The organism is Geobacillus sp. 47C-IIb (genome assembly GCF_014679705.1).
Classification (GTDB): domain Bacteria; phylum Bacillota; class Bacilli; order Bacillales; family Anoxybacillaceae; genus Geobacillus; species Geobacillus thermodenitrificans.
Window position 1 is genome coordinate 2,080,299 of record NZ_CP061473.1, and the last position, 115,343, is coordinate 2,195,641.

Below are 115,343 nucleotides of genomic sequence, written 5' to 3' on the forward strand. Positions count from 1 at the left end.
AAAATATGTCGTATTACGAAAGCCGGAAAACAGGTGAACGGGAATACGTGTTTGGCAAAGGTGGCGGAGCGAAGCTGGCAAAAGAGCTACAAACAGAACTGTTAGGGCAGTTGCCGCTTCAGCAACCAGATTGGAATGACGACGATTTTGCTCCGTCCGTTTATGCGGAAGATCATCCGATTGGGAAAATTTATATGGATATCGCCCGAAAAATTGCCGCGAAGTATTGAACAGCTTAAACATAAAGCGTCCGATGCCTTGAGTCGCTCGCGCTCGTTCCTTTGAGCGTTGGCGAATTTTGGCACACGGACGCTTTTTATTCGATTAACCGCCTTCCCCTTGTTGGCTGCCGCCTCCACCTTCTTCGCCTTCTCCTCCTTCCGCATCTTCCTCTCCTTGTTTTCCGCCGCTTTGTTGGAGTGTTTCTGCTGCTTTTGTTAGCATATCTTGAATTTTGGCTTGATATATCGGACTATTTAACGTTTCCATAATCACTGTTTGCAAATGTTGGCGGAATTCTTTACTTTTTAATACATCGATCATCGCCTTTTCCATTTCAGGATTTTTTAGGATGTCGATCATCATTGCTTGATATTCAGGATCTTTCATGAGCGCCTTCATCATTTTTTCGTGTTCTTTTTGCAATCCTTTAGCAAAGCTTTCCGCGAACTTTGTGTCTTTTAGTGCATTTTCCCAAAATTTCTTTCCTTGATCAGACGTTAACACTTGCTGCAGTATCTCTTTTACAGCCGTTTGATCCATGACGAGCTGTTGCTTCATTTGGTCTTCTGACATAATATCTTGAATCGCCTTTTTCCCCTCGTCCGTTTTTAAAATGTCAACAACCATTCGTTTCGTCTGCTCATAATCCGGGGGAGCAGGGCTGGTTTCTTGAGGAGCACAAGAGCTAAGAACGAGAAAACTGAGCAAGAGGAGCGGTATGCACTTGTTCATAAAAATGAGCTCCTTTCTGCAAAAATCCCTCACCCTTAATATGAATGTTGACGAAAAAAATATGCATTTGGACAAATGGAAGCTGGCTTTTTTAGAAGGGCACTGGTAAAATGTTAAGCGGATTATGCTGAAATGATGGAGGATGAAGCAAACTGTGAACAGCCGTAAATGGGTGCGCTTATTTTTTACTACGCTGCTTGTCGGAGGAATTACTACAGCAGCTGTCGGTATGGTTTTAAACTGGAAAGAGTTTGGGCAGCTTCTTCTGAGTGTGGAGATTGTTGAGTTTATGGCTGTGTTATTATGGCATATTGGCGTTGGTTTTATTTTTAGCGTCATTAGCCAAGCAGGTTTTTTTGCGTATTTGACCGTTCACCGCTTCGGGCTTGGTATGTTCCGCTCGCTATGGAATGCGGTGCAACTTGTCTTGATCATGTTTGTGCTGTTCGATTTAGTGTACTTTCGTTACACGGCGTTTGCAGCAAACGGAGAATCGATAATTCCGTATATACTGATCGCTTTGTTCGTTTTGGTGGTCGGACTGGCTGTTGCCTATGCCAAAAGTGCACAAACGAATAAAGGAGCTTTCGTCCCGGCTTTATTCTTTATGGTCGTTGTGACAATTGTTGAATGGTTCCCGGTTTTGCGTATTAATGATCAAGATTGGCTATATTTGATGTTGATTCCGCTATTAGTATGCAATGCATATCAGCTTCTTATACTGCATAAGTTAACAGGCGGCGCGAAACAATAAAAAGTAACATGCCGCCTGTTTTTTATGATCCCGAACCGAGAAAATCTTCACTTCTCCGTGGGAGCATAGGTGGGGGAGCGTTTGGGAAGTTTCCATTCCAAGTTGAGTAAGAAGCAGGGAGAAGATCCAACGTAGAGAAACATTATCGTGCGGTCCCTGGCAGTGTAGGACCGCACGATAGCCAAGAAGCGGACTTTTTGATACGACACACCCCCGCTGTCTTGACGTTAATCAATTCCCTTGCTTTCAGCTTTACCGTTCGCCAATAGTTCAGAGAGACTAGCGTTTTTATAACCGTTTTCTTTCATCACTTCAATAATTTTTGGCAACGCTTTTGCCGTTTGTTTTGCGGAATCGGAGGCATGAAGGAGCACAATATCCCCCGGATCTAAATCGTTCGTGACGTTTGCTACAATTTGCTCTGTCCCGGGATTCAGCCAGTCTTTCGAGTTGATGCTCCAATGCACAACAGTATAGCCAAGAGACTGCGCAATTTTTAGTACGTTTTTGTTAAAGTTCCCCCCTGGAGGGCGCAACAGTTCAACATTTTTAACCCCCAACGTGTCAAAAACTTTTTTCGCCATCATTAAATCCTGACGGATTTTCGCATTCTCAAGTTCTGTGTAGTTGACAAAATTATACCCCATGCTGCCGATTTCATGTCCTTCTTCTTTGATCCGTTTCACAACAGTCGGATGGCGCTCGGCCCAAGAAGCTGATAAAAAAAAGGTAGCGTTTTTAATCCCTTGCTGTTTCAAAACATCTAAAATTTTGTCTGCATTCTCGTCCCCCCAGCTAATGTTAAACGTCAATGCCACCTCATCGCGGTTATTGTCCACTTTGTATACCGCTTTTGGCCCGGAAGGAAGTGAAAAAACCGGACGGTTCATTTCATAAGCGTACAAAATGACAGCGGTAAAAAAGGCGGAACAAATAACAATAAGTGCCTTTTTCAGCGTCCGCCCATTCAGCGCATAAAACATGGCGTCGATCCCCCTTTAAACAGTTGTCCTATGTACATCTTATGCAGACAGCCATTATCGTTATGAAACATATTTGCCGTGCCCATTGCAGCGGTGGAAACAACGAAGAAGGCGGAGGATGGAAATGGAATATGGCCCTATAATTTATTTGTAATTCCAAGTGAAAAATGTATTGCATTTTTTGTTGTTTGGTGTTATATTAATAAACGTCGCTAATCGAACGGGTTGTTCGAAAGCGATAACCAGTCAAAAGATGTTTAAATAAAAAACAGTTGACAAAGGAAATGCTTTGTGTTAGTATAAAGAAGCTGCTTGCAGGAAGTGAGTTCGCTGAACTGGTTCTTGCAAGAGGAAGTAACTTGCGTGTGAGTGATTGGATAAAATGAAATTCCTCAACGCAAGATGATGTTGATTAATCTCGTTCCTTGAAAACTGAACGAAACGAAGCGCAAGCCAATCAACTTTCTTTTGGAGAGTTTGATCCTGGCTCAGGACGAACGCTGGCGGCGTGCCTAATACATGCAAGTCGAGCGGACCGAACGAGAGCTTGCTCTTGTTCGGTCAGCGGCGGACGGGTGAGTAACACGTGGGCAACCTGCCCGCAAGACCGGGATAACTCCGGGAAACCGGAGCTAATACCGGATAACACCAAAGACCGCATGGTCTTTGGTTGAAAGGCGGCTTCGGCTGTCACTTGCGGATGGGCCCGCGGCGCATTAGCTAGTTGGTGAGGTAACGGCTCACCAAGGCGACGATGCGTAGCCGGCCTGAGAGGGTGACCGGCCACACTGGGACTGAGACACGGCCCAGACTCCTACGGGAGGCAGCAGTAGGGAATCTTCCGCAATGGACGAAAGTCTGACGGAGCGACGCCGCGTGAGCGAAGAAGGCCTTCGGGTCGTAAAGCTCTGTTGTGAGGGACGAAGGAGCGCCGTTTGAATAAGGCGGCGCGGTGACGGTACCTCACGAGAAAGCCCCGGCTAACTACGTGCCAGCAGCCGCGGTAATACGTAGGGGGCGAGCGTTGTCCGGAATTATTGGGCGTAAAGCGCGCGCAGGCGGTCCTTTAAGTCTGATGTGAAAGCCCACGGCTCAACCGTGGAGGGTCATTGGAAACTGGGGGACTTGAGTGCAGGAGAGGAGAGCGGAATTCCACGTGTAGCGGTGAAATGCGTAGAGATGTGGAGGAACACCAGTGGCGAAGGCGGCTCTCTGGCCTGTAACTGACGCTGAGGCGCGAAAGCGTGGGGAGCAAACAGGATTAGATACCCTGGTAGTCCACGCCGTAAACGATGAGTGCTAAGTGTTAGAGGGGTCACACCCTTTAGTGCTGCAGCTAACGCGATAAGCACTCCGCCTGGGGAGTACGGCCGCAAGGCTGAAACTCAAAGGAATTGACGGGGGCCCGCACAAGCGGTGGAGCATGTGGTTTAATTCGAAGCAACGCGAAGAACCTTACCAGGTCTTGACATCCCCTGACAACCCAAGAGATTGGGCGTTTTCCCCTTCGGGGGGACAGGGTGACAGGTGGTGCATGGTTGTCGTCAGCTCGTGTCGTGAGATGTTGGGTTAAGTCCCGCAACGAGCGCAACCCTTGCCTCTAGTTGCCAGCATTCAGTTGGGCACTCTAGAGGGACTGCCGGCTAAAAGTCGGAGGAAGGTGGGGATGACGTCAAATCATCATGCCCCTTATGACCTGGGCTACACACGTGCTACAATGGGCGGTACAAAGGGCTGCGAACCCGCGAGGGGGAGCGAATCCCAAAAAGCCGCTCTCAGTTCGGATTGCAGGCTGCAACTCGCCTGCATGAAGCCGGAATCGCTAGTAATCGCGGATCAGCATGCCGCGGTGAATACGTTCCCGGGCCTTGTACACACCGCCCGTCACACCACGAGAGCTTGCAACACCCGAAGTCGGTGAGGTAACCCTTACGGGAGCCAGCCGCCGAAGGTGGGGCAAGTGATTGGGGTGAAGTCGTAACAAGGTAGCCGTACCGGAAGGTGCGGCTGGATCACCTCCTTTCTAAGGACGAAAAGCGGAAGCGCCGCGGTCGGCTCTCGAAGCCAAATGTTCTTCACCCGTAGGGGTGCTTGCACCCCGAGGGGGAAGGTTATTTGGCAGAAGAGAGCCAGGCGCTGGAGCTAGACATCATGAAAAGCGGAGGCCGTTAACGGCCAACCATTAACAAATCGCGCTTTCGTTTCGTTCAGTTTTGAAGGAATGAGAATTCCTTCAAATCGTTCCTTGAAAACTAGATAACCGGAAAAGCTGAGGTGCCGCGGTCAGTTCTCGAAGCCAAATGTTCTTCACCCGCAGGGGTGCTTGCACCCCAAGGGGGAAGGTTATTTGGCGGAAGAGAGCTAGGCGCCGAAGCTAGACAATAAGGAAGAAGCCGAAACGCGCTGTAGGTTAAGCTAGAAAGGGCGCACGGTGGATGCCTTGGCACTAGGAGCCGATGAAGGACGGGGCAAACGCCGAAACGCTTCGGGGAGCTGTAAGCAAGCGTTGATCCGGAGATGTCCGAGTGGGGAAACCCCCTGCCCGTAATGGGGCAGGATCCATGCCTGAATCCATAGGGCATGGAGGGCACACCCGGGGAACTGAAACATCTTAGTACCCGGAGGAGAAGAAAGCAAATGCGATTCCCTGAGTAGCGGCGAGCGAAACGGGAACAGCCCAAACCAAGAGGCGTGCCTCTTGGGGTTGTAGGACCGCTCAGATGGGAGTGAGAAAGGAACGGGGTAGACGAACCGGTCTGGAACGGCCGGCCAGAGAAGGTGACAGCCCTGTAGTCGAAACTTCGTTCCCTCCCGAGCGGCTCCTGAGTACGGCGGGACACGGGAAATCCCGTCGGAAGCAGGGAGGACCATCTCCCAAGGCTAAATACTCCCTAGTGACCGATAGTGAACCAGTACCGTGAGGGAAAGGTGAAAAGCACCCCGGAAGGGGAGTGAAAGAGAACCTGAAACCGTGTGCCTACAAGTAGTCAGAGCCCGTTCATGGGTGATGGCGTGCCTTTTGTAGAATGAACCGGCGAGTGACGATGGCGTGCGAGGTTAAGCCGAAGAGGCGGAGCCGCAGCGAAAGCGAGTCTGAATAGGGCGTTTGAGTACGTCGTCGTCGACCCGAAACCAGGTGATCTACCCATGTCCAGGGTGAAGGCCGGGTAACACCGGCTGGAGGCCCGAACCCACGTACGTTGAAAAGTGCGGGGATGAGGTGTGGGTAGGGGTGAAATGCCAATCGAACTTGGAGATAGCTGGTTCTCCCCGAAATAGCTTTAGGGCTAGCCTCAAGGTGAGAGTCTTGGAGGTAGAGCACTGATTGGGCTAGGGGCCCTCATCGGGTTACCGAACCCAGTCAAACTCCGAATGCCAATGACTTATCCTTGGGAGTCAGACTACGAGTGATAAGATCCGTGGTCAAGAGGGAAACAGCCCAGATCGCCAGCTAAGGCCCCCAAGTGCACGTTCAGTGGAAAAGGATGTGGAGTTGCGAAGACAACCAGGATGTTGGCTTAGAAGCAGCCACCATTTAAAGAGTGCGTAATAGCTCACTGGTCGAGTGACTCTGCGCCGAAAATGTACCGGGGCTAAACGTGCCGCCGAAGCTGCGGGATGACCGTTGGTCATCGGTAGGGGAGCGTTCTAAGGGCATCGAAGCCAGACCGGAAGGACTGGTGGAGCGCTTAGAAGTGAGAATGCCGGTATGAGTAGCGAAAACAGAGGTGAGAATCCTCTGCGCCGAAAGCCTAAGGGTTCCTGAGGAAGGTTCGTCCGCTCAGGGTTAGTCGGGACCTAAGCCGAGGCCGAAAGGCGTAGGTGATGGACAACAGGTTGAGATTCCTGTACCACCTCCTTCCCGTTTGAGCGATGGGGGGACGCAGGAGGATAGGGTGAGCAGGCGGCTGGAAGAGCCTGTCCAAGCAGTAAGGCTGGCCAGTAGGCAAATCCGCTGGCCGTAAAGGCTGAGCTGTGATGGCGACGGATTTGATCCGGAAGTCCCTGATTCCACACTGCCAAGAAAAGCCTCTAGCGAGGGAAGAGGTGCCCGTACCGCAAACCGACACAGGTAGGCGAGGAGAGAATCCTAAGGCGCGCGGGAGAACTCTCGTTAAGGAACTCGGCAAAATGACCCCGTAACTTCGGGAGAAGGGGTGCTCTTTGGGGTGATGAGCCCCGAAGAGCCGCAGTGAAAAGGCCCAAGCGACTGTTTATCAAAAACACAGGTCTCTGCGAAGCCGAAAGGCGAAGTATAGGGGCTGACACCTGCCCGGTGCTGGAAGGTTAAGGGGAGCGCTTAGCGCAAGCGAAGGTGCGAACCGAAGCCCCAGTAAACGGCGGCCGTAACTATAACGGTCCTAAGGTAGCGAAATTCCTTGTCGGGTAAGTTCCGACCCGCACGAAAGGTGTAACGACTTGGGCACTGTCTCAACGAGAGACCCGGTGAAATTATACTACCTGTGAAGATGCAGGTTACCCGCGACAGGACGGAAAGACCCCGTGGAGCTTTACTGCAGCCTGATATGGAATTTTGGTATCGCTTGTACAGGATAGGTGGGAGCCAGGGAAGCCGGAGCGCCAGCTTCGGTGGAGGCGTCGGTGGGATACCACCCTGGCGGTATTGAAATTCTAACCCGCACCCCTTATCGGGGTGGGAGACAGTGTCAGGTGGGCAGTTTGACTGGGGCGGTCGCCTCCCAAAAGGTAACGGAGGCGCCCAAAGGTTCCCTCAGAATGGTTGGAAATCATTCGGAGAGTGCAAAGGCACAAGGGAGCTTGACTGCGAGACGGACAGGTCGAGCAGGGACGAAAGTCGGGCTTAGTGATCCGGTGGTTCCGCATGGAAGGGCCATCGCTCAACGGATAAAAGCTACCCCGGGGATAACAGGCTGATCTCCCCCAAGAGTCCACATCGACGGGGAGGTTTGGCACCTCGATGTCGGCTCATCGCATCCTGGGGCTGTAGTCGGTCCCAAGGGTTGGGCTGTTCGCCCATTAAAGCGGTACGCGAGCTGGGTTCAGAACGTCGTGAGACAGTTCGGTCCCTATCCGTCGTGGGCGTAGGAAATTTGAGAGGAGCTGTCCTTAGTACGAGAGGACCGGGATGGACGCACCGCTGGTGTACCAGTTGTCCCGCCAGGGGCACCGCTGGGTAGCTATGTGCGGAAGGGATAAGCGCTGAAAGCATCTAAGCGTGAAGCCCCCCTCAAGATGAGATTTCCCATCGCGTTAGGCGAGTAAGATCCCTCGAAGATGACGAGGTCGATAGGTCCGAGGTGGAAGCGTGGCGACACGTGGAGCTGACGGATACTAATCGATCGAGGGCTTAACCTAGAAAAGTGGCGGCCGGAGCTAGACAGTACGAAAAGCGGAGGCTTCTTCCCACCAAACGGTTATCTAGTTTTGAAGGAATGAATTTCCTGTTGACAAAACCAATGACATGAATATAATAATTAGTGTCTAAGTAAATAAATCATTGCCTAGTGATGATAGCGGAGAGGAAACACCCGTTCCCATCCCGAACACGGAAGTTAAGCTCTCCAGCGCCGATGGTAGTTGGGGCCAGCGCCCCTGCAAGAGTAGGTCGTCGCTAGGCAATGTTGTATCGTTCCGCAATAGCTCAGCGGTAGAGCAACCGGCTGTTAACCGGTAGGTCGTAGGTTCGAATCCTACTTGCGGAGCCATTTTTACGCTTCCATAGCTCAGTAGGTAGAGCACTTCCATGGTAAGGAAGAGGTCACCGGTTCGAGCCCGGTTGGAAGCTCCATCGTTTTTTTGGCCCGTTGGTCAAGTGGTTAAGACACCGCCCTTTCACGGCGGTAACACGGGTTCGAATCCCGTACGGGTCACTCTTTGAAATCAACCGTCCTTTTAAGGACGGTTGATTTAAAAACGTATAATTGCTCTCAAAATTGGCATACTGATTATCGAATACAATATCCCTTATGACGTTGGGCTATAGCCAAGCGGTAAGGCAACGGACTTTGACTCCGTGATGCGCTGGTTCGAATCCAGCTAGCCCAGCCATTATTTTTTTGTGCATAAAATGGTACAAGACGTAGATCAGCATTGTCCCGACGCATCTAACATCCTTGAATTAGCTAGTAGAGGAAGGGGCGGGTAGAGCTAATCGGTACTTTAGAGTGTTATCTTAACCGTGAGCCATTAGCTCAGTAGGTAGAGCATCTGACTTTTAATCAGAGGGTCGGAGGTTCGAGTCCTCCATGGCTCATCATGATGCGGAAGTAGTTCAGTGGTAGAACACCACCTTGCCAAGGTGGGGGTCGCGGGTTCGAGTCCCGTCTTCCGCTTTGAACGGGGCCTTAGCTCAGCTGGGAGAGCGCCTGCTTTGCACGCAGGAGGTCATCGGTTCGATCCCGATAGGCTCCATCAAGAGCAGTCTACTTCGCATTCCGAAGTAGACTGCTCTTTTTTTTTGCCTCTAGTCTCAGCTAAATGAAAGTAGACTAGGAAGTCCCAAAGGTATAAATATTCGAAAAAGTGTCGAGTTGAGTCATCGCCCCCGTTTCCCCTACAATAAGGGCATAAGGGGAAACGGGAAAGGAGAGAAGACAACATGAAACCAATCTCTATTATCGGTGTACCAATGGATTTAGGACAAACGCGACGCGGCGTCGATATGGGGCCGAGCGCAATCCGCTATGCAGGGGTGATTGAACGGCTGGAACGTCTGCATTACGATATTGAAGATTTGGGCGATATTCCGATTGGAAAGGTGGAGCGATTGCACGAACAGGGTGCTTCACAATTGCGTAATTTGAAAGCGGTTGCGGAAGCGAATGAAAAGCTGGCGACGGCTGTTGATGAAGTGGTCAAACGAGGTCGCTTTCCGCTGGTGTTAGGTGGTGACCATAGCATTGCGATCGGCACGCTCGCTGGAGTGGCTAAACACTATGAACGGTTGGGCGTCATTTGGTATGATGCGCACGGCGATGTTAATACTGAGGAGACTTCGCCATCTGGAAACATTCATGGTATGCCGCTGGCGGCAAGCCTTGGATTCGGTCATCCAGCGCTGACGGGGATCGGCGGATACAGTCCGAAAGTTAAGCCGGAACATGTCGTATTGATCGGGGTTCGGTCACTTGATGACGGGGAGAAGAAATTTATCCGGGAAAAAGGGATCAAAATTTATACGATGCATGAGGTTGACCGGCTTGGGATGACGAAGGTGATGGAAGAAACAATTGCCTATTTAAAAGAGCGGACGGATGGTGTCCACTTGTCGCTTGATTTGGATGGGCTTGACCCGAGCGATGCGCCAGGAGTTGGTACGCCGGTTATTGGCGGGTTGACGTATCGGGAGAGCCACTTGGCCATGGAGATGCTGGCTGAAGCGCAAATCATCACCTCCGCTGAATTTGTTGAGGTGAACCCGATTTTAGATGAACGCAATAAAACTGCCTCTGTCGCCGTAGCATTGATGGGATCACTATTTGGAGAGAAACTCGTTTGACGGGCTGCTCGGAGAGCAATGTAAAATCGCTTTTTCCTCGCTGTGATCGAGGGGAGGTCATTCTTTTGACCTCCCCTCTTTTTTCAGTTCTATGATACAATAAACATGTTGCATGAAACTTTTCTTCATCAAGCGCCGTAATATAAGATGAGCCGTAAGGGCGGGGGTATTGTATTTTATGGATCTATTTATTAAAAAAAGAATTAGGGCGATCCGAAAAGGCGACCAAAACGCATATGCCGATCTTGTCGATTTGTATAAAGATAAGATTTACCGCCTTTGTTACCGAATGCTCGGAAATCGCCATGAGGCGGAAGATGCGGCACAGGAAGCGTTCATCCGTGCTTACGTCCATATTGACACATACAATCCAAATATGAAGTTTTCGACGTGGCTATACCGCATTGCCACGAACTTAACGATCGATAAGTTGAGAAAACGAAAACCAGATGTGTATTTGGATGAGGAATTAAACGGCACGGATGGATTGACGATGCAGGCTCAGCTTCCTTCTCGCGAGGCGTCGCCTGAAGAGGCAGTGGAAAGCTTGGAACTACAGGAGACAGTCCAGCGTGCAATTGAGCAGCTGCCGGAGAAATACCGAAGCGTGATCGTACTAAAATACATCGAAGATTTGTCATTGCAGGAGATTAGTGAGATTTTAGGCTTGCCGGTTGGTACAGTGAAAACGAGGCTGCATCGCGGCCGTGAAGCGTTGCGCAGGCAACTGGGCCATTTATAAAAGGGTGGGAGACTATGGAATGTCCGAAAGAAATAGTATCACTTATGCACAGCTATCTTGACGGCGATCTTCAGCCGGATGAGGAGCTACGGCTAAAAGAGCATTTACGTTCGTGCGCCGCTTGTGCTGCCCATTTTCATGAATTAAAAAAGACGGTCGCCTTTCTACAATATGCCTCCCACGTGACCGCACCGTCATCATTTACAGCAACGGTGATGGGGGCCATGCCGAAAGAGAGAAAGACAGTGCGGCTGCGTCGTTGGTTGCACGGGCATCCACTGTTGACTGCCGCTTCTCTGTTTCTTCTTCTCACTGTAGGAAGCGTTGCTTCCTCATGGGGGGGAAAAGGCTCATTTTCCGTTTCGGCTGATGAACCTGTCATCATCCGTGACCATACGGTCATCGTGCCAAAAGGTGAAACTGTCAAAGGGGATATTGTCGTTCGCAATGGATCGATCCGGATTGAAGGAACGGTGGATGGGAATGTGACGGTGATCCGTGGGGAGAAATATATGGCATCGGCCGGGCAGGTGACAGGCGAAGTAGAGGAAATTAATCAAGTGTTTGAATGGATTTGGTATAATATTAAAGAGAAGGCCAGCCGTGCGCTCCAATCACTTGAATGATGGCAGCCATCGTCCGATGGCTTTTTCCATGACCATCAGAAGGTTGGAATTAGAGATAAAGGAAGTGTGAAGATGTCCTTCGAAGAGCTCCCCATCGTGTCGTATTTATTGAAAGTCGTCGACATCCTTGTTGTTTGGTATGTCATTTATAAATTGATTATGATGATTCGCGGGACGAAGGCCATTCAGCTATTGAAAGGTATTTTTTTAATTATTTTAGTTCGTTTTGTGAGTAATTATCTCGGACTTACTACGCTGCAATGGCTGATGGATCAGGCGATCATTTGGGGGTTTCTCGCGATCATTATCATTTTTCAACCGGAACTGCGCCGTGCCCTCGAGCAGCTTGGCCGTGGGCGACTGTTTACCCGCAGTACCGTCAATGAAGATGAAGAGAGGCTGCGGATGGTCGATGCAATTGTGAAAGCGACCGAGTATATGGCAAAACGGCGCATCGGGGCGCTCATTTCCATCGAGCGGGAGACCGGGATGGGCGATTATGTTGAAACCGGAATTATGCTAAATGCACACGTATCGTCCGAGCTGCTTATTAATATTTTCATTCCGAACACACCGCTTCATGACGGGGCGGTGATCATTCAAAAGAATCAAATCGCTGCCGCCGCTTGTTATTTGCCGTTGTCGGAGAGTCCGTTCATTTCAAAGGAGCTCGGGACGCGCCATCGCGCGGCTCTTGGTATTAGCGAAGTGACCGACAGCGTCACCGTCATTGTGTCCGAGGAGACGGGGGCGGTGTCAGTGGCGAAAAACGGCGAGCTGTACCGCGATTTAACGATCGATGAATTCCGGGAACTGTTAACAGGCGAGCTGGCTCCAGCTGCGAAGACCGCCACTTCTTCCCGTTGGCAATGGAGGGGGAAGAAACATGGATAAATTAATGGACCACCCTTGGTTTATTCGCGTTGTTTCTTTATTATTGGCCATCATGCTGTATATGTCGGCCAATGTCGGGGCGAAAACCGGGGAGCAGACGCGCAATACATTTGGCCAGGAAGATACGGAAACATTGATCGATGTCCCGGTTGTTGCTTATTATGATGAGGAGAACTTGATCGTATCTGGCGTGCCGCAATATGTAAATGTCACGCTTCAAGGTCCGGCAAGCATTGTCAAACCAACGGCGCTGCAACGGAATTTCGAAGTGTACGTCGATTTAACGGATTTGCCGTTAGGTACGTATACGGTACCGATCAAATACAAGGACGTTTCCGAGAAATTGAAAGTGAACATTCAGCCCGCTTCGGTGAAAGTGACGATCCGCGAAAAAGTATCGAAACGCTTCCCTGTCAGCGTCGAGTTTTTTAACCGAAACAAAATGCCTGATGGCTATTCTGTCGGCGAACCGACCGTTGAGCCGGGCACTGTGACGATTACTGGATCGAAAGAGCTGATCGATGATATTTCGTTTGTAAAAGCGATCGTCGACCTGGAAGGGGCGACGGAAACGTTGGCGAAAAAAGTGCGAGTTCGGGTATACGATCGCCAAGGCAATGAAATCGATGTTGAGCCGCAGCCATCAGTTGTAGAAGTGACTGTGCCGGTCAAAAGTGCTAGCAAGACTGTGCCACTTCAAGTACAAACAACTGGGGAGCTGCCGGATGGGGTGCGTCTTGTTAGCATCCATCCAGAACCGGAGCAGGTGACGATTTACGGATCAAAAGGCGCATTGGACCGGATTAAACAACTCGATGGGCTGACGGTTGACTTAGATAATGTGAAGGATGATACGACAGTAGAGCTTGATGTTCCACTTCCTGACGGGGTGAAAAGAATTGACCCGTCCAAAATCAAGGTCCACATCGATGTTGAAAAGGTGGAGAAGGCTGAGAACGAAGAGAATAAGGTTGAGAAAGATGAGGTACGAACATGGGAAAACATTCCAATTAATGTTGTCGGCCTATCGGATTCGTACCAGGCCGACTTTTTGGAGCCTGTAGGCGGAAAGATTAACGTCCGTCTCATCGGCCCGCCTGATATCGTCCGTGGTCTGACGAAAGACGACGTTCGTCTCTATGTCGATGTCAGCGGGCTTGATGCGGGTGAGCACCGAGTCACCATTCGATGGGACAAACCGGAACAAGTCCGATGGGAGCCATCGGCAGAAACAGCGATGGTCAATATTAGTGAAAAAGCAGCTGCACAATAAATTGTACAGTAAGGAGAGATTGACCGAATGGGTAAATATTTTGGCACTGACGGTGTACGTGGAGTAGCGAATCGTGAGCTGACGCCGGAATTGGCGTTTAAAATCGGCCGCTGCGGCGGATACGTGCTGACGAAAAGTGCTGAACGTCCGAAAGTGTTGATCGGACGCGATACGCGCATTTCCGGCCATATGTTGGAAGGTGCTCTTGTTGCCGGACTGCTCTCGATCGGAGCGGAAGTGATGCGTCTTGGCGTCATCTCCACGCCAGGCGTTGCCTATTTGACGAAAGCGCTCGGGGCACAGGCTGGTATTATGATTTCTGCCTCCCACAATCCTGTGCAAGATAATGGCATTAAATTTTTCGGTCCGGACGGGTTTAAACTGTCAGATGAGCAGGAGCAAGAAATTGAAACGCTGATCGACAGCCCGGAAGATATGTTGCCGCGGCCGATTGGCTCATCGCTTGGTCAAGTCAACGATTACTTTGAAGGTGGACAAAAGTACTTGCAATATTTAAAACAGACGATTGATGAGGATTTTTCTGGAATGAAAATTGCCCTCGATTGCGCGCACGGGGCGACCTCATCGCTTGCCACCTATTTGTTTGCTGATTTGGAAGCTGATGTCATCACAATGGGCGCTTCACCAAACGGCCTCAACATCAACGAAGGAGTTGGCTCGACCCATCCAGAGGCGCTGGCGGCGTTTGTCAAAGAAAAAGGAGCCGATGTGGGGCTTGCGTTTGACGGAGATGGCGACCGTCTGATTGCCGTCGACGAGCGTGGCAACATCGTGGACGGTGACCAAATTATGTACATTTGCGCTAAATATTTAAAAGAAACAGGCCGCCTCAAGCAACAAACTGTCGTCTCGACCGTCATGAGCAATCTTGGTTTTTACAAGGCGCTTGAGGCGCAAGGAATCAGCAGTGTGCAAACGGCAGTCGGTGACCGATACGTCGTCGAGGAAATGAAGAAGAACGGCTATAATCTCGGCGGTGAGCAGTCTGGACACATTATTTTCCTTGACTATAATACGACAGGGGACGGGATGCTGACGGCGCTCCAACTCGTGAATATTATGAAAATCAAAGGCAAACCGCTCTCCGAGCTGGCAGGGGAAATGAAAAAATATCCGCAGCTGCTTGTGAACGTTCGGGTGACGGATAAAGAAAAAGCGATGGAACATGAACAAGTCAAAAAGGTCATCGCAGAAGTGGAAGCGGAAATGAACGGCAACGGACGCGTCCTTGTCCGTCCATCAGGAACTGAGCCGCTTGTGCGCGTTATGGCCGAGGCCCCGACCGAGGAAGCTTGCCGTACCTACGTCGAGCGGATTGCTGATGTTATTCGTCGCGAGATGGGTGTGGAATAACCGCATGTACTGATGATTAGCCTATGCATAACCGGAACATTATGTTCTGTTTATGCATAGGTTGTTTTATATAAAAAGAAAATGAGAGTTGACGACGATGGGAATGTGCTGTAACATTAACGTTGTTGCCTTTTACTTGAAAGGAGGCGATGGCGGGGCGAAGAGCGGAAATGGATGAACAAATGGCGTGCCGCAACCGTTGGCATGCTCGACAAAGTGGAATGGTTGCACTGGTTTTGACGACAAAAAAGCGCCTGGACTAAGCGCGGGAACGGACGCGCGCTTAGTTGACGAGGAGGAGGTTTATCGAGGTTTTCGGCGGATGCCTCCCGGCTGGAGCGATGACAGCCGCAAGTCCTCTCTTAAAACAAAGGGGTGACCCTTTGGACAAAGGGGAGGATGTCATCGCACAAAACGAAAGGGGAGTCTGCCGCATTGACGGCGAGGCCCCGTTGTTCTTTGACAACTGAACATGGAAGGATCTCGTTAGCGGCAGCCTCCGACGTTAAAGGAGGAAATATTACCATGTGCGGTATTGTTGGTTATATCGGTTACCAAGATGTGAAAGAGATTTTGTTGCGCGGATTGGAAAAACTCGAGTACCGCGGCTACGATTCGGCGGGGATTGCCGTATTAAATGAGAACGGCGTTCATGTGTTTAAAGAAAAAGGACGGATTGCCGATTTGCGCCGCATCGTCGACTCGGACGTCAAAGCGACGATCGGTATCGGTCATACACGCTGGGCGACGCACGGGGCCCCAAGCCGGGTGAATGCCCACCCGCACCAAAGCGCCTCCGGCCGCTTTACGCTCGTGCATAACGGTGTCATCGAAAACTACGAAATGCTGAAACGCGACTACTTGGCTGGTGTCACGTTCCAGAGCGATACGGATACGGAAGTGATCGTCCAGCTCATCGAAAAGTTTGTGCAAGAAGGGCTGACGACGGAGGAAGCGTTCCGCAAAGCGCTCTCGCTGTTAAAAGGCTCGTATGCGATCGCGATGATTGATGCAGAAAACGAGGAAACGTTGTATGCGGCGAAAAACAAAAGCCCGCTCCTCGCCGGTCTCGGTGATGGGTTCAACGTCGTGGCCAGCGATGCGATGGCGATGCTTCAAGTGACGAACCAGTTTGTCGAACTCATGGACGGCGAAATGTTGATCGTCACAAGCGAGAACGTATCAATTCAAACGTTAAATGGTGAGAAAGTCGAACGGAAGCCATATACGGCAGAGCTCGATGCCAGCGACATTGAAAAAGGGACGTACCCGCATTACATGTTGAAAGAAATTGACGAGCAGCCGTTTGTCATCCGCCGCATCATTCAAAAATACCAAGATGACAACGAAGAATTGGCCATTGATCAAGCAATCGTCAATGAGGTGTTGAATGCGGACCGCTTATACATTGTCGCGTGTGGAACGAGCTATCATGCAGGCCTTGTCGGCAAACAATTGATTGAATCGTGGGCGAAAATTCCAGTCGAAGTGCACATTGCCAGCGAATTTTCGTACAATATGCCGCTCCTGTCGGAAAAGCCGCTCTTCATCTTTATTTCGCAAAGCGGTGAAACGGCCGACAGCCGTGCTGTGCTTGTGCAAACGAGAAAACTCGGCCATAAAGCCATTACGATTACCAACGTCCCAGGCTCGACGCTGTCGCGTGAAGCGGACTATACGCTGTTGTTGCACGCTGGTCCAGAAATCGCCGTTGCCTCGACAAAAGCATACACGGCACAAATCGCAGTATTGGCGATTTTAGCGGCGAGTGCAGCGAAAGCGAAAGGTCTCGAATTGGACTTTAACTTGATGAAAGAGCTCGCTATCGTCGCCAATGTGATGGAAATGTTGTGCGATGCGAAAGAGGAAATGGAGAAAATCGCGAGCGACTACTTAACGCTGACGCGCAACTGCTTCTTTATTGGCCGTGCGGTTGACTACTATGTCTGCTTAGAAGGCGCGCTCAAGCTGAAAGAAATCTCCTATATCCAAGCGGAAGGGTTTGCTGGTGGTGAGTTGAAACACGGTACGATCGCCCTCATCGAAGATGGCACGCCGGTCATCGCTCTCGCTACCCAAGAGCACGTCAACTTAAGCATTCGCGGCAATGTAAAAGAAGTCGTTGCCCGTGGCGCGAATCCATGCGTTATCTCGATGCGCGGCTTAGAAGGAGAAGGAGATCGCTTCATCATCCCAGCCGTCCATCCGGCTCTCACGTCGCTTGTTTCCGTCGTACCGCTGCAGCTGATCGCGTACTATGCCGCCCTGCATCGCGGCTGCGACGTCGACAAACCACGCAACTTGGCGAAAAGCGTGACGGTAGAGTGAGCGGTTCGTTGGTCGGAAAAGCTGTTGTTGAATGACAAAAAAGTCGGGTACTTGACAAAAAAGTCGGGAACCGGACAAAAAAGTTAGGTACCGAACAAAAAAGTCGGGAACTGAAAGCCTGTTGGTGAATCCAGCAGGCTTTTGTTTTTTCTATTATCTGCGGAAGATAAAGTCGCATACTGAAAAATAAAGTTATATATTCAATAAAAGTGTTGGCGAATTTTTATGCCAACAATTTTTTCTTTATTTCCGATCAAACAAATATTTGAATAATAAAAGGCATTTTGAAAGTGTTTGTAATATTGTGGTAAATTGATTAAAATCGGTCTTATTTGATTTCTATGGAAGAATAAAATTTCTTTCATCATCTGTGATGCCGCGAAGCGATGCATGGGCATCTAACGGGCAGTATAATTAAAGAAGGAATCAAATGCTAAATATCTAATATATAAAATCAATATGGATTTATATTCTAAAAATATATTTTAGGGGAGTTGTTATTCAATGTGTGGGATTTGTAACTAGACACAAAGAAAGAGATTTAGAAATTCCAAAGCATCGTCAAGATTTAATGACTGCAATTGAAAAAGATTTATTTAATGACGATGATGTATTAGCGGTTTTTTATGGTGGTTCAATCGGGAGTGAAAACATGGATTTATATTCCGACATTGACCTCCGCATCGTTGTATTACCTGAAAAATTCCAAGCATTTATCTCGAACAAAAAAAATCGCCCTAAAAAGTGGGGAAATGTTCTTTATTTTGAGGATTTAGGTCCGTTTGTAACTTATTCAATCGCTCACTATGATTGTTTCGTTAAAGTGGATACATTTTATTATAAACCTGAAGATATTCAGCCTTCCGTATGGTTGAAAAATATAAAAATTGTAAAAGATACAAACGGAATGTTGGCAGATATTTTAGATCAATCAATGGCTTTATCCTATGAACCAACAATTGAAGAATTGGAACTTTGGCGAACAAAGTTTTTTGCGTATTTTCATGAAGCTTATCGCAGAGTAATGAGAAAAGAGTATTATTATGCTTTGAAATGTATTGACAACTTACGTTTATCAATGGCAACAGCTTGGTATATGGAAGTAGGAATCCAACCAAATACGTTTGGTGATTGGGCAAAATACGAAGGGGGAAAGAAGCAAGCTAGAAGCTTGGCAACTTTCCCTCCTTGAAAGTTGGGAATGTGGTAGAAATCCCCTTGAAATTATGAATGTGATGAAAAGTATAGTTCCAGAATTTAAAAGAGTTCATAAAAATCTTTGTAATAAGCTCGGAATCGAAGAAAATTCTGAATGGATTAATGGAATTATTGATATGGTTATTTAGCAGAAACACCCGCACATTTTGCGGGTGTTTTGCTTACTGTAACTGCTAAACTAAAATGGACAGAATCCGACAAATAAAATTGAACACTCATTTACCAATTTTACTCCGAACAGCTATGATAGATGTTGAATGCTATCTAGCTGTTGGAGGGATGGAAAGGTGGATAAGTGGGAAGTGTACATGGAAATTTATCAGCTCTTAAAGCAAGGATTTAGTAAAGCCACTATCGCTAAAAAATTAAACATATCCAGAACGACATTATATAACTATTTAAAACGTTCACCAGAGGAAATGACGATATGGCTGGCTTCTACGAAGCAGCGAAGAAAAAAGTTAGACCCTTACCGAGAGATTATTTTACATTGGATTCAGAAGCATCCAGATCTATCAGCGTCTCAAGTACAAGATTGGCTGGAGGAACAATATCCCGATCTCCGTGTGGGAGAAAGTACGGTCCGCAGCTATGTGAGGAATTTACGAGAGGAGTGGAACATCCCAAAAGAAACTTCTGTCCGCCAATATCAAGCAGTGCCAGATCCACCAATGGGTCACCAAGCGCAAGTCGATTTTGGAAAAGTCAAAGTAAAAAATCAACAAGGAAAGGATATCGTGTTATATTTTATCGCCTTTGTTCTTTCGCACTCCCGTTATAAATACATGGAGTGGCTGAATCGTCCTTTTACGACGAGAGATGTCATCCAAGCGCACGAGAATGCGTTCCAATGGTTTGGGGGAATCCCAAACGAACTGGTTTACGATCAGGACAACCTGATTGTGGTCAGCGAAAATGCCGGGGATCTCATTCTCACGGCCGAATTTGAAGCCTATCGGAGACAACGAAACTTGACTCTTCATGTATGTCGAAAGGCAGATCCGGAAAGTAAGGGGAAAATCGAAAACGTCGTAGGATTTATCAAACATAACTTTGCCAAACATCGGATCTTTACTACTATCGATGCATGGAATGAACAAGGATGGAATTGGCTGCGCCGAACAGGAAACGGCAGAGTTCATAATACGACAAAAAAGAGACCGGCCGATGTGTTCGAACTCGAAAAAGCACACTTACGACCGATCTCTCCATCATTGGACGTGACTGGTGTCCCCAAAACAAACCTTACCAACAGTATAACAAGGACGGTGAGAAAGGACAATACCATTCTGTACAAATCCAATCGATACACGGTTCCGTGCGGAACCTATACATCGTTTGGGAAAACGGTGCAAATCGTCATTCAAGAGGCAGAACAAGAACTCCTGATCTATGATTTGGAAACCGGGGAATACTTAGGGAAACACCCGATCACTCACGGCAAAGGGAAACTCATTCAAAACCGGAATCATCTGCGTGATCGAGCGAAAGGGATCGATGTGTATCTCGAGAGGATTGCCCATGAATTTGAAAATCCGGATGCGGCCAAGGAGTATCTCGAACGTATACGAAAAAACTATCCACGATATATACGGGATCAATTACAGCTCATTCAAAAGCAGCTGGCTCAATCTCCACTCTCTCTGTGCAGCCAAGCGCTGCAAAAATGTATGGAATTACAGTTGTATAGCGCCTCTGCATTTACAGATATGGTCGGTTACTTACAACGACAACATAGATGGAACACTTCCGACAAAGTCGTTTCAGTGAACCGAATTCAACCATTACGTGAGGGGAACCTTTCGGTTTTGGAAGCTCAACCAGCTGTCAGAAGCATCGAAGAATATATTGAGATTTTGGAGGGAAGAACGAAATGAGCCAGCTGGCGAAAGTACAAGAGTTATTGCGAACGTTGCGTTTGACAGAAACGGCTTTTCACCTGCCTGTACTAGTGAAACAAGCAGAAACAAACGAGATGACCTATCTTCGTTTTTTTGTCCATAGTATTACAGTATGAACAAGATTGTCGGGAGAAAAAAGCACGGGAAAGGCGTCTAAAATGGGCAGCTTTCCCGTATTACAAGACATTGGACGAGTTTCAGCTGGATGAACAGCCATCACTGACAAAACGGCAATTTCATCAATTGCGGGAACTCGCATGGTTAGACCAACTTTTTAACTTAATTTTATTAGGACCGCCAGGTGTAGGGAAAACCCATTTAGCGATTGGACTTGGGATGGAGGCGATTGATCAAGGGTATAAAGTGACGTTTATTACCATGGGAGAGTTGATTCAAGCGTTAAAAACAGAAGAAATCACTCGCAAATCTCGAATTCGTCTTCAGCGTCTAAGAGAATCCAACCTCGTGATTATCGATGATCTCATGTTTATGGCGATGGATCAACGAGAAGCCAATTTGTTTTTCCATTTGATCAATGACTTGTACAATCAATCATCCATTATTTTAACGTCCAACAAGGGACCAAGTGAATGGGGAGAACTACTGGGGGATCCAGCGATCACTACAGCCGTATTAGATAGAATTATTCATCGGGCAGAGGTGATTCATTTAAACGGAGACAGCTATCGCATGAAGCATAGAATTTCCATTTTCAGCGATGAAACTGTTCAAAATTAATGAGCAAAAAGTGTTCAATTTTACTTGACGGTTACACTTACACCCATTTCTTTTTTAACTATCCCGAAAATTAGTATTTTCATCATTTGCTAGTGCCGTAAGCACGACATGGAGGTCTATCCTGAAAATGAATATTTTCATTATTCTGATGATGCCGCATAGATGCGGCATGGTTGTCTCCCAGGGAAGAACGAATGAACTTCCATCATCTGTGGTGAAGTTCGTTTCATGGTTGGCTAACGAAGCAGTTAGTCATAATAAACCGTTAATAAATTGATGAAGAAAAAGGTGTATCACTATTCGATACACCTTATTAAATCACTTAAAACATCCTTAATCCAATTGCCTTTCTAACTTCACTGATAACTTTTTGTGATGACTCTTTAGCTTTCATTCGTCCGTGTGCTAAAACATCATATACATAACTGTCTGACAATTTTTCTCTTCTTTCCCTAAACGGTTCAACGATTGAATTGATTGAATCGGATAGAATGGATTTACATTGTACACACCCTATAGTCGCATTACTGCATTGGAGCTGAATCTTTTCTAACATTTCCTTTTCAGTAAAATAAGTGTGTAAATGATAAACGTTGCACCCCTCTTTTGAAGGGTTACCTGCTTGATGTTTATAGATACGAGTGGGATCAGAATATGCCTTCTTTACTTTTCGTTGAATGGTTTCATTGTCATCTTTCATACTAATATAACTGTCGGCGTTATCTGATTTACTCATTTTCCCTTTCCCTGAAAGAGAAGGAATACGAACAGCATTTTCCATAATAGGTCTTGGTTCAGGAAAAATATCTCCATAGAGTTGGTTAAATCTACGTACAATTGTCCTTGCTATTTCCAAATGAACAAGTTGATCTTCGCCGACGGGCACAAATTTTCCTTTGTGTATAAGAATGTCTGCTGCCATCAAAACCGGATAACCTACTAATCCATAATTAACATTATCAGGGTGTTTTTTTGCTTTTTCTTTAAATGTTGGGCAACGTAATAAATCCCCTAATGGCATTACCATGCTTAAATAAGTATGCAATTCACATATTTCCTCTGCAATCGAGGATTGGACATAAAATGTAGATTTATTTGGATCGAGCCCTGCTGCCAAATAATCTTTAGCAATTTCCAAAACATTTCTCGTTAAATCATCTGGTTTAGGGTGAGTAGTTAGTGAATGAATATCACTGATAAAAAAGTATGAATTGTACTTTTCCTGTAATTCAAGGATATTCTTCATTGCACCATAGTAGTTACCCAAATGTAATTCTCCTGTAGGTCTTATTCCTGATATTAATATTTCCCTATTCATCAAAATCCCTCCATTTTGTTGTAGTTTTAATGTTTTGAATTGAAAAAGACGTCCACCAGCCGTCTTCCATGACTAATCACTCCTTTTAGACAACTAAATAAAAAGGCTTTCCATCCACTTGCCAAAGGACGGAAAGCCGCGGTGCCACCTTTGTTCGTTTGTAAAACAACAAACGCACTTTTAGGGTACGGAAACGTAAATTACGTTTCGATACCTTGTCTCTTTTAACGGTGAGACTCTCCGCCAAAACCTACTCTAAATTTCGGTCTGGTTGCTCCGAAGCCCATTCAACATGGTTTCCACACTGATTTGCACCAACCATCAGCTCTCTGAAGTGTCCGCCATGCCTACTATTCTTCATCATCACAAAGATATATGGAATTTTTTTATTTATTATAATCACACGGTAGAATGATTGCAATGTTTTTTTACTAAATTATACAAAAAATCAGTATTTTCATCATTGCTGGTGCCACATAGATGCGGCATGGTTGACTCCCATGGAAGAAAGAATTAACTTCCATCATCTGTGATGAAGCTCGCTTCATGGTTGGCTAACGGGTGCTTTGTTGAATAACCTACATTAAATATAAAAGAGATTGGAACGTTTTCTTGTAACGTTTTTCAAGCTCTTTTATTGATTTGAATTATACTGTGAATTCATTGTGAAAATTGTGCGATTTTACCTGTGACTCAACCTGCGTTTTACTGTTTTGCACCTGACAAGTGAGGTCAAGTCCAAATTATTGTGTAAATTCCCCTTTGATAGACAACATGGACCTGATGACTTGACGTATGGTAGGTAAGACCGGAAAGTCTCCCTGCCGGTCGCCTTCCCGGACAAATGATCATGTTGTCAAGGAACAGGCGTGTCAAGGAGCTTTCGCGGCATATCCTCGCTTCGCTCCGGTATTCCACGTTCTCCTTGACACGGCGTAGAGGTTATCCCACTCTCTTGATCGCCGGAGCCTCCTGATTCACCGATCGGACTCCTTGCTCTTTCGTTTTCCGCCACTGCCAATATTCAGCCATATCCAAGTATTTGCGCCCTGACATCCATTTTTCATCGATTTCGATCAACACGGCACCAACGAGGCGATACACCGATTCCCGGTTCGGAAAGATGCGGATGACCCGTTCTCTGCGGCGAATTTCTTCGTTCAGCCGTTCCACTCCGTTGGTCGTGCGCAGGCGCCGCCGGTAACGGTCCGGATAGTCCAATACGGCGGTGGCGTCTTCGAATCCCTCTTCGAGGATTTGCATGGCTTTTGGGGCTTTTTCTTCCCATTTGGCCAGCACTTGTTCCAATAACAGCCGGGCCGTTTGCTTATTTGGAGCATGAAGAATCCCACGAATCTCCTCGAGCAAGGCATCCTGCATATACTTTGGTGCGGCATCGAGGATATTGCGAATAAAATGTGTCTGGCATCGTTGCCATGTAGCGCCTTGGAAATGCTTTTCAATGGCTTGCACCAGCCCACCGTGCTGATCCGAGATGATCAAGTCCACTCCCCGGAGTCCCCGGTCTTTCAGCCATCCGAAGAACTCGCTCCAGCTGGACTCCGATTCACTGTTTCCGATTTGCAGGCCAAGAATTTCTCGATATCCTTCCTCATTCACTCCTGTAGCGATCAACACGGCTCTGGAGCGTACTCGTCCATCCTCCTGGACTTTCGTATAAATAGCATCTACTAGCACAAACGGATACACGTGTTCATGAAGGGAACGATAATTCCAGTCTTGGATAATCGGATCCAGTCCCTTGCACAGTGAGGAGACCGTGGACTTGGAAAACGAAGTGCCGCATAATTCCTCCGTGATTTGAGTGATTTTTCGGGTAGACACCCCGTTTACCACCATTTCCATTAGTGCCAGTACCAGTGCTTGTTCGCTCCGTTGATACCGTTGGAACAGTTCCGTAGAGAACTCCCCATCTCTTGTCCGTGGAACGCGCAAGGTCAACCGTCCCACCCGGGTCGTCAGCTGGCGTGGATACGAACCGTTTCGATAGCCTTTTCGTTCTTCCGTTCGTTCATAACGGCGAGCTCCCAGCTGTTCTTCTACTTGTGCCTCGAGGATTTGATTGAGGACTTGTTCCAATAGCTTAGCTAATCCCTCATCTCTGGTGAATAACCCGTGCAAAAGTTCATCATTTAGGGTAATATGATATTGAGCCATGGTTGCATTCCTCCTTATGTTTGGTGTTTTTGGTCCACTGTTTATTCTACCAAAGGGGAAGCAACATGGCTCTTTTTCTATTTCCCTTTTTACACAATTATATGGACTTAACTATTATCAGCAGAACGGAAAAGTCGAGAAGAAAACAGTAGGTGGGGGACGTCCAACACCCGGCTACTCTCTAACGGCAACTGGCGAAAAAGTGTCAGACGAACAAATCCAAGAATGGCTCTCTGAGCTTGTGATGGGAGAAGGATTTGCCTACGGATATCGCAAGCTGACCATTCAGTTAAGAAGAGACCATCAGCTTGTGATCAGTAAGAAAAAAGTATATCGATTGTGTAAAGCGATGGACTTACTACGTCCGCAGCGAGAGAAACGGATTCCATATCCGAAGAAACTCGCTCGAAATCGCATTATTACAGGCTCGAATCAGTTATGGGAAATGGACGTGAAATACGGATATATCGAAGGAGAAGAACGCTTTTTCTTTGTTTTGTCGCTCATCGATGTGTATGACCGTTCGGTAATTGATTACCATATTGGGTTGAGTTGTTCAGGAAGCGATGCCGTAAAGACGCTTCAAAGAGCGTTATTCAAGCGTCAGCAATTTGAACAGGCAAATAAACCTGTGATTCGGACAGACAACGGCCCGCAATTTATTTCTCATGCCTTTGAAGCTGCCTGTGAGCGATTTGGAATCGAACATGAACGGATTCCACCACGGACGCCGAATATGAATGCACATATTGAAGCGTTTCATCGTTTACTGGAGGAGGAATGTCTAGGAAGAATGGCGTTTGACAGCTATGAAGAAGCTTATCAAGCCGTGATGGAGTACATGAAATTTTATAACGAGCGAAGGATTCATTCGAGTATTCTCGATCTTCCACCGCGTGAATTTTACAAAAAAGCGCAAACGGAATCGTTAATCATCAAAGAAGTTCGCGTATAAGGCAAGAGGATTTTGTCTTCTTGCCAAGAAAAAACGAGAAATTTTGAGAATAACCTAAAATTAAGATAGGATGTGTCCAAATTTAGGGGGTCAATCCGGTTAAGTGACAAAAAAGTTGTATACTGGACTCTTTAAAATGAGGGTGTCCCATTTTCTACTTTTGGGACACCCACTTTTTTTAAGGGGGATTCTTCCATCCACTTTTCCAATAAAGGATTATGCCATCTTTCGTTTTCTTGAAAACTTGTGTTCGTCCGCTGTATTGTAAGTTGTGAAATCTCCCTATGTTTCTTAAAAATGAAAAGCTAGACAGATATAATTAGCTTGGATAAAATGGAAAATAAGAACATCTACACAACTGAAAAACACGATTTTTATGGAAGGAGGAGTTCCATACATGGATGCCAAGGCGAAAAAAACGGCTTTACGTGGAATTACATACGGTTTATACATTGTCGGCACAAAAGATGAAAACGGTACTGCCAATGCTTTTGCGGGAAACTGGCTGACACAAACGTCTTTTAATCCTCCATTGGTAGCGGTTGCAGTGAAAGTAGGCACCCGTTCCCAAGAGCAAATTGCCAAAAGTGGCGTATTTAGCGTCAATATTTTGGAAACAGGCCAGAAGGATATGGTCACCGCTTTCTTTAAATCTTTAGAACCGGAAGGAAATAAGCTGGCAGGGTACGAATTCTATACCGAAGAAACAGGATGTCCGATTTTTAAAGATGCGCTCAGCTTCTTTGAGTGCAAAGTTGTCGAAAAAGTAGAAAAAGGCGATCACTATATTTATGTAGGCGAAGTCATTAATGCCGGTGTGCATCGGGAAGGAGATCCGCTGACACTGAAGGAAACCGGATTTTATTACGGAGGGTGATTGGGGTACTCCTAACGTACAAGACTGTTATAAGCGGTTGCGAAAGGAACGGATATAGAAACCACTGTATGGATGAGATGAAGCAGGCGGAAAAAGCCTGCTTCATCTTTAGCAATCGAACTAACGTTTAAAATTATGTTAATAAACAACGATAAAAGGAATAATGATCAGCTTGTTTTAGAAAACATCAATGAATCAATAATATATATCAAAGTTGCATACCTCTTTCATACATCTAAAGTTCATAGTACACCTTATTTATATGTGATAAATCAGTCAGAAGAAATCGAGATTAGTACAGGGATGAAAAATCCTAAAGAACTAAGTCTTATGTTAATTGATGGAAGATTTCAGAGCAACCACCTAAAAATACACGAAGGTAACCAATTAGTGATGCAGATCCCCCATTGTCTCCAAGAGTGAATGGAAAAATTAGTTTTTCAACAACAATCCTTTGACATCATACTTCTAAAAGAGAGGCCATTTCGCCAGACACTGTACATTTCATCACAAAACCGAGAATCATAATGATTTACCATTGTTAGAAATATACCAAAGCTGGTCATATCATGGTTGAACTTAAGAAACAACAAAAAAGCAATAGTGATGGTTGGGCGTAAATATTAAAGAATTTTCCGAATCATTTTTGGAAGCCTTGTTTATCGTCGGATAAAGATTATCAGATTCATTTGAACGAAATGGTTAACCTAATATTTCACATCGTATACTATTTTTCTTTTTAAAAGATGCTTATACATACATATAAGGAGCATTCCTGTTAGAAGTTTTTTCGGGGACTTGAATAAAAAAAGCCCTCTTGGTATGATTCGGGGGTGTCAATCGCACGAATTGACCCCTAATTTGGATACCAAGGAGGACTATACATGAATTCTATCTCAAACAAGAAGATTAATCAAGTCACCGATCAAACGCTGGTTGTTGGGATGGATATCGCAAAGAAAAAACATTATGCCTGCTTTGTGGATGAGCGAGGGAGGGTGTTAAAAAAGCCGTTTCCCGTTCTGCAATCGAGAGAAGGATTGGAATGGTTGTACCAGTGTATCGTAGAAGCCATGAAGGAATTTGGAAAAACCGAGGTGATCGTTGGCATCGAGCCAACGGGACATTATTGGCTGAATCTCGCCTATTTTCTTGATGAGAAAGGCATCCCTCTCGTCATGACAAACCCGATGCACGTGAAGCGATCGAAAGAGCTGGACGATAACCTTCCAACCAAGCATGATGCGAAAGATGCGCTCGTCATTGCCCGGTTAGTGAAAGACGGCCGATTCAGCTATCCGCGTATTCTGAAAGGGATGGAGGCGGAGCTGCGCGTTGGAGCGACATTTCGCTCCAAATTGGTGGAAGAACAGGGAGCAGTTCGAAATCAAATGATTCGCTGGCTTGATCGATATTTTCCGGAGTTTTCCCAAGTCTTCCCGTCATTTGGGAAAATGGCGCTCGCGGTGCTGGAATATACGCCATTTCCGAGTGATCTGGCAGGAAAAGAACTGGAAGAGGTGCTGGCCCTTTACCGGCAAAGTGAGGGATTACAATCGCCACAAAAACCGAAAGCGAAGAAGTTGATGGAATTGGCCCAACACTCCATTGGCGTAACGGAAGGACAACAGATGGCCCGTATCGAAATTGCCACGCTTGTCCGCCGGTACCGCCAACTGGAAGAAGAAATCGAGGCACTGACAGAGCAGCTGATCGAACTCGTACAGACATCGGTCGAGTACGAATGGTTGAAGACCGTTCCGGGCTTAGGCGATGCGACCATCGTAGAATTGTTATCAGAGATCGGGAGTTTCTCCCATTATCAGGATCCGCGGCAGCTTATCAAATTAGCGGGCCTGACGCTGCGGGAACATTCCTCCGGCCAACACAAAGGGCAAAAACGGATCTCGAAGCGTGGAAGAAGGCGGTTGCGCGCCCTCCTCTTCCGCGTGATGATGCCGATGATCCGCCACAACGAAGCGTTTCGGCAGCTGCACGACTATTACACGACACGTCCTGATAATCCGTTGCGGAAGAAGCAATCGATTGTGGTGTTATGCGGAAAATTATTGAAGGTATTGCACGCTGTATGTACGAAGCACCAAGCGTTCGATGCGAAGCGAATGATGCAGGACATCTTTGGCCTCGAAACGGCTGCTTGATGCCTATAGTCTCGATTCTCTAGACAACAAGGATGACACGGAGAAGCTGGCGCGATATCATCCATTCGACCTTGAGTCCCTAAAGGAGCTTAGCCGGCCTCTGCCTGATGACTAGACCGAACGAAGGAATGTAGGCACAAGGATGCCAAGAGACATGGGAGGGTTCGTCATCATCAGCGATGCAGAGATCCACGGTGCATCCCATACGCTTCCTCCACTACAACCAAATTTAACCAGTAGTGGCCGCGAAGCGTACCCAGTCAATGTAAGATATACACATATTTAAGAAATAATGTTAGAATCTTTGTCGAAAAATATTTTTTTGACACCCCTGAGACGGCTACAACCGTTGATATATCAACATTTATAGAGGGAGGGTTTTTATGAAGGATATCCGAATGACGGTGGTCCTTACGTTGTTGTTGCTATTGGTGCTAGTTGGCTGTGCCAAACCGAAAGTGGAGCAAACGGTAAAATTAGGTGGTGCGGTCAAAACAATCGGTGACCTAGTGGTGCTAAGCGGAAACAGCAATCTGCCAAAAGGCGCCGTCGTGCAAATTGTGATGAAAGAAATCGAGGGGGGCAAACAGGTACTCGAGGAAAAAGTAAACGTTGGGGAAGACGGAAGTTATTCATGGAGCGCGAAAAGACCGGAGCGAGCTAAGGAATATGAGCTGGATGTGATGTTTTTGCCAGAACTGCAGCCGAAGCACGTAAAAGAGAAGTATGGTGAAAAGGGAGAGCTTATCAAAAAAGACTCGTCGGGCAGAGTAGAATATCAAACAGACGGACAAACCTATGTAGGAATTAAAATGTATGACCGCATCTTGAAAATAGGCGATGGAATGGGAGGACAGCAATCCATGTTAGCAGAAACATTGCCTCCCCCGGCACCATCTTATTAAAATGCAAGCACTGGCAGCTTACAGCCGAAAGGAACATCAAGCAATCGGTTGCCCATGCTCCGAAGGAGGGGGATCAGCCTTATGAAGAAATGGAAACTCGCCTTGACGGTGCTGGCGGATTTGTTGCTTACCATTTTCACGATTATGGCGATTATCGCGTTTGCGCAAAGCTATTCCTTGTTTCCGAGCCCGCAAATGGTCACGGTATTTTGGCAGCAATTTCAGCAGCTGTTTTGGAGCTTTTTTTCTATTCGTGATATAACGGTTTCGCTCTCGCAATGGCACAATGCTCCCCTGCTCTCAACGATGATGGAGCCGTATGCCTATTCCCTTATTATTTTATGGGGGGCGCTGGCTGTTTCCTTCCTTATAGCCGTTACGGGAGCCTACATCTGCTTTTTGCTTCCGCGTCCGCTGCAAAAAATGGTGAAAGGAATCGCGTTTTTTCTTGAGTCGATCCCCGATGTTATTTTTATTTTTTCTACGCAACTGTTTGTCATCTGGGTGTTTAAAAAGACAGATTTGCTTATTGTCAATCCTGTTGCCGGTTTTGACAATGTATACGTGCTGCCGATTGTCATGATTTCCATTTTGCCTTCCATTCTGCTGTTCCAAATGACATTTCTTGCGTTTACGGAGGAAAAAGACAAGCCATACGTCGAATATGCGCTAGCGAAAGGATTGTCAAAAACGGCAGTGCTATGGCGCCATATGTTCCGCAACGCGCTGATCACCGTGTTTTCTAACGTCCAATATTTGTTTTGGTTTATGCTGTCGAACTTGTTAGTGGCGGAATATTTGTTTAATATGCATGGATTTTTCCGGTTTTTGTATGAGCAGCGCCATACGCCGGAAGTAGTGGCTATCGGTCTTGCCATGCTGTTTTTGCCGTTTTACATCATTGATGTGGCCGGGAAACGAGTGATTGCTTATTTGACGGGAATCGAGAGGGGGGTAGCGTGATGCGCGCATTCCGCAACGTTTATTTTACGACAGGGTTTATCATCGCGGCCGGTCTATTGCTGGCCAGTTTTTTATATTCTTATTGGCTGAAAGACATCATTCCACAGCCGCCGGAGCGGATCTACAATGAGGCTGGGCGGCTCGTTGACGTTCCTCCGTACCCGCCGAGCTGGGTCCATCCATTTGGCGTCGATCGCCAAGGCGAAGATGTGTTTTGGAAGGTCATCGATGGGGCGAAATATACGATTTTCACCGCATTGGCGGTCAGTTTGCTGCGGCTGGCGTTCGGGACGGTCGGCGGAATCATGTATGCTTTTTATTTACAGAAATTTCGTTTTATTGCCGAGTCCATCGTCCGCGCCTTTCGGTTTGTGCCGGCGATATTTTTAACGATGCTCTTTTTTGCTTTCATTCCATTGGAGGAGCAAGGAGCTGGAATGGGAGTGTTGATAAAACAACTATTGGTGCTTGCGGCTGTTGCGCTTCCGCCGTTAATGCTGGTCATCGGCAATGATATCGCTGTCTTTTTGCAAAATGAATTTGTCGTTTCTTCCCGGCTGATGGGAGCTGATAACGTTTGGCTCATCCGCAAGCACGTTCTCCCGTATATGCGGCCGCGGCTGTTTTTGCTGTTTACCCAGCAGACTGTGCAGTCGCTCTTGCTGCTTGTGCATCTCGGGGCGTTTCAAATATTGCTAGGAGGCGTAAAAGTTATATACGATTCCGATGGGTTGGGCCCTCCCGAGAAGGTGGCGTTCTCCCTTTCGAATGAATGGTCCGGCTTGATCGGTCTTTCCTATCGGGAAATGATGCTTGACCAATGGATTGTTGTCGGGCCGTGTGTGGCCTTTATCGTTGCGATTTTTGCCTTCAAATTAATGGGGAAAGGGTTAGAGCAAGTAATTGCTGGAAAAGGAAAACGGAAGCAGCGGAAAAAGCAATGGAGTTCATCGGGAAAACCTGCTTCTTTTCCGCCGCAGCAGAGCGACTTTGAATTTGTACTTTATAAATAAGCTATCCTGAAAATAAGTGATATGCAAAGGATATAAACTTGATAGTATGGGCAATACAGTTGATTTTAACAGAATATCCGAAAGAAGCCTTCCACCTCAAGGAATGTGAAGGGCGACAGCCCAGTAAGTAGTGGGAGATGAATTTCGGTTGGCGATAGCCAACGAATATGATAGTCTGGTTCGAACGGATACCTTCGAAGCGAAGGAAGCATAAAGGGTTCTTGTGTGTGGCTTACTGTTCAGCGAGCACGCATAAGTCGCTTGAAGCCTCCACCTCTAAACGAAGCGTAGGAGGTGGGTAGTTTACTACCATTCGGTATATTTTTAGACATAGGTAGGGATATTCCTTTCTCTGGAATGTGTTTTGGTCCAAATCAGAGAATGCCCTGCCTTTTTTCTTTTGTTCTAGCATATTCTTTATCCATCATCTTTCTTGTATTGGGGAAATTGTCTATTTATAAATCTGGAATGTATCCATGTGCAGCAAACAGAAAATCACATATAATTCAATTGATAATAATTATCATTTTTATTAATTTTGTTTTATAAGGGTATTAGATGAATAAAAGGTAATATAATCCTATTAGGCTGATTGACATAATGAAATTACCGATTCATGCTAACACCATTATCTATAGAATAGGGCCAATGTAGCGTTTGTTTGAAATGTATTGACAGGAAGATTCTGTCTATGTAGCATAGTTAGTGAATTGTTTTTTTGATAATGATAATCATTATCGGAAATGATGGTGGCCACTCCTATTTGTTTGGTTTCAAGTAACAATGTTCAATGCGGTTAGCTGAAATCAGCAAAGATAATCGGAAGGCTTGCTTCGTTGGTTGTCATCCATTGACCCATGAGTAAGAAAGGAGTGAAAAGAATGGATCAATGGGGAATAGCGGGAAAAGTGGCTCTTGTTACCGGCGCTGCCCAAGGAATTGGGGAGGCGGTAGTAAGGGCTTTTGTTAAGCATGGAGCACTAGTTGCGGCTGTTGACCGAAACGGTGGGCGGTTAGATGCTCTTGTTTCTGAATTACAAGGACAAGGGTATCGGGTGCAATCGTTTTTAGCTGATGTAGCGAATCGCACGCAAGTGGATGAAGTAGTGGAGAAAGTGGAGCATAGTTTAGGTCCAATCGAGATTTTAGTTAATGTTGCCGGCATTTTGCGGACAGGGCCTGTCAGCAGCTTGGCGGATCAAGATTGGGAAGAGGTATTCAAGGTTAATGCGACCGGTGTTTTTTATGTGTCTCGTGCAGTGAGCCAGCGTATGATTCCTCGGCGCTCAGGCGCGATTGTCACAGTAAGCTCAAACGCAGCGACGACACCACGGATGTCAATGGCTGCTTATGCAGCATCAAAAGCGGCCGCAACGATGTTTACGAAATGTCTTGGTTTAGAGTTAGCTCCTTATCACATTCGCTGCAACGTCGTTTCTCCTGGTTCGACTGAAACGGATATGCAGCGAGCGATGTGGACAGATGACAATGGGGCCAATAAAGTGATCGCTGGCTCATTAGAGGAATACCGCCTTGGCATTCCTTTGAAAAAGCTGGCACAGCCTTCAGATATTGCTGATGCGGTTCTATTCCTTGCTTCTGAGCAATCACGCCATATTACACTGCATGATCTCAGAGTAGATGGAGGCGCTACGTTGGATTCATAACATTCCATGGAGGGAACGACGGATGCAAACCAAAACAATGAATCGTGCTACCGCTGAACAGCTGCTCGCTGAATATAAAGCGGGGACATCGTTTTTTCTAGCTTCGCCGCGTCACACTCTGTTAGCCCAAGGAATGGCTGCGGTGGTGCCAACGACTGGCTATGAGAATGAAAAAGCACAAATAATTGATCATATCAAACAAGTGTTAAAAAGGGTAAAACAGCAGGGAATTAGCAATCATCCTATAGCTGTGGGCGCCATTCCTTTTGACCATTTGTATCCCGCTCAATTGGTGGTTCCTTCAGAAGTGGAATGGGCCGGTCCTCTGTCCTTTGGTCAATGGAAGGTGCCGATTGAACAACAGGTAGATCAAGAATATGAGGTAACCCCCATTCCGTCACCAGAGGGTTATAAGGATGCGGTGGAACAAGGATTGCAGCGCATCAAAGCAGGGGATCTTCGCAAAATTGTTTTATCAAGATCCCTTCAGCTGACTTCAGCCCAAAAGGTTGATATTCCGCGGCTTTTGCGGCAGCTGGCTGTACATAATCCAACAGGCTATACATTTGCCATGGCCTTGCCAGATCGAGTTGGACGTACTGATGAAGTAACCCACGAAATCACAGGGAATCGCACGCTTGTTGGAGCAAGCCCGGAGCTGCTTGTTGCCAAATCTGGTATGCAGGTGATCGCGAATCCATTAGCAGGTTCAGCGCCTCGCAGCAACGATCCAGAGGAAGATCGGCGACGCGCTCAGGAGCTTCTGTCTTCAGAGAAAAATCGCCATGAGCACGCAGTTGTCATCGAAGCAGTAGCAAATGCGCTCAGACCGTTTTGCAAGACATTGGATGTGCCGGAAGAGCCTTCGCTCATTCATACAGAAACGATGTGGCATTTATCCACGGTTATTCGTGGCGAACTGTCTTCATCGTCGATTACTTCGCTTGATTTGGCGTTTGCGCTTCATCCGACCCCAGCGGTTTGCGGGACACCGACACCCGTAGCGAAGCAGGCCATTCAAGAGATTGAACCGTTTGAACGCGGCTTTTTTACCGGAATGGTAGGATGGTGCAACGAAGAGGGAGATGGAGAATGGATCGTGACAATTCGTTGTGCCGAAATTGAAGATCGTACCCTTCGTTTGTTTGCCGGTGCTGGTGTTGTAGAAGGATCGAAGCCGGAGGAAGAATTGGCGGAAACATCGGCTAAGTTTCGCACCATGTTGTTAGCGATGGGATTACATGACGACATTCTGAAGTAAAGTATGGAGGAGAAAGCCATGTTAAGCGGATGCGTTGCGTGGCCAAAAGAATTGGCAGATTTTTATCGTAAGGAAGGATGCTGGGCTGGTGAAACGTTCGGCGGTATGTTGCGGCAACGAGCCATGAAACATGGTGAACGGATTGCCGCCACCTCTCGAAAAAGAAAGCTTACATATCAAGAGCTTGATCAGCGAGCCGATCAGCTTGCGGCGGGATTTTATCAGATGGGGATTCGCCCGAAGGATCGCGTGGTTCTTCAATTGCCTAATCAAGTAGAATTTTTTGAAGTATGTTTTGCCTTATTCCGATTGGGTGCACTCCCTGTCTTTGCCTTGCCTTCCCATCGATTCAGTGAAATTCGCTATTTTTGTGAGTTTAGTGAAGCGGTTGCCTATATTATTGCTGATCAGCATGCGGGATTTGATTTTCGAGCACTTGCCCGGCAGGTAAAGAAAGCTGTTCCAACGTTGAAGCATGTCATTGTCGCAGGAGAAGCAGAAGAGTTTCGATCATTAGAAGACTTGTTTATCGAGCCAATGGAGCTCCCTATTGTCCGTTCTAGCGATGTTGCGTTCTTTCAATTGTCGGGCGGCAGTACAGGGTTATCAAAAATGATTCCGCGCACTCATGATGATTATATTTACAGTTTGCGCATGAGTGCGGAAATTTGCCGGTTAAATCAAGACAGCATCTACCTTGCTGTTCTGCCAATGGCTCATAACTTCCCGCTTAGCTCACCAGGAGTGCTAGGAACGTTGTATGCTGGCGGAAAAGTGGTGTTATCGGAAAGCCCTAGCCCAGATGAAGCGTTTCCTCTGATTCAACAGGAGGAGGTCACCATTACGGCGCTTGTGCCGCCACTCGTTTGGATTTGGCTTGATGCCGCGTCTTCGCGGCAATATGATTTATCAAGCTTACAAGTATTGCAGGTCGGCGGCGCTAAATTTAGTGCAGAGGTGGCCAAAAGAGTCCAGCCTGTGTTGGGTTGCAAACTGCAGCAAGTATACGGCATGGCTGAAGGGCTCGTGAATTATACGAGATTAGACGATCCAGAGGAAATTGTGATTCATACGCAAGGAAAGCCGATGTCACCATACGATGAAATCCGAATTGTTGATGAGGAAGACCGCGAAGTGGAGCCGGGAGAGGTGGGGGAACTGCTAACAAGGGGACCTTATACGATCCGCGGCTATTACAAAGCGGAGGAGTATAATGCAAAAGCGTTTACTTCTGATGGATTTTACCGAACAGGTGATTTAGTGCGAATGACTCCGTCCGGTTACTTGGTGGTAGAAGGACGCGTAAAAGATCAGATTAACCGGGGCGGTGAAAAAATCGCTGCTGAGGAAATGGAACATCACCTTCTTGCTCATCCTGCGGTGCGTGATGCGGCGATTGTCTCTATGCCTGATGAATTTCTTGGTGAACGGTCATGCGCGTTTATTATTCCGCGTGATGCGTCCTTGAAAGCGACCGAATTGAGAGCATTTTTGCGCGAACGTGGGGTAGCTGCCTTTAAAATACCGGATCGAATTGAGTTTGTTGATTCATTTCCAAAGACACCTGTTGGAAAAATTAACAAAAGAGAATTGCGCAAAATGATTGCCGAAAAGCTGCAAGCATCTCAAAACACAACGGTATAACGCTGAGAAAGGAAGTGGTCATATGGGCATTCCAGCTATTCCAGCTTATCCAATGCCTTCGTTGTCAGAATTACCAAAAAATAAAGTGTTATGGAAACTTGACCCTAAGCGGGCTGTTTTATTGATCCATGATATGCAAAATTATTTTCTTGACGCTTTTACTCCCAATGCGTCTCCTTTAGTAGAGCTTGTAAGCCATATTCAACAGATTAAACGGGAATGCAAAAAGTTAGGAATACCTGTCGTTTACTCGGCACAGCCAGGAGGGCAAACTCCGGAAGAGCGCGGATTGCTTCAAGATTTTTGGGGAAAGGGCATTGCCGACGATTCTTATCAAAAAGGCATTATTGATGATCTAGCGCCAGATGACGACGATATCGTTCTGACCAAATGGCGGTATAGCGCATTCAAAAAGACGCCCCTTTCTGAAATCTTAAAAGAACAAGGGAGAGATCAGTTAATTATTTGCGGAGTTTACGCTCATATTGGCTGCTTATTAACAGCTAGTGATGCTTTTATGCAAGATATCCAAGTCTTTTTTATCGCCGATGCAGTGGCTGATTTTTCGCGTGAACATCACCAAATGGCGATCCAGTATGCGGCCAGTCGTTGCGCATTTACCATGTCTACGCAGCAGCTTCTTGATGTGTTAAAAAGAACGCAAAATCCGTTGCCACTCAGCTTAGAAGATGTACGGCGCCAAGTAGCCGAGCTTCTGCAAGCAGAAGCAGCTGATCTTTCCGATCAAGAGAATTTAATCGACAGAGGATTGGACTCCATTCGCATAATGAGTTTGGTAGAAAAATGGAGAAGAGCAGGAGCAAAAGTGACCTTTGCGGATCTTGCTGCGCGGCCAACTCTTTCCGATTGGTGGAATTTATTATATTTTCCACGAGAAAAGGTGCTATCGAATCAAGATGCGTAGTATAAGGAGGCCGAATCCATGAATCAGCGTCTGCGTTTGCCTCTATCTGGGGCGCAAGCGGGTATTTGGTTTGCTCAACAGCTGGATCCAACCAATCCCATCTATAATACAGGAGAATACATCGAAATTCACGGGCCGGTTGATCCGGCTCGCTTTGAACAAGCATTGCGTCACGTGTTGGTTAAAGCAGAATCATTGCACGCTCAATTTGGTGAAGATGAAAATGGGCCATGGCAGATCATCGATCCTTCGTCGGATTTCCCATTTTATTTCATTGATATGAGTACAGCCACAAATCCGGAGTCTGAAGCGTTGCTTTGGATGAAAAAAGATCTATTGAAACCGGTCGATTTAACATGCGATCCGCTTTTTACGGAAGCGTTATTTAAGATTTCTGATCAGCGCTTTTTCTGGTATCAGCGCATTCATCATATTGCCATCGATGGCTTTGGCTTTTCGCTGATTGCCCAAAAAGTAGCGGAGACTTATACGGCGCTCATGAATGAGCGCGTGATAGATGATGACGTCTTTGCTTCATTTCGCGAAGTGATTGAAGAAGAGGAGGTTTATCATGCTTCTGAGCAATATGGACGTGACCGTCAATTTTGGCTAGAGCGTTTTCGAGATCAGCCTGAAGCCGTAAGCCTTTCTGATCGAGCGGCGCGCGCTTCGCATACGTTTATTCGAAAAACCGTTCATTTATCTGTTGCTCAAACGGAACGGTTGAAACAGTCGGCTCAATATTGGAAAGCAGGATGGCATGAGCTTTTCCTTGCAGCAACTGCTCTTTATCTTCATCGGTTGACAGGCGCTACAGATGTGATTCTTGGCTTGCCGATGATGAATCGCTTAGGCTCCGTGGCATTGTATGTACCGGCTATGGTGATGAATCTTGTGCCGCTTCGTCTGCATCTGCATGCAGATATGAAAATGTCACAGCTATTAACCGTTGTTCGTCAAGAAATCAAAGAAATCAAGAAACATCATAAATATCGCCATGAGCAGCTGCGCCGCGATCTGAAACTATTAGGAGAAAATCAACGACTCTTTGGTGTGCAAGTCAATATTATGCCGTTTGACTATGGATTGCGATTTGACGGATATCAAGGGACTACACATAACCTTGCAGCCGGGCCTGTGGATGATTTGGCGATTAATGTCTACGATCGAACAGATGGAAATGGCCTAAGAATTGATTTTGATGCGAATCCGGAAATGTATCAAACTGATGACCTTGCCATTCATCAATCTAGGTTTTTACAGCTTTTGGAGACGCTCACATCGCTGCAAGAGGACGTGACCATTGGAAGTGTAGATGTGCTGCTTGAGCAAGAACGCCGCCAAGTAATTGAAATATGGAACGAGACGGCACAGCGTCATTCAGAAGAAAGCTTTTTACAGCTGTTTGAAAAACAAGCACAGCAGTATCCGGAAGCGATTGCGATCATTTGCGAAAGTCAGATGCTTTGTTATAAAGAGCTGAATGAACAAGCCAATCGTTTGGCCCGTTTACTTGTAGAAAAGGGAGCAGGCCCCGAACAGTATATAGCATTGGCTTTGCCACGTTCCATTGATATGGTGATCGCGATGCTAGCGGTGCTAAAAGCGGGTGCAGCTTATCTGCCGATTGATCCTGAATATCCAAAAGAGCGTTTAGCTTTTATGCTTGATGATGCTGAACCGCTTTGCATCATTACAAATTCAGCGACAAACCAGAAGTTATCGGCGATTTCTTCGTTGTCCATGATTGTGCTTGATCATCCAGAAACCGAAGAGGCAATCAAACGCTATCCTAGCACGAATGTTGGAAGTGAGCGCTCTGCTCTTCATCCGGCTTATGTGATTTATACGTCAGGCTCAACAGGAAAGCCAAAAGGAGTGGTTGTGCCATTCCAAAATCTAAATAACTTTTTATTTGCCATGCAAGACAAATTTAGGCTCAATGAGCGTGACCGCTGGCTGGCAGTGACAACGATTGCCTTTGATATTGCTGCTTTGGAAATCTTTCTCCCATTAATGAGCGGAGCAAGATTAATTGTAGCGAAAAAAGAAGCCGTTCAAGATCCGCAAACACTCGCTGCGCTGCTTTCTAAGGAAGAGATTACAATCATGCAGGCGACACCGACACTTTGGCATATGCTTGTGACGTATCATCCTGACAGCATCGCCAGGTTGAGGGTGCTTGTTGGGGGAGAGGCATTGCTAAGCAGCCTTGCATCAGCTTTGGATCAGCTCGGATGCGAGATCACGAATTTATACGGACCAACAGAGACAACGATATGGTCCACGATGGCGACTTTGCAGCAGGATGACATTCATGCTCCTGTGATCGGTAAACCTATTTGGAATACACAAGTGTATGTTTTGGATCGCCATCTGCAGCCTGTTCCTCCTGGAGTAGTTGGTGAATTATATATTGCTGGTGAGGGGGTAGCGAGAGGATATTTGAAACGGCCGGATTTGACTGCCGAACGTTTTGTCGCTAATCCATACGGTCCACCAGGCAGTCGAATGTACCGGACAGGGGATCTTGTGCGCTGGCGCAAGGATGGCTCTTTAGATTATATCGGGCGTGTTGATTATCAAGTGAAGCTGCGTGGCTTCCGCATTGAGATCGGTGAAATTGAAGCCGTATTAACCAAATACGATGAGGTAGAACGGGCGATAGTCGTGGCTCGTGAAGATCATCCAGGCGATCCAAGATTGGTGGCTTATCTCATTCCTTGCGACCCAAAAGGATCGCTTGATCTGGCTGAACTGCGGCATTATGTCAGTGAAAAGCTGCCAGACTATATGGTCCCATCGTCCTTTATGATTTTAGAAGAATTTCCACTTACTCCAAACGGAAAAATTGATCGCAAGGCGCTGCCGGTTCCCGATTGGACGATGACAATGAAGGGACGCAAGCCTCGAACACCGCAAGAAGAAATTTTATGTGAGCTTTTTGCTGAAGTGCTTGATTTGTCAGCAGTGGGTATTGACGATAACTTCTTTGAACTGGGAGGCCATTCGTTGCTCGCTGCGCGTTTAATCAGCCGCATCCGCGATGTGTTGGGCGTGGAGTTGGCCATCGGCAAGCTGTTTGAATCACCGACAGTGGCGAGCCTTGTTCATCATCTAAAAGAAGCAGCATACGGGAAACCACCAGTGAAAGCATATGCTCATAAAGACAAAATTCCTCTATCATTTGCTCAGCGACGTTTATGGTTTTTACATCATTTAGAAGGTCCAAGCCCTACGTATAATATACCGGTCGTTGTGCATTTAACAGGTGAGCTTCAGATTGCTGCTTTGCAACAAGCTTTATATGATGTGGTGGAACGGCATGAAACGTTACGTACGATTTTTCCAGATCGTTCGGGTACTTCAAGGCAAATCGTTTTGGAACCGCATCATGCACGTCCAGAGCTGATCGTTCAAGAAGTTAGCGAAAATGAGTTATCTCGTGTGCTAGATGAAGCAGTGCGTTATAGCTTTGATTTAGCAAAAGAACCACCAATTCGAGCACAGCTATTTGTAATTGGAGAGTATCGATATGTGCTGTTGCTTTTAATGCACCATATTGCAGCAGACGGATGGTCGTTAACTCCTCTGACTCGTGACTTAGCTAGTGCTTATCACGCACATTGCCAGCAGCAAAAAGTAGATTGGCCACCTTTGCCGGTCACGTATGCTGACTATGCTCTTTGGCAGCAAGAATTTTTAGGAAACGAAAACCGTCCGGATCATCTCGTTGCGAAACAGTTGGATTACTGGAAGCAGACGCTTGCCGATTTACCTGAAGAACTGGAGTGGTCGACTGACTATCCGCGTCCTGCGGAGTCCAGTTATGAAGGCGGCGTTGTCGAATTCGAGCTCGATGCGGAGCTCCATCAACGGCTATTAGCTTTGGCACGTGAGAATAAAACAAGCTTATTTATGGTGCTTCAAGCGGGATTTGCTACTCTTCTCACCCGGTTGGGAGCGGGAACAGATATTCCAATTGGCAGTCCAATTGCAGGAAGAAATGACGATGCCTTGGAAGACCTTGTGGGAATGTTTGTTAATACGCTTGTGCTGCGTATGGATACATCGGGAAATCCGAGTTTTCGAGAACTGCTTGCTAGAGTGAAGCAAGTGAATCTATCCGCTTATGAAAATCAAGACGTGCCGTTTGAACGATTAGTAGAGATTTTAAATCCAGTTCGTTCTCGGGCCAAGCACCCACTATTTCAAGTCATGTTTGTATTTCACAATACACCGGAGCCAAAGCTGGAGTTGCAAGGGGTGGAAAGTCGATTAGAAGTTCGCAGTGTCGGCTCTGCCAAATTTGATTTGACGCTCGAGCTTCGCGAAAACCGGATGGAAGATGGCTCGCCGGCTGGATTAATAGGTTTATTTGAGTATAGCCGAGATTTATTCCAGCAGGAGACCGTTGAACGATTTGCCAAGCGGTTACGTCAGCTCCTTAAAGAAGTAGTGGAGAATCCTGAATTGCCGATTGGGCAAATTCATATGCTGCTGCCAGAAGAACATCAACTCCTTCTGAATCAATCAGAGCATCGTCAACCGCATATGTCTATGGAAACACTGCCAGCTTTATTTGAAAAACAAGTCGAACGAGTTCCAGATGCGACGGCTGTTGTTTTTGAAGATCAAAAACTTAGCTATACTGAGCTAAATAAAAAAGCAAATCGGTTGGCTCATTTTCTCATCAGTAAAGGAGTAGGTCCAGAAAGAGTAGTTGCTCTTGCGTTGCCGCGTTCATTGGAAATGGTGGTCAGCATTTTATCGGTATTGAAGGCAGGAGGCACTTACTTGCCTTTAGATCCGAATTATCCTGAAGAGCGCATTGCCTATATGATGGAAGATGCACAGCCGATGTATGTGATTACCAATCAGCAAATGGCAGTGAAGCTTCCGCATACGCCGAATGTGGAGCATATCGTAGTCGATGCGGAGCCTGTTATGAGACAAATTAGCCACTATCCAGAAACGAATCCGAATGATACGGATCGAATCGAAGCTTTGTCGCCATATCATATGGCTTATATCATCTATACCTCTGGTTCAACAGGAAAACCAAAAGGCGTAATGATTCCACATCAAAATGTAGTCCGGCTGTTCCATTCGACCGAGCATTGGTTCCAATTTTCGGAAAAGGATGTTTGGACATTATTCCATTCTTATGCGTTTGACTTCTCTGTTTGGGAGATTTGGGGACCGTTCTTATATGGCGGACGTCTTGTAGTTGTTCCACACCATGTAAGCCGTTCACCGAAGGAGTTTCTTCAATTGTTGGTCGAGCAAAACGTCACAGTTCTTAATCAAACGCCATCCGCTTTTTATCAGCTGATGCAGGCTGATCGGGAAAACAGCGAATTATCGAAGCAGCTTTCCTTGCGCTTTGTGATTTTTGGTGGAGAAGCATTGGAGTTGAGCCGTTTAGAAGATTGGTATGAGCGGCATCCTGAGGATCAGCCGAAACTGATTAATATGTACGGGATTACGGAGACGACGGTGCATGTCAGCTATATTGAATTGGATCGCACGGTTCTTTCTCTGAAAGGGAATAGCTTAATCGGTGGCAATATTCCTGATTTAGAGGTGTATTTATTAGATGATCATCTGCAGCCGGTTCCGCCTGGAGTGATTGGCGAGATGTATGTGGCTGGAGCTGGACTAGCAAGAGGATACTTAGGACGTCCTGATTTAACCGCTGAACGCTTTATTGCTAATCCATTTGGACCGCCGGGTTCAAGAATGTATCGGACGGGCGATTTAGCAAAATGGCGCATAGATGGGACGTTGGATTATATTGGCCGAATCGATCATCAAGTCAAAATTAGAGGCTATCGAATTGAGTTGGGAGAGATTGAGGCCGTTTTAGCAAAACATCCTCAAATTGCCCAAGTCGCCGTCATTGTTCGGGAAGATCAGTCGGGGGATAAACGGCTTGTGGCCTACATTGTGCCGGCAAAGGATGCCGAGTTTAAATCGTCCGAGTTGCGGAAATATGTTGCGGCTAGCCTGCCTGATTATATGATTCCATCCGCTTTTGTCATGATCGAAGCTTTGCCGTTAACTCCAAATGGTAAATTGGATCGCAAAGCGTTACCAATGCCTGATTTATCGATCGAAGTAAGTGGGCGCGGGCCACGAACACCTCAAGAGGAGATGTTATGTGATCTCTTTACGGAGATACTCCGCTTACCGCGTGTCGGCATTGACGATGGATTCTTTGAACTTGGGGGCCATTCACTTTTGGCCGTTCAGTTAATGAGTCGTATTCGTGAGACGTTTGGAGTTGAGTTGAGCATTGGTGATTTATTTGAAGCTCCTACCGTTGCGGGCCTTGCTGAGAAGTTAGAAATGGGAAGCAGTCATCATGCTTTAGATATATTGTTGCCATTGCGAGCTTCCGGTACAAAGCCTCCACTATTTTGCGTACACCCAGCGGGAGGTCTTAGCTGGTGCTATGCAGGATTGATGACATCGATCGGAACGGAATATCCAATATACGGATTACAGGCTCGAGGGATTGCGAAAGCTGAGCGATTGCCAGAGACATTAGATGAGATGGCTGCGGATTATATTGAGCAAATAAAGACAGTCCAGCCGAAAGGACCATATTACTTATTAGGATGGTCGCTAGGTGGAAATGTCGTACATGCAATGGCGACACAGCTGCAGCAGCAAGGAGACGAGATTGCCCTTCTAGTGATGTTAGACGCATACCCTAGCCACTTTTTACCGATTGCTAAGGCCCCGGATGAGCAAGAGGCTTTGATTGCATTGCTCGCTTTAGGGGGATATGATCCGGATAACATGGATGGGAAGCCGTTGAATTTGGAAAATACGATTGAGATGCTTCGGAGTGACGGTAGTGCGCTAGCTAGCTTAGAAGAGTCAACCATCTTCAATCTTAAAAATACGTATGTCAATTCTGTCCGGATTTTAAGTGAATATATGCCGCGGCGCTATAAGGGAGATCTCCTATTCTTTCGTTCAACCGTTATTCCAGAATGGTTTGACCCAATTGAGCCGGAGGCATGGCTGCCATATATCGATGGTCGAATCATTCAATATGATATCGAATGCCGTCATAAGGATATGTGCCAGCCTGGTCCATTGGCTGAAATTGGCCGCATTCTTGCTGATCAATTAAGAAAGAAAGTGATTTCAGTCCGATGAATGAAGGGAGAGGTAGAACATGACCAACCCTTTTGAAAATCAAGATGGGACCTATGTTGTCTTAATCAATGAGGAAGGCCAGTACTCGCTCTGGCCGTCCTCCATTGCAGTTCCGTCCGGTTGGAAAGTTGTGTTTTCCGAAAATACACGTTCTGCTTGCCAAGATTATATTCGCACACACTGGACGGATATGAGGCCTAACAGCTTGCGAGAAATCAAAAAATAGAGCGTAGAACGTGGATCAAGTGAAGTATAGAAGAGAGACTTCTTTGGACCCTTTCACTATATGCTTAATAAAAATTGAACAATTTTCACTTCGCAATGAGCTGTACCAAATCGGAGTTGAGCAGGAAATGATCCAACCGTTAGAACACCTGCTTAACTCTTCTTTTATTTGCTTTACGATCAAGCAAAACGGAAATGAGAGAGGGGAATGCTTGCTGTGATGGAATGGGAAATGGCGGATTCTGTTCCTCATTTGACGAAGCATGCATGCCAGGTTTGGCTCGCTGACATCCGTGATCTACAACCGTGGCATATTCAATTGCTGAACCCGGAGGAAAAGGAAAGAGTACAATCATTTCGGAAAGAACAAGATCGAGCTCATTTTATCATCGGGTGTGTATTAAGTCGCTTTGTATTAGCAGCACAGCTCAATATGGCTCCACATGAAGTGCCGATTGATCGCACTTGCCCGGCTTGTCGCAAGGCTCATGGCCGTCCGCAGTTGCCTGACCGTTCATTCCAATGGTCGATTTCTCATTCCGGCGAGAGAGTTCTTGTGGCTTTTACAGCCGGCACCCCCGTTGGTGTCGACGTTGAGTGGCTCGATGACTCTTACGCTTTAGATATCAGGCAAATGGCGAATGAAGTACTGGCAGAGGAAGAAAAATATCATTTGTTTCAAGCATCACCTCAGGAGCAAAGGAGAGTTTTTTATACATATTGGACAAGGAAAGAAGCGATATTGAAAGCAACGGGTAAAGGGTTGCAAATTTCCCCATTGCATGTGATCGTATCTGCGCCTCATCAAACTCCACGGTTACTTTATTTGAAAGGCGATCCTGGTTGTCTCAACCGTGCAGCGATGTATCCATTAGAGATGGATAATGGTTATGTGGCCTCATTAGCTTTGTTGGGTGAAGCAGGAAAACAAATAGAGCGATATGATGCTCGAATGTTGCTGAGGAAAGGATTTGGCTGGAAAGATGATTATAGAAAGATGGAACAATGAATGATTGGGCAGGGATGGATATGGTTGTTCTCAACCGGAGACCAGCCTTGTTTTTTGGCTGTGTGCCTGCGGACGCCTGTGCTTCGGTTGTTATCGATAATCAACGAATGGAACTTGAATGGGAGGATATTGTGAAACAAGGAATGGTTTGATATACTGTTATAATAATGATAATCATTATCAAAAAACAAAATAACAATGAATAGTCAAAGATCGAATTAACTCGTTCTTTTCATGTATAGATAAAGAAGCAAGAAGGAGGGAGAGCATGGCTCAATCTGAAATGATCAGGCAAGAGACCACGGAGTTTGCTTGGGATCGGTCGTTTTTTAGAATGCGGGAGATGCAGTTCATCAAAGAAGAAAACGGCTGGCAGATCGAACCGCAGCTTACAACTTCTCATGTACTGATGATCGTTAAAGATGGACAAGGACATTTTATGTTAAATAGTCACAGGTATCGGCTGCGGCCGAATACCGCTTATATATGCTCGCCTGATGATACATATGGAATTGAAATAGAAGCAAGAAGTAAAATGTTCTTGTTTAAGTTTGACGTGTTTCAAAGGAAAGGTTCAAGATATGAATGCCTCTCTCATCACGGGGAATGTCTTTTCCCGTTACAGGGGGAAATCCCTGTGTTTCCTGCGGATCGGCTGATCTTATTATGTGACGAAATTTATGATCATTGGCGAAGCGAGGACGAGCTCGAACGGTTTCGCTGTCAGCTTGCTTTCCAACAGTTGCTTTATTATATCATGAAGCATCGTTCCCCTTTGCCTAAAGAATCGCGAACATCGCTAGAGGCTGCTAAGAACTATATGGAACGCTATTTTTATGAGAATTTGACGATTGAGCAATTAGCAAGGATATCCAATGTTAGTCCTAAATATTTTGTTGATTTGTTCAAAAAAACGTATGGAATGAGCGCAATGGATTATTTAACAGAGCTTCGACTGAATAAGGCGAAGCGTCTGATGGCTCAATCCGACGCGAAACTGCGTGATATCGCCCATCAGGTTGGCTATCATGATGAATTTTACTTTAGCCGTAAATTTAAAAAGAAGGTAGGAGTTACACCGACCGCTTATATGAAAAGCCGCCGGAGGAAAATTGCTGCCTATACCTCTCCGATTACTGGCCAATTGCTTGCCTTAAAGATTATTCCTTATGCGGCGCCGCTTCATCCGAAATGGACCGCTTATTACTATAAAATGTATCGTGACGATATTTCTGTCCCTCTTAGTGCTTATCGCAAAAATCAGCATTGGGAATCAAAAATCGAGACACTGTCTCATGAGCAGCTGGATGTGATTATTAGCACAGACGATCTCAAAACGATGGAGAAGGAGAGACTTGAACAGATTGCTCCTATGTTTTATGTTCCATGGATTGAGAAAAATTGGCGGGAACAGCTGATGCTGACGGCTGAATTTTTGGGGGAAGAGAAGGAAGCAGAAAGTTGGCTTCAAATGTATGAACGAAAAGTGAAGTTTGCTAGACAACAGCTAAAGCAGGAAGTCGGAGAGGACACATTTTTAGTCGTGCGCATCTCGAATCAGCATTTATATGCTCATTGCAATCGTAGCATATCAGAGGTGTTTTATCAGGATTTGCAAATGAATGCTGCGTATCCTAAGCGCGGTACTTACAATGAACCGATTACGCTTGATCAGCTTGCTCAAATCGATATGGATCGTTTGTTGCTATTAATTAGGCAGGAAGAAGAAACGTTAGCTTTTTGGAATCAATTGCAATACTCCCTTCCATGGCAAGAGCTGAAAGCGGTTCGCCATCAGCAAGTCTATGTGCTTTCTTCCGATCCGTGGATGGAGTACTCGGCATATGCCCATGATCGAATGATTGATGAATCGTTAAAGCTTTTTTCTGGAATTTGTCCAAAATGAATTTCGGATACTGTCCATGTTCAGAGTGGGAGATCCAAATTATAATCATAAATGATAATCATTATCAAAAGGAGGATAAGGGGAGGACTTAAGAGAGACATGAAGAGAAACTATCTTTATCTAGGCCTCATCGCTCTACTGATTTTTGTATTAAGCGCTTGTAGTGCGAAAGAATCATCAGCTCCTGAAAAATCAGGAGGGGGCTCGAATACAAAACAAGAAACACAAGCGAATTCGAATGAAAAACATACGATTCAGTATCTTGGAAAGGATTATACAGTTCCGGTCAAAACGGATAAAATCGTTATCACGGGAAGCATGGAAACGATGGAAGATGCGCTTGTGTTAGGAGTAAAGCCGCTTGGAGGCATTACGGTTGGTGGCAAATTCCCAGAAATGTTTAAGGACATTACAGGCTCTACTGTCTCTATCGGTGAAAAAGCGCAGCCTAATATTGAGGAAATTTTAAAATTAAAACCAGACGTTATTTTCTCAACGACAAAATTCCCGCCAGATGTTGCGCAAAAACTGGAGAAAATAGCAACGACGATTCCGATTTCTCACATCTCAACAGATTGGGAAGCCAATTTGCGTGTGTTGGCAGAAGTGACTGGAACACAAGATAAAGCTGAAGAAGTATTAAACCAATATAAAAAAGACTTAGAAGAAGCGAACGCGAAGCTGGGAGACAAGCTAAAAGATAAGAAAGTCGTGGCTGTTCGCATTCGAAGCGGTAATATTATGATCTATCCGCCAAATGTATTTTTCAACCCTTCGCTATATACGGATTTAGGATTCACAGTACCTCAAGAAATTCAAAATGCGAAAGCTCAGGAAGTCATTTCTTTAGAAAAATTTAGCGAAATGAATCCGGACTATATCTTTGTGCAATTCTCAGAAGATGAAAATAAAAACAATCCTAAAGCACTTGAAGAGCTACAAAACAATCCAATTTGGAAAAGCATCAATGCTGTAAAAAATGATAAAGTGTTCGTCAACGTTGTCGACCCGCTTGCACAAGGCGGCACAGCGTGGAGCAAAATCAATTTCTTAAAAGCAGTTGTGGAGAAACTCGGCAACGAATAATACAAGGCAGGGTAGCGTCAATATGCAATTAAGGATTTCTCCGTCAGCCCTGATTTTATGGCTTTCACCGGTTGCGATGGTGTTGATCATCATCGCATCTATTTTATATGGGGTCAAAAATATAGATGAGGTGACAGTTTGGAAAGCGATATTTGATTTTGACCCGAATGATGTGAATCATCAAATTGTCAGGCATTCGAGACTGCCAAGAGTGATCGGTGCTCTTTTGATTGGTGCATTCCTTGCGATTTCAGGAGCGATTATGCAAGGGATGACAAGGAACTATTTAGCGTCTCCCTCCATTATGGGGGTTTCAGATGGTTCGGTTTTTACGATTACACTTTGTATGATTATTCAGCCGGGCGCCTCTTCGCTTGAGATGATCATGTACTCATTGGTTGGTTCAGCGGTTGCGGTAGGCTTTGTGTTCTGGATGGCCTCCATCCTGCCCAATGGAATGTCGCCTGTTCGAATGGCGATTATTGGAATGATTATTGGAACATTTTTGAGCAGCATATCAGCCGCTCTCTCTTCTTATTTTCAAGTTTCGCAGAATGTAAGTTTTTGGTACAATGCTCGGTTGCATCAAATGGACCCTAATTTCATTAAATTGGCAGTGCCTTTTGCCATTGTTGGTCTTACTATTGCCCTTATGGTTTCTAAATCGATTACGATTTTGTCGTTAGGAGAGGAAATATCGGTCAGCTTAGGTCAGAAAACGATGGTGATCAAGGCCTTGGCGATCGCCAGCGTGGTTATCTTAACAGGCATTTCTGTTGCCTTGGCTGGAAATATCGGCTTCGTTGGTTTAATTATTCCTCATATGACGAGGTTTTTAGTAGGGGTTGATTATCGCCGAATCATTCCTTGTGCCGGTGTTCTTGGAGCGATCTTTTTGGCGCTTTCCGATATTTTAAGCCGATTTTTGAATTATCCGTTTGAAACACCGATCGGGGTCGTTACAGCTTTGATTGGTGTGCCTTTCTTCCTCTATTTAATTTATACGAGAGGGGGAGGAAAGGGTGCTTAGTCATCCAGCTAAGCGCTATTGGTTAGTACTATTTAGCAATATTGTCATGATATTAGTGGCGATTTATATTAGTCTAACAAATGGAGTATTTGATCTAAGTGTTCAAGATGTCTTAAAAACGCTGCTGCGAATGGATCCGGTTCCGGAACATGATTTGGTGATTTTGGATTTCCGACTGCCGCGTATTGTCATTGCCGCGTTGGTTGGTTTTGGATTAGGAGTAGCTGGGGCGACTATCCAAGGAATTAGCCGAAACGGTTTGGCTGATCCAGGAATTTTGGGCATTAATGCTGGGGCTGGAGCCATGATCGTCATTTTTATGCTTTTCTTTGGAGGTCGCAGGACAGCGGAAAGTGATTGGCTATCGATTTTAGCGATGCCACTGTTTGGATGGGCTGGTGGATTGGGTGCTGCTTTGCTGATTTATCTGTTTGCGCGACAAAACGGTCGTTTGGATACGCAGCGGCTCATTCTTGTAGGAATTGCCGCGGGGGCTGGTTTTGGGGCGGTATCTTTATATTTATCGTTAAAGATGAATCCACAGGATTTTGAAATGGCGACAGTATGGCTTGCGGGAAGCATTTGGAACGCCAATTGGCAATATGTTGTTGCCATGTTGCCATGGATGATTTTGCTTGTTCCCATTATTATCAGCAAAGCTTATATTCTCGATTTGTTCCAATTAGGGGAAGAGCGTGCAAAAGGGTTAGGGGTTTCTACTGAAAAGGAAAAAAATCTATTGCTATTGGCGAGTATTGGGATTGTCAGTGCGTGTGTGTCTGTGTCTGGAAACATCGGTTTTGTTGGTTTGATTGCTCCCCATATTGCCAAGCGTCTCGTCGGGGTTCATCATCAGCGTGTCATTCCCATTAGCGGAACGATTGGCATGTTGTTGGTAGTGGTTTCAGACTTTATTGCTAAAACAGTTTTTGCGCCTGTCGAACTGTCTGTTGGAATTGTCATTGCCATCATTGGTATTCCTTACTTCGTGTACTTGCTATTTAAAACAAAAGTGTAAGAGACAAGAGACATCTCGAAAACTGAAAAATGGAGGGTGACTTATGGAGCTGAGCCAATTATTGCGGGAGCGTCGTTCTGTTCATCTATTTGAAGATCGTCCTGTATCACCTGAGCTTGTCATGGAGATGCTTGATACAGCTGTTTGGGTTCCTAATCACCGTCTGACTCAGCCCTGGCGGTTCATTTTAACATATGGAGAAGGCCTTAAAAAAATTGCTGATGCCGTGCGGAAAATCAAAGAAAACAAAGAAGAGGATCCATTAAAAAAGCAGGAAATCGGTCAAAAATTTTACGATAAAATCATGTCTGTTCCGATGATTTTAACGGTAGTGATGAGAGAGAACCCTAATGAGGTAGTTAGAGAAGAAGATTATGCATCAACAAGTTGTGTGATCCATAATTTTGGTCTGCTTGCATGGGAAAAAGGGATCGGCATGGTGTGGAAGACACCTGGATGGTTGCATGATCCTATTTTTCGAGAAGCGATGGAGATTCAGCCCAAAGAGAAAGTGGTTGGCAATCTCCATATCGGCTATCCTGCCCAAATTCCACCTGCTCGGTCGCGTATTCCAGCTTCGCAATTAACGATGATTTTTGACCAAGCATGAGGCCGAGGTTTGTCATATGTTAAAGGAAGGCCATATTCGGGGAACATTGGCGACGGAGAGTTGGAGGGGGAGAAAGCTGTTGATTTATCTTCCTCCCTCTTATGTCAAAGGCGCTAGTCGATATCCAGTTGTCTATGTTCAGGATGGAGGATATTTGTTTGATCCCTCTCAAAGCGATGCTCTAGTTCAGATTGAGCTTATGTTTGCTCGCGGGGAGCTTCCCGAGCTTTTATTTGTGGGGATTGAGACAAAGAACCGATTGGATGAATATACACCGTGGCATGCGAAGGCGCTATCTGAACGGTTTGCCGATTTTGGCGGAAAGGGCTCACATTATCTTGCCTTTCTCGTCGAAGAACTGAAACCATATATCGATGCTTCCTACCAACCAGATGGACATCAGCAGCAAACGGGATTGATAGGGGCTTCGCTTGGAGGCCTTATCTCAATGTATGCGGCTTATTTATATCCGCATGTATTTGGCAAAATTGGCTGTCTTTCAGGTTCATTTTGGTATGAAGGGTTTCTTCATTTCATGGAGTCGCATATCGTTGCCCCTGAGGTAAAGATTTATATGGATGTAGGAAGCATAGAGGGCATTGAAAAGCAAAATGTGCAACGAGAAATGGTTTCGAGAACAAAAGCAGCCTATGCGATATTAATGAATCAACAGCGAAACAATAAAAGACTCAAATTGGTTATAGAGGAGGGGACTCCTCATGCTCGCCCTTTTTTTATTAGACGATTTCCGAACGCAGTGAAGTGGTTATATTCAGACACATCAAGGAAGTCGTAGAAGGTGACTGATGATTTGATGAGAAAGGAAGGAGGGAGTCGGGGTGGGTTCTAAAAAAGAGGAGTTATGTTCTTCAGCTGTTCATACAGCAGGCGTTAGTGAATTCACGATTCCGCGAACGAAGCAGCGAGTGATGTATTCTAGCTATCGGAATCGTGAATATCGGATTTTTGTCGCACAACCTGATGCGGATCCACCTCCTTTGGGATTTCCAGTGATTTATGTACTTGATGCCAATTCGGTATTTGGGACGATGGTGGAAGCGATGCGTGTGCAGGCAGGACGTCCTGATCGCACAGGAGTTGTTCCTGCGGTGATTGTTGGTATTGGTTATCCAACTGAAAAGCCATTTTCTCCTGCTCGTTTTTACGATTTTACTATGTCTGTTCCGGAAAGCGGATTACTTGTTCGTCCAGATGGAACCGCATGGCCGGAAATGGGAGGAGCAGAGGCTTTTTTGGAGTTTATTGAAACAGAACTGAAGCCTGAAATAGAGCGAGAATTGCCAATCGATCGGACGAAGCAGGCCATTTTTGGCCATTCCCTCGGTGGCCTCTTTGTTTTGCAGGTGCTTTTTACGAAGCCGACGGCTTTCAGAACGTATATTGCCGGAAGTCCTTCGATTCACTGGAGTAAACAGCTGTTGCTTGAAGCAGAACAACGTTTTGTTGCTCGTATCAAACAAGAAACGCTCAACGTTGACGTACTTTTGGCGGCTGGAGAGTTGGAAAGAAGCCACAAAAGCCGAATTAACGCTCATGCTGAAGAACTGGCAGAACGCCTTTCCGCCTTCGCTGATTTTGGGGTATATGTGGAGTTTCAGGAATTTGCCGGGGAAGGGCATGTCACGGTATTGCCAGCCCTCATCAGCCGAGCTCTACGATTTGTATCGAGAAACAGCGTATAACGAATTGTTTCGTCCTTAGGTTGCATCAAATGTTTATCTCAATTTCACACATTAGACAGTAAAAAGATTCATGTCATTCGAGGTGGCAAACAAAAAGGGCTCGGATAGGAAGGGCTGAGCCCTTATTATTATTTTTTCAATCGGATATCAGTTGCTTCTCCATGAGATCCATTCTCTTTCTGTGCAAGCCCCATTGCAATTCACATAACGTTGTACCCAAACCACAAACGCCCAGTCAATGCTTTTGTCATCTTTTTTGGTTAAGCGCCCGAAACCTTTTTGATATAGAAAGCGACCATAAGAAGCAATTCCTCGACCGTTAAGCCCCCGTACTTGATGGAAGAAGGGCTGTTTTTTTGCGAGAATCATCAACGTTTGTAACGGAGCGTTCTTCTGCAAGGGGAATGCTCTTTGTTTTTATCATGTTTCACAGCAAAAATATAATTAAATTCGATAATTATTTATTGAAAAACGATAAATGAATGATTAAAATAAAATCAAAAACAAATCAGTGAGGTGCTCGTGGTGAAACGAGAAACAATTTTTTTGAAAGTGGCTGTTGTGTTGATTGGTCTTCCCGTTCTTGCGTTGTGCATATTTTTGGTGCCTGTGCTTGGGGATGTGGCGGTCAAGTTGTTGCCGAAGTTTCCTTGGATCAAGTATTTCGTTTATCTTGTGTTTGATACGTCCGCGTTGCCGTTTTATTTTGCGCTCTATCAGGCGTTTCAGCTATTAACGTATATTGATCAAAATAGCGCGTTCTCTGAACGGTCGGTGAAGGCGTTGAAGGCAATCAAATATTGCGCTGTTGTCATCTGTGGGCTGCACATGCTTGCCTTGCCGCTGTTTTATCTTTTTGCCGAAAAGGATGACGCCCCGGGTGTCATTTTCGTTGGGTTGTTGGTGCCGTTTGCTTCGCTGGTGATCGCCGTCTTTGCCGCGGTGTTACAAAAGCTGCTTCAACAAGCGATTGAAATCAAACAGGAAAATGAGTTGACCATTTGAGGTGGATGACATGCCGATTATTGTGAATCTTGATGTCATGTTGGCCAAGCGGAAGATGAGCGTCACGGAGTTGTCAGAGAAAGTAGGGATCACGATGGCAAATCTGTCGATCTTGAAAAACGGAAAAGCGAAGGCCATCCGCTTTTCGACGTTAGAAGCCATTTGCAAGGCGCTTGACTGTCAGCCCGGGGACATTTTGGAGTATCGAAGCGAGGAAGGGGAGTCAAATCCGTGAGTAGGGAGGAGACGGCTTGAAAGGGGAGAAACACGAGGTAGCGGTGAACGAATGCCCACCGTTTTGCCTGATGATAGTCCGGGTGCGCCAGTTTTGCAGAAAATCGTGGCTGATCAAAGCGTTTGTGCAGCTCATTCGCTTCGGTTGGGCGCAGGCGTTGTCTTGCGTGTTTCCGGTTGTTATTTTTGCCTCATTGGCGCTGACGAAACTCGCGCCGCTCCCTTTGTTGCCGAGGTATGACTGGCTGCTCATCATTTGCCTGCTCATGCAATGGTGGATGGTGCGATCAGGGCTGGAAACGCGGGATGAGCTCAAAGTCATTACTGTCTTTCACTTGATTGGGCTTGCATTAGAGCTGTTTAAGGTGCGTATGGGTTCATGGGCATATCCGGAAGAAGGGTATACGAAACTGTTTGGCGTGCCGTTGTACAGCGGATTCATGTATGCAAGTGTGGCGAGCTATCTTTGCCAGGCGTGGAGAAGAATGAAAGTGGAGCTTGTGCGATGGCCGCCGTTTTGGTTGGTCGTTCCGCTGGCTGCGGCGATCTACTTGAACTTTTTTACCCATCATTATTGGGTGGACGTTCGATGGTGGTTAGCAGGCCTTGTGATCCTCGTTTTTTGGCGGTCATGGGTCGTGTATGAAGTGGGGGGAATTTGCTATCGGATGCCGATCGTCCTTTCGTTTTTACTGATCGGATTTTTCATCTGGATCGCTGAAAACATTGCCACCTTTTTTGGTGCTTGGCAATATCCAAACCAAGCAAAGGCGTGGAGTCTCGTTCATATAGGGAAAGTAAGCTCGTGGGTGTTGTTGGTCATTGTCAGTTTTCTTATTGTGGCAACGTTAAAGCAAGTGAAAGGAAGAGCTTCTGCCGGCACCGTCGTCAATGATGAACAAAAGGCGCTGCAGACGGGACAATGAAAATGCGTTTCTCAACATATAAAGCCGAGTGGGGCTAAAGGTTGCGCCCTCGGCTTTTTGGTTCGATATAGATTTCGCTGGATCATCCAATAGCCTGTTAGGTGTATCGGGTGTACGGTAAAATCGTTTTGTGTTCGCAGTGACGGCTGTTTTGACTTGTTCAATCTCTTGCTCGTAGTGCGCCGCAACAGTGCGACGGAGTCAAACAGCAATAACGGCGTCATCGGTTTTTTTTAGAACGAACCGGCAAACGGCCATGGGCCGTCCATTTCGAGAAGTAGTTGTTCCTTTTTGTCACGCTCGCGGTAGCACACGTTTTCTCCAATCACTCTTTCTGTTCTTTGTTTGGATACAAACGAAATTTGAATGCTTTGTTTTGCTTGGTCAGATCCAATCCCCTCACTTCTGACCTTGATTTTCAATGTATTTTCTTATGACCTCGATTGGAGCGCCGTCTGTTGTAAGCAGACAAAAACTTCTTGACCAAAAAACATCTCTTTCCATAGTTTTTTCGGATATGAGGAAGATGTTTCTTTATTAGTCGAGAACTTGCACTCTTATAAGCATTGATGAACGTTGATCATTCAGAATTAGGATGTGCTTTGAATAAGATGTGAACATGATTTTTATCGTGATTCCATTCTGTCAAAGTAATGTGATATTGGCTTCCAATCTCAATAAACATATTTTGGAAAATCGAGTGTTTCATCGGTGAATACTTCTCTGCGATCCTTCACGACGAATACAAGATAGTAATGTAAAGAGAACATTGAATGGTTATTACTATCCAATTTCATTGATATATCAGTCCTTTTTTATACCTAAGACTGATTACATCAAAACCTTTGGCTAAAGCCAACCGACATTCATCTCCCGTCTACTCATTGGGCTATCGCCCTTCCCATTCCTTGAGGTGGGAGACTTCTGTCGGAAATTACGTTAAAAATGCGCTTGATTGGGCTCGTGAAGCTTGGAACAACAAGGCAGCAGGAATTGTCAGTGACGGTTCGACTGGCGTAGCCCACGCTGCTGAGCATTTGCGTGGAATTTGCGGTGAGCTAAAAATCGTTGATGTCCGTACACATCCAACATTGTCGTTGTTTACCGATTTCAAGAATGGAACCGTGTTTAAGCCACAGGCGTTCCAAGTGGAACAAGTCAACGTGATGCTTGATGAGCTTTTATTATGGAGCGTTAAAAACTGTACGATAAAATGAAGGCGAACGAATAATGGCGCAAAAATACAAATGGGCGTTATTGATTTTGCGGGTCACTTTAGGGTTGATGTTCTTTATTCACGGCGTTGCCAAATTCCAAATGGGTCTTGGCAATGTAGCCGGTTGGTTTGAAAGCATCGGTGTTGCCGGATTCCTCGGTTACGTTGTCGCCTTCATTGAATTGACCGGGGAAGTGGCCTTAATCGTAGGATTAGGAACAAGAGTTATTTCGGCGCTGCTTGCATTCGTGATGTCTGGCGCGACCTTCACTGTCAAGCTGCCGGCCGGTTTCATGGGCAATAGCCAAACCGCAGGGTATGAATTGGATGTTGTCTTATTGTCTGTAGCTATTGCCCTTTGCCTCAGCGGCAGCCAGCTATTCGCCTTGGATAATAAATGGTTTGGATCGTCAAAGAACTAATAAGACAAGATTTCCCTGTTTCTTCACTAGAAATTTACTTTGGAGCACACGTTACGGAAAAGATGGGAATCACTCCGAACGTGTGCTTTTTGTTGGACGTCCGTTTCTTTTTCCGTTGTCCTACTGTTCATCCCCATTCCTTATCAATCCGATACTTGCGAATGCGGTATTGCAAGTTTTGCCGGCTTAAGCCAAGCGCTTTAGCGGTTTTCGTGATGTTGAAGCCGTGGTGTTGCAGCGCTTTGCGGATGTAGTAAATTTCGACTTCCTCCATATATTTTTCGAGTGGCAGAATGTCTTCTGTATTAAACAAAAAGTCTGTTTTCGGTGCATCGGGTGCAAGTTTCATGCGGAACGAAGCTGGAAGATGATCGAATGTGATCGTTTCTCCCTCGTCCATCATCTCCAACGTTTCATCGATCACCGTTTCTAGCTCGCGCACGTTGCCAGGCCAGTCGTAAGCGAGAAACGCCTCTTGCACGTCATCCGCAAGTCCTTCCACGTTTAAGCCATAGCGTTCATTGCCTTGGCGGATGAAATGGTCGGCCAATGGCAAAATGTCCTCTCTTCTCTCGCGCAATGGAGGCAAAACGATACAGTGCACCGCGAGCTGGTAGTAAAGCGATTTTAGCAACTCTCCTGTCTGGACGGCGTCAATCGGGTCACCGCTTGTCGAGGTGATAAGGCGGACGTCTGCACGAACGGGCTTATGGCCATGGACGCGGGTAAACTGTTTTTCCTGAAGGAAATGCACGAGCTTTTGTTGGAGCGGCAGGCTTAACGAATCGACATCATCGAGTAGCACAGTGCCCCCATCCGCTTGTTCGAACAAACCAGGCTGGATCTCGCCGTTTTCTTCGCTGCCAAACAGCATCGTTTCCATCCAATCGTCCGGGAGCGACAAACACGTTTGCGCCAAAAATGGTTTCAAGCGCCGTTCACTTTCGTAATGAATGCAAGAAGCAAGCAAATCTTTTCCTGTCCCTTTTTCACCCATAAGCAGTACCGGGGCTTCCGAGCGGGCGGCATGGCGGGCTAGGCGAATCGCAGCTTGCATCGCTTCGCTTTGGACGATGATGCCTGCCAGTGAGCGGCTTAGTTCTCCGCGTTGGTGCTGCTCGGCAATCAGCTTGCGGAATTTCGTGACGTCTTTGGCGATTTCCACCGCTCCGATGATGCATCCGTCTTTCCATAATGGATGTGTTTGATTGATCGTTGTCACTGCTTGCCCTTTGTTGTTGAAGTATGTTTGTTGCTTGTTCAATATGCTTTCACCGGTGCGCAGCGCTTCAAGCAATGTGCTCGGCTGTTCCGGATGGAAGCGGAAGACGTCTAAAATGTTCTTATCAAGTACATCCTCGACGTCCATTCCCTCAATGTCCCGCATTTTTCGGTTGTAAATGACTGTTTTTCCTTGTTGGTCGACCGCATGAACACCAAGGTCGATCATTTCGAGAATTTGCTCATACATGGATAAAAGCGTTTCCATCTCCCGGTTCACGATCAGCACCTCTCCTTTCCTTGTATTATAACACAAGTAGCTAGCGAAGAGAGGAATGACAAGGGAGGGGAAGAAGGAGATCGAAAAAATTTTTTGCCAAATATATTGAAAATAGAAAAAATAAGCACCATAATAGAGATGCGGCTGTGAAATATGCGAAAAAAAATTTTGCCGGAGAAAAAACGCCGTTTACTTGATAGAAATGTAAGCGGTTGCGAAATCTATAAGTAGTGGAAGGGAGAGATTTGGATGCCACCAGCGCAGGAATTGAAACGAGAGCTAAAAAGTAGACATTTGTTTATGATTGCGCTTGGCGGGGTGATTGGAACCGGTTTGTTTTTAGGATCCGGATACACCATTCATGAAGCGGGACCTGGAGGAGCGATTGCCGCCTACTTATTCGGCGGATTCGTCATGTATTTGACGATGCTTTCGTTAGGGGAATTGGCTGTGAGGATCCCTGACGCTGGGTCATATCAAACGTATGCGACGAAATTCATCTCGCCGGCCGCAGGGTTTTGCATCGGCTGGCTGTCATGGCTCAACTGGTCAGTGACGGTCGGCATTGAGCTGCTTACAGTCAGCATCCTCATGAAACGCTGGTTCCCTGATGTGCCAACATGGGTGTTTTGCGCTGTCTTCGCCTTGTTGTTGTTTTTGGTGAACGCCTTGTCTGTCAAAGGTTTCGCTGAGGTGGAGTTTTGGTTTTCGAGCGTGAAGGTGTTGACGGTCATCGCCTTTATTGTTCTTGGTTTGGCGGCGATGTTCGGCATCGTCCATATGAAAAGCGGACAACCCGCCCCGTTTTTCTCGAACTTTACAGACCATGGCGGCTTGTTTCCTAATGGGTTTTGGGCGATCTTTACAACGATGATTCTTGTGAATTTTTCCTTTCAAGGAACGGAATTGGTGGGGGTCGCAGCCGGAGAAAGCCGTGAGCCGGAGAAAACAGTACCGATTGCGTTGCGCAACACGGTGTGGCGGATTTTGATTTTCTTCGTTTTGGCCATTTTTGTACTTGCTGGTTTGTTTCCATGGGAGAAAGCTGGTGTTGTGGAAAGCCCGTTTGTCGTGGTATTTGACAATATCGGCATTCCGTATGCGGCCGATATCATGAACTTTGTCATTATTACCGCGGTGCTGTCGGTAGCTAACTCAGGATTGTATGCGACGTCACGCGTGCTATGGTCGATGTCGCGCCAAGGCATGGTTACGCCGTTTTTCAGCAAACTCTCGAAGCGGGGCGTGCCGATCAATGCGCTAATCGCCAGCATTGCCATCGGATGCTTGTCGTTGCTGTGCAGCGTGTACGCAGAAGATACCGTGTATGTTTGGTTGACGGCGATCGCTGGGTTTGGCGCGGTGACTGTTTGGGCCTCCATCGCGCTGTCGAGCTATTTGGGACGGAAAGCGTTTTTGCGTGAAGGCGGCGATGTGCGCGATTTGAAATACCGGACGCCGCTCTATCCGTTCGTACCGCTGGCCGCGTTCATACTGAATATGGCGATAATTGTCGGATTGGCTTTTATCCCTGATCAACGGATCGCGCTTTACTGCGGCATTCCATTCTTGCTCGTGTGCTATGCGTATTATCACCTCGTGGCGAAAAAGCGAATCCATCTTCAACGCACAGAAGAAGAGGTAGAGCTGAAAGCCGCCAAGTAAGTAAAAATCATTGAAAAAAGCCATAATAATTTGCATAATATAACTATGAAACCGTTTTATTGCGAAAAATTTTTTTGCTCGTGAAAAGGAGGACGACGAAATGGTGCAGCCGTATAAACATGAACCGTTTACTGATTTTACCGTGGATGCGAACCGACAAGCATTTTTGGCAGCGCTCGAAAAAGTCGAAGCAGAGCTTGGCCGTGAATATCCGCTTATCATCGGCGGCGAGCGGGTGATGACTGAAGATAAGATCACCTCGGTCAACCCGGCGAACAAAGCGGAAGTAATCGGCCGGGTGGCAAAAGCGAACAAAGAGCTCGCCGAACGGGCGATGAAAACCGCTGATGAAGCGTTCCGCACATGGAGTCGGACGAGTCCGGAAGCGCGGGCGGATATTTTGTTCCGCGCAGCGGCCATCGTACGTCGACGCAAGCATGAATTTTCCGCTTGGTTGGTGAAAGAAGCTGGGAAGCCGTGGCGCGAGGCGGATGCTGATACGGCCGAAGCGATCGATTTTATGGAATATTACGGACGGCAAATGTTGAAGTTGAAAGACGGCATTCCGGTTGAAAGCCGTCCAGGGGAAACGAACCGGTTTTTCTACATTCCACTTGGGGTCGGAGTCGTCATTTCGCCGTGGAACTTCCCGTTCGCCATTATGGCGGGGACGACAGTCGCTGCGCTGGTTACGGGCAATACGGTACTCCTGAAACCGGCAAGTGCAACACCGGTCGTGGCGTATAAGTTCGCGGAAGTGCTCGAGGAAGCTGGTCTTCCGGCTGGTGTGCTGAATTACATCCCGGGCAGCGGTGCGGAGGTTGGCGACTATTTGGTTGAGCATCCGCGCACACGATTTATCAGTTTCACCGGATCGCGGGATGTCGGCATCCGCATTTACGAGCGCGCAGCGAAAGTACAGCCAGGACAAATTTGGCTGAAACGCGTCATCGCAGAAATGGGCGGCAAAGACGCCATCGTCGTTGATAAAGAAGCTGATCTGGAATTGGCAGCGCAATCGATCGTCGCATCGGCGTTTGGCTTCTCGGGTCAAAAATGTTCGGCATGCTCGCGTGCGATCATCGTCGAGGACGTCTACGACCAAGTGCTCAATCGCGTCGTCGAGCTGACAAAACAACTCAATGTCGGCGATCCAGCAGAGCAAGCAACGTTTATGGGACCGGTTATCGACCAAGGAGCATACAACAAAATTATGGAATATATTGAAATCGGCAAACAAGAAGGCCGTCTCATGACCGGTGGGGAAGGAGACGACTCGAAAGGATTCTTCATCCAACCAACGGTATTTGCGGATGTCGATCCAAATGCGCGCATTATGCAGGAGGAAATTTTCGGGCCAGTCGTGGCGTTTGCGAAAGCGCGCGACTTTGACCATGCGCTTGAGATCGCGAACAACACGCAATATGGCCTGACGGGCGCTGTTATTTCGCGCAACCGTGCGAATCTTGAAAAAGCACGTCATGAGTTCCATGTCGGCAACTTGTACTTCAACCGCGGCTGCACAGGGGCGATTGTCGGTTATCAGCCGTTTGGCGGTTTCAACATGTCGGGGACGGACTCCAAAGCCGGCGGCCCGGACTATTTAATTCTCCACATGCAAGCGAAAACCGTATCGGAAATGTTTTAATGCCGGGGTGGCCACGGCCACCCTTTTTCGATGAGGGAGAAATAAAAAGGGGGATTGTGATGGCGACGAAATCTGAACAGCTTATTGAACAGACGGAGCGGTATGGGGCGCACAACTATCATCCGCTACCGATCGTCGTTTCCGAAGCAGAAGGGGTATGGGTCAAAGATCCGGAAGGCAATCGTTATATGGATATGTTAAGCGCGTATTCAGCAGTGAACCAAGGTCATCGTCATCCGAAGATCATTGAGGCATTGAAAAAGCAAGCTGATCGGGTGACCTTGACGTCGCGCGCTTTTCATAACGACCAGCTCGGCCCGTGGTACGAAAAAGTGTGCCGTCTGACGGGTAAAGAGATGGTGTTGCCGATGAACACTGGTGCAGAAGCGGTGGAAACGGCACTGAAGGCAGCGCGCCGATGGGCATACGATGTGAAAGGTGTTGCAGACAATCAGGCGGAAATCATCGTTTGCGAAGGCAACTTCCACGGACGGACGCTCGCTGCGGTATCGTTGTCGTCCGAAGCGGCTTACAAACGCGGGTTTGGCCCGTTACTGCCAGGGATTAAAATCATTCCTTACGGCGATATCGAAGCACTAAAGGCAGCGATTACACCAAATACAGCGGCATTTCTCGTCGAGCCGATCCAAGGTGAAGCGGGCATCCGCATCCCGCCGCAAGGGTTTTTAAAGGCCGCATATGACGTGTGCAAGGCGAACAATGTCTTATTCATCGCTGATGAAATTCAAACCGGGCTCGGCCGAACTGGGAAGCTGTTTGCCTGCGATTGGGAAGCGGTTGTGCCTGATATGTATATTTTAGGAAAAGCATTAGGTGGCGGTGTGTTCCCGATTTCATGCGTTGTTGCCAATCGCGATATTTTGTCGGTGTTTGAACCGGGCTCGCACGGCTCGACGTTTGGCGGTAATCCACTCGCTTGTGCGGTATCGATCGCAGCGCTTGACGTCATTGAAGAAGAAAACTTACCGGCTCGTTCGCTTGAGTTGGGCGAGTATTTCTTAGCGAAATTGCAACAAATCCAAAATAAAGACATTAAGGAAATTCGAGGTCGCGGCTTGTTTATCGGCGTCGAACTGCACGGCCCGGCGCGTCCGTATTGCGAAATGTTGAAAGAACAAGGGCTGCTTTGCAAGGAGACGCATGAAACAGTCATTCGTTTCGCGCCGCCGCTTATCATTACAAAAGAAGAGCTTGATTGGGCGCTTGAGCGAATCGAGAAGGTATTGTCTCAACCGGCCGCCAGCCAGAAGCAATGAGGATCAGAAAATAGAGTAACGGTTGATACGTATATACTGTGAATTCAAAAAGGTGTCCTATTTTTCGATGGGACACCTTTTCTTGTTGCAAACATCCCGTTGCTCCGGCTGTGTAGATGGTTAGACAAGGGACAGTTGCCTTCATTTCCTGTTCGGAAAGAAATCGGTATTAGCCGTGTTTTTTGCTTTGCGGTAATTGCCCATTTTCTGTTAAGATAAGGAAAGGACTGTGCTCATGAGGCATACAAATCATACAGAAACGAAGGACGAGTGACTGGAGGAAGGAAACGTGCAGGCGTGGATTACTGAGTTTATGGAACAGTTCGGCTATATCGGCATCTTTTTCATGATCGCACTTGAAAATATATTTCCGCCCATTCCATCGGAAGTCATTTTGCCGTTTGGCGGATTTATGACGACATACACAACATTGACCATCCCTGGCGTCATCGCAGCAGCCACTGCCGGGTCGGTCGTCGGGGCGATCGTGCTGTATGGTATCGGTCGGTTGTTGTCGGTCGAGCGGCTCGAGCGGATCGTCGACCGCTGGGGCGGATGGCTGAGAGTGAAGCCAGAAGATATCGCCAAGGCGAACCGGACATTTCAGCGCTACGGAGTGTGGGCGGTATTCCTTGGTCGTATGATTCCATTGGTGCGCAGTTTGATTTCGATTCCCGCTGGCATGTCGAAAATGAATATATGGCTGTTTGTCTGGCTGTCGGTGTTGGGAACACTCATTTGGAATACGCTTTTAATCTCGATCGGGGCGGCGCTCGGCCAATCGTGGGAAAAAGTATCTGAAGTGATTGGGATGTACGCCGAAGTGGTGTATGTCATTATTGCTATAATTATTTTGGTTGCAGCTGTCCGCTTTTGGAAACGGCGTCGGGCTTCTTAGTTCCGATATCTTAAGGGGTTTCTTTCCAGAAAGGGCTACCCTCAAGGTTGCTTTTTTAGCCTTGGAGGTAGCCTTTTTGTTCTTCCAGTTTCGTTTGCTTTGTTCATGAGCGGTCTGAGCAGTAGAACACACGAGGGTGGTTTAGTTGGTATCCTGGATCTCTAAGCGTGAGCGTTCAACAATATAGAAAAGGAAGCTCCTGCTTCAAAGGAAACAGGAGTCGAGACAAAGATGAAGGCAATTAAACGAGCTTCGCCGCAATCTTTGGTTCACCATGTCCGTCAAAAGGATTAACGTTTCAATAATAAATAAATGAAGTACGGTGCACCGATTAATGACACAACGACTCCTGCTGGGAGCGGTTCGGCAAGGGCATTGCGCCCAATCGTGTCAGCCGTGAGCAACAGCCAGCCACCGATGAGCATCGAGGTCGGAATGGATCGCTCATGACGAGGCCCGACGATCATTTTGGCGATATGCGGCGCCATCAATCCGATAAAGGAGATGCCTCCAGTTACAGCGACGGCAGCTGCGGCGACAGCGACTGCTGTTGCCATCAGTACGAGCCGCTCGCGGCGAACATGGACGCCGACACCAATGGCCACCGGATCACCTAAATGCAAAAGGTTTAACCGTTTCGACCGGTAAAGGCCGATGAATGCACCGATGACAAGCCACGGCAGCATGGCGAAAATGAACGGCCAATCATCGCCCCAAATGTTTCCGGAAAGCCATCTAGCAATAAAATCAACTTTTGTCCGATCAGCGGCGGAAATGAGAACGATCATGAGCCCGGAGAGCGCCATGGAAAACCCGACCCCAGTGAGCACGAACGATACCGGTTGCAGCCCGGTTGTTTTATTGTAGGAAACGGCGTAAATGGCCGCTGCCGTCAACAGCGCTCCGACTAAGGCGACGAGCGGCAAGGCGTAAAGAAATGTTCCTGCTTCAATCGGGAAAAATAAAAAGAATAAAGCGACGCCGGCGCCAGCTCCGGCGTTGATGCCTAATATACCTGGATCGGCCAGCTCATTTCGTGTGATGCCTTGCAACATCGCTCCTGATAAGGCGAGCGCCATCCCGGCGAGCAACGTAATCACGATGCGCGGCAGACGGAGAGAAAATAAAATAAACTCTTCTTGCATCGAACCGTAGCCAAATAACGTTGGAATAATGCGGCCATATGAGAGTGGCGCTTCTCCAGTACCTAACGCGATGGCAACTGTTGCAGTAATGAGCAGGAAAAGCAGCACCAATACGATCGTGATGCGCATTCTCATTCAAAGCCCCTCCCTTTTTTCCGCACGACAAACAGGAAAAACGGCAAACCGATCACAGCAACGATGGCTGCCACAGGTGTTTCAAACGGGGCGTGAATCGTGCGGGCCGCCGTATCGGCGAGCACCATGGCTATCGCGCCGACTGTGGCCGACAACGGGATGACAAACCGATAATCTGCGCCGGCGATCCTCCGTACGAGATGAGGAATCATCAAACCGATAAAGGTGATGTTGCCGGCAATGGCAACGGACGCTCCTGTTAAGAAAAATACGGCCACAAACAGCCACACTTTGACGGCGGTTGTTTTTTGTCCGACGCCAACGGCGACGTCTTCACTTAAACTAAGGATCGTCAGTTGCCGCGAATACAACACGGCAATGGTGAGCCCGATCACAATGAGCGGAATGATGATCGACAATTGTTTCCATGAAGTTCCGGCCACCCCGCCTGACGTCCACATGGAGACATCTTTCGAGATATGAAAATAAAGGCTGATTCCTTCAGCTGCCGCGAATAAAAGTGCTGAGACAGCTGAGCCAGCTAAGACGATGCGCAACGGTGAGAAACCGCCTTTGCGGGCAGCGCCGATGCCAAAGACCATCCCCGCTCCGGCGGCCGCCCCAAGCAAACAGGCGACCGTGATGATGAGATAATGAGCAGAAGGAAAAAAGGCCATCGTCATCGCCAATGCCGTGTTCGCTCCAGCAGTGAGACCAAGCAGCCCTGGATCGGCAAGCGGATTGCGCGTCATTCCTTGCATGATCGCTCCGGCCACCGCGAGTCCCGCACCAACGATCGCAGCCGCCGTTTCACGCGGCAGACGGAGCTCGCGAATCAAGTCAAGTTGTTTGCCTTGTTCATCGGAAAAGAGTGCGCGCCATACGTCACTCCATGTTGTATCAGCGACGCCGATGGCCATGGATCCGAACCAGATGGCCATCAGCAGGACAAGAGAGAAGAGAAACGTATAACGAAACGGCCATAGCCGGCGGTTTGCTTCCATCGGCGGTTTCCCCCTTTTTCACAAGAAAGGACGGGACATTCACTATTTGTGAACGCCCCGTCTCATCATTATTATTGGCCTAAAAAATGCTTTTTAAAGAAATCGAGCTGGTAGTCTAACGTAATTGGGTCGTTGAAATAAAACGCTTTAGCATCAGCGACAAACATATGACCGTTTTTCACAGCAGGGATGTTTTTAAACGTATTCGTTTCCATAAACGATGTGTCGTTGTCGCCGTTTTTACTTAAGATGAGATAATCGCCGACAAACTGCGGCAATGCTTCAAGGGAAACAGCGTAATAGCCCGGTTTGAGCGCTTGTTCTTCCACGGCTTTTGGCATTTTCAGCTTCATTTCTTGATACAAAATTTCCGTGCCGCGCGCCCAGTTATTGCCGAACACATACAGCTGCTTATCAAAGTTTTCGGCTACGGTGACGGTTGCGTTTTCACCAATTTTTGCCCGGATTTCTTCCCCAGCTTGTTGTGCCCGTTGTTTGAAGTCGTCAATCCACGCTTTCGCTTCTTTTTCTTTATTTAACAGTTTACCAATTTCTAAAAACTGTGTTAAATAATCGACCTTTCCGTATGTAAAGGTGACGGTCGGAGCGATTTTGCTTAATTTGTCGACGTTTTTCGTATTGGATAATCCGATAATTAAGTCCGGTTTTAACGCCATAATTTTTTCAATGTCTTCGTCTGTCACGACTTCCGCGTCTTTCAGTTTTTCTTCAAAGAGCGGATTCATTTTCGACCATGAATCGACACCGACGATCGGAACGTCTAAGGCAAGTACATGCCCGGCAAACGTTGATAAGACGACGACCCGTTTCGGATCAGCCGGTACTTCTACTTCCCCGTTTTCCGACTGATACGTAATCGTTTCTGGCTTTTTCTCCTCCGGTGAAGCGTTATTTTTCTTGTTGTCGTCCGCCGCATTGCCGCAGGCGCTTAACAGGAGCGTAAAAAGAAGCAACAATGACAGCCATGCTTTCCTCATGATGAATAAACTCCTTTCAGCAAATGATACGTAAAACAAACCGGCTTGTTCGTCCGAGGGTCGAGGCCGATGTCAGCATCAATGCCAAACACATCGCGAAGCACATCACGGCAAATGACGTCTTCGCTCGGACCGGCTTTGACGATCGTGCCCGACTTCATGGCGATCACATAATCAGCAAACCGCGCCGCTTGGTTAATGTCATGGAGCACCATGACGATCGTCCGCCCTTCTTCTTTGTTCAGTCGTTCAAGCAACTCGAGCACTTCGAGCTGATGGGCAATATCCAAATACGTCGTCGGTTCATCCAAAAAGATAATGTCCGTCTCTTGAGCGAGCGCCATAGCGATCCAGACGCGCTGCCGCTGTCCGCCGGAGAGAGCGTCAACCGGCCGATGTCTCAAATCGGCTGTTTTCGTCACATGAAGCGCCCAATCGATCGCTTCATAATCTTTTTTTGTTAGGCGGCCAAATCCTCTTTGATAAGGAAAGCGGCCGTACGATACGAGCTCAGCGACCGTTAACCCGCTTATCGCTTCCGGTGTCTGTGGCAAAATGGCCATTTTTTTCGCCAGTTCTTTCGTATGTTGTTGTGAAATATGTTTGCCATCCAAAATGATTGTGCCAGACTGCGGAGAAATGATACGCGTTAGCGTCTTGAGCAGTGTCGATTTGCCACATCCGTTCGGTCCGATAATGGCGGTGATTTGCCGGTCGGGAATGCGAACAGATAAGTGTTCAAAAATTGTCCGGTCATCGTAGCGGACGGTCAACTCCTCGGCGTACAGGCGAACCATACGGACACCTCCTTTTGGACTAGGAAAATGAGAATCAATATCAATATTATTCCCAAACTTCATTATAACGGATTCCTTAAAAAAGACAATAGATTTTTGTGAATAAACCGTGAATTTTCATAAAAACAGTGGCTTACGTCGTTTGAAGAAGGGGGAATTTACATAGGTATAGAGCGAAATAGACGGAGAAAGCAGGGAACCATTGGAGGAAGAGCATATTTTACCATCTTTTCCGATGCTGTACGAAGTACAAAAGGCTTTTTGGCTTCCCCTCGAGCAGCGATCGGACGGAACGGCACTTATACATGGTAAACCGTCTACTTATACGCTCTGTTGCGAAAATGCAACAGATGAACGAAGGGGGATGGAGGAATCGCAACACGCTTTGCCTGTTTGTTGTATTTTTGCAACGAGTTGTTGTTGTTTTGCAACAAAACAGCGAGTAAGATGAATGGTAGAGGTTTGTCTTTTTTGAATATTCATAACAAATTGTTTTGGCATAGAAATTGCTTAAATAGAAAATAAGAAGGGCGGGGATGGCGATGAGAGTGAAAGACATAATGACGAGAACGACAACGGTTATTTTTGAAAACGATTTCCTTGAACAAACAGCTCGCATGTTGGCTGAGCGTAGGATTGAGGGAACGGTCGTATTTCGCCGCGAAGGGGAAATCTCCGGAGTGTTGACGGCCAACGACGTGTTGTTTGGCCTCATGCAAGGGAAAACGACCGTACGTGAAGTGATGCATCCGTCGTTGCCGCCTCTTTCCATCCATGACTGTATCGAAAACATCAAGTTTGGCGATGGTTCGCTCCGTCCGGTTGTTGATGAAAACGGCCGCCTTGTTGGCGTGTTGACGAAAGGACAATATTTGGAGGCGTATGCAAAAGCGGTGCAGCTCCGCTTAAAACATATGGATGCTATTTTCAACGCTGCCCATAACGGTATTATATCGATCGATGCCGAAGGGCGGATTACATCGATCAACCCGCCAGCCGAAAAAATGGCACGAACGACGAAGGAAGAGGCCATTGGCCGGTTTTTAACCGATGTCGTCATCCCGTCCGGCTTACTTGACGTCGTGCGCACGGGGGAGGGACATACGGAAAAATATCGCGTCGGCAAGCGCATCTATATTACGAACCGTTCCCCTATTATTGATGAAGGTCAGGTGGTTGGAGCGGTCGGCGTGTTCCAAGATATTTCCGAGATCGAGTTTATCTCCCATGAACTTGAGACGGTTAAACAAATCGTCAATGAGTTGCAAACGGTGATGGATGCAGCTAGCGATGGCATCGCCATTATCGATCGCCACGGGGGGATCGTCCGGCAAAACGAAAAATGGGCTGCTTTATTCCCGAGTATGGAACATCAACGTGTTCCTGCCCCACTTGAGCGGGTCGTGCGCCAGGCGTTTGACAGCTGCCAATCGTGTTCGATGCTTCATCAAGGGGCGGAAACCGGTAACACGTTGATCGTTTCCGCGGTGCCGATCATCGAGAAGGAAGGCCAGGCGGAGCGGCTCGTCCTCTATGTTAAAGATATGACTGAAATGGAACAGCTGCGTGTTGAACTTGAGGAGACGAAGCGGTTGCTCCATACGCTAAGCCAGAAGGAGGATGGCCTCATTTACCGCGCCCCAGCGATGGCGCATATGGTCAACATTGCCAAGCAGGCAGCAGCGGTCGATGTAACGGTGCTTCTGACCGGGGAGTCGGGTACCGGAAAGGAAGAGCTGGCGAACTTCATCTGGAGGCAAAGTGCTCGCAGCAACCGTCCGTTTGTGAAAGTGAACTGCGGGGCGATCCCAGAAACGTTGATGGAGTCCGAACTGTTCGGCTATGAAGCGGGGGCGTTTACCGGTGCAGCGAAAAAAGGGAAAAAGGGCTACTTTGAACAGGCGGACGGCGGGACAATCTTTCTTGATGAAATTAGCGAAATCCCGCTTCACTTACAAGTAAAGCTCCTTCGTGTGTTGCAGTCGATGGAAATCGTTCGTCTCGGGGCAGAGGCGCCGAAACAAATTGATGTGCGCGTCATCGCTGCCACGAACAAGCCGCTTGAGGAACTTGTCACCGCTGGGCGGTTTCGCGCCGACTTGTTTTACCGGTTGAACGTCATGCCGATTGTCATTCCACCGTTGCGCGACCGGAAGGAAGACATCCCGCTCTTGGTCGACCATTATCGAAAACGGTTTGCTGAAAAATATCAGAAACCACTTGTATTCACAGACGGTGCGCTCGAGGCGATGATGGATTACCACTGGCCCGGCAACGTCCGCGAACTTGTCAATGCTGTGGAGCGCATGTTTGTGACTGCCACCTCATCTATCGTTGATGAGGATCAAGTAGCGAAATGGCTCCACCTTGAGCCGTCGCCGACCATAAGCCCGGTGGCGATAGGGGAAATCATCCCGCTCAAACAGGCGGTGGCCGAAGTCGAGCGACAGCTCATGATCAAGGCGCTCAACAAAGCAAGAACGTATCGACAAGCAGCAAAGCTTTTAGGTGTTGATGCGTCCACGCTCGTGCGCAAGGCACAAAAGTACAAAATCAAATCATTGGGAGGAGAAGACGATGGAGTTTACGTTACCAGCCGAGATTGAATTTTTGAAAGAAAACGTGCGCAAGTTTGTCAGAGAAGTTGTTGAACCGGTGGCGATGGATATTGAGGAAAACGACCACATTCCAGAAGATATTATCGAAAAATCGAAAGAAATGGGCTTGTTCGGTTTAAGTATTCCGGAAGAGTACGGCGGCCTCGGCTTGTCGATGGTCGGCAAATGCGCCATTTACGAAGAGCTCGGCAAAACGCATAATGGCTATACGACGTTAATTGGCGCCCATACTGGCATCGGCACCGTCGGTATCGTCGAGCTTGGCACGGAGGAACAAAAGCAGCGCTACTTGCCGAAAATGGCGACAGGGGAATGGATTGGTGCTTTTGCTCTCACTGAACCGAGCGCCGGCTCAAACGCTGCTGCCTTGAAAACGACCGCCGTCCGCAAAGGCGACCGCTACATTATTAATGGCTCGAAACATTATATTACAAACGCCGTTGACGCCCACGTGTTCACGGTGATGGCCGTCACTGATCCGTCGAAAGGTCCGAAAGGCATCACTTCGTTTATCGTGGAAAAGGATTTTCCAGGGTTTACGATCGGCAATGTTGAACGCAAAATGGGGCTGCGTGGGTCACATTCGGCTGAGTTGTTTTTTGACAACTTGGAAGTGCCGGTCGAAAACGTGCTTGGAAAAGAAGGAGAGGGCTATATCAACGCTTTGAAAATTTTAGCGAACGGTCGCGCCGGTCTTGCCGCCCGCAACCTCGGTTCATGCATCCGCCTGCTCGAATATTGCATGGAATACGCCGAGCAGCGTGAACAGTTCGGCAAGCCGATCATCGAGCAACAGGCGATTCAACATATGCTGGCGGAAATGAGCATGTTAATTGAAGTGCTGCGCTCGACGGTCTATCGCGTTGCCTGGATGGTTGACCAAAAGATGCGTGTCGTCAAAGAAGCAGCCATCGCAAAACTATTCGGTTCAGAAGTGTACAACAAAATCGCCGATATGGCCGTGCAAATTCACGGTGGCCTCGGCTATATGAAAGACTATCCAATCGAACGCTACTTCCGTGATGCCCGCATTACAAAAATTTATGAAGGCACCTCGGAAATTCAACGCAACATTATTGCGAACGAACTGCGGAAAGAATACGGAAAAGTGCGGGTGTAAATGAAAACACTGTGTGCATTTGTATTTGCCAAAGGTGAAGGTATTGGATGAAATCGTTGCATTCGTGATTACGGTCCAGGTATAAATGTGTTGCTTGTCAAAGCCATCAATCGCATTCACCGATTGTCCAATGACATCGGGCGGCCGGCTGATTTTGCCGACTACCCGATCACGGAAGAACAGGTTGCGGGAACTGTTCCGGTGGTTGCTTCCGCCCTGGTTAGCTCCTCATGCCAACTGAAGGGATTCGGGTGAGCGGATGAGGTGTTGTCCGCCATGTAAAGAAAGGGATGTTGCCGAAAATCGTTTTTGTTGCCCTTGGGATGGAGAGAAGTCGTGACAGAACAATAGTTCTAGAGGAGACATACATGGTGCCTGAACCTTCCTTTGCAACGGGCACACGGGCTGTTGCTACATAGCCTGCTAGGGGCCGGTGATCATTCGCGCAAACGGCGCACGAGTGAATCGAGTGACCAAAGCCGGCTGCCGCTTAGCCATAAATGGATAGACATGGCGAGCAAGGCGAGATTGAATTCATAGCCCGTCTCCTGTCCGTTGCCAAGCAAGCCGGCGTCTGCTTTGACGGTGATGATCGCCCCGATCATGATGACGGCAAACGCTGCTGCCATCAGGCGCGTACCAAGTCCAAGCATCATCGCCCAGCCGCCGGCGAGCTCCACAATGGTCACGATGTAGGCAAGGGCGGCGGGAAGGCCCATCGCGAGAAATGATGCTGCTGTTTCCTCAAGCCCTTGATGCCATTTCATCCACCCGTGAACGAAAAAAATAAAGCCGGTGACAATCCGCAATAGGAAAACCCCCAGTTCGTGAAGGCGAGACATTGCCGAGCCCTCCTCGTCCAATTGTCATGGTAGTACATGATATGTCTTGTTTCTTATACGAATTCCTCTCATTCGCGATTTGGAAGCCAATCGGCTACAATGGAATGGAACACGGCTCCTTGTGTGAACATAGGCCGGAACGAGGAGGATGGATATGAACATCGAAATTTGGTCTGACTTTGTCTGTCCGTTTTGCTATATCGGCAAGCGCCGTTTAGAACAGGCGCTTGAACAGTTTCCGCATCGAAAAGACGTTACGGTCGTATTCCGCAGCTTTGAGCTTGACCCGAATGCGCCAAAAGAGACGCCGTTAACCATCCATGAAATCATTGCGCAAAAATACGGGATTACGGTGGAGGAAGCGAAGCGGGCGAACGCCGATATTGGCAGACAAGCGGAAGCAGTTGGTTTGACGTTTCGCTTCGAGACGATGAAGCCGACGAATACGTTTGACGCCCACCGTCTGGCGCAATACGCCAAGGAAAAAGGGAAGCTCCAGGACGTTGTCGAACGGCTGTTTTTTGCGTATTTCACCGAATCGAAGCACATTAGCGACCGAGATGTGCTCCTTGATATCGCCGAAGCGGCTGGGCTTGATCGAAGCGAGACGGAAGCGGTGCTTGATGGCGACCGCTACACGGAGCAAGTGCGGGAAGACGAGGCAGAAGCGGCCCAGCTCGGTGTCCGCGGTGTGCCGTTTTTCGTCCTTAACCGTAAATATGCGATTTCCGGCGCTCAACCGATCGAAGTGTTTCGTCAAGCGCTAGAGAAAGTATGGGAAGAGGAACAAAAAGCTTCATCTTTGCAGCCGCTCGCTGACGAAGGCGGGGCATGCACGGACGGAAACTGCTCGCTCGACTAACCCGTTTGTCAAGCAAACGAAAAACCGGCTAGACTCTGCTAGCCGGTTTTTTTCGTAAGAGGAGGTGAAGAAGGTTAGCCGCGCTTTACAAACAGCGGCAAGTCTGTATGTCCCATCTCGCGCACGTAGACGAACAGCTGCCCTTTATGATGGATTTCATGGTCCATCGCCATCTGCAAAAGCTGCTTTGCTGACATTTGAACTCCGAAGATGGCAGTTAAATCGATTGTGCGATTGAATTCCTCATCACTCATTGATTCTAGCAACTGTTTCGTTTTTTCTGTATACGTTTCCGCCAGCTTGGCCAAATCCGTCTCTGGATCCTCCATTTTTGGCTGGAACAGCGCTGGATCCCCGTGTTTGGCGACGTTGGCAAAGTTGTAAAAGCTGAACACCATATGAGTCGCTAGCTGCTTCGCTGTCATCGACGTCGGCGTCGGTTTGAAGTCGTAATGTGCCTCATCGATTTTGTTGATCAGCTCCATCGTGACATGACGGTGGGAAAGGAAATATTGCACCCATTGTTGTGCGCGGGGCATAGCGATTCCTCCTTTTGGTTATGGATTCCTGTTTTCCATTCTACCATAAACGTCCTCTTTATCGTCAGCGAGGAAGCTTGACTAGAAAGGTAGTCCCTTGGCCAGGAGTGCTATGGACGTCGATGGTTCCGCCATGAGCTGATACGAATTCGTTAGCGATAGCCAGCCCCAGTCCCGTTCCTCCGCGGTTCCGTGTTCTGGCTTCATCCGTGCGATAAAATCGATGGAACAGAAAAGGCAAATGCTCCGGTGCAATGCCGATGCCCGTATCTGTAACGGCAATTTGCAGCATGGAAGGTTCTTCGTCAATCACCACGTTCACCGTGCCGCCTTCAGGAGTATAGCGGATCGCATTGACCAACAAGTTCAGGAATACTTGGGTAATGCGATGCGGATCGACGGAGATCGTTGTGTAGTTTGTCGAACAAGCTAGATGGATGCGGATGTTTTTTTCTTCCGCGCTGGGAGCTACCCGCTCGATGAGTTGTTGCAAAAGACTTTCCATATCTGTTGGTTTCCGTTCAAGCGGCAATTTGCCAGCTTCGGCGAGTGACAGTTGATGCAAATCTTCTACGAGACGAGTCAACCGAATGAGCTCATCTTGTAGCGGCAGCAATTTCTCCGGCTCGATGGGGCGGCGTTGTTGCTGAAACCAATCAAGCTTTCCGCGCAAGATCGTTAGGGGGGTTCGCAGTTCATGGGCGACATCGGCCATCAAGCGTCGGCGAACTTCCTCCGCTTGCTGCAACTGTTTGGACATCTCGTTGAACGTTTGGGCGACTTTGCCGTATTCATCTTTCGTGATCACCGGTGCCTGAATGCCGAATTCCCCTTTTCCGAGACGGTCAATCGCAGGCAGGAGAAGCTCGAGCGGTGCTGTGAACCGTTTCGACAGCCAATGGGCGACGAAGAGGGAAATAAGCACTAACGCGGCAGCGCTGAGCAAGGATAAAGTGGCGACTGAACTTGTGATTCCCTTCCGCACTTTGGCCATATTGCCGACTTCATGGTCGTAGTAGTGCAAAAACGCTACAGTTTTTCCATCTGCTTGCACCTTGGTAGAGATACCTAGACCAATCATCCATGACACTGGAACTTCCCCCGTTGTATATAGCTGCTTGCCCTCGGGAGATAGAAGAACCACCCCAGCTTGTTCATGTTTTTTCATGATATCCGTGTTGAGGCGGATGTGTTGGATGCCGTTCCAAGAGCGATGGTGCGTTTCGTAATAATGAGCAAAAGCAGTTGCCAGTTCGTTCGTTTCGTGACTTCGATCAACCTTTAGCATCACGTCCAGTATATTGATGACGACCACCTTGGTGATGAGGGAAAACATGATTCCCATGCCGATAATAAAGACGGCCATTGTAAAAAACAGCTTACGCCTGATGCTCATATCTGCTCACCGAACCGATAGCCGAATCCATAGACAGTTTGGATATAGACTGGACGGGACGGATCATCTTCAATCTTTTTACGAAGCCGGCTGATATGAGCATCGACAGTTCGTTCATCGTTGAAAAGGTCATCTTCAAAAATGCTTTGCAACAGCTGCAGCCGGCTATATACGACACCTGGCTTTGCCGCTAGAGTGAGCAGCAGCTTAAATTCGGTCGGCGTTAAGGAGATTTCGCTTCCTCGTTTCCATACGCGGCATTGCGCTTCAGAAATGGTCAAGTCGCCGCGTTTCATCAGTTCCTCCTGATTGTCTTGCCCTTCGATTCGCCGCAATACGGAGCGAATGCGGGCTGCCAGTTCCCTCAGGGAAAAAGGTTTGGTGATGTAATCATCAGCTCCCACCTCTAGGCCAATGATTTTGTCAGTTTCCTCTGTCTTTGCTGTGACCATGATGATTCCAACATGGCTCGTCTTACGAAGTTCGCGGCACACATCAACCCCGCTCATTTCAGGAAGCATCCAATCAAGCACCACAAGGGATGGATTGGTTTCTTTTGCTTTTTGCAGCGCTTCCTTTCCCGTTTTGGCTGTGACAATTTCAAATCCTTCCTGTCGCAAAAAGGGCTCCATAAATTCAAGGACTCTTTCTTCATCATCCACTAATAATAACGTGTGAGGCATATCTTGTTCCCCCTTGTTTGTTCTGTTCTCTTTTCATTATAGCCCCATATGGACAGATTTAGGAAAATGTCACTAAACCTGCAAAAGTTCGTCATTAGTTTGCAACATTGTCTAGGTAAAATGTGACCGTAGCATGAAGATGTAACGACAGGGACCAAATTAGGTCATTGGACAGACCAATGTTTCGGGCTGCTTAGGACGATGAACATGAAAAATCCTTTTGATGAAGAAAGGAGGATGAACATGAAACAAATCCTTTTGAACCTGTTGGTTTTGCTTGGGGGATTGGTTGGGGGATTGATCGTATCGATTGTGGTCATCGATGTTAGCTACCAATGGTTTGGTGTATCATTCGGCTCTCTCATTCTCTTGTTGCCGGTAGTTTGTGCAGTCATCGCGCTTACGATGTTTCGACGTAAATGGAAAGAATAGCGAAGCGGGAGGAAGACCATGAGCAAGGAAAGACATCGCAATAAAATGATGTACCTTTCACGATGGATGTTTGCCATCCTTGCGTGGGGGTTGGTTGTCAGTGTGGTGGTTCAGACGTTTTGGGCGGGGATGGCCATCTTCAACAATCCTATATATTGGAAGAATCATATTGTTTTTGTGCATTTCTTTGAAATGGTGCCCATTCTGATGCTGATCGTTGCGTTTGCGGGGCGGCTTCCAAAGAAGTTGTGCTGGCAGAGCGCAGGATTAATAGGACTAATTTTTATCCAATATTTCACCGCTAATTTGAAAATCGTCGGTATGCTTCATCCTGTGATTGCCTTGGGGCTGTTTTTCATGTCTTGGAATGTGGCCCGACAGTCAGGAACATGGCATTTGTCTACGGAACAAGGAGGAAAAGAGAAATGAAGAAGCTGCTTTTGGCTCTCTTCACTGCTTTGTTTGCTGGGTTGCTTGGCGGAATCGTTCTATCGGAAATGATCGCCGTAGCAACGTGGTTCTTCCTTGGTCCGTCCCCTTGGCTGAAATGGCTGAAATATATGCCGATTTATCTGGCTGTTTTTGTAGCGGTTACTACATGGATCGTGTTACACTACAAATCAAACAGAAGGAGCGATAACATTTAGCTGAAAAATGTGGTAGCTGTATTTGTGGAGTCTTTTCTTTCTTATTTTCCTCTTTACAAATGGATTTGCAACCAAATATGAAGTTTTCAGGGGGATTGATTGAAAGCTTTACCTGGGAGCATCTCCTGAAGATATAAATCAACAGGTCGCTTGGAAGTAGGATAGGAGAAAATAGTTAAGTCGCTTGAAGGAATGAAATCAAACTTTCTGAGTCACCAGTTCGGTACGGAGCATAAGGCGCAACCGCAGAAAACGGTTGCGCCTTATTTTGTTGCCCTGGGGAAGTATCTATGGCATTTTGGAATGACATGCTTATTCTAATAGTAACAAATTCTAATAGTAACAAACTCCCAAATGACGGAAAGGGGAAGGGAGATGCCGAAGATTTTTCTTGATCCAGGGCATGGGGGCAATGATACGGGCGCGGTCGGCAACGGATTGCGTGAGAAGGATATCACGCTGTCCATCGCCTTGGAGATAAGCCGCATTTTGCAAAACGAGTACGAAGGAGTCTCGGTGCAGCTGAGCCGAACGAAAGATGAAACGGTATCGCTTGCTGAACGGACGAGGCGGGCCAATAGTTGGGGAGCCGATCTATATGTGTCAATTCACGTGAATGCGGGCGGTGGCACAGGATTTGAAGACTACATTTACCATGGGCTGTCGGAAAGTTCCCAAACGGCCCGCATTCGCGATGTGCTGCATGAAGAAATTGTCCGAGCGACTCAATTCCGCGACCGCGGCAAAAAGAAAGCAAATTTTCATGTGCTAAGGGAAACGAAAATGTCGGCGGTGTTGACGGAAAACGGGTTTATCGATCATAAGGAAGACGCAAAACAATTGACCGACCCTAATTTTTTGCGGATGATTGCCCGCGGTCATGTCAACGGGTTGGAACGGGCACTTGGATTGAAGAAGAAAGCAAGCACTCCGAACAATCCTCCTAGAGATCCAGACAAAGGCACGCCGAGCACCGGCCGTTTGACGCGTGTCATCGTGGATGGGAAGCAAGTCGGTGCTTTTGTTGAACCAGACAACGTGTTGCGCCAAGTGGAGCATTATTTAGGAAGAGCGAAACGGATTGTGCTTGAGCAAGTAGAGGAATGATGGGAACGCTTGCCTAGTTTTAATGAGGCAAGCGTTTTTTCGTCGGTTCTAGTGGAAATGCCGCTTCCTTCTTTGTCCATTCATCATATGAGTATAGCAATCAACGAAGGAAGGGGGAAGGGCAGTGTTTGGCTATTCGATTGTGCAGTTAGCCCGCCGTCATGCGGGGCGGCTTGATCACCCTCTCCGCCATACGCTTGTCAACATGTACAAACCGATGACACGCATGCCATGCATTTTCCACCGTTGGATCGAGCGCTGGCTGCGGAAGTGGCGGACTGTTTCTGTTCTGATCGAGGTTGATGACGATGAAGGGATTGAAGCGCTCACCGAGGCGGAACGGAATCATTTTCGCATGAAAACGCATCACCATTTCCGTCATGTCCCGATATGGAGCGCGACAGTGACACCGGCAGCACTTGAGCAGTTGCTGGAGAATCCAAAAGTGAAAAAAGTGTATCTCAACCGCACGATCAAGGCGGTATTAAACAACGCGGTGCCATCGGCCAATGCGAAACACGTCACTGTCAATGAAACAGAGCTGAGCGGCAAAGGAGTGACGATTGCGATTGTCGACACAGGCATTGACCCTCATCCGGATTTAGAGGGGCGGATTACGGCGTTTGTCGACTTGGTGAATGGAAAAACGGCACCGTATGATGATAACGGACATGGAACTCACTGCGCTGGCGATGCGGCCGGAAACGGACGCATGTCGGACGGGCTATACGCCGGGCCAGCGTATGAGGCGAACCTCGTTGGCGTCAAAGTGCTCAATCGCTCAGGGATGGGTACGCTAGAAACCATTATGCGCGGTATTGAATGGTGCATCGACTACAACAAGAAAAACCCGGCCAATCCAATTCATATTATTTCTTTATCGCTTGGTGGGGAACCACAGCCGTTCCCGGCTGAAAATGACGATCCACTTGTACAAGTCGCTGAGCGGGCATGGGAAAATGGCATTGTTGTCTGTGCGGCAGCGGGAAATGAGGGGCCGAATTATGGGACGATTGCCAGCCCAGGCATTAGCGACCGCATCATTACTGTCGGTGCCCTTGATGACCGTGATACAGCGTCAACACGCACCGATGATGCTGTAGCGCCTTTTTCGAGCCGGGGGCCGACAAGATATGGTGTGACAAAACCGGATCTGGTCGTTCCCGGGGTCAACATTATATCGCTTCGTGCCCCACGTTCGTTTCTTGACAAGATGAATAAGCAAAGCCGGGTTGGTGACTATTATATGTCGATGTCCGGCACATCGATGGCGACGCCGATTTGTGCTGGCATTGTTGCTTTAATGCTTCAGGCCAAACCAGATGCAACGCCGGACGAGATCAAGCAGGCGTTAAGGGACAGTGCCGATTTATGGAAAGAACGCGACCCGAACGTATATGGGGCGGGTTACGTGAATGCGAAGCGGGCCATCGAACAGTTACTGAAGCGTTAGAAAAAAGAGGGAGGCGCTTATTGAGCGCTTCCCTCTTTGCTTTCGCGGTTGTTGTAGCCTCCGCGGTTGTTATAGTCGTATTTCGACGGGTCGATCGGCTCGAAGCCTTTCGGGGTATAGAACCGGAGTAAATCGCCGTAAACGACTTTATCCGATAAATCGAGCTTCGTACGGGCGATTTGTTCGAGACGTTGAATTTCTGGCGTCTCTTCAAGCGGTTCACCCGTTTTTGTATCATAGTATTTACCGTTGACTGATGTGACTGTCGGCGTGACAAAGTCGCCGTTGCGGAACGGAACCATTTCTTGATGGTCTGGCGACAACAAATCCGTTCCGAAGTGGACATAGTTTTTCGTATCGATGCCGAGCAAGTGCAACAGCGTCGGCAACAAGTCGATTTGCCCACCGAACTCGTGAATCGTGCCACCTTTGACGCCTGGCACATGAATGAACAGTGGGACTCGTTGTAACTGAGCGTGCTCATACGGCGTAATTTCCTTGCCTAGAATTTGCGACATCGCTTTGTTATGGTTTTCCGAAATGCCGTAATGGTCGCCGTATAAAATGATGACCGAACGGTCGTACAGACCGGATTCTTTCAAGTAATCAAAGAACTCTTTGAGAGACTCATCCAAGTAACGAGCCGTTTGGAAATAACGGTCGACCGAGCCATCTCCCGTCGTCGCTGGCGCAATCGTTGCTTCTTCCTCGCCAATCGGATATGGGAAGTGGTTCGACAGTGTAATAAATTTCGCGTAGAACGGCTCTTTCAACGTTTCTAACAGCGGAATCGACTCCCGGAAGAATGGTTTGTCTTTCAATCCATAGTTCAAGACGTCTTCGTCTTTCATGCTGTAGTAGCTGGCGTCAAAGAAATGATCAAACCCGAACGATTTGTAAATTTCATCACGGTTCCAGAATGATTTGTAGTTGCCGTGAAAGACAGCGCTTGTATAGCCGTATTGGCGCAAAATGGCCGGAGCCGCATGATACGTATTTTGTCCTTTTGTCGTAAAGACAGCGCCCTGCGGCAGGCCGTACAGCGAGTTTTCTAACATAAACTCCGCGTCCGATGTTTTCCCTTGTCCTGTTTGGTGGAAAAAGTTATCAAAATAGAACGTATTCGGATCGCGGGTGAGCGAGTTTAGGAACGGGGTGACCTCTTCCCCGTGCAGTTTGTAGTTAATGACAAAGTTTTGCAGTGATTCCAGATGGATGTAAATGACGTTTTTCCCTTTTGCCACACCGAAATATTTCGGATTCGGCTCAGCGTACGTCGCTTGCACATGGTTCAGCACCGTCGTAATGTCACTTTTGTTCGCAAACGCCCGCTGTGTCGATGATTTCATGCTTTGGATCGCATCGTAAATCAAGTAGTTGTATACACCTAAATATTTGACGATATAATTGCGGTCAAACGTTCTTGTCAGCAGTTGCGGACGATCGGCCTCAGCAAGCGCCAAGTTGACGCTGAACATTAAAATGGCTGAGGAAAAAATGACACCTTTTTTGAGACGACCGGCCCGCACTTGCGGGAGCGAGAACCGTTTCGAAAAAATGATGACCGCTAAAATGGCCGTGTCCAAGAAATAAAACACATCATACCATCTGAGCAACTCCAAAATACTTCCGCCCAGATCACCGAAGTTTTTCGTTTGTGTCAACGTCGGTAATGTAATAAAATCGCTGAAAAAGCGATAATAGACGATATTGGCGTATAAGATGAACGATAGAATGAAATTAATAATAATAAGCCATCGATAAAAGCGTGTTTCTTTGGCTAAGAATGCTAAACCAAGGAAAAACACCGCTGAGCTGAGCGGATTGATAAATAGCAAAAACTCCTGCATGGAGTTACTAATGCCAAGGTTAAACTCCGCTAAATAAGTGACATACGTCTTCAGCCAAAATAAGAGCACCGCAAAAATAAAAAAACCTATACCTTGGTTAGGGAGAGAACGGTACTTATTTAGCAACTTTTCCCCAATCGTTTTCACGTTCTCTTCTCCTCCTTTGTCTCATATCCATTGTCTCATATTCTTAAACAATTTATTTCTACAATTTTATATAAACAGCTACTGCACCGTGCAACGCAATTTGCGCTATTACATCATTTTACATCGGAACGTCTCCATGTCAAGTAGCATAATACTTCCATTGCCAAAAGTCAATGGAATGTTTTTTTAGGACTGCCGTATGCCTCCTTTCCTGTTGTCTGCTCCCCGTATAGTGTTGGACTTCCATTTATATACCATACATATAGACGAATGGAAGACGAAAAGGTTTCAATGTTTGTTCAAAAATATTCCGATGTCAGTGTCCATGCCCTTTACCCATTTTATTAGACAAAGAGGATGTTATGATAAAAATTGTTGTGGTTTTAATCAGTTTAAGCGGGATCAGATTGATCATCCTGAACCGATACCCCCACCCATTGTCATAGGTAAGTAGGGGGATCAATCGGTGTTTTTCCACATCGACTGTAGATGGGGGAGTGTTCAACAGCTAGCGGAAGGAAGTCGCAGGTGACACAATGCGCGGCGCTTATTACAAAAATGTGTCGAGAAGACAAGAAATATTTCCCCGGAAATCGATGTATGTCGAATGGTGAAAAAGTACCCTTTCTGTCCGGGAAAGCATATAGTGCGGCAGGGGGGATAAAAATGTGGTTATGGATATCGATGATTTTATTGGCTTTTAGTGTAAGCATAGACAGTTTGAGCGTAGGAATGTCCTACGGAATGAGAAAAGTACGTTTCCCTCTGCCTTCGTTGACACTCATTGCGTGTATGTCGGTAGTTATGATATTGATATCGATGAATATCGGTCGGCTGCTGGCGATCTTTTTGCCATGGGGAGTAGAACGGGGGCTTGCATCCTTTATTCTCATCATCCTCGGGGGATGGGCCATCTACAATGTATATAAAACAAGACAGAAGGAGGCGGTGGCGACAGAATGGGAAGATATGGGGCAAGGAAACGCGGCCCATAGCGCCCTCCAAGTATTAACAAAACCTGAATTTGGCGATCTTGACCGTTCCGGTTCAATTAGTCGAAAAGAGGCTGTATGGCTTGGTCTTGCGTTGTCAATGGATGCTCTTGGTGCTGGGATTAGCGCGTCTCTCTTGAATTTTCCATCTTTACCATTTGCTTTGTTAGTCGGATTGTTTAATCCATTGTTCATTCGGCTTGGGCTTATGTTAGGTTGCATGATGGCGGAAACGAAAATGATGAAAAAAGCGACGATATTACCCGGCATCATGCTGATTGTACTTGGATTAATCAAATTGTTTCGTTGACACCTTTGGTGCGGCTCATTCGTAATGGTGAATGAAGCATACATCATCAAAAAGGAGAGAGGTCCGTTGTGGAAAAAATTATTATCTAAATTCGGCATTGGTGCTGCAAAAGTCGATCTCGTCCTGCACCATTCCCATGTTCGGCTTGGGAAGATATTGGAAGGAGAATTTTGGTTAGAAGGGGGAACAGTGGCACAGCAAATCCGCAAACTAGAAGTGGCGCTTGAATTGGAAGTACATGTCCAAGGCAAGTCATACCGCCGCACGGTAGCGATTATTCCGGTCGCTTCTTCGTTCACGATTCAGCCTGGGGAACGGAAGACGCTGCCATTTTCGTATCAATTGCCGCTGCACTTACCGATCAGTCGCTCGATGGTTCGTTATACGTTCGTCACCCGGCTCGATATTGCAGGTGGCGCGGATGCGTATGACCGGGATACTATCGAGATCTTGCCTCCTACAGTGCTCGAACAAATCTTTGCCGCTTTTGCAGAGCTTGGTTTCCGGGAAAAGCCGACGTCTGGGCGCATTACACCGTATGGGCAAGAATTTTCGTTCTTCCCGACAGGTGAATTTCATGGGCTCGTCCAAGAAGTCGAATTTTTTGCCCTTGTCGAGGAAGAAGGCGTGCGTTTACATATGGAAGTGGATGTCCGTCACGGCTTTGGTAAGGAGCGCGAAATGAAGCGAGAACTGTTCATCCCGATCGAACAGCTCCGCGATTCTAGTGCGGCAGCGCGTCTGATTCGAGAGACCGTGGAGGAAACGGTACAGGCAGCTGGAGCGTTCAGTACGTTTGGTGGACAACCGTTGGCCACACCGTCTTCACCGATGTATCGTCATTCCGCTAGTCATTATCCATCTGCTCATCATTCGCACCATGGTCGACACGGATGGACGGGAGCCGTTGGCGGGTTTGCGGCTGGAATGTTGGCGGGAATGATCGCGGAAGAGTTGCTTGATGATGTGGTGGAGGATGTGATGGATGATGTCGCTGACGGATTAGACGTGGGTGACTGGTTTGATGGCGGCGACGGATTTGACGGTGGGGATTGGTTGTAACATTATCCCAAAAGGTAGAAATTATACGGTCTATCAGTGATGTGAAAGATCGGATTTGTTGTAGCCTTATCGCCAAAAGGTGTCTCGCTTTGAAGTGGCCCCCTTGTAAACAGGAATAAAAACATATTTAAACAGCCTGAGTTCTGTATTCATAAGGACTCAGGCTGTTTCATTTTTGGAAAACGTTGGTGGTTATAAAAATAAATATTGTTGTGCGTGGTATTCTTCATCTCTCGCCTGGTTAAAAGCTGTTGACACACATGAAAAAGTGTTCCACTACAATGAGGAAAGCAGTTGCCTCTGGCGTGTGATCTCGTTCAGCTTTTTCATAAAGAATGTCTGCAACGAGCAAACAGTGCTGTCAATGTAACGGAAGGGAGATGTTCTCTCCAAACGAGGTAGCTTCTTCCTTGCGGCAGAGAGGAGCAGATGACTCGACGGCGAATACATAGAATACATAAAAGAAGGAAAACAGTTAAGCCGCATGGCGCTCGAGAAGAGGAAAGGTAAAAATGAAGGAGGCGTCATCGATGCGTTACTATATCGTTTTTGATATCGGTGGTACGTATGTGAAGCATGCTGTCATGAACGAGCATGGCGATTTTTTACAGAAAGGGCGTTATCGGTCGGAGCGTCATGACTTTCATCAATTTCGAGATGACTTACTTCATATCGTTCGTCAAGCTCAAGCGAATTATGAGCTTTCCGGCATCGCGATCAGTTCCGCGGGCAGCGTTGATAGCGACAGCGGCATCATCGGCGGAAGCAGCGCCTTACCGTGCATTCACGGCCCAAACTTTAAAGAAGTATTTGGCGGGGCGACGGGCCTGCCGGTAGAACTGGAAAACGACGCAAACTGCGCAGCGCTCGGTGAGTTATGGAAAGGAGCGGGTCGGGGCTGCCGTGATATTGCGTTTGTCATTGTCGGCACCGGTATCGGCGGGGCGATTGTGAAAGACGGACACATTCATAAAGGAGTGCACCTGCACGGTGGGGAATTTGGCTATATGTTGATGGATGTTCGCTATAAAAACGGAACGGTTGAATGCAAAACATGGAGTGAACTGGCGGCGACAAGTGCGCTGATCCGGATGACTGCTGAGGAAAAGGGAATACCGCAGAGTGAACTGGACGGAGAAAAAGTATTTGCGTTGGCCGAGAGCGGTGATGAAGCCGCGCAAAGTGCGATCGACCGGTTTTACTTCTCGCTAGCCCACGGCATTTTTAACTTGCAGTATGCATACGACCCGGAAAAAATCATTTTAGGCGGAGCCATTAGCAACCGTCCGGATTTTGTTGACGAAATTAACAAGCGGCTTTCGGTGCTGTTGTCGCTCGTGCCGATCGCGAAAGTTCAACCGGTTGTGGCGACGTGCCAGTTTAAAAACGATGCAAACTTGCTCGGTGCCTTGTATCATTACTTAGAGCGTCGCGGAGAGTTAGGGGAAGCATCCGGCTGATCGGCATCCCACTGATGGGGCAGCCCCATTGGATTCATCCGATCCGCGCCGTTATTTGTACAAGCAAAGCGTCCATCCGAACAACGCGTGGGTAGTAGAAATGAATGATTTATAGTACAATAGAGCAGGCGCGGCCGAAAGCGGGGTGCTATTTTGCCGCTTGGCCCATATGTATAGAAAAGGACGATCCCGCGCAGAAAGGATGGACACGGATGGATTGGATGGAGTTATTGAAGGCCGTCATTTTAGGAATGGTGGAGGGATTAACGGAATTTGCTCCTGTTTCCTCGACCGGCCATATGATTATTGTCGATGATCTTTGGCTGAAATCAACCGAGTTTTTAGGCAAATACGCTGCCAATACGTTTAAAGTCGTTATCCAGCTCGGCTCGATTTTAGCTGCTGTGGTTGTGTTCAAAGATCGATTTTTAGACTTGCTTGGTATTCGCGGCCGCCATCCGGGCGGGAAGCCGCGGCTGACGCTTCTTCATGTTATCATCGGCCTTCTCCCAGCTGGGGTGCTTGGCGTGTTGTTTGAAGACTATATTGATGAACATTTATTTTCAACGAAGACGGTGCTCATCGGCCTTGTGCTTGGTGCGCTATTGATGATCGTTGCCGACCGATTCGCGAAAAAAGCAGCACGGGCGCAGACGGTCGACCAAATTACATATAAGCAGGCGTTTCTTGTCGGCTTAGTGCAATGTTTATCGTTATGGCCGGGATTTTCCCGCTCCGGATCGACAATCGCTGGTGGTGTGCTTGTCGGCATGAGCCATCGCGCTGCGGCTGATTTCACGTTCATTATGGCTGTTCCGATTATGGCTGGAGCGAGCGGACTGTCGCTCTTGAAAAACTGGCAATACGTCACCGTGGCCGATATCCCGTTTTTTATCGCTGGTTTTTTGAGCGCCTTTGTCTTTGCTTTGCTCGCGATCCGCTTTTTCCTGCATCTGATTAACCGCATCCGCCTCGTGCCGTTTGCGGTGTATCGGATCGCGCTTGCTTTTATCATCTACTTCTTATACTTTTAAGTCATGCCGCCCGGTGGAATGGTTCCACCCGGCGGTTTTGATTTGTGGGAAAATGCGTTGTACATGGGGAAAAGGAACGAAGAGAAGAAAGGAGAGTTTTCTTCTTAGTTGAAAAACGAGTAAACAACGAGGCGATGCCCTAAACGTGTGCTGGGCATCGCCTCTTTTAGCTAGCGGGCGGTATTTTGAATGAGAGCAAGAAGCGTTTGCAGCGGATCACTGCTGCCGGACTTCTCCATGTTTTTCTTATAGCGGTCCTTGTTTTCATACAGGCGGTGAATAGCGGCCGGCAGTGATTCGTTTGTCACTTCTTCTTCCATCAGCACCTCGGCGTAGCCTGCTTTTTCAAATGAACGTGCGTTTAGGATTTGGTCGCCGCGGCTCGCTGCTTTTGAGAGCGGAATGAGCAGCATCGGCTTACGCAAGGCGAGTAGTTCGAAAATGGCGTTCGCACCAGCGCGGGAGACGACGATATCGGACAACGCCAATAGGTCTGGCAGCTCTTCGTTGACATATTCGAACTGTTTGTATCCTTTTTGGCCTACAAGGCTTGTATCGACGTTGCCTTTGCCGCAAATGTGAACGATATCAAACTCGGAAAGAAGCACCGGCAAACTGGCACGCAAGGCGTCGTTAATTTTTTTCGAGCCTAAGCTGCCGCCCATGGCGAGCAAGACCGGTTTTTGGCCGTCGAACTGGCACAACTTCCGTCCTTGTTCTGCGCTTCCGTGCTTCAGCTCCTCGCGGACGACGGCGCCAACGTAAACGGCTTTATCGGTGTTGACGTGCTGTTTTGTTTCCGGAAAGGTGAGGCAAATTTTTGTCGCAAATGGCATGGCAATTTTATTGGCCAGCCCGGGCGTCAAGTCCGATTCGTGGATGACCGATGGCACACCGTTCAACCAGGCACCGAGAATGACGGGAACGGAGACGAACCCGCCTTTTGAAAACACGATATCCGGTTTTTCTTTTTGGATGAGGCGGTAAGCTTGCCAAACACCTTTTAGCACATTAAACGGATCTTTGAAGTTTTTCCAGTCGAAATAGCGGCGCAGTTTTCCGGTCGAAACCGAATAGTACGGCACACCGTCGATGCGCCCGATAATCTCCCGTTCAATTCCTTCATGGGAGCCGATATAGACGATGTCCCATCCTTGCTCTTTCAGTTTCGGGATGAGAGCGACGTTAACCATCACATGTCCGGCCGTACCGCCGCCGGTTAAGACGATTTTTTTTCGCAACGTAGATCACCTGTCTTCTTTACAATATGAGAACGTTCAATGACCATCTTTTCTGGCTAAGCCGCCTTTCACGATGCGGTCAATGCGGTGTTTGCCAATAGGGGTGAACCCATTGGCAAGCCGCTTTTTTACGGTCTAGAGGCCATATATCGATATGTATTATAGCAAATTCAACATCATTTATGGAGGAAACTGAACGACTGTAATTTTCGTATAAACCAAGGAAGCGAAAAAGGTCGCGAGTCGCATGAAATTACCATAATTTTAATTTTGATTTTTCATCGAATTTATATATCATCATCATTAATCTAGCAATTTGTTTAAAAAGAAGATATCCAGTTTCTTAGTTTTTAAAGGAAGGAAATATTGATAAAGTGCTGTTGAGAGGTGAAGGCGATGTTGGCATGGCTTGTTGGAGGTTTGATGGTTGGAATCATTGGTTATGGGGTTGTGCCGACAATCGTCATTCGCAAAAAAAGGTTGCGTCTGTTTTGTGAAGGAACAGCGCCTGACTGCCTTGCTTTGACGTTTGATGACGGTCCCGACCCGTATTATACGCCAAAACTGCTCGATTTATTAAAGAAATATGGAGTGAAAGCGACCTTTTTTGTGGTCGGTCGAAAAGTGGAACGCCATCCGGAGATCGTGCGGCGGATGGTGGAAGAAGGGCATGAAGTCGGTATTCATAATTACCGTCATATCAGCAACTGGCTGCTTCCGCCGCTGTGGCTCGATTGGGGAGTGCGTCGGGCGGCTGCGGCGATTGAGCAGGCGACGGGTCAACGTCCGATGTATTACCGGCCACCATGGGGCCATTTTAATGCTTGGACGCCGGTCGTGCAAAAACGGTATACAACAGTGTTATGGTCGCATATTCTTGGTGATTGGAATGAAAAAATCGGTGCGATGGAGCTGTTCCGTCGCTTGCGCGCTGCCGTGCGCGGCGGGGCGGTCATCGTGCTTCATGATAACGGGGATGCGCTAGGCGCTAGCAAACGTGCGCCGGAACAAATGTTGTCTGCTCTTGAGCTGCTGCTCAAAGACGAAGTAGCGAAAAAGATGCGTTGGGTGACGATTACGGAACTGAGAAACGCGCAAACTAACAAACAAATCTCGTCGATGTGATGGGGGAGCTATGGATACGGGCGCATGGTTGCCTTATGTTCAGTCATATGGATATGTAATGCTGCTTTTGTTTTTATTTTGCGGCATCGTCGGCATCCCGGCACCGGAGGAAAGTTTGCTTTTCTTCGTCGGTGTGGTGATTGCGAAAAATCAATTGCTGCTTTGGCCGACGCTTGTCTCGTGCTGGGGTGGAACGATGGCCGGCATGGTGGCGGCGTATGGCGCCGGCAGACGGTGGGGATCGCCGCTTGTGCAAAAGTATGGCAAGTATGTCGGAATTACAGACGAACGGTGGGAGCGATCCCGCGATTGGTTTTGCCGCTACGGGAAATGGGGCATTTTGTTTGGTTGCTATGTCCCGGGGGTGCGGCAAATATGTCCGTATATGGCAGGGGTGAGCCGGTTCCCGTTTCGGATGTTTCTTTTGCTGGCTATGCTGGGGACAGCTGGCTGGGTCGTTCCGCTGACATTGGTTGGTCTATTGCTTGGCCAACATATCCATATCCCCCTGATTTCTTTTCCGCTTGCCGGTTTGGGATTGTTTTTGCTCTTTTTGTTGGCGACATGGATTGGACAGCGGAGACGCAAAAAATCTGTTGAAAGCTAAAGGTGCGATCGATGATGAAAGTGTTGTTTTTGCCGCTGTTTCAAATGAATACGGGACACCATAAAGTGGCCGATACGTTGATCGATTTTTTGCATCGCCAGTTTCCATGGGTCGAAAGCAAAAAAATCGATTTTTTAAGTTATTGCAATGAGCTGATGGAAAAAATGGTGTCGAGAGCTTATTTGCGTTGGATTCGTTCGCATCCTGCTTCATACCATCGCGTGTACAAGACGTTTATGTATGAGGAGTCTCTGCGGCTCGAGTTTGTTTCATTTGAGCCATGGCTGCCGTATTTCGAAGGCAAAATGAAAAAGATGCTCGAGCAGGAACGTCCGGATTTAATCGTTTGCACCCATTCGTTCCCGTCGCGCATTTTGCAGCAACTGAAGCGAAAAAAAGTGCTTGCCATCCCAGTAGTCAATGTCTATACAGATTTTTTTATGAACAGCATTTGGGGCAAGCGGTTTATTGATTACCATTTCGTCCCCCATCAGGAAGCAAAGGGGGAGTTGATAGTAAAACACGGGATTGACGAAAGGCGGATCGTTGTGACTGGCATCCCAGTCCATGATACATTTATGAAAATGCCAGAAGTGAGACGGAGAAGGCAGCCGACCCATGTGCTCGTTGCTGGCGGAAACCAAGGGCTTGGCAATATGACGGCGTTTTTGCGGGCGGCTCGAACGTCGACATTGTTTCGTTATTCAGTGTTATGCGGCGCTAATAAGCAGCTGTATCATGAAATTGCTAGCTGGCAGCTTCCTCACATCCGCCCGCTTCCGTACATCAACAGTCCGGAGGAGATGAATCAGCTGTACGATGAGGCGGACGCTGTCATTACAAAACCGGGTGGAGTGACCATAAGCGAGCTGCTTCATAAGCGCATCCCAATTTTCACCATTGACTGCTTGCCCGGACAGGAGCGGATCAATTGGCAATATTTGCGGCGCAACGGTCTTATTTATCACTTGGCTGAGCCGGGCAACGGCGAACGGAAAATGATCCGCCTGTTGACCGATGATGTAGAAAAAAATCGGTTTTTTCGCCGCGTGTCTGACTATTTTGCCGGGGTGGAAAAAACGGGGCAAGAAGCGCTCGCGGAAGTGGTAACAGCAATGCCGCAGCAGCGCATGGCTTGGCGCGCTTTTCGCCCATAGACGAGCCATCTAACGGATGTTAGATGGCATTTTTTATACTGGATTGCTCCGTCACGGGTGGCGAAACAACCTGCATCGTACATATAAAATATCAGACCGTTGGGCGTGAAACGTGTTACAATAGGAACGATGGCCAAGGAAAGAGGAGGAACGATAATGAAAACGAGAGTTGGAGTGTTATACGGCGGTAAATCGCCGGAACACCAAGTGTCTTTGTCGACAGCGAGGGCGGTCATGAACGCCATTGATCCTCATAAATTTGACGTTATTCCGATTTATATTACACCAGAAGGACAATGGATTAAAGGAAAACGATTGACTGGAACGGTTGAAGAAGTGAAGCAGCTGCAGTTCACTTCGACAGCGACCGCGATGATCCCTGTGTCTTTAAACCAAGTTCCTGCATCGGGTTCTGCAACTGAGAGCGACGAGGAAACCATTGATGTGATTTTCCCGCTTTTGCATGGACCAAACGGCGAAGATGGAACGGTACAAGGGCTGCTTGAAATGCTCAACCTCCCATATGTTGGCAATGGGGTGCTCGCTTCTGCTGTTGGCATGGATAAAGTGGTGATGAAAAACTTGTTTGCCCAAGCTGGGCTGCGCCAAGCGAAGTATGTGTCAGTGACGAAATATGAATGGAAAAAAGGTGGAGAAGCAGTGTATGACCGAATCGAACAAGAGCTTGGCTACCCGTGCTTCGTCAAACCGGCCAACGCTGGATCGAGCGTCGGTATTTCCAAATGCAAACAGCGTGACGATTTAAAAACAGCGTTTGCTGAGGCATTTAAATACGATCGGAAAATTATTATTGAGGAATCTATTGTCGGTCGGGAAATTGAGATTGGTGTTATCGGCAATGACGAGCCGATTTGTTCGGTTGCTGGAGAAATTGTACCGAAAAAAGAATTTTACGACTATGAGGCGAAATATGAAGACGGGCAAACGGAATTAATTATTCCTGCCAATGTGACAGAAGAGCAGTATGAGACGATCAAATCGATGGCCATTGCTGCGTTTAAAGCGCTCAACTTGTCTGGACTGGCACGCGTCGACTTTTTCCTTGCCGAAGACGGTACTGTTTATATTAACGAAGTCAATACGATGCCGGGGTTTACGCCGTACAGCATGTTTCCGCTCCTTTGGCAACATAGCGGCGTGCCGTACTCGGAATTGATCGAACGCCTTATTGCATTGGCATTGGAACGACATCAAGAAAAGCAGATGATTACGTACACATTTGAAAAGTAAAAGAGGGTGAGAGCGGATGATGAAACGGACGGTGCAGCAAATTGCTGAGATGACCGGCGGCCGGTACGCGAATCCGGAGTGGGGGAATATTGCTGTCAGCGGCGTATCAACTGACACGAGGACGATCCAAGCTGGCAACTTGTACGTTCCGCTGCTTGGCGAGACGTTTAACGGTCACGCTTTCGTGGAGGAAGCGGCGCAAAAAGGAGCAGCAGCTGTGCTGTGGGCCGAAGCGGAAGGGACACCGCCAGAAAGTGTTCCGGCGATTGTCGTCGATGATACGCTTTCGGCACTGCAGCGTCTCGCCGCCCGCTACCGTGAACAGCTCGGGCTGAAGGTTGTTGGTGTGACTGGCAGCAATGGCAAAACGACGACGAAAGATATGATCGCTGCGCTTCTTTCATCCCAATATCGCGTGCAAAAAACAGAAGGAAACTTAAACAACCATATCGGCGTTCCGCTCACGCTCCTTGCGCTCGAGGAGGGGACAGACATCGCCGTTGTGGAAATGGGGATGAGTGGGTTTGGTGAAATTGAGCAGCTCACGACGATCGCACGGCCGAATGCTGCCGTCATCACCAACATCGGTGAAGCACATTTGCAAGAGCTCGGGTCACGGGAAGGCATCGCCAAGGCAAAGCTAGAAATTTTATCTGGATTGCAAGGCGACGGTTTGTTCGTCTATCACGGCGATGAGCCACTTTTGGCTGAGCTCGTGCCAAGCTTGCCGCTTCCTCAGCACGTTGTGATGTTTGGGGAAGGTGAGGACAACGATTATTATCCGACAACTGTGCGCATTGAAGCAGCGGGCACGTCGTTTGTCATCAACGAGCTCCCTCGCCAGACGCTATTTATTCCAGTTTTAGGGAAACACCATGTATATAACGCGCTGGCCGCCATCGCTGTCGCCCGCTTTTTCGGCGTCAGCTGGGAGAACATTGCTGCCGCTCTCTCCCGCTTGCAAGTGACGCGCATGCGTACGGAAGTCGTTAAAACGAAGCGCGGCTTTACAGTGATTAATGATGCCTACAACGCCAGCCCGACATCGATGCGCGCTGCTTTAATGCTGCTCACGGAATTGGACGGCTATCGGAAGAAAATCGCTGTATTGGGCGATATGTTGGAGCTTGGTGACAAAGAGGTCGAGTTCCACCAAGCGATTGGGGAGATGCTGCGGCCAGAGATGGTAGATTACGTGTTTACTTACGGACCACTGGCGCGTCATATCGCTACGGCCGCCACGCCGTTTTTTGATCAAGGCCAAGTGAAGGCGTTTGACGATAAAGCGGCATTGGCCGAGGCGGTGCTTTCCGTCGCAACCCCAGACGATATCGTTTTATTGAAGGCCTCGCGTGGTATGAGGTTGGAAGAGTTACTCGGTTATTGGGGGGAAAATTAGCAAAAGCGAGAAAAACGAAAAGCGGCGCTATGGGCGCCGCTTTTCGATCAGGCCGGGGGGTGGGATCATGATCGGCTGTTTATGCATTCACGGATTTACCGGGAGTCCGGAAGAGGTGGCACCGCTAGCTAATTATTTGCGCGAGCGGACCAGTTGGATCGTAGAAACGCCGACATTGCCGGGACACGGGGACAAGTTGCAGCTCAAAGGGGTTACATATAACCAATGGATTACAGCGTCTGAGCAAGCGTTTCAGGCACTGGCTCAGCGTTGCAATACGGTGTATGTTATCGGTTTTTCAATGGGTGGGGTGATCGCCGTCTATTTAGCGGAAAAATATCCGGTCGCTAGGCTCGTGCTGTTAAGCGCAGCGTTTTATTACGTCAACCCGCGTCAGTTGTGGCGTGACATCCGTGAGATGTTTGCCAACGGTTGGCGCGGAGCGCAGGAGCATCCGCTGTTTCTCCGCTATCGAAACAAAATGATGGCGACCCCATTTTCGGCTGTTAGGGAATTTCGCAAGCTTGTTCGTCATGTGCGCCCTCTCCTTCCTTGCGTTCAAGCTCCCGTACTGATCGTACAAGGGGAGAAAGATGGGATCGTGCCGCTCAAAAGTGCTTATTATTTATATGAAAAAATCGGTTCCGCAGAAAAAACGCTGCTCCTTTTGCCGGATTCGTATCACCATGTTTGTCATAGCGCTAACCGGCATGTGTTGTTTGCTGAGACGGAGAAATTTTTGTGCGCCTCCTATCATTGCAAATGACGGTATAACATGGTATGATAACTGTCAAACCTTTCTCACGAATAAAGGGACGATTTTTTATAAGGAGTTTGGATAACATTGACGACATTTCAAGAATTAGGATTAAGTAAAGAGGTAATGAAAGCTATCGAGCGGATGGGGTTTGAAGAAACGACCCCAATTCAAGCAAAAACGATCCCGCTCAGCCTACAAAATAAAGATGTGATCGGCCAAGCGCAGACCGGAACGGGGAAAACCGCTGCATTTGGCATCCCGATCGTAGAAAAAGTGGATGTGAAAAACGGTGCCATTCAGGCGCTCGTCGTCGCACCGACACGTGAGCTCGCCATTCAAGTGTCGGAAGAACTGTATAAAATCGGTGCGGTCAAGTGGGTGCGTGTTTTACCGATTTACGGCGGTCAAGATATTGAGCGGCAAATTCGCGCCTTGAAAAAACATCCGCACGTCATCGTCGGCACACCAGGCCGCATCATCGACCATATTAACCGCGGGACACTCCGCCTCGAACATGTGCGTACGGTCGTTCTCGATGAGGCCGATGAAATGTTGAATATGGGCTTTATTGAAGATATTGAGGCGATTTTACGTCATGTGCCGACTGAGCGGCAGACGCTGTTGTTCTCTGCGACGATGCCGGATCCGATCCGCCGCATTGCCGAGCGGTTTATGAATGATCCGGAACTCGTCAAAGTGAAGGCGAAGGAAATGACCGTGCCGAATATTCAGCAATATTATTTGGAAGTGCACGAGAAAAAGAAATTTGACATTTTGACACGGCTTCTTGATATCCAGGCGCCGGAGCTGGCGATTGTGTTTGGCCGCACGAAGCGGCGTGTCGACGAGCTCGCTGAAGCGCTCAACTTGCGTGGCTATGCAGCGGAAGGCATCCATGGCGATTTGAGCCAGGCGAAGCGGCTGTCGGTGTTGCGCAAGTTTAAAGAAGGATCGATCGAAATTTTAGTCGCCACCGACGTCGCAGCGCGCGGATTAGATATTTCCGGTGTGACGCACGTATATAATTTTGACATTCCGCAAGACCCAGAAAGCTACGTCCATCGAATCGGCCGCACGGGGCGCGCCGGTAAGACAGGGGTGGCGATGACGTTTGTGACACCGCGGGAAATTGGCCAGCTTCATCATATTGAGCGGACGACGAAGCGGAAGATGGAGCGGATGAAGCCGCCGACACTCAATGAGGCGCTTGAAGGCCAGCAGCGCATCGCCATTGAAAAGCTCCTCAATGTTGCGGAAGCGGAAAACTTATCATTTTACAAGCGAGCGGCCGAGGAGTTGCTTGAAGAGCATGACTCAGTGACGATCGTCGCCGCCTGCCTGAAAATGTTGACGCGCGAGCCAGACACGACACCGGTGAAGTTGACGGAAGAACCGCCTCTAGCAGTCAAACGGGAGAAAAAGCGGGGCAGCCGCCCGGACAGTTCGGCGCGTGGTCGGACGAAAAAACGGCGGATTACGGCGCATTAAGCGCCGTTTTTTCATGACCGGATCACATGAAACATCGGTAACTGGGGACGGATGGCTAAAAAAGGAGCCAACAAGCCGCCGGTGGCGAAGCCAAATAGATGAGCCATGAGATTTCCATCTGGTTCCATCAAACTAAGCAACAAATGAATCACGACAATGACTAATAACAGTTGGGTGTGCTTTGGGGCGATTAAATCGCGGCGAAACAAGGCGAGATAGCTGTACATGCCAAACAAAGCGAAAATGGCGCCTGACGCCCCGACATGGCTGTACATCGGCGGAAGAAGCAATACGGTGGCGATATTGGCGCCGACGCCGCCCCCGATATAAAGAAGTAAAAACTTCCCTTTTCCAAGCGCACGTTCCAGCCACGGGCCGAACAGCCATAGAGAAAGGCTGTTGGCCGCCATATGGTTGAAATCGTAGTGCAGAACGAGCGGGCTAATCAGCCGCCAATATTCCCCGTTTCGAATGGCGCCATTCGTCCCGATGATGTATTGCCAAACAGGTTCTAGCGCTGTAAGGGGAAGAACGAACAAAATCCATAAAACGATATGGGCGGACAACACGATCGATACAACCGGATAGAGACGGACGAGTGAGCGGACATTCCCGGCATCGTGAAACATAGCTTTGTCTCCCTTCTTTATCAAAAATCGTATATCCCCCGCGAGTGGGGAAGGTCATGTCCGTTTTTTATAAGCCATCTTATGCACAAAGAGTGTAAAAAATTTGTCGGATCACATAGCACGGATAGGTGGAGAAAGTGATGATCGTTGGTATCGGCATTGATATTGTAGAGCTGGAGCGGATTCAATCACTCCTTGAGCGCAACCGCAAATTCCTTGACCGGATTTTAACGCCGCGAGAGAGGGAGCAGTTTGATCAGCTAGCGCCTGCTAGACAAGTGGAATTTCTCGCTGGACGGTTTGCGGCGAAGGAAGCGTACGCCAAAGCGCTTGGGACGGGGATCGGGCGACACGTATCGTTTCAGGACATTGAGATTGTTTCCGATGAGTATGGAAAACCGAGCATTGCTGCCCGTCGCGACGGAGAAGTTATTCATCTATCCATTTCCCATAGCCGTGACTATGCGATCGCCCAAGTCATCATTGAGCGCTTCGGGCCGGCCAAGCCATCAGATGCTTGCCACGGCTAGTCTGCATATTCTAGACAGTTGTCTCATATATTGTAGTGCATAGACAGAAATCGATATATGAGGCAAAGGGGTTGAAGCGATGGGTAGAAAGGTGCTTTGGGCATTGGTCGGCATCATCTTTTTGTTTGCTTTAGCTGGGTGCGGGTCGAAATCACAGGAGGAAGTGCTTCGAGCGCTCAATGAAAAGATGGACGAGATGACAGGCTACCAAGCCGAGGCAAAAATGACGTTCCGCACCGGGGAGAAGCCACAAGTATATCATGTCGAAGTGTGGCATAAGCAGCCGTCGTACTACCGCGTCAGCTTGAAAAACGCCGACAAAGGGCAAAGCCAAATGATTTTGCGTAACGATGAGGGAGTATTCGTCTTTACGCCTGCCCTCAACAAAAGCTTCAAGTTTGTCAGCGACTGGCCGAAAAACAGCAGCCAAGCGTATTTGTATGAATCGCTCGTCAAAGATATTTCGAGTGACTCCAAGGCGAAGTTTAAGGCGACGAAAAAGCACTATGTATTTGAGACAAAAACGAACTATCCAAATAGCGAAATTGTTCCGATCCAAGAAATTACGCTGCGCAAAAAAGATTTAGCCCCCGTATCGGTCAAAGTGATGGATACAGACCGCAAAGCACTGTTGACAGTGGAATTTTCCAACGTTGAATTTAACAAAAAATTCGATGATGATGCATTCGATACGTCGAAAAACATGACCGGAGCGCGCCTCGAGGTACCAGCGATGGCGGAAGGGAAAGAACAAGTGATGGAAGTCATGTATCCGAGCCAGCTCCCAGAAGGCGTTCAAGCGCTTGAGGAAAAAGAAGTAAAAAGCGCAGACGGCACACGGGTCATTATGACATTTGGCGGCAAAAAATCGTTTACGCTCGTTCAAGAAAAAGCGGAAGTGCTCCCGGCAACGAGCATGCCAGTGCCTGTCAACGGGGATCCGGTCGATTTAGGATTTACGGTCGGTGCCCTCACTGGTCAAACGTTAACATGGTCGTACAACGGAGTGGAGTTTACGCTTGCCTCCGATGATCTAACGCCAGAAGAAATGGTGATGGTCGCCAGCTCGGTTCAAGAAAAAGCTGCGAAATAACCATGAAATGTGTGAACAAGGCGTGCCTTTCCGCTTTGAAAGCGGAGAGCCGCCTTGTTTTTTGTTGTGGGGAATGGAAATCAGAGCTGTCATCTGCCAATAAGGGTTAACAGCAAGCATAGGCTGCCTCATGCAGAGAGAACAAAGCGGCATGCCCACTTTTCCACTGCGTTCAGTCACTTTTCTGATGTCTAACCTATTCCGTCTTCACTACAGACGTGGTAAACTAAGAAAGAATGAAAACAAATTTAAACGCTTTCAAAACTTACGTGATTAGAAAGGCAGCGAGAGAGGATGGACAACTTTCACCGCGATACGTGGGCAGAAATCGACTTGGATGCTATTTACGACAACGTCGCGAATTTGCGACGCTTTTTACCGGATGGAACACAGGTTATGGCCGTTGTAAAAGCGAATGCCTACGGGCATGGTGACGCCCAAGTGGCGACAACGGCGCTAGAAGCCGGTGCTTCCTACTTAGCCGTCGCCATTTTGGACGAGGCGCTCGCTTTAAGACAAAAAGGCATCAATGCGCCCATTTTAGTGCTTGGGGCGTCCCGCCCGGCCGATGTGGAGCTAGCCGCTCGACATCGCATTACTTTAACCGTGTTTCGCGCCGATTGGTTAGAGGAGGCGGCATCGATTTATAACGGCTCGACTCCCGTTCATCTGCATTTAAAAATGGATACTGGAATGGGACGGCTCGGGGTAAAAGACGAGGAGGAGACGAAGCGTATTACGACGCTGATTGACCGCCACCCATCCTTTATCCTTGAAGGGGTATATACGCATTTTGCGACGGCTGATGAAGTGAATACAGACTATCTTTCTTATCAATATCGCCGCTTTTTGCATATGCTCGAATGGCTGCCATCACGGCCGCCGATCGTTCATTGTGCCAACAGTGCGACGGTACTCCGCTTTCCCGAGCGAGCGTTCAATATGGCCCGCTTCGGCATTTCCATGTACGGACTCGCTCCATCGCCAAGCATCAAGCCGTTGCTTCCATACGAACTAAAGGAGGCGTTTTCGCTTCATAGCCGCCTCGTGCATGTGAAAAGATTGCAACCGGGTGAAAAGGTGAGTTACGGAGCGACGTATACCGCACAAGAGGAAGAGTGGATCGGTACGCTCCCGATCGGCTATGCGGACGGATGGCTCCGTCGCCTGCAACATTTTCATGTGCTCGTGAACAGGCAAAAGGCGCCAATTGTCGGCCGGATTTGCATGGATCAATGCATGATTCGCCTGCCTGAACCGTTGCCAGTCGGTACGAAGGTAACATTGATCGGTCGCCAAGGAGATGAGTTCATTTCTGTTGATGATGTCGCCCGCTATTTGGAAACGATTAATTACGAAGTGCCTTGTACAATCAGTTATCGGGTGCCCCGTATTTTTTTCCGAAATAAGCGTATAATGGAAGTGAGAAATGCTGTTTGCCACGGGTGAAGCGATGCATACTTTGCTTCAGAAGGCAAAGGATAGAAAAGGGAGAAATGACTTTGCAGCGCCGTTGTTTAATGGTATCATGAAATGGAAGCAATGAATGGTTGCAGTTCGTGGAGGTGTATGATTCGTGTCGGAATCTGGCGCAACAACGGAAATCGTCGTTCGTTTGCCGCAGTCGCTGCTGACGGAACTGGACGGGCTTGTCAAACAGGAGAACGGCAATCGAAATGAACTCATTTATCAAGCGACGAAAATGTATATTCGTGAACGGAAAAAACGGCAAATTCGCGAGGCGATGAGACGAGGCTACATGGAAATGGCCAAAATCAATTTATCTATTGCTTCTGAAGCGTTTCATGCCGAATATGAGGCCGACCACACCGTTGAACGCTTAGTTAGCGGGGGGTAATGCTTTGATTGTTAAACGTGGCGACGTTTATTTTGCGGACCTTTCCCCGGTCGTTGGCTCAGAGCAGGGCGGCGTACGCCCCGTGTTGGTGATCCAAAACGATATCGGTAATCGCTTTAGTCCGACGGTGATTGTGGCGGCGATTACGGCGCAAATCCAGAAGGCGAAACTGCCGACGCATGTTGAAATCGATGCAAAACGCTACGGGTTTGAGCGCGATTCCGTCATTTTGCTTGAGCAAATTCGTACGATTGATAAGCAACGGTTGACCGATAAAATTACCCACTTGGACGATGAAATGATGGATAAAGTTGATGAGGCGCTGCAAATCAGCTTAGGATTGATCGACTTTTGATGCGGTGCGAAGAAAGCCCCCTGCCTTAGCGAGTCAAAAAGCGGGAGAGAGCGATGTTTTGTTTGCCAAGAGCGAACGGGCGGATAGGCGAAGCGGTGTTGAACGTGCGACGCTGGACTTTATTATGGCATTTTTGCATCAATGGCAAAGACGGGCAGATCGGCTCTCACAACGGTCTGTCCTTTCATTTTTATTTCGTTCCGTAAAGGAGACTCCTAGCTTCAAGCGCACAAAAGGTGGAGCCCAGCGATTAGCGGGAGAGGAATGTCGGTTGATGTTAGGCCAAACGCATAGTAGTAGAGATGTGTGTGCTGTTCTTTGCGGACGGGATATATAGGATTGTCTGGAGAACATCCAATGCGAAACGAAGCCAAACATTTTATGCGTAAAATATTCAAGGTGCGAAAGAGCTCTCCATCGTCGGATGCCGAGGGTTGGGACGATTCGAAGTGATGCTCAGAGAGACGAAGCGTTGCTTTCGTCGTGGAACTGAGGAGCTCACTTTAAGCAAAGCGAAGTCGAAGTAGTTCACGTATATGGATCACAAAGCAGCTGCGGACAAGTAGCTCTTTTTTTTGTCATCTCGAACCGAAAAGCGCCCATTCTCAGTATGACCGTAGGTAGGAGAGCGTTCAAGCATATATTAAGGGAGGGAAACGATTGACGAACGAACAGCGGCTCATTTCAATCATTGCCACCGAGCAACAGTTGACAGTGAAACAAGTTGAAAACGTCATCTCGCTTCATCAAGAAGGCAACACGATCCCGTTTATTGCTCGCTACCGGAAAGAAATGACGGGGGCGCTCGATGAAGTGCAAATCCGTGATGTGCTCGAACGATGGGAATATTTGCAACATTTAGAGCGACGGAAAGAAGAAGTTATTCGGCTGGTTGAGGAACAAGGAAAATTGACCGAAGAATTGAAAAACGCGATTATAAGCGCTACGAAACTGCAGCAAGTCGAAGATCTCTACCGCCCATATCGGCAAAAACGGCGTACAAAAGCGACGATCGCGAAAGAAAAAGGGCTTGAGCCGCTTGCGGATTGGCTCCTTTCTTGTCCCACCGCCCCATCCCCTAATGAACAGGCTAAGGCATTCATCGATGACGAAAAAGGAGTGGCCACTGTTGACGAGGCGTTGCAAGGGGCGAAAGACATCATCGCCGAACGAGTGGCCGACGATGCCACCCTTCGCCAATGGGTGCGCGAACAAACGTGGCGAAAAGGAACGATCGCTTCGACCGCCAAAGCACCAGAAAAAGACGAAAAGAATGTGTACGAAATGTATTATGACTATGAAGAACCGATCGCCAAAATCGTTCCTCATCGCGTCTTGGCCTTAAACCGCGGTGAAAAGGAAGAGGTGCTACGTGTTTCCGTCAAGGCGCCAGTGGAAGACATCGTTCGCTATTTGCAGCGAAAAACAGTCACGAATGAATTATCCCCTGCCGCCACGCTTGTGGCCGAAGCGGTTGAAGACGGGTACAAGCGGTTGATGGAGCCTGCCATTGAACGCGAGATTCGCAACGAGTTGACGGAAAAAGCAGAAGAACGAGCGATTCATATTTTTGCTGAAAACTTGCGCAAACTGCTTCTTCAGCCACCGCTAAAAGGAAAAACGGTACTCGGCATCGACCCAGCTTATCGAACCGGATGCAAACTCGCTGTTGTGGATGAAACGGGGAAGCTGCTCCGCATTGACGTCATTTACCCGCACCCGCCCCAAGAACGGAAAGAAGAAGCACGAGCAAAGCTTCTACGCTTGCTCGATGACTATCACGTCGACATGATCGCCATCGGCAACGGAACGGCATCAAGGGAAACGGAGCAGTTTGTCGCCGATACGTTAAAGCAAGTGGAACGCGACATTTTTTATGTCATTGTTAATGAAGCTGGAGCGAGTGTCTACTCAGCATCCGACCTGGCGCGCGCCGAGTTTCCGGATTTGCAAGTCGAAGAGCGGAGCGCTGTTTCCATCGCCCGTCGTGTTCAAGACCCGCTCGCTGAGCTCGTCAAAATCGATCCGAAATCGGTGGGTGTCGGTCAGTACCAACACGATGTATCGCAAAAGAAACTGGCTGAATCGCTCCGTTTTGTCGTCGAGACGGTCGTTAACCAAGTTGGTGTCAACGTGAACACTGCCTCTGTCTCTTTATTGCAGTACGTGTCAGGGTTGACGAAAACGGTATCGGAAAACATCGTCAAGCGCCGTGAAGAGCAAGGAAAATTCCGCAGCCGCGACGAGCTGAAAACGATCCCGCGCCTTGGGGCAAAAACGTACGAGCAATGTATCGGATTTTTGCGCATTCTTGACGGGGAAGAGCCGCTTGACCGAACGCCGATTCACCCTGAGCGATACGCGGAAGTGAAGCGTCTATTGCAGACATTAGGATTTACAACCGACGCCATTGGCAGCGATGAACTGCGCCAAGCGCTGCAAGCCCTCGATATCGAAGCAACGGCAGCTGAGCTCGGCATTGGTGAGCTCACATTGCGCGACATCATCGATGCTTTATGCCGTCCGGAGCGCGATCCGCGCGACGAGCTGCCCAAACCTTTGCTTCGTAAAGATGTCTTGAAAATGGAAGACTTAAAACCAGGCATGGAGCTTGAAGGCACGGTACGCAATGTCGTCGATTTCGGCGCTTTTGTTGACATCGGTGTCAAACAGGATGGGCTTGTGCACATTTCGAAACTAAGCAAACAATACGTGCGTCATCCGCTCGATATTGTTTCCGTCGGTGATGTCGTCAAAGTATGGGTCGAGCACGTCGACGTGGCGAAAGGAAGAATTTCGTTATCAATGGTTTCCCCCGAAGAGTGAAGGAAAAAGCACTGCCTTACGAGCAGTGCTTTTTTCGATAAAAAAACCAACATTGGTTTAACAGCTTGATTTGATCGCGGTTTTTCTCATAATAGGCTCGTCTCATTTGATTTTTCAGCCACGTAGGCAAGGCAGTCACCTCCCTGACAACGGAAAGGTAGTATATAATGTATGTAGTTGCACATTGTCCTGTGCCAAAAACATAAGGGGGACGCCCGCTATGGATCAAAAACGGTTGCAAGCACTCGTTGAACAAATTTCCATAAGCATATTTGGCAAACCGTTTCGCCACACTGCCTCTTTCAACCCAAGACTTCGCACTGTCGGTGGGCGCTACGTGCTGCAAACCCACAACATTGAACTGAACAAAAAATATTACGACATGTTCGGTGAAGAAGAACTCATCGCCATTATCAAACATGAACTATGCCATTACCATTTGCATCTTGAAGGGAAAGGCTACCGTCATCGCGACCGTGACTTTCGTGAGCTGTTGAAAAAAGTAGGGGCGCCTCGCTATTGCCGCCCGCTCAAACAAGAAACAAAAGCAACTAAAGCGATCCATACATACATCTGCACATCGTGCGGATTAGTATATAACCGTAAAAGACGAATCAACACCGACCGTTACGTCTGCGGCCGTTGCCACGGTCGGCTCAAGTTGGCTGAAGATGAAACAAAGCAAAACATTTTACAAAAAAGAGGTTGACAATCAAGATTATCATATGCTAAATTATAAAAGCCGTCGCCAAACGGCGAAACAAATAACAACAAACAAAAAAACATATTGACAAACAACAAGTTGCTCAATATAATAAACAATGTCAGTTGTGACAAACGTCAGTATCGACGGAGTTGTCACGAGCAGTCCTGATGTGTTAGATTTCCTTGGGTTAAAGGGTAAATGAAGGTACAGGAGATTATTTGAAGGATGCTTCTTGATTGTTCCGCAATAGCTCAGCGGTAGAGCAACCGGCTGTTAACCGGTAGGTCGTAGGTTCGAATCCTACTTGCGGAGCCACTTTATGGAGAAGTACCCAAGTGGCTGAAGGGGACGGTTTGCTAAACCGTTAGGTCGTGTCTTTACGGCGCGCGGGTTCAAATCCCGCCTTCTCCGCCACTTTTAATATACACGTGGCCCGTTGGTCAAGTGGTTAAGACACCGCCCTTTCACGGCGGTAACACGGGTTCGAATCCCGTACGGGTCACTTATAACGCGGGGGTCCCCCGCGAATTCACGGTCCCGTAGTGTAGTGGTTAACATGCCTGCCTGTCACGCAGGAGATCGCGGGTTCGAGTCCCGTCGGGACCGCCATTACACCAATCGCTGGGCCATAGCCAAGCGGTAAGGCAACGGACTTTGACTCCGTGATGCGCTGGTTCGAATCCAGCTGGCCCAGCCATTCTTATTTCATAAAAAAGTGTTATGAGCCATTAGCTCAGTAACGAAGATTGCATCCTCGAATTTGCTTCGAGTTGTCTCGACGCATATAGCTTCCTTGAATATGCTTGTAGAGGAAGAGACAGGTAGAGCGAATTGATACTTAGCGTGTTACCTCAGTTATGAGCCATTAGCTCAGTAGGTAGAGCATCTGACTTTTAATCAGAGGGTCGGAGGTTCGAGTCCTCCATGGCTCACCATATTTGCGGGTGTGGCGGAATTGGCAGACGCACCAGACTTAGGATCTGGCGCCTCACGGCGTGGGGGTTCAAGTCCCTCCACCCGCACTGATAAACACGCGGTCGTGGCGGAATGGCAGACGCGCTAGGTTGAGGGCCTAGTGGGGGCAACCCCGTGGAGGTTCAAGTCCTCTCGACCGCATTTTATTAAAATAAAAAACTGTTGACAACGATGAACTGAGTTGTTAAAATAAAGTTTGTCGCTCTCAAAAGATGCGCTCGTAGCTCAATTGGATAGAGCATCTGACTACGGATCAGAAGGTTAGGGGTTCGAATCCTCTCGAGCGCGCCATGATCGGGAAGTAGCTCAGCTTGGTAGAGCACATGGTTTGGGACCATGGGGTCGCAGGTTCAAATCCTGTCTTCCCGATTCGAAAAATCATATGCGGGTGTAGTTTAGTGGTAAAACCTCAGCCTTCCAAGCTGATGTCGTGGGTTCGATTCCCATCACCCGCTCCATGAAAAAGTTGAAATGAGAAACGGTATAATCTCGTTCCTTGAAAACTGAACGAAACGAAGCGCAAGCCAATCAACTTTCTTTTGGAGAGTTTGATCCTGGCTCAGGACGAACGCTGGCGGCGTGCCTAATACATGCAAGTCGAGCGGACCGAACGAGAGCTTGCTCTTGTTCGGTCAGCGGCGGACGGGTGAGTAACACGTGGGCAACCTGCCCGCAAGACCGGGATAACTCCGGGAAACCGGAGCTAATACCGGATAACACCAAAGACCGCATGGTCTTTGGTTGAAAGGCGGCTTCGGCTGCCACTTGCGGATGGGCCCGCGGCGCATTAGCTAGTTGGTGAGGTAACGGCTCACCAAGGCGACGATGCGTAGCCGGCCTGAGAGGGTGACCGGCCACACTGGGACTGAGACACGGCCCAGACTCCTACGGGAGGCAGCAGTAGGGAATCTTCCGCAATGGACGAAAGTCTGACGGAGCGACGCCGCGTGAGCGAAGAAGGCCTTCGGGTCGTAAAGCTCTGTTGTGAGGGACGAAGGAGCGCCGTTTGAATAAGGCGGTGCGGTGACGGTACCTCACGAGAAAGCCCCGGCTAACTACGTGCCAGCAGCCGCGGTAATACGTAGGGGGCGAGCGTTGTCCGGAATTATTGGGCGTAAAGCGCGCGCAGGCGGTCCTTTAAGTCTGATGTGAAAGCCCACGGCTCAACCGTGGAGGGTCATTGGAAACTGGGGGACTTGAGTGCAGGAGAGGAGAGCGGAATTCCACGTGTAGCGGTGAAATGCGTAGAGATGTGGAGGAACACCAGTGGCGAAGGCGGCTCTCTGGCCTGTAACTGACGCTGAGGCGCGAAAGCGTGGGGAGCAAACAGGATTAGATACCCTGGTAGTCCACGCCGTAAACGATGAGTGCTAAGTGTTAGAGGGGTCACACCCTTTAGTGCTGTAGCTAACGCGATAAGCACTCCGCCTGGGGAGTACGGCCGCAAGGCTGAAACTCAAAGGAATTGACGGGGGCCCGCACAAGCGGTGGAGCATGTGGTTTAATTCGAAGCAACGCGAAGAACCTTACCAGGTCTTGACATCCCCTGACAACCCAAGAGATTGGGCGTTTTCCCCTTCGGGGGGACAGGGTGACAGGTGGTGCATGGTTGTCGTCAGCTCGTGTCGTGAGATGTTGGGTTAAGTCCCGCAACGAGCGCAACCCTTGCCTCTAGTTGCCAGCATTCAGTTGGGCACTCTAGAGGGACTGCCGGCTAAAAGTCGGAGGAAGGTGGGGATGACGTCAAATCATCATGCCCCTTATGACCTGGGCTACACACGTGCTACAATGGGCGGTACAAAGGGCTGCGAACCCGCGAGGGGGAGCGAATCCCAAAAAGCCGCTCTCAGTTCGGATTGCAGGCTGCAACTCGCCTGCATGAAGCCGGAATCGCTAGTAATCGCGGATCAGCATGCCGCGGTGAATACGTTCCCGGGCCTTGTACACACCGCCCGTCACACCACGAGAGCTTGCAACACCCGAAGTCGGTGAGGTAACCCTTACGGGAGCCAGCCGCCGAAGGTGGGGCAAGTGATTGGGGTGAAGTCGTAACAAGGTAGCCGTACCGGAAGGTGCGGCTGGATCACCTCCTTTCTAAGGACGAAAAGCGGAAGCGCCGCGGTCGGCTCTCGAAGCCAAATGTTCTTCACCCGTAGGGGTGCTTGCACCCCGAGGGGGAAGGTTATTTGGCAGAAGAGAGCCAGGCGCTGGAGCTAGACATCACGAAAAGCGGAGGCCGTTAATGGCCAATCATTAACAAATTGCGCTTTCGTTTCGTTCAGTTTTGAAGGAATGAGAATTCCTTCAAATCGTTCCTTGAAAACTAGATAACCGGAAAAGCTGAGGTGCCGCGGTCAGCTCTCGAAGCCAAATGTTCTTCACCCGCAGGGGTGCTTGCACCCCAAGGGGGGGAAGGTTATTTGGCGGAAGAGAGCTAGGCGCCGCAGCTAGACAATAAGGAAGAAGCCGAAACGCGCTGTAGGTTAAGCTAGAAAGGGCGCACGGTGGATGCCTTGGCACTAGGAGCCGATGAAGGACGGGGCAAACGCCGAAACGCTTCGGGGAGCTGTAAGCAAGCGTTGATCCGGAGATGTCCGAATGGGGAAACCCCCTGCCCGTAATGGGGCAGGATCCATGCCTGAATCCATAGGGCATGGAGGGCACACCCGGGGAACTGAAACATCTTAGTACCCGGAGGAGAAGAAAGCAAATGCGATTCCCTGAGTAGCGGCGAGCGAAATGGGAACAGCCCAAACCAAGAGGCGTGCCTCTTGGGGTTGTAGGACCGCTCAGATGGGAGTGAGAAAGGAACGGGGTAGACGAACCGGTCTGGAACGGCCGGCCAGAGAAGGTGACAGCCCTGTAGTCGAAACTTCGTTCCCTCCCGAGCGGCTCCTGAGTACGGCGGGACACGGGAAATCCCGTCGGAAGCAGGGAGGACCATCTCCCAAGGCTAAATACTCCCTAGTGACCGATAGTGAACCAGTACCGTGAGGGAAAGGTGAAAAGCACCCCGGAAGGGGAGTGAAAGAGAACCTGAAACCGTGTGCCTACAAGTAGTCAGAGCCCGTTTATGGGTGATGGCGTGCCTTTTGTAGAATGAACCGGCGAGTGACGATGGCGTGCGAGGTTAAGCCGAAGAGGTGGAGCCGCAGCGAAAGCGAGTCTGAATAGGGCGTTTGAGTACGTCGTCGTCGACCCGAAACCAGGTGATCTACCCATGTCCAGGGTGAAGGCCGGGTAACACCGGCTGGAGGCCCGAACCCACGTACGTTGAAAAGTGCGGGGATGAGGTGTGGGTAGGGGTGAAATGCCAATCGAACTTGGAGATAGCTGGTTCTCCCCGAAATAGCTTTAGGGCTAGCCTCAAGGTGAGAGTCTTGGAGGTAGAGCACTGATTGGGCTAGGGGCCCTCATCGGGTTACCGAACCCAGTCAAACTCCGAATGCCAATGACTTATCCTTGGGAGTCAGACTACGAGTGATAAGATCCGTGGTCAAGAGGGAAACAGCCCAGATCGCCAGCTAAGGCCCCCAAGTGCACGTTCAGTGGAAAAGGATGTGGAGTTGCGAAGACAACCAGGATGTTGGCTTAGAAGCAGCCACCATTTAAAGAGTGCGTAATAGCTCACTGGTCGAGTGACTCTGCGCCGAAAATGTACCGGGGCTAAACGTGCCGCCGAAGCTGCGGGATGACCGTTGGTCATCGGTAGGGGAGCGTTCTAAGGGCATCGAAGCCAGACCGGAAGGACTGGTGGAGCGCTTAGAAGTGAGAATGCCGGTATGAGTAGCGAAAACAGAGGTGAGAATCCTCTGCGCCGAAAGCCTAAGGGTTCCTGAGGAAGGTTCGTCCGCTCAGGGTTAGTCGGGACCTAAGCCGAGGCCGAAAGGCGTAGGTGATGGACAACAGGTTGAGATTCCTGTACCACCTCCTTCCCGTTTGAGCGATGGGGGGACGCAGGAGGATAGGGTGAGCAGGCGGCTGGAAGAGCCTGTCCAAGCAGTAAGGCTGGCCAGTAGGCAAATCCGCTGGCCGTAAAGGCTGAGCTGTGATGGCGACGGATTTGATCCGGAAGTCCCTGATTCCACACTGCCAAGAAAAGCCTCTAGCGAGGGAAGAGGTGCCCGTACCGCAAACCGACACAGGTAGGCGAGGAGAGAATCCTAAGGCGCGCGGGAGAACTCTCGTTAAGGAACTCGGCAAAATGACCCCGTAACTTCGGGAGAAGGGGTGCTCTTTGGGGTGATGAGCCCCGAAGAGCCGCAGTGAAAAGGCCCAAGCGACTGTTTATCAAAAACACAGGTCTCTGCGAAGCCGAAAGGCGAAGTATAGGGGCTGACACCTGCCCGGTGCTGGAAGGTTAAGGGGAGCGCTTAGCGCAAGCGAAGGTGCGAACCGAAGCCCCAGTAAACGGCGGCCGTAACTATAACGGTCCTAAGGTAGCGAAATTCCTTGTCGGGTAAGTTCCGACCCGCACGAAAGGTGTAACGACTTGGGCACTGTCTCAACGAGAGACCCGGTGAAATTATACTACCTGTGAAGATGCAGGTTACCCGCGACAGGACGGAAAGACCCCGTGGAGCTTTACTGCAGCCTGATATGGAATTTTGGTATCGCTTGTACAGGATAGGTGGGAGCCAGGGAAGCCGGAGCGCCAGCTTCGGTGGAGGCGTCGGTGGGATACCACCCTGGCGGTATTGAAATTCTAACCCGCACCCCTTATCGGGGTGGGAGACAGTGTCAGGTGGGCAGTTTGACTGGGGCGGTCGCCTCCCAAAAGGTAACGGAGGCGCCCAAAGGTTCCCTCAGAATGGTTGGAAATCATTCGGAGAGTGCAAAGGCACAAGGGAGCTTGACTGCGAGACGGACAGGTCGAGCAGGGACGAAAGTCGGGCTTAGTGATCCGGTGGTTCCGCATGGAAGGGCCATCGCTCAACGGATAAAAGCTACCCCGGGGATAACAGGCTGATCTCCCCCAAGAGTCCACATCGACGGGGAGGTTTGGCACCTCGATGTCGGCTCATCGCATCCTGGGGCTGTAGTCGGTCCCAAGGGTTGGGCTGTTCGCCCATTAAAGCGGTACGCGAGCTGGGTTCAGAACGTCGTGAGACAGTTCGGTCCCTATCCGTCGTGGGCGCAGGAAATTTGAGAGGAGCTGTCCTTAGTACGAGAGGACCGGGATGGACGCACCGCTGGTGTACCAGTTGTCCCGCCAGGGGCACCGCTGGGTAGCTATGTGCGGAAGGGATAAGCGCTGAAAGCATCTAAGCGTGAAGCCCCCCTCAAGATGAGATTTCCCATCGCGTTAAGCGAGTAAGATCCCTCGAAGATGACGAGGTTGATAGGTCCGAGGTGGAAGCGTGGCGACACGTGGAGCTGACGGATACTAATCGATCGAGGGCTTAACCTAGAAAAGCGGAGGCCGCCCGCCTATCGGCGAGACGCGCTGGAGGGCCTGCGAGGAGGCTCGAACCAAGCAAAGCTTGGTTCTGCGTGGGTGGTGCCACAGGAGCGTATGCAATGTGTCGCCGCCACAGCAGGACCGAAGCGTCGCGAGCCGATGGCGGCCGGAGCTAGACAGTACGAAAAGCGGAGGCTTCTTCCCACCAAACGGTTATCTAGTTTTGAGGGAATGATCCCACAACTTCATATTGCCTAGTGGTGATAGCGGAGAGGAAACACCCGTTCCCATCCCGAACACGGAAGTTAAGCTCTCCAGCGCCGATGGTAGTTGGGGCCAGCGCCCCTGCAAGAGTAGGTCGCTGCTAGGCAATTCCATTCACCAGGGAGTAGCAACACGCCTAATTCCCTTTTTTCTTTTTTATGAGCCTAATTATACTAGGACTGTCCTTCAGGCTAAGCAAACGGTCTGATCAGGACAGTCCTTTTTGTCATCTCGACCCCGGAAGTGGAAATGGGAGAGCGCTCAATAGGTTCTTTTCGTGTCAATCTCGTTTTTGACGTTGAAAGTGGCAACATGATGTTTTGTTATGGTACAATTTCAAAAGCGAGAGTGAAGATGATAAAATGGAATAAGGTGGAACGTGATGGAGCAGTTGGAACTTATAGTGCATTCCCCTAAAGAGACAAAGGAGATCGCCCGACGACTAGCGGAACAGCTTGAGCCAGGAATGGTCATCGCCTTGGAAGGCGATTTAGGTGCAGGAAAGACGACATTTACGAAAGGGATTGCTGAAGGGCTAGGTATTACACAAAATGTCAACAGTCCGACGTTTACGATTATTAAGCAATACGAGGGGAGACTCCCGCTTTACCATATGGATGTGTACCGTCTTGAGGACGAGTGGGAAGACCTTGGGTTTGATGAATATTTTGCCGGCGATGGCGTTACAGTCGTTGAATGGGCGCATTTGATTGCAGGTCAGCTGCCGAACGAGCGGTTGACGGTTCATTTGTATCACCATGGCGATAGTGAACGAAAATTAGTGTTTGAACCGTTAGGGCAGCGTTACGAACAGTTATGTAAGGAGATTTTTGCGTCATGAAGATATTAGGAATTGATACTTCAAATATGCCATTGGGTATTGCCTTGATGGATGGGAATGTCATTAAAGGGGAAATCATCACGAATGTGAAAAAAGATCACTCAGCCCGGGCGATGCCGGCCATTGAATCGTTGCTTCGGCAGTGTGGGATTACCCCAGACGAGCTTGATTTGATCGTTGTTGCTAAAGGACCGGGATCATATACAGGGGTGCGGATCGGTGTAACGATTGCGAAAACGCTTGCTTGGTCGCTAGGCATCCCGATTGCCGGCGTTTCGAGCCTCGAAGTGCTCGCCGCTAATGGCCGTTATTTTCCCGGAGTGATCGTTCCGCTATTTGATGCGCGGCGCGGACAAATTTATACTGGTCTTTATCGTTATGAAGGCGGTGTGCTCCGCTGCCTTGAGGAGGACCGGATTGTCGCTGCTGATGAGTGGGCTCATCAGTTAAGTCAGCAGGGAGAGGATGTATTGTTAGTTGGTGTGGATGCGCCGTTATATAGTGAACTGTTTCGAAATCATTTAGGCGAGCGCGTTCATGTTGCCCCACCATCGTTGGCGTTGCCGCGCCCGAGTGAGTTAGTTATGCTTGGAAAAGAAAAAGAACGCGAGAACGCCCATGCGTTTGTGCCGAATTATATCCGTCTTGCCGAAGCGGAGGCGAAATGGCTCGCGAAACAAAAAGGGGAAGGAACCGATGGGGATCGATGTACAATTTCGTCCAATGACCATCCATGACATTGACGAGGTCGTACAAGTAGAACGGGCGTCGTTCACCGCACCGTGGAGCCGCGAGTCGTTTTATAATGAGCTGATGTACAATCGTTATGCCAAATATATCGTTATGGTGCACCGCGGACGGATCATCGGATATGGCGGAATGTGGCTTGTCATCGATGAAGCGCATGTGACAAACGTAGCCGTATTGCCACAATTTCGAGGGCAAAAACTTGGTGAAGCGCTGATGCGCCGCCTCATGGATCTCGCAAAACAGCATGGCGCGGTGACAATGACGCTCGAGGTACGTGTGTCCAACCATGTTGCCCAATCGTTGTACCGTAAGCTCGGGTTCCGCAATGGCGGCATTCGCAAACGGTATTATCCTGATAATTTTGAAGACGCACTAGTAATGTGGGTGAAATTGATATGAACGAAGACGTATACGTATTAGGCATTGAAACAAGTTGCGACGAAACGGCGGCAGCCGTTGTGAAAAATGGAAAAGAAATTGTATCGAATGTCGTCGCCTCACAAATGGAAAGCCATCGTCGATTTGGTGGTGTCGTGCCGGAGATCGCTTCGCGCCATCATGTCGAGCAAATTACGCTTGTGATTGAGGAAGCAATGCAACGAGCCGGGGTATCGTTTTCCAACCTTGATGCCGTGGCCGTGACAGCGGGGCCGGGCCTTGTCGGGGCGCTCCTTGTCGGAGTGAATGCGGCGAAAGCGCTGGCGTTTGCCCATGGGTTGCCGCTTGTCGGGGTGCATCATATTGCTGGCCATATTTACGCCAATCAGCTAGTGGCTGAGATGAAGTTTCCGTTATTAGCGCTTGTCGTTTCGGGCGGGCATACGGAGCTTATCTACATGGAAGAACACGGGAAGTTTACAGTGATTGGCGAAACGCGCGATGATGCCGCCGGTGAGGCGTATGATAAGGTGGCGCGGGCTTTGGGTCTTCCGTATCCAGGGGGACCGCATATCGACCGATTAGCTCATGAGGGCGAACCAGTCATTGATTTGCCGCGGGCGTGGCTTGAGGAAGGATCATATGATTTTAGTTTCAGCGGCTTAAAATCGGCGGTGCTCAATACGCTTCATAACGCAAAACAGCGCGGTGAGGAGATTGACCCGAAACACATGGCTGCGAGTTTTCAAGAGAGTGTTGTCGATGTGCTGGTGACCAAAACGGTGCAGGCGGCGAAACAGTACCGCGTTCGGCAAGTGCTGCTGGCCGGTGGGGTGGCGGCCAACCGCGGGCTGCGGTCCGCGCTACAAGACAAAATGAAGGAGCTTCCGGGCGTTGAGCTCGTTATTCCACCGTTGTCGTTATGCACCGATAATGCGGCGATGATCGCTGCAGCAGGAACAGTGCTGTATTGGCAAGGCAAGCGGTCTGATTTGGCTCTCAACGCCAATCCGGGCTTGCCGCTTGTTTAGTGTAAGAAGGGAAATAAAGAGGGGAAGACAGGGCGGTTGCTTGCAGCAGGCGAGCAAACCGCCTTTTTTGTTTGTGGGAACAAGCTTCGGCTGCTTGCGGCGAAAAGGGACTGTGTATATTTTTATCCACAGGTTGTGGACAATGTGGAAAAGATGAGAAAACACCATAAATATAAGGAGAATAAATACACAACGGTTTTTGCACAAAAAAAGAATTTTTTTTGTGGATAATGTGGAAAAGTTGGTGAATAACTTATATTTCATAGGTGTGATTGTGAATTGTTTTGTGGATAATGTGACTAACTTAAAAACAGCCCGCCAAAATAACGGGCGGGCTATCGGTTAGAGTGAAGAGTAAAGCTGTTCCCATTCAGCCAATAACTTTTCGACTTGCCGTTTTCGTTCCTCGTTTTCTTGCGATAACCGTTGTACTGTTTCATAATCGCCATAAATGGACGGATCACATAGCTGTTGTTCCACTTCAGCGATTTGCGCCTCAAGTGTTTCGATCTCGGCCTCGATTTCATCTAGACGGCGCTGGCGCTGGCGCTGCCGTTTTTTCTCTTCCTTTTCTTGCTTATAAGCGGATTTGCTCGATTCGTTGCTATCCTGCGTTTTGTCAGGACGGGCGTCAAGGCGCTCCAATTCGCACATCTCCGCTTTTTTGGCGATGTAGTAATCGTAGTCACCTAAATATTCGGTGAGGCCATCGCTCGATAGCTCAAACAGCTTTGTCGCAATCCGGTTAATGAAGTAGCGGTCGTGGGAGACGAACAAAATGGTGCCTGGATAGTCGATGAGCGCTTGCTCGAGCACCTGTTTGCTATCGAGATCCAAATGGTTGGTTGGCTCGTCCAAAATAAGAACGTTCGCTTTTTGGAGCATCAGTTTGGCGAGCGCTAGACGCGCTTTTTCCCCACCGCTTAACGCCGAGACTGGTTTTAAAACGTCATCTCCGGAAAACAAAAAGTTACCGAGCACGGTACGGATTTCCTTCTCGGTTTTATCTGGGTAGTCGTCCCATAGCTCATCCAGCACTCGTTTATTCGATGACAATTCGGCCTGATTTTGATCATAATAGCCGATTTGGACGTTTGAGCCGTAGCGAAGCTTTCCCGCTTGGACAGGAAGCCGCTGCGCGACCGCCTTTAGCAATGTTGATTTACCGATGCCGTTCGGTCCGACTAAGGCGACGCTTTCTCCTCGCGTGATGCGAAAGCTGATTTGGCGGATGACAGGTGTTCCTTCGCCGTAACCAACGGCTAGTTCCTCAGCGGTGAGTACTTCATGGCCGCTCGGCCGTTCAATTGTAAAGGAAAAGGATGCCGATTTTCCATCGCCAGTGGGGCGTTCAAGCCGTTCCATTTTTTCTAGTTGTTTTCGACGGCTTTGCGCGCGTTTGGTCGTCGAGGCACGGGCGATGTTGCGCTGGATAAAGTCTTGCAGCCGGGCGATTTCTTCTTGCTGTTTCTCATATCGTTTTAATTCTTGTTCATACTGTTCGGCCCGCTGCTCCAAATAGCGGCTGTAGTTGCCTGTATACCGCTTGAGCTTCGTGTTGGATAGCTCGTATACTTCCGTGACGACTTTATCCAAAAAATAGCGATCATGGGAAACGAGCAGGACGGCACCGGGGTACGCCTGCAAGTATTGTTCCAACCAGGAGAGTGTTTCAAGATCCAAATGGTTGGTCGGCTCGTCCAAAATCAACAAATCTGGCTTAGACAATAGAAGCTTCCCGAGAGCGAGACGTGTCCGCTGCCCACCGCTTAATGAGGAGATAAGCGTTGTTTTATAATCATAGGAAGAAAACTGCAGACCGTGTAAGACCGAACGGATGTCGGCTTCATATTGATAGCCGCCCTGTTCTTTATATTGTTCTTGTAGTTCGTCATACGCTTTGAGTATTTTTTCATAGCGGGCAGGGTCAGCGAGTACATCCGGGTCACCAAGTTGGGAGCCGAGTGCTGCTAGCTGCTTTTCGATGGCTAGAAGTGGCGCGAACACTTCGAGCATCTCGTCCCAAATAGAGCGCGACGAGTCAAGCCCGCTATTTTGTGCCAAATAGCCAATCTTAATATGACTAGGCTTGATGATTTCGCCGCTGTCATAAGAAAGTTCTCCGGCGATGATTTTTAACAATGTCGATTTTCCTGCGCCGTTGCGGCCGACGAGGGCGATTCGGTCACGGGATTGTACTTCTAGTTTTATATTCGATAAAATAAGGTCAGCGCCAAAATATTTCGTGAGCTGGTGCACTTGCAAAATGATCATGTCGTTTCACCTCTCGGAATAGTTTAACGTATGTCGCCAAAACGGTCAAAGACAGATAAACAAAAATCGTGTATAGTGTATAATTG

88 protein-coding genes, 18 tRNA genes, 6 rRNA genes, 4 pseudogenes and 1 other annotated feature (1 of these 117 only partly in view) are annotated in these 115,343 nt (G+C 48.2%); of the genes and pseudogenes, 96 read left to right on the forward strand and 20 right to left on the reverse strand.

Features of this window, described 5'->3' with window-relative positions; all coding sequences use genetic code 11:
* Positions 1 to 230: the 3' portion of an Mrp/NBP35 family ATP-binding protein gene (locus tag IC804_RS10625; RefSeq protein ID WP_008881908.1), read on the forward strand. The gene continues 787 nt to the left of window position 1, outside the view; 230 of the gene's 1,017 nt are visible here — the last part of the coding sequence; its start codon lies off the left edge, out of view; the stop codon is at positions 228 to 230.
* Positions 231 to 324: 94 nt separating this feature from the next.
* Here IC804_RS10625 and gerD read toward each other — a convergent pair whose 3' ends face one another.
* Positions 325 to 954 (reverse strand): spore germination lipoprotein GerD, encoded by a 630-nt coding sequence (gene gerD / locus IC804_RS10630; RefSeq protein ID WP_081157328.1) that lies wholly within the window; start codon positions 952 to 954, stop codon positions 325 to 327.
* A gap of 154 nt (positions 955 to 1,108) precedes the next feature.
* Here gerD and IC804_RS10635 point away from each other — a divergent pair, with 154 nt between their 5' ends.
* The gene (locus IC804_RS10635; RefSeq protein ID WP_008881906.1) at positions 1,109 to 1,708 is read left to right on the forward strand and encodes a KinB-signaling pathway activation protein; all 600 of its coding nucleotides are present in this window, start codon (positions 1,109 to 1,111) and stop codon (positions 1,706 to 1,708) included.
* 227 nt (positions 1,709 to 1,935) lie between these two features.
* Here the strand turns inward: IC804_RS10635 and pdaB are convergent, their stop codons facing one another.
* Positions 1,936 to 2,691, reverse strand: a complete 756-nt coding sequence (pdaB, locus tag IC804_RS10640) for a polysaccharide deacetylase family sporulation protein PdaB (protein WP_011886635.1) — start codon at positions 2,689 to 2,691, stop codon at positions 1,936 to 1,938.
* A 465-nt stretch (positions 2,692 to 3,156) separates the two neighbouring features.
* Here pdaB and IC804_RS10645 point away from each other — a divergent pair.
* The 20 genes and pseudogenes from IC804_RS10645 to istB all read left to right on the forward strand — a co-directional run bounded on the left by IC804_RS10645 (position 3,157) and on the right by istB (position 21,265).
* Positions 3,157 to 4,714: ribosomal RNA gene (locus IC804_RS10645) — 16S ribosomal RNA — on the forward strand.
* 385 nt (positions 4,715 to 5,099) lie between these two features.
* Positions 5,100 to 8,028 (forward strand): 23S ribosomal RNA (locus tag IC804_RS10650).
* Between the two features lie 145 nt (positions 8,029 to 8,173).
* Positions 8,174 to 8,290, forward strand: a 5S ribosomal RNA gene (gene rrf, locus IC804_RS10655).
* Together the 16S, 23S and 5S rRNA genes with 7 tRNA genes alongside form the textbook arrangement of a ribosomal RNA operon.
* Before the next feature lie 13 nt (positions 8,291 to 8,303).
* A tRNA-Asn gene (locus IC804_RS10660) sits at positions 8,304 to 8,378 on the forward strand.
* A 7-nt stretch (positions 8,379 to 8,385) separates the two neighbouring features.
* Positions 8,386 to 8,461 (forward strand) — tRNA-Thr (locus tag IC804_RS10665).
* Between the two features lie 10 nt (positions 8,462 to 8,471).
* A tRNA-Glu gene (locus tag IC804_RS10670) sits at positions 8,472 to 8,543 on the forward strand.
* Between the two features lie 103 nt (positions 8,544 to 8,646).
* A tRNA-Gln gene (locus tag IC804_RS10675) sits at positions 8,647 to 8,721 on the forward strand.
* A gap of 132 nt (positions 8,722 to 8,853) precedes the next feature.
* A tRNA-Lys gene (locus tag IC804_RS10680) sits at positions 8,854 to 8,926 on the forward strand.
* 7 nt (positions 8,927 to 8,933) lie between these two features.
* Positions 8,934 to 9,005, forward strand: a tRNA-Gly gene (locus IC804_RS10685).
* Positions 9,006 to 9,011: 6 nt separating this feature from the next.
* Positions 9,012 to 9,084: transfer RNA gene (locus IC804_RS10690), tRNA-Ala, on the forward strand.
* Positions 9,085 to 9,271: 187 nt separating this feature from the next.
* A complete protein-coding gene (gene rocF / locus IC804_RS10695; RefSeq protein WP_008881531.1) occupies positions 9,272 to 10,171 on the forward strand; it encodes an arginase in 900 nt (299 codons plus the stop codon).
* Between the two features lie 178 nt (positions 10,172 to 10,349).
* Positions 10,350 to 10,913 carry an RNA polymerase sigma factor SigW gene (gene sigW / locus IC804_RS10700; protein WP_029761591.1) on the forward strand — a complete coding sequence of 188 codons (564 nt, stop codon included), beginning with the start codon at positions 10,350 to 10,352 and terminating at the stop codon, positions 10,911 to 10,913.
* Positions 10,914 to 10,927: 14 nt separating this feature from the next.
* Positions 10,928 to 11,539, forward strand: coding sequence for an anti-sigma-W factor RsiW (rsiW, locus tag IC804_RS10705; RefSeq protein ID WP_008881529.1), 612 nt, complete (start codon positions 10,928 to 10,930; stop codon positions 11,537 to 11,539).
* A gap of 72 nt (positions 11,540 to 11,611) precedes the next feature.
* Positions 11,612 to 12,433: a diadenylate cyclase CdaA gene (cdaA, locus tag IC804_RS10710; protein WP_008881528.1), complete on the forward strand. Its 822-nt coding sequence runs from the start codon at positions 11,612 to 11,614 to the stop codon at positions 12,431 to 12,433.
* The gene (locus tag IC804_RS10715; protein WP_008881527.1) at positions 12,426 to 13,706 is read left to right on the forward strand and encodes a CdaR family protein; all 1,281 of its coding nucleotides are present in this window, start codon (positions 12,426 to 12,428) and stop codon (positions 13,704 to 13,706) included. Before cdaA ends, IC804_RS10715 begins: the two co-directional genes overlap by 8 nt.
* 27 nt (positions 13,707 to 13,733) lie before the next feature.
* Positions 13,734 to 15,080, forward strand: a complete 1,347-nt coding sequence (gene glmM / locus IC804_RS10720) for a phosphoglucosamine mutase (protein WP_008881526.1) — start codon at positions 13,734 to 13,736, stop codon at positions 15,078 to 15,080.
* 525 nt (positions 15,081 to 15,605) lie between these two features.
* Positions 15,606 to 17,408 carry a glutamine--fructose-6-phosphate transaminase (isomerizing) gene (glmS, locus tag IC804_RS10725; RefSeq protein ID WP_081157586.1) on the forward strand — a complete coding sequence of 601 codons (1,803 nt, stop codon included), beginning with the start codon at positions 15,606 to 15,608 and terminating at the stop codon, positions 17,406 to 17,408.
* A 508-nt stretch (positions 17,409 to 17,916) separates the two neighbouring features.
* Positions 17,917 to 18,754: pseudogene (locus tag IC804_RS10730) on the forward strand (aminoglycoside 6-adenylyltransferase).
* A gap of 159 nt (positions 18,755 to 18,913) precedes the next feature.
* Positions 18,914 to 20,503, forward strand: a complete 1,590-nt coding sequence (gene istA, locus IC804_RS10735; RefSeq protein ID WP_311088183.1) for an IS21 family transposase — start codon at positions 18,914 to 18,916, stop codon at positions 20,501 to 20,503.
* Positions 20,500 to 21,265 (forward strand): annotated as a pseudogene (istB, locus tag IC804_RS10740) (IS21-like element helper ATPase IstB). Before istA ends, istB begins: the two are co-directional and overlap by 4 nt.
* Positions 21,266 to 21,587: 322 nt before the next feature.
* Here istB and trpS read toward each other — a convergent pair.
* Both trpS and IC804_RS10750 read right to left on the reverse strand, forming a co-directional pair.
* Positions 21,588 to 22,583: a tryptophan--tRNA ligase gene (gene trpS, locus IC804_RS10745; RefSeq protein ID WP_060475512.1), complete on the reverse strand. Its 996-nt coding sequence runs from the start codon at positions 22,581 to 22,583 to the stop codon at positions 21,588 to 21,590.
* A gap of 121 nt (positions 22,584 to 22,704) precedes the next feature.
* Positions 22,705 to 22,956 (reverse strand) — a binding site (T-box leader).
* A 569-nt stretch (positions 22,957 to 23,525) separates the two neighbouring features.
* Positions 23,526 to 24,761 carry an IS256 family transposase gene (locus IC804_RS10750; RefSeq protein WP_099233062.1) on the reverse strand — a complete coding sequence of 412 codons (1,236 nt, stop codon included), beginning with the start codon at positions 24,759 to 24,761 and terminating at the stop codon, positions 23,526 to 23,528.
* Between the two features lie 16 nt (positions 24,762 to 24,777).
* Between IC804_RS10750 and IC804_RS10755 the strand changes: the two genes are divergently transcribed.
* From IC804_RS10755 to IC804_RS10870, 24 genes are all read left to right on the forward strand, one after another.
* On the forward strand, positions 24,778 to 25,716 hold the full coding sequence (locus IC804_RS10755) for an IS3 family transposase (protein ID WP_190300599.1): 939 nt from the start codon (positions 24,778 to 24,780) through the stop codon (positions 25,714 to 25,716).
* Positions 25,717 to 26,113: 397 nt separating this feature from the next.
* Positions 26,114 to 26,593, forward strand: coding sequence for a flavin reductase family protein (locus IC804_RS10760; protein ID WP_011886640.1), 480 nt, complete (start codon positions 26,114 to 26,116; stop codon positions 26,591 to 26,593).
* An 884-nt stretch (positions 26,594 to 27,477) separates the two neighbouring features.
* Positions 27,478 to 28,755, forward strand: coding sequence for an IS110 family RNA-guided transposase (locus IC804_RS10765; protein ID WP_087959846.1), 1,278 nt, complete (start codon positions 27,478 to 27,480; stop codon positions 28,753 to 28,755).
* A gap of 383 nt (positions 28,756 to 29,138) precedes the next feature.
* Positions 29,139 to 29,660, forward strand: coding sequence for a hypothetical protein (locus IC804_RS10770; RefSeq protein WP_008881522.1), 522 nt, complete (start codon positions 29,139 to 29,141; stop codon positions 29,658 to 29,660).
* Positions 29,661 to 29,741: 81 nt separating this feature from the next.
* On the forward strand, positions 29,742 to 30,623 hold the full coding sequence (locus tag IC804_RS10775) for an ABC transporter permease subunit (protein ID WP_069303957.1): 882 nt from the start codon (positions 29,742 to 29,744) through the stop codon (positions 30,621 to 30,623).
* Positions 30,623 to 31,636 carry an ABC transporter permease gene (locus IC804_RS10780; protein ID WP_008881520.1) on the forward strand — a complete coding sequence of 338 codons (1,014 nt, stop codon included), beginning with the start codon at positions 30,623 to 30,625 and terminating at the stop codon, positions 31,634 to 31,636. Before IC804_RS10775 ends, IC804_RS10780 begins: the two co-directional genes overlap by 1 nt.
* Before the next feature lie 881 nt (positions 31,637 to 32,517).
* Positions 32,518 to 33,303, forward strand: coding sequence for a 2,3-dihydro-2,3-dihydroxybenzoate dehydrogenase (locus IC804_RS10785; RefSeq protein WP_029761586.1), 786 nt, complete (start codon positions 32,518 to 32,520; stop codon positions 33,301 to 33,303).
* 22 nt (positions 33,304 to 33,325) lie between these two features.
* Entirely contained in the window at positions 33,326 to 34,564 is a 1,239-nt protein-coding gene (gene dhbC / locus IC804_RS10790) for an isochorismate synthase DhbC (protein WP_029761585.1), read from the forward strand.
* An 18-nt stretch (positions 34,565 to 34,582) separates the two neighbouring features.
* Positions 34,583 to 36,208: a (2,3-dihydroxybenzoyl)adenylate synthase gene (locus tag IC804_RS10795; RefSeq protein WP_081157218.1), complete on the forward strand. Its 1,626-nt coding sequence runs from the start codon at positions 34,583 to 34,585 to the stop codon at positions 36,206 to 36,208.
* A 22-nt stretch (positions 36,209 to 36,230) separates the two neighbouring features.
* Positions 36,231 to 37,133, forward strand: coding sequence for an isochorismatase (locus tag IC804_RS10800; protein WP_029761583.1), 903 nt, complete (start codon positions 36,231 to 36,233; stop codon positions 37,131 to 37,133).
* Positions 37,134 to 37,151: 18 nt separating this feature from the next.
* Positions 37,152 to 44,306 (forward strand): amino acid adenylation domain-containing protein, encoded by a 7,155-nt coding sequence (locus tag IC804_RS10805; RefSeq protein WP_029761582.1) that lies wholly within the window; start codon positions 37,152 to 37,154, stop codon positions 44,304 to 44,306.
* Between the two features lie 19 nt (positions 44,307 to 44,325).
* Positions 44,326 to 44,532: an MbtH family protein gene (locus tag IC804_RS10810; RefSeq protein ID WP_029761581.1), complete on the forward strand. Its 207-nt coding sequence runs from the start codon at positions 44,326 to 44,328 to the stop codon at positions 44,530 to 44,532.
* A gap of 219 nt (positions 44,533 to 44,751) precedes the next feature.
* Positions 44,752 to 45,540 (forward strand): 4'-phosphopantetheinyl transferase family protein, encoded by a 789-nt coding sequence (locus IC804_RS10815; protein ID WP_223812946.1) that lies wholly within the window; start codon positions 44,752 to 44,754, stop codon positions 45,538 to 45,540.
* A complete protein-coding gene (locus tag IC804_RS10820) occupies positions 45,537 to 45,692 on the forward strand; it encodes a hypothetical protein (RefSeq protein ID WP_172437881.1) in 156 nt (51 codons plus the stop codon). Before IC804_RS10815 ends, IC804_RS10820 begins: the two co-directional genes overlap by 4 nt.
* A gap of 116 nt (positions 45,693 to 45,808) precedes the next feature.
* A complete protein-coding gene (locus tag IC804_RS10825) occupies positions 45,809 to 47,446 on the forward strand; it encodes an AraC family transcriptional regulator (protein ID WP_029761579.1) in 1,638 nt (545 codons plus the stop codon).
* A 99-nt stretch (positions 47,447 to 47,545) separates the two neighbouring features.
* On the forward strand, positions 47,546 to 48,532 hold the full coding sequence (locus IC804_RS10830) for an ABC transporter substrate-binding protein (protein ID WP_029761578.1): 987 nt from the start codon (positions 47,546 to 47,548) through the stop codon (positions 48,530 to 48,532).
* 22 nt (positions 48,533 to 48,554) lie between these two features.
* Positions 48,555 to 49,562, forward strand: a complete 1,008-nt coding sequence (locus tag IC804_RS10835; protein WP_029761577.1) for a FecCD family ABC transporter permease — start codon at positions 48,555 to 48,557, stop codon at positions 49,560 to 49,562.
* 46 nt (positions 49,563 to 49,608) lie between these two features.
* On the forward strand, positions 49,609 to 50,580 hold the full coding sequence (locus IC804_RS10840; protein ID WP_051358537.1) for a FecCD family ABC transporter permease: 972 nt from the start codon (positions 49,609 to 49,611) through the stop codon (positions 50,578 to 50,580).
* A gap of 43 nt (positions 50,581 to 50,623) precedes the next feature.
* On the forward strand, positions 50,624 to 51,190 hold the full coding sequence (locus tag IC804_RS10845) for a nitroreductase family protein (protein WP_029761574.1): 567 nt from the start codon (positions 50,624 to 50,626) through the stop codon (positions 51,188 to 51,190).
* Between the two features lie 79 nt (positions 51,191 to 51,269).
* The gene (locus tag IC804_RS10850) at positions 51,270 to 51,986 is read left to right on the forward strand and encodes an alpha/beta hydrolase (protein ID WP_230459252.1); all 717 of its coding nucleotides are present in this window, start codon (positions 51,270 to 51,272) and stop codon (positions 51,984 to 51,986) included.
* A gap of 43 nt (positions 51,987 to 52,029) precedes the next feature.
* On the forward strand, positions 52,030 to 52,893 hold the full coding sequence (locus IC804_RS10855) for an alpha/beta hydrolase (protein WP_029761572.1): 864 nt from the start codon (positions 52,030 to 52,032) through the stop codon (positions 52,891 to 52,893).
* 525 nt (positions 52,894 to 53,418) lie between these two features.
* Positions 53,419 to 53,898, forward strand: a complete 480-nt coding sequence (locus IC804_RS10860; protein WP_008881516.1) for a DUF2975 domain-containing protein — start codon at positions 53,419 to 53,421, stop codon at positions 53,896 to 53,898.
* A gap of 10 nt (positions 53,899 to 53,908) precedes the next feature.
* Positions 53,909 to 54,133 carry a helix-turn-helix domain-containing protein gene (locus IC804_RS10865; RefSeq protein WP_008881515.1) on the forward strand — a complete coding sequence of 75 codons (225 nt, stop codon included), beginning with the start codon at positions 53,909 to 53,911 and terminating at the stop codon, positions 54,131 to 54,133.
* 16 nt (positions 54,134 to 54,149) lie between these two features.
* Entirely contained in the window at positions 54,150 to 55,058 is a 909-nt protein-coding gene (locus IC804_RS10870) for a DUF817 domain-containing protein (RefSeq protein ID WP_081157216.1), read from the forward strand.
* Between the two features lie 325 nt (positions 55,059 to 55,383).
* Here the strand turns inward: IC804_RS10870 and IC804_RS10880 are convergent, their stop codons facing one another.
* Both IC804_RS10880 and tnpA read right to left on the reverse strand, forming a co-directional pair.
* A complete protein-coding gene (locus IC804_RS10880) occupies positions 55,384 to 55,461 on the reverse strand; it encodes a helix-turn-helix domain-containing protein (RefSeq protein WP_080320074.1) in 78 nt (25 codons plus the stop codon).
* Positions 55,458 to 55,855 (reverse strand): annotated as a pseudogene (gene tnpA, locus IC804_RS10885) (IS200/IS605 family transposase). Before tnpA ends, IC804_RS10880 begins: the two are co-directional and overlap by 4 nt.
* Positions 55,856 to 55,981: 126 nt before the next feature.
* Between tnpA and IC804_RS10890 the strand changes: the two are divergent.
* Positions 55,982 to 56,275: pseudogene (locus IC804_RS10890) on the forward strand (NADPH-dependent FMN reductase); the annotation flags it as partial.
* A gap of 13 nt (positions 56,276 to 56,288) precedes the next feature.
* Complete coding sequence (locus tag IC804_RS10895) at positions 56,289 to 56,696, forward strand: DoxX family protein (protein ID WP_029761568.1); 408 nt, start codon at positions 56,289 to 56,291, stop codon at positions 56,694 to 56,696.
* A gap of 127 nt (positions 56,697 to 56,823) precedes the next feature.
* On the opposite strand, the gene IC804_RS10900 is transcribed toward IC804_RS10895, so the two are convergent.
* On the reverse strand, positions 56,824 to 58,197 hold the full coding sequence (locus tag IC804_RS10900) for a sigma-54 interaction domain-containing protein (RefSeq protein ID WP_008881512.1): 1,374 nt from the start codon (positions 58,195 to 58,197) through the stop codon (positions 56,824 to 56,826).
* A gap of 249 nt (positions 58,198 to 58,446) precedes the next feature.
* Here IC804_RS10900 and IC804_RS10905 point away from each other — a divergent pair, with 249 nt between their 5' ends.
* From IC804_RS10905 to IC804_RS10920, 4 genes are all read left to right on the forward strand, one after another.
* Positions 58,447 to 59,862, forward strand: a complete 1,416-nt coding sequence (locus IC804_RS10905) for an amino acid permease (RefSeq protein WP_008881511.1) — start codon at positions 58,447 to 58,449, stop codon at positions 59,860 to 59,862.
* 100 nt (positions 59,863 to 59,962) lie between these two features.
* Complete coding sequence (gene pruA / locus IC804_RS10910) at positions 59,963 to 61,510, forward strand: L-glutamate gamma-semialdehyde dehydrogenase (RefSeq protein WP_008881510.1); 1,548 nt, start codon at positions 59,963 to 59,965, stop codon at positions 61,508 to 61,510.
* 59 nt (positions 61,511 to 61,569) lie between these two features.
* Positions 61,570 to 62,787, forward strand: a complete 1,218-nt coding sequence (locus tag IC804_RS10915; protein ID WP_008881509.1) for an ornithine--oxo-acid transaminase — start codon at positions 61,570 to 61,572, stop codon at positions 62,785 to 62,787.
* Between the two features lie 289 nt (positions 62,788 to 63,076).
* The gene (locus IC804_RS10920) at positions 63,077 to 63,685 is read left to right on the forward strand and encodes a DedA family protein (protein WP_008881508.1); all 609 of its coding nucleotides are present in this window, start codon (positions 63,077 to 63,079) and stop codon (positions 63,683 to 63,685) included.
* Between the two features lie 290 nt (positions 63,686 to 63,975).
* On the opposite strand, the gene IC804_RS10925 is transcribed toward IC804_RS10920, so the two are convergent.
* The 4 genes from IC804_RS10925 to IC804_RS10940 all read right to left on the reverse strand — a co-directional run bounded on the left by IC804_RS10925 (position 63,976) and on the right by IC804_RS10940 (position 67,764).
* Positions 63,976 to 64,965, reverse strand: coding sequence for a FecCD family ABC transporter permease (locus IC804_RS10925; RefSeq protein WP_008881507.1), 990 nt, complete (start codon positions 64,963 to 64,965; stop codon positions 63,976 to 63,978).
* The gene (locus IC804_RS10930) at positions 64,962 to 65,969 is read right to left on the reverse strand and encodes a FecCD family ABC transporter permease (protein ID WP_011886651.1); all 1,008 of its coding nucleotides are present in this window, start codon (positions 65,967 to 65,969) and stop codon (positions 64,962 to 64,964) included. The genes IC804_RS10925 and IC804_RS10930 overlap by 4 nt, the downstream gene beginning before the upstream one ends.
* 71 nt (positions 65,970 to 66,040) lie before the next feature.
* The gene (locus IC804_RS10935; protein WP_008881505.1) at positions 66,041 to 66,967 is read right to left on the reverse strand and encodes an iron-hydroxamate ABC transporter substrate-binding protein; all 927 of its coding nucleotides are present in this window, start codon (positions 66,965 to 66,967) and stop codon (positions 66,041 to 66,043) included.
* On the reverse strand, positions 66,964 to 67,764 hold the full coding sequence (locus IC804_RS10940; RefSeq protein WP_008881504.1) for an ABC transporter ATP-binding protein: 801 nt from the start codon (positions 67,762 to 67,764) through the stop codon (positions 66,964 to 66,966). Before IC804_RS10940 ends, IC804_RS10935 begins: the two co-directional genes overlap by 4 nt.
* 536 nt (positions 67,765 to 68,300) lie before the next feature.
* On the opposite strand from IC804_RS10940, the gene IC804_RS10945 reads away from it, so the two are divergent.
* The gene (locus IC804_RS10945; protein WP_029761567.1) at positions 68,301 to 70,370 is read left to right on the forward strand and encodes a sigma-54-dependent Fis family transcriptional regulator; all 2,070 of its coding nucleotides are present in this window, start codon (positions 68,301 to 68,303) and stop codon (positions 70,368 to 70,370) included.
* Entirely contained in the window at positions 70,342 to 71,502 is a 1,161-nt protein-coding gene (locus IC804_RS10950; protein ID WP_011886655.1) for an acyl-CoA dehydrogenase family protein, read from the forward strand. Before IC804_RS10945 ends, IC804_RS10950 begins: the two co-directional genes overlap by 29 nt.
* Before the next feature lie 437 nt (positions 71,503 to 71,939).
* Here the strand turns inward: IC804_RS10950 and IC804_RS10955 are convergent, their stop codons facing one another.
* Positions 71,940 to 72,344, reverse strand: a complete 405-nt coding sequence (locus tag IC804_RS10955; RefSeq protein ID WP_008881501.1) for a DoxX family protein — start codon at positions 72,342 to 72,344, stop codon at positions 71,940 to 71,942.
* Positions 72,345 to 72,498: 154 nt separating this feature from the next.
* On the opposite strand from IC804_RS10955, the gene IC804_RS10960 reads away from it, so the two are divergent.
* On the forward strand, positions 72,499 to 73,206 hold the full coding sequence (locus tag IC804_RS10960; protein WP_081157215.1) for a DsbA family oxidoreductase: 708 nt from the start codon (positions 72,499 to 72,501) through the stop codon (positions 73,204 to 73,206).
* Between the two features lie 74 nt (positions 73,207 to 73,280).
* Here IC804_RS10960 and IC804_RS10965 read toward each other — a convergent pair whose 3' ends face one another.
* From IC804_RS10965 to IC804_RS10975, 3 genes are all read right to left on the reverse strand, one after another.
* Positions 73,281 to 73,745 (reverse strand): DinB family protein, encoded by a 465-nt coding sequence (locus IC804_RS10965; protein WP_081157214.1) that lies wholly within the window; start codon positions 73,743 to 73,745, stop codon positions 73,281 to 73,283.
* Positions 73,746 to 73,809: 64 nt separating this feature from the next.
* Complete coding sequence (locus tag IC804_RS10970; RefSeq protein WP_081157213.1) at positions 73,810 to 75,141, reverse strand: sensor histidine kinase; 1,332 nt, start codon at positions 75,139 to 75,141, stop codon at positions 73,810 to 73,812.
* Positions 75,138 to 75,824, reverse strand: coding sequence for a response regulator (locus IC804_RS10975; protein ID WP_081157212.1), 687 nt, complete (start codon positions 75,822 to 75,824; stop codon positions 75,138 to 75,140). Before IC804_RS10975 ends, IC804_RS10970 begins: the two co-directional genes overlap by 4 nt.
* 243 nt (positions 75,825 to 76,067) lie before the next feature.
* Here IC804_RS10975 and IC804_RS10980 point away from each other — a divergent pair, with 243 nt between their 5' ends.
* From IC804_RS10980 to IC804_RS11000, 5 genes are all read left to right on the forward strand, one after another.
* Positions 76,068 to 76,256 carry a hypothetical protein gene (locus tag IC804_RS10980; RefSeq protein ID WP_008881496.1) on the forward strand — a complete coding sequence of 63 codons (189 nt, stop codon included), beginning with the start codon at positions 76,068 to 76,070 and terminating at the stop codon, positions 76,254 to 76,256.
* An 18-nt stretch (positions 76,257 to 76,274) separates the two neighbouring features.
* Complete coding sequence (locus IC804_RS10985) at positions 76,275 to 76,685, forward strand: DUF6220 domain-containing protein (RefSeq protein WP_008881495.1); 411 nt, start codon at positions 76,275 to 76,277, stop codon at positions 76,683 to 76,685.
* Positions 76,682 to 76,903, forward strand: a complete 222-nt coding sequence (locus IC804_RS10990; protein WP_011886658.1) for a DUF5957 family protein — start codon at positions 76,682 to 76,684, stop codon at positions 76,901 to 76,903. Before IC804_RS10985 ends, IC804_RS10990 begins: the two co-directional genes overlap by 4 nt.
* A gap of 375 nt (positions 76,904 to 77,278) precedes the next feature.
* Positions 77,279 to 78,010 carry an N-acetylmuramoyl-L-alanine amidase family protein gene (locus IC804_RS10995; protein ID WP_081157211.1) on the forward strand — a complete coding sequence of 244 codons (732 nt, stop codon included), beginning with the start codon at positions 77,279 to 77,281 and terminating at the stop codon, positions 78,008 to 78,010.
* Positions 78,011 to 78,134: 124 nt separating this feature from the next.
* A complete protein-coding gene (locus IC804_RS11000) occupies positions 78,135 to 79,463 on the forward strand; it encodes a S8 family peptidase (protein WP_008881492.1) in 1,329 nt (442 codons plus the stop codon).
* Between the two features lie 17 nt (positions 79,464 to 79,480).
* Here IC804_RS11000 and IC804_RS11005 read toward each other — a convergent pair whose 3' ends face one another.
* A complete protein-coding gene (locus IC804_RS11005) occupies positions 79,481 to 81,460 on the reverse strand; it encodes a lipoteichoic acid synthase (protein ID WP_081157210.1) in 1,980 nt (659 codons plus the stop codon).
* Between the two features lie 666 nt (positions 81,461 to 82,126).
* On the opposite strand from IC804_RS11005, the gene ytaF reads away from it, so the two are divergent.
* The 4 genes from ytaF (at position 82,127) to IC804_RS11025 (ending at position 86,318) form a co-directional block, all read left to right on the forward strand.
* Complete coding sequence (gene ytaF / locus IC804_RS11010; protein ID WP_008881490.1) at positions 82,127 to 82,762, forward strand: sporulation membrane protein YtaF; 636 nt, start codon at positions 82,127 to 82,129, stop codon at positions 82,760 to 82,762.
* A 66-nt stretch (positions 82,763 to 82,828) separates the two neighbouring features.
* Positions 82,829 to 83,824, forward strand: a complete 996-nt coding sequence (locus tag IC804_RS11015; protein ID WP_081157209.1) for a sporulation protein — start codon at positions 82,829 to 82,831, stop codon at positions 83,822 to 83,824.
* Between the two features lie 530 nt (positions 83,825 to 84,354).
* On the forward strand, positions 84,355 to 85,284 hold the full coding sequence (locus IC804_RS11020; protein ID WP_060475529.1) for an ROK family protein: 930 nt from the start codon (positions 84,355 to 84,357) through the stop codon (positions 85,282 to 85,284).
* Positions 85,285 to 85,496: 212 nt separating this feature from the next.
* Positions 85,497 to 86,318, forward strand: coding sequence for an undecaprenyl-diphosphate phosphatase (locus IC804_RS11025; protein WP_008881487.1), 822 nt, complete (start codon positions 85,497 to 85,499; stop codon positions 86,316 to 86,318).
* A gap of 170 nt (positions 86,319 to 86,488) precedes the next feature.
* Here IC804_RS11025 and IC804_RS11030 read toward each other — a convergent pair whose 3' ends face one another.
* Positions 86,489 to 87,559, reverse strand: a complete 1,071-nt coding sequence (locus tag IC804_RS11030; protein WP_008881486.1) for an undecaprenyldiphospho-muramoylpentapeptide beta-N-acetylglucosaminyltransferase — start codon at positions 87,557 to 87,559, stop codon at positions 86,489 to 86,491.
* A gap of 396 nt (positions 87,560 to 87,955) precedes the next feature.
* On the opposite strand from IC804_RS11030, the gene IC804_RS11035 reads away from it, so the two are divergent.
* The 7 genes from IC804_RS11035 to IC804_RS11065 all read left to right on the forward strand — a co-directional run bounded on the left by IC804_RS11035 (position 87,956) and on the right by IC804_RS11065 (position 95,346).
* Entirely contained in the window at positions 87,956 to 88,684 is a 729-nt protein-coding gene (locus tag IC804_RS11035) for a polysaccharide deacetylase family protein (protein ID WP_008881485.1), read from the forward strand.
* A 10-nt stretch (positions 88,685 to 88,694) separates the two neighbouring features.
* Positions 88,695 to 89,291 carry a DedA family protein gene (locus IC804_RS11040; protein WP_081157208.1) on the forward strand — a complete coding sequence of 199 codons (597 nt, stop codon included), beginning with the start codon at positions 88,695 to 88,697 and terminating at the stop codon, positions 89,289 to 89,291.
* 11 nt (positions 89,292 to 89,302) lie between these two features.
* Positions 89,303 to 90,448 carry an MGDG synthase family glycosyltransferase gene (locus IC804_RS11045; RefSeq protein WP_081157207.1) on the forward strand — a complete coding sequence of 382 codons (1,146 nt, stop codon included), beginning with the start codon at positions 89,303 to 89,305 and terminating at the stop codon, positions 90,446 to 90,448.
* A gap of 156 nt (positions 90,449 to 90,604) precedes the next feature.
* On the forward strand, positions 90,605 to 91,699 hold the full coding sequence (locus IC804_RS11050; RefSeq protein ID WP_060475532.1) for a D-alanine--D-alanine ligase: 1,095 nt from the start codon (positions 90,605 to 90,607) through the stop codon (positions 91,697 to 91,699).
* 16 nt (positions 91,700 to 91,715) lie between these two features.
* Positions 91,716 to 93,098, forward strand: a complete 1,383-nt coding sequence (gene murF / locus IC804_RS11055; RefSeq protein ID WP_081157206.1) for a UDP-N-acetylmuramoyl-tripeptide--D-alanyl-D-alanine ligase — start codon at positions 91,716 to 91,718, stop codon at positions 93,096 to 93,098.
* A gap of 67 nt (positions 93,099 to 93,165) precedes the next feature.
* Positions 93,166 to 93,864: an alpha/beta hydrolase gene (locus tag IC804_RS11060; RefSeq protein WP_008881480.1), complete on the forward strand. Its 699-nt coding sequence runs from the start codon at positions 93,166 to 93,168 to the stop codon at positions 93,862 to 93,864.
* A 78-nt stretch (positions 93,865 to 93,942) separates the two neighbouring features.
* Positions 93,943 to 95,346, forward strand: coding sequence for a degradosome RNA helicase CshA (locus tag IC804_RS11065; protein ID WP_081157205.1), 1,404 nt, complete (start codon positions 93,943 to 93,945; stop codon positions 95,344 to 95,346).
* Between the two features lie 11 nt (positions 95,347 to 95,357).
* Here the strand turns inward: IC804_RS11065 and IC804_RS11070 are convergent, their stop codons facing one another.
* Positions 95,358 to 95,975: a rhomboid family intramembrane serine protease gene (locus tag IC804_RS11070; protein WP_008881478.1), complete on the reverse strand. Its 618-nt coding sequence runs from the start codon at positions 95,973 to 95,975 to the stop codon at positions 95,358 to 95,360.
* Between the two features lie 140 nt (positions 95,976 to 96,115).
* On the opposite strand from IC804_RS11070, the gene acpS reads away from it, so the two are divergent.
* The 6 genes from acpS (at position 96,116) to IC804_RS11100 (ending at position 102,637) form a co-directional block, all read left to right on the forward strand.
* Positions 96,116 to 96,505, forward strand: coding sequence for a holo-ACP synthase (acpS, locus tag IC804_RS11075; RefSeq protein WP_008881477.1), 390 nt, complete (start codon positions 96,116 to 96,118; stop codon positions 96,503 to 96,505).
* A gap of 79 nt (positions 96,506 to 96,584) precedes the next feature.
* Complete coding sequence (locus IC804_RS11080; protein ID WP_008881476.1) at positions 96,585 to 97,598, forward strand: LolA family protein; 1,014 nt, start codon at positions 96,585 to 96,587, stop codon at positions 97,596 to 97,598.
* Between the two features lie 294 nt (positions 97,599 to 97,892).
* Positions 97,893 to 99,047 carry an alanine racemase gene (alr, locus tag IC804_RS11085; protein ID WP_081157204.1) on the forward strand — a complete coding sequence of 385 codons (1,155 nt, stop codon included), beginning with the start codon at positions 97,893 to 97,895 and terminating at the stop codon, positions 99,045 to 99,047.
* 127 nt (positions 99,048 to 99,174) lie between these two features.
* Positions 99,175 to 99,456, forward strand: a complete 282-nt coding sequence (locus IC804_RS11090) for a CopG family ribbon-helix-helix protein (RefSeq protein ID WP_008881474.1) — start codon at positions 99,175 to 99,177, stop codon at positions 99,454 to 99,456.
* Positions 99,457 to 99,460: 4 nt separating this feature from the next.
* The gene (ndoA, locus tag IC804_RS11095; RefSeq protein ID WP_003253417.1) at positions 99,461 to 99,811 is read left to right on the forward strand and encodes a type II toxin-antitoxin system endoribonuclease NdoA; all 351 of its coding nucleotides are present in this window, start codon (positions 99,461 to 99,463) and stop codon (positions 99,809 to 99,811) included.
* Positions 99,812 to 100,471: 660 nt separating this feature from the next.
* Positions 100,472 to 102,637 carry a Tex family protein gene (locus tag IC804_RS11100; RefSeq protein ID WP_029761551.1) on the forward strand — a complete coding sequence of 722 codons (2,166 nt, stop codon included), beginning with the start codon at positions 100,472 to 100,474 and terminating at the stop codon, positions 102,635 to 102,637.
* A gap of 16 nt (positions 102,638 to 102,653) precedes the next feature.
* Here the strand turns inward: IC804_RS11100 and cmpA are convergent, their stop codons facing one another.
* Positions 102,654 to 102,767 (reverse strand): cortex morphogenetic protein CmpA, encoded by a 114-nt coding sequence (gene cmpA / locus IC804_RS11105; RefSeq protein WP_087959817.1) that lies wholly within the window; start codon positions 102,765 to 102,767, stop codon positions 102,654 to 102,656.
* Between the two features lie 90 nt (positions 102,768 to 102,857).
* On the opposite strand from cmpA, the gene IC804_RS11110 reads away from it, so the two are divergent.
* The 19 genes from IC804_RS11110 (at position 102,858) to tsaD (ending at position 112,983) form a co-directional block, all read left to right on the forward strand.
* Positions 102,858 to 103,346 carry a SprT family protein gene (locus IC804_RS11110; RefSeq protein WP_008881471.1) on the forward strand — a complete coding sequence of 163 codons (489 nt, stop codon included), beginning with the start codon at positions 102,858 to 102,860 and terminating at the stop codon, positions 103,344 to 103,346.
* A gap of 237 nt (positions 103,347 to 103,583) precedes the next feature.
* Positions 103,584 to 103,658: transfer RNA gene (locus IC804_RS11115), tRNA-Asn, on the forward strand.
* Between the two features lie 6 nt (positions 103,659 to 103,664).
* A tRNA-Ser gene (locus tag IC804_RS11120) sits at positions 103,665 to 103,757 on the forward strand.
* Positions 103,758 to 103,773: 16 nt separating this feature from the next.
* Positions 103,774 to 103,845, forward strand: a tRNA-Glu gene (locus IC804_RS11125).
* A gap of 31 nt (positions 103,846 to 103,876) precedes the next feature.
* Positions 103,877 to 103,952, forward strand: a tRNA-Asp gene (locus IC804_RS11130).
* Between the two features lie 13 nt (positions 103,953 to 103,965).
* Positions 103,966 to 104,040: transfer RNA gene (locus IC804_RS11135), tRNA-Gln, on the forward strand.
* Between the two features lie 162 nt (positions 104,041 to 104,202).
* A tRNA-Lys gene (locus tag IC804_RS11140) sits at positions 104,203 to 104,278 on the forward strand.
* Between the two features lie 5 nt (positions 104,279 to 104,283).
* Positions 104,284 to 104,365, forward strand: a tRNA-Leu gene (locus tag IC804_RS11145).
* A gap of 11 nt (positions 104,366 to 104,376) precedes the next feature.
* Positions 104,377 to 104,459 (forward strand) — tRNA-Leu (locus IC804_RS11150).
* Between the two features lie 73 nt (positions 104,460 to 104,532).
* A tRNA-Arg gene (locus tag IC804_RS11155) sits at positions 104,533 to 104,609 on the forward strand.
* Positions 104,610 to 104,613: 4 nt separating this feature from the next.
* Positions 104,614 to 104,687 (forward strand) — tRNA-Pro (locus IC804_RS11160).
* 15 nt (positions 104,688 to 104,702) lie between these two features.
* Positions 104,703 to 104,776: transfer RNA gene (locus IC804_RS11165), tRNA-Gly, on the forward strand.
* Positions 104,777 to 104,854: 78 nt separating this feature from the next.
* Positions 104,855 to 106,412 (forward strand): 16S ribosomal RNA (locus IC804_RS11170).
* Positions 106,413 to 106,799: 387 nt separating this feature from the next.
* Positions 106,800 to 109,728 (forward strand): 23S ribosomal RNA (locus IC804_RS11175).
* A gap of 244 nt (positions 109,729 to 109,972) precedes the next feature.
* Positions 109,973 to 110,089, forward strand: a 5S ribosomal RNA gene (gene rrf, locus IC804_RS11180).
* A gap of 276 nt (positions 110,090 to 110,365) precedes the next feature.
* Positions 110,366 to 110,824: a tRNA (adenosine(37)-N6)-threonylcarbamoyltransferase complex ATPase subunit type 1 TsaE gene (tsaE, locus tag IC804_RS11185; RefSeq protein WP_008882028.1), complete on the forward strand. Its 459-nt coding sequence runs from the start codon at positions 110,366 to 110,368 to the stop codon at positions 110,822 to 110,824.
* Entirely contained in the window at positions 110,821 to 111,561 is a 741-nt protein-coding gene (tsaB, locus tag IC804_RS11190; protein ID WP_011886671.1) for a tRNA (adenosine(37)-N6)-threonylcarbamoyltransferase complex dimerization subunit type 1 TsaB, read from the forward strand. The genes tsaE and tsaB overlap by 4 nt, the downstream gene beginning before the upstream one ends.
* Positions 111,521 to 111,973, forward strand: coding sequence for a ribosomal protein S18-alanine N-acetyltransferase (gene rimI, locus IC804_RS11195; RefSeq protein ID WP_008882026.1), 453 nt, complete (start codon positions 111,521 to 111,523; stop codon positions 111,971 to 111,973). Before tsaB ends, rimI begins: the two co-directional genes overlap by 41 nt.
* A complete protein-coding gene (gene tsaD / locus IC804_RS11200; RefSeq protein ID WP_008882025.1) occupies positions 111,970 to 112,983 on the forward strand; it encodes a tRNA (adenosine(37)-N6)-threonylcarbamoyltransferase complex transferase subunit TsaD in 1,014 nt (337 codons plus the stop codon). Before rimI ends, tsaD begins: the two co-directional genes overlap by 4 nt.
* Positions 112,984 to 113,325: 342 nt before the next feature.
* On the opposite strand, the gene IC804_RS11205 is transcribed toward tsaD, so the two are convergent.
* On the reverse strand, positions 113,326 to 115,257 hold the full coding sequence (locus tag IC804_RS11205) for an ABC-F family ATP-binding cassette domain-containing protein (protein WP_011886672.1): 1,932 nt from the start codon (positions 115,255 to 115,257) through the stop codon (positions 113,326 to 113,328).
* Between the last annotated feature and the right edge of the window lie 86 nt (positions 115,258 to 115,343).

Bases quoted from the DNA above. Each gene is read 5' to 3' on its own strand.
- IC804_RS10935 (WP_008881505.1), bottom strand. From the start codon at position 66,967: ATGAGGAAAGCATGGCTGTCATTGTTGCTTCTTTTTACGCTCCTGTTA.
- IC804_RS10770 (WP_008881522.1), top strand. From the start codon at position 29,139: ATGAAGGATATCCGAATGACGGTGGTCCTTACGTTGTTGTTGCTATTG.
- IC804_RS11035 (WP_008881485.1), top strand. From the start codon at position 87,956: ATGTTGGCATGGCTTGTTGGAGGTTTGATGGTTGGAATCATTGGTTAT.
- IC804_RS11110 (WP_008881471.1), top strand. From the start codon at position 102,858: ATGGATCAAAAACGGTTGCAAGCACTCGTTGAACAAATTTCCATAAGC.
- IC804_RS10765 (WP_087959846.1), top strand. From the start codon at position 27,478: ATGAATTCTATCTCAAACAAGAAGATTAATCAAGTCACCGATCAAACG.
- IC804_RS10995 (WP_081157211.1), top strand. From the start codon at position 77,279: ATGCCGAAGATTTTTCTTGATCCAGGGCATGGGGGCAATGATACGGGC.
- IC804_RS11205 (WP_011886672.1), bottom strand. From the start codon at position 115,257: ATGATCATTTTGCAAGTGCACCAGCTCACGAAATATTTTGGCGCTGAC.
- IC804_RS10780 (WP_008881520.1), top strand. From the start codon at position 30,623: ATGCGCGCATTCCGCAACGTTTATTTTACGACAGGGTTTATCATCGCG.
- tsaE (WP_008882028.1), top strand. From the start codon at position 110,366: ATGGAGCAGTTGGAACTTATAGTGCATTCCCCTAAAGAGACAAAGGAG.
- ytaF (WP_008881490.1), top strand. From the start codon at position 82,127: ATGTGGTTATGGATATCGATGATTTTATTGGCTTTTAGTGTAAGCATA.
- pruA (WP_008881510.1), top strand. From the start codon at position 59,963: ATGGTGCAGCCGTATAAACATGAACCGTTTACTGATTTTACCGTGGAT.
- IC804_RS10775 (WP_069303957.1), top strand. From the start codon at position 29,742: ATGAAGAAATGGAAACTCGCCTTGACGGTGCTGGCGGATTTGTTGCTT.
- IC804_RS11060 (WP_008881480.1), top strand. From the start codon at position 93,166: ATGATCGGCTGTTTATGCATTCACGGATTTACCGGGAGTCCGGAAGAG.
- sigW (WP_029761591.1), top strand. From the start codon at position 10,350: ATGGATCTATTTATTAAAAAAAGAATTAGGGCGATCCGAAAAGGCGAC.
- IC804_RS10970 (WP_081157213.1), bottom strand. From the start codon at position 75,141: ATGAGCATCAGGCGTAAGCTGTTTTTTACAATGGCCGTCTTTATTATC.
- IC804_RS10950 (WP_011886655.1), top strand. From the start codon at position 70,342: ATGGAGTTTACGTTACCAGCCGAGATTGAATTTTTGAAAGAAAACGTG.
- IC804_RS10800 (WP_029761583.1), top strand. From the start codon at position 36,231: ATGGGCATTCCAGCTATTCCAGCTTATCCAATGCCTTCGTTGTCAGAA.
- IC804_RS10975 (WP_081157212.1), bottom strand. From the start codon at position 75,824: ATGCCTCACACGTTATTATTAGTGGATGATGAAGAAAGAGTCCTTGAA.
- pdaB (WP_011886635.1), bottom strand. From the start codon at position 2,691: ATGTTTTATGCGCTGAATGGGCGGACGCTGAAAAAGGCACTTATTGTT.
- alr (WP_081157204.1), top strand. From the start codon at position 97,893: ATGGACAACTTTCACCGCGATACGTGGGCAGAAATCGACTTGGATGCT.
- IC804_RS10845 (WP_029761574.1), top strand. From the start codon at position 50,624: ATGGAGCTGAGCCAATTATTGCGGGAGCGTCGTTCTGTTCATCTATTT.
- rsiW (WP_008881529.1), top strand. From the start codon at position 10,928: ATGGAATGTCCGAAAGAAATAGTATCACTTATGCACAGCTATCTTGAC.
- dhbC (WP_029761585.1), top strand. From the start codon at position 33,326: ATGCAAACCAAAACAATGAATCGTGCTACCGCTGAACAGCTGCTCGCT.
- IC804_RS10965 (WP_081157214.1), bottom strand. From the start codon at position 73,745: ATGCCCCGCGCACAACAATGGGTGCAATATTTCCTTTCCCACCGTCAT.
- tsaB (WP_011886671.1), top strand. From the start codon at position 110,821: ATGAAGATATTAGGAATTGATACTTCAAATATGCCATTGGGTATTGCC.
- IC804_RS10795 (WP_081157218.1), top strand. From the start codon at position 34,583: ATGTTAAGCGGATGCGTTGCGTGGCCAAAAGAATTGGCAGATTTTTAT.
- trpS (WP_060475512.1), bottom strand. From the start codon at position 22,583: ATGAATAGGGAAATATTAATATCAGGAATAAGACCTACAGGAGAATTA.
- IC804_RS10805 (WP_029761582.1), top strand. From the start codon at position 37,152: ATGAATCAGCGTCTGCGTTTGCCTCTATCTGGGGCGCAAGCGGGTATT.
- IC804_RS11040 (WP_081157208.1), top strand. From the start codon at position 88,695: ATGGATACGGGCGCATGGTTGCCTTATGTTCAGTCATATGGATATGTA.
- glmM (WP_008881526.1), top strand. From the start codon at position 13,734: ATGGGTAAATATTTTGGCACTGACGGTGTACGTGGAGTAGCGAATCGT.
- IC804_RS10990 (WP_011886658.1), top strand. From the start codon at position 76,682: ATGAAGAAGCTGCTTTTGGCTCTCTTCACTGCTTTGTTTGCTGGGTTG.
- IC804_RS10945 (WP_029761567.1), top strand. From the start codon at position 68,301: ATGGCGATGAGAGTGAAAGACATAATGACGAGAACGACAACGGTTATT.
- rocF (WP_008881531.1), top strand. From the start codon at position 9,272: ATGAAACCAATCTCTATTATCGGTGTACCAATGGATTTAGGACAAACG.
- IC804_RS10955 (WP_008881501.1), bottom strand. From the start codon at position 72,344: ATGTCTCGCCTTCACGAACTGGGGGTTTTCCTATTGCGGATTGTCACC.
- IC804_RS10925 (WP_008881507.1), bottom strand. From the start codon at position 64,965: ATGAGAATGCGCATCACGATCGTATTGGTGCTGCTTTTCCTGCTCATT.
- IC804_RS10785 (WP_029761586.1), top strand. From the start codon at position 32,518: ATGGATCAATGGGGAATAGCGGGAAAAGTGGCTCTTGTTACCGGCGCT.
- IC804_RS10960 (WP_081157215.1), top strand. From the start codon at position 72,499: ATGAACATCGAAATTTGGTCTGACTTTGTCTGTCCGTTTTGCTATATC.
- IC804_RS10815 (WP_223812946.1), top strand. From the start codon at position 44,752: ATGGAATGGGAAATGGCGGATTCTGTTCCTCATTTGACGAAGCATGCA.
- IC804_RS10760 (WP_011886640.1), top strand. From the start codon at position 26,114: ATGGATGCCAAGGCGAAAAAAACGGCTTTACGTGGAATTACATACGGT.
- cdaA (WP_008881528.1), top strand. From the start codon at position 11,612: ATGTCCTTCGAAGAGCTCCCCATCGTGTCGTATTTATTGAAAGTCGTC.
- IC804_RS10830 (WP_029761578.1), top strand. From the start codon at position 47,546: ATGAAGAGAAACTATCTTTATCTAGGCCTCATCGCTCTACTGATTTTT.
- IC804_RS10820 (WP_172437881.1), top strand. From the start codon at position 45,537: ATGAATGATTGGGCAGGGATGGATATGGTTGTTCTCAACCGGAGACCA.
- IC804_RS10985 (WP_008881495.1), top strand. From the start codon at position 76,275: ATGAGCAAGGAAAGACATCGCAATAAAATGATGTACCTTTCACGATGG.
- tsaD (WP_008882025.1), top strand. From the start codon at position 111,970: ATGAACGAAGACGTATACGTATTAGGCATTGAAACAAGTTGCGACGAA.
- IC804_RS10980 (WP_008881496.1), top strand. From the start codon at position 76,068: ATGAAACAAATCCTTTTGAACCTGTTGGTTTTGCTTGGGGGATTGGTT.
- IC804_RS11045 (WP_081157207.1), top strand. From the start codon at position 89,303: ATGATGAAAGTGTTGTTTTTGCCGCTGTTTCAAATGAATACGGGACAC.
- IC804_RS10810 (WP_029761581.1), top strand. From the start codon at position 44,326: ATGACCAACCCTTTTGAAAATCAAGATGGGACCTATGTTGTCTTAATC.
- gerD (WP_081157328.1), bottom strand. From the start codon at position 954: ATGAACAAGTGCATACCGCTCCTCTTGCTCAGTTTTCTCGTTCTTAGC.
- IC804_RS11080 (WP_008881476.1), top strand. From the start codon at position 96,585: ATGGGTAGAAAGGTGCTTTGGGCATTGGTCGGCATCATCTTTTTGTTT.
- IC804_RS10750 (WP_099233062.1), bottom strand. From the start codon at position 24,761: ATGGCTCAATATCATATTACCCTAAATGATGAACTTTTGCACGGGTTA.
- IC804_RS10895 (WP_029761568.1), top strand. From the start codon at position 56,289: ATGGCGCAAAAATACAAATGGGCGTTATTGATTTTGCGGGTCACTTTA.
- IC804_RS11070 (WP_008881478.1), bottom strand. From the start codon at position 95,975: ATGTTTCACGATGCCGGGAATGTCCGCTCACTCGTCCGTCTCTATCCG.
- IC804_RS11050 (WP_060475532.1), top strand. From the start codon at position 90,605: ATGAAAACGAGAGTTGGAGTGTTATACGGCGGTAAATCGCCGGAACAC.
- IC804_RS10940 (WP_008881504.1), bottom strand. From the start codon at position 67,764: ATGGTTCGCCTGTACGCCGAGGAGTTGACCGTCCGCTACGATGACCGG.
- glmS (WP_081157586.1), top strand. From the start codon at position 15,606: ATGTGCGGTATTGTTGGTTATATCGGTTACCAAGATGTGAAAGAGATT.
- IC804_RS10840 (WP_051358537.1), top strand. From the start codon at position 49,609: ATGATATTAGTGGCGATTTATATTAGTCTAACAAATGGAGTATTTGAT.
- IC804_RS10930 (WP_011886651.1), bottom strand. From the start codon at position 65,969: ATGGAAGCAAACCGCCGGCTATGGCCGTTTCGTTATACGTTTCTCTTC.
- acpS (WP_008881477.1), top strand. From the start codon at position 96,116: ATGATCGTTGGTATCGGCATTGATATTGTAGAGCTGGAGCGGATTCAA.
- IC804_RS10825 (WP_029761579.1), top strand. From the start codon at position 45,809: ATGGCTCAATCTGAAATGATCAGGCAAGAGACCACGGAGTTTGCTTGG.
- IC804_RS11020 (WP_060475529.1), top strand. From the start codon at position 84,355: ATGCGTTACTATATCGTTTTTGATATCGGTGGTACGTATGTGAAGCAT.
- IC804_RS10905 (WP_008881511.1), top strand. From the start codon at position 58,447: ATGCCACCAGCGCAGGAATTGAAACGAGAGCTAAAAAGTAGACATTTG.
- IC804_RS10755 (WP_190300599.1), top strand. From the start codon at position 24,778: ATGTTTGGTGTTTTTGGTCCACTGTTTATTCTACCAAAGGGGAAGCAA.
- IC804_RS10835 (WP_029761577.1), top strand. From the start codon at position 48,555: ATGCAATTAAGGATTTCTCCGTCAGCCCTGATTTTATGGCTTTCACCG.
- IC804_RS10715 (WP_008881527.1), top strand. From the start codon at position 12,426: ATGGATAAATTAATGGACCACCCTTGGTTTATTCGCGTTGTTTCTTTA.
- IC804_RS11025 (WP_008881487.1), top strand. From the start codon at position 85,497: ATGGATTGGATGGAGTTATTGAAGGCCGTCATTTTAGGAATGGTGGAG.
- IC804_RS10915 (WP_008881509.1), top strand. From the start codon at position 61,570: ATGGCGACGAAATCTGAACAGCTTATTGAACAGACGGAGCGGTATGGG.
- IC804_RS10865 (WP_008881515.1), top strand. From the start codon at position 53,909: ATGCCGATTATTGTGAATCTTGATGTCATGTTGGCCAAGCGGAAGATG.
- murF (WP_081157206.1), top strand. From the start codon at position 91,716: ATGATGAAACGGACGGTGCAGCAAATTGCTGAGATGACCGGCGGCCGG.
- rimI (WP_008882026.1), top strand. From the start codon at position 111,521: ATGGGGATCGATGTACAATTTCGTCCAATGACCATCCATGACATTGAC.